The sequence below is a fragment of the Streptomyces sp. NPDC059851 genome, from assembly GCF_042732005.1.
In the GTDB taxonomy this organism is placed as follows: Bacteria; Actinomycetota; Actinomycetes; order Streptomycetales; family Streptomycetaceae; genus Streptomyces.
In genome coordinates this window covers 1-87,789 of the sequence record NZ_JBHWJJ010000021.1, presented here as the reverse complement: position 1 = coordinate 87,789, position 87,789 = coordinate 1, and the positions used below count along the sequence as shown (strand labels likewise).

General features: G+C 71.7%; 82 protein-coding genes and 5 pseudogenes. 51 read left to right on the top strand and 36 right to left on the bottom strand.

Features of this window, described 5'->3' with window-relative positions:
- Positions 1–135 precede the first annotated feature (135 nt).
- On the bottom strand, positions 136–675 hold the full coding sequence (locus ACFV7Q_RS10435) for a carboxymuconolactone decarboxylase family protein (RefSeq protein WP_385426288.1): 540 nt from the start codon (positions 673–675) through the stop codon (positions 136–138).
- A gap of 46 nt (positions 676–721) precedes the next feature.
- On the opposite strand from ACFV7Q_RS10435, the gene ACFV7Q_RS10430 reads away from it, so the two are divergent.
- A complete protein-coding gene (locus ACFV7Q_RS10430; protein ID WP_385426286.1) occupies positions 722–2,122 on the top strand; it encodes a PLP-dependent aminotransferase family protein in 1,401 nt (466 codons plus the stop codon).
- Positions 2,123–2,233: 111 nt separating this feature from the next.
- On the opposite strand, the gene ACFV7Q_RS10425 is transcribed toward ACFV7Q_RS10430, so the two are convergent.
- Complete coding sequence (locus tag ACFV7Q_RS10425) at positions 2,234–3,082, bottom strand: hypothetical protein (protein WP_385426312.1); 849 nt, start codon at positions 3,080–3,082, stop codon at positions 2,234–2,236.
- A gap of 97 nt (positions 3,083–3,179) precedes the next feature.
- On the opposite strand from ACFV7Q_RS10425, the gene ACFV7Q_RS10420 reads away from it, so the two are divergent.
- Genes ACFV7Q_RS10420 through ACFV7Q_RS10410 form a run of 3 tightly spaced genes read left to right on the top strand, consistent with a single transcriptional unit; the run spans position 3,180 to position 5,324 of the window.
- The gene (locus ACFV7Q_RS10420; protein ID WP_385426283.1) at positions 3,180–3,479 is read left to right on the top strand and encodes a hypothetical protein; all 300 of its coding nucleotides are present in this window, start codon (positions 3,180–3,182) and stop codon (positions 3,477–3,479) included.
- Positions 3,480–3,483: 4 nt separating this feature from the next.
- Positions 3,484–4,674 (top strand): glutathionylspermidine synthase family protein, encoded by a 1,191-nt coding sequence (locus ACFV7Q_RS10415; protein ID WP_385426280.1) that lies wholly within the window; start codon positions 3,484–3,486, stop codon positions 4,672–4,674.
- Positions 4,675–4,709: 35 nt separating this feature from the next.
- Complete coding sequence (locus ACFV7Q_RS10410; RefSeq protein ID WP_385426278.1) at positions 4,710–5,324, top strand: hypothetical protein; 615 nt, start codon at positions 4,710–4,712, stop codon at positions 5,322–5,324.
- 91 nt (positions 5,325–5,415) lie between these two features.
- Here the strand turns inward: ACFV7Q_RS10410 and rocD are convergent, their stop codons facing one another.
- Positions 5,416–6,624, bottom strand: coding sequence for an ornithine--oxo-acid transaminase (gene rocD / locus ACFV7Q_RS10405; protein ID WP_385426275.1), 1,209 nt, complete (start codon positions 6,622–6,624; stop codon positions 5,416–5,418).
- Between the two features lie 252 nt (positions 6,625–6,876).
- Here rocD and glyA point away from each other — a divergent pair, with 252 nt between their 5' ends.
- From glyA to ACFV7Q_RS10385, 4 genes are all read left to right on the top strand, one after another.
- Complete coding sequence (glyA, locus tag ACFV7Q_RS10400) at positions 6,877–8,145, top strand: serine hydroxymethyltransferase (RefSeq protein WP_385426273.1); 1,269 nt, start codon at positions 6,877–6,879, stop codon at positions 8,143–8,145.
- A 309-nt stretch (positions 8,146–8,454) separates the two neighbouring features.
- Positions 8,455–9,468, top strand: coding sequence for a tryptophan--tRNA ligase (gene trpS / locus ACFV7Q_RS10395; protein WP_385426270.1), 1,014 nt, complete (start codon positions 8,455–8,457; stop codon positions 9,466–9,468).
- Positions 9,469–9,599: 131 nt separating this feature from the next.
- Positions 9,600–10,199, top strand: a complete 600-nt coding sequence (locus tag ACFV7Q_RS10390) for a 2'-5' RNA ligase family protein (protein WP_385426267.1) — start codon at positions 9,600–9,602, stop codon at positions 10,197–10,199.
- A gap of 169 nt (positions 10,200–10,368) precedes the next feature.
- Entirely contained in the window at positions 10,369–11,283 is a 915-nt protein-coding gene (locus tag ACFV7Q_RS10385) for a YihY/virulence factor BrkB family protein (RefSeq protein WP_385426264.1), read from the top strand.
- Between the two features lie 14 nt (positions 11,284–11,297).
- Here ACFV7Q_RS10385 and ACFV7Q_RS10380 read toward each other — a convergent pair whose 3' ends face one another.
- Entirely contained in the window at positions 11,298–12,548 is a 1,251-nt protein-coding gene (locus ACFV7Q_RS10380) for a D-alanyl-D-alanine carboxypeptidase family protein (RefSeq protein WP_385426261.1), read from the bottom strand.
- Between the two features lie 121 nt (positions 12,549–12,669).
- Here ACFV7Q_RS10380 and ACFV7Q_RS10375 point away from each other — a divergent pair, with 121 nt between their 5' ends.
- Both ACFV7Q_RS10375 and ACFV7Q_RS10370 read left to right on the top strand, forming a co-directional pair.
- A complete protein-coding gene (locus tag ACFV7Q_RS10375) occupies positions 12,670–12,930 on the top strand; it encodes an SCO4848 family membrane protein (protein WP_385426258.1) in 261 nt (86 codons plus the stop codon).
- Complete coding sequence (locus ACFV7Q_RS10370) at positions 12,927–14,318, top strand: metallophosphoesterase (RefSeq protein WP_385426255.1); 1,392 nt, start codon at positions 12,927–12,929, stop codon at positions 14,316–14,318. The genes ACFV7Q_RS10375 and ACFV7Q_RS10370 overlap by 4 nt, the downstream gene beginning before the upstream one ends.
- 52 nt (positions 14,319–14,370) lie before the next feature.
- Here the strand turns inward: ACFV7Q_RS10370 and ACFV7Q_RS10365 are convergent, their stop codons facing one another.
- Positions 14,371–15,015 carry a TetR/AcrR family transcriptional regulator gene (locus ACFV7Q_RS10365; RefSeq protein WP_385426253.1) on the bottom strand — a complete coding sequence of 215 codons (645 nt, stop codon included), beginning with the start codon at positions 15,013–15,015 and terminating at the stop codon, positions 14,371–14,373.
- 101 nt (positions 15,016–15,116) lie between these two features.
- Here ACFV7Q_RS10365 and ACFV7Q_RS10360 point away from each other — a divergent pair, with 101 nt between their 5' ends.
- Positions 15,117–16,106 (top strand): NAD(P)-dependent alcohol dehydrogenase, encoded by a 990-nt coding sequence (locus tag ACFV7Q_RS10360; RefSeq protein WP_385426309.1) that lies wholly within the window; start codon positions 15,117–15,119, stop codon positions 16,104–16,106.
- Here the strand turns inward: ACFV7Q_RS10360 and ACFV7Q_RS10355 are convergent.
- The 5 genes from ACFV7Q_RS10355 to ACFV7Q_RS10335 all read right to left on the bottom strand — a co-directional run bounded on the left by ACFV7Q_RS10355 (position 16,103) and on the right by ACFV7Q_RS10335 (position 19,189).
- Positions 16,103–16,837 carry a TetR family transcriptional regulator gene (locus tag ACFV7Q_RS10355; RefSeq protein ID WP_385426250.1) on the bottom strand — a complete coding sequence of 245 codons (735 nt, stop codon included), beginning with the start codon at positions 16,835–16,837 and terminating at the stop codon, positions 16,103–16,105. The genes ACFV7Q_RS10360 and ACFV7Q_RS10355 overlap by 4 nt on opposite strands.
- An 11-nt stretch (positions 16,838–16,848) precedes the next feature.
- On the bottom strand, positions 16,849–17,292 hold the full coding sequence (locus ACFV7Q_RS10350; protein WP_385426247.1) for a thiol-disulfide oxidoreductase DCC family protein: 444 nt from the start codon (positions 17,290–17,292) through the stop codon (positions 16,849–16,851).
- A gap of 3 nt (positions 17,293–17,295) precedes the next feature.
- Positions 17,296–17,730, bottom strand: coding sequence for a hypothetical protein (locus ACFV7Q_RS10345; RefSeq protein WP_385426244.1), 435 nt, complete (start codon positions 17,728–17,730; stop codon positions 17,296–17,298).
- A 93-nt stretch (positions 17,731–17,823) separates the two neighbouring features.
- Positions 17,824–18,153, bottom strand: a complete 330-nt coding sequence (locus ACFV7Q_RS10340; RefSeq protein WP_385426242.1) for a hypothetical protein — start codon at positions 18,151–18,153, stop codon at positions 17,824–17,826.
- A gap of 199 nt (positions 18,154–18,352) precedes the next feature.
- Positions 18,353–19,189 (bottom strand): alpha/beta fold hydrolase, encoded by an 837-nt coding sequence (locus tag ACFV7Q_RS10335; RefSeq protein WP_385426240.1) that lies wholly within the window; start codon positions 19,187–19,189, stop codon positions 18,353–18,355.
- 160 nt (positions 19,190–19,349) lie between these two features.
- On the opposite strand from ACFV7Q_RS10335, the gene ACFV7Q_RS10330 reads away from it, so the two are divergent.
- Positions 19,350–21,440, top strand: a complete 2,091-nt coding sequence (locus ACFV7Q_RS10330) for a DUF4132 domain-containing protein (RefSeq protein ID WP_385426237.1) — start codon at positions 19,350–19,352, stop codon at positions 21,438–21,440.
- On the opposite strand, the gene ACFV7Q_RS10325 is transcribed toward ACFV7Q_RS10330, so the two are convergent.
- The 9 genes and pseudogenes from ACFV7Q_RS10325 to ACFV7Q_RS10285 all read right to left on the bottom strand — a co-directional run bounded on the left by ACFV7Q_RS10325 (position 21,437) and on the right by ACFV7Q_RS10285 (position 28,431).
- Positions 21,437–22,018 carry a hypothetical protein gene (locus tag ACFV7Q_RS10325; RefSeq protein ID WP_385426234.1) on the bottom strand — a complete coding sequence of 194 codons (582 nt, stop codon included), beginning with the start codon at positions 22,016–22,018 and terminating at the stop codon, positions 21,437–21,439. The genes ACFV7Q_RS10330 and ACFV7Q_RS10325 overlap by 4 nt on opposite strands.
- Positions 22,019–22,064: 46 nt before the next feature.
- Positions 22,065–23,099 (bottom strand): serine hydrolase domain-containing protein, encoded by a 1,035-nt coding sequence (locus ACFV7Q_RS10320; RefSeq protein ID WP_385426231.1) that lies wholly within the window; start codon positions 23,097–23,099, stop codon positions 22,065–22,067.
- A 149-nt stretch (positions 23,100–23,248) separates the two neighbouring features.
- A pseudogene (locus ACFV7Q_RS10315) lies at positions 23,249–23,512 on the bottom strand (Uma2 family endonuclease); the annotation flags it as partial.
- Positions 23,513–23,594: 82 nt separating this feature from the next.
- Positions 23,595–24,200: a Uma2 family endonuclease gene (locus ACFV7Q_RS10310; protein ID WP_385426228.1), complete on the bottom strand. Its 606-nt coding sequence runs from the start codon at positions 24,198–24,200 to the stop codon at positions 23,595–23,597.
- A gap of 209 nt (positions 24,201–24,409) precedes the next feature.
- Complete coding sequence (locus tag ACFV7Q_RS10305) at positions 24,410–25,171, bottom strand: succinate dehydrogenase iron-sulfur subunit (RefSeq protein ID WP_385426226.1); 762 nt, start codon at positions 25,169–25,171, stop codon at positions 24,410–24,412.
- Positions 25,171–26,925, bottom strand: a complete 1,755-nt coding sequence (sdhA, locus tag ACFV7Q_RS10300; RefSeq protein ID WP_385426223.1) for a succinate dehydrogenase flavoprotein subunit — start codon at positions 26,923–26,925, stop codon at positions 25,171–25,173. Before sdhA ends, ACFV7Q_RS10305 begins: the two co-directional genes overlap by 1 nt.
- A 26-nt stretch (positions 26,926–26,951) precedes the next feature.
- Positions 26,952–27,434, bottom strand: coding sequence for a succinate dehydrogenase hydrophobic membrane anchor subunit (locus ACFV7Q_RS10295; protein ID WP_179177605.1), 483 nt, complete (start codon positions 27,432–27,434; stop codon positions 26,952–26,954).
- Between the two features lie 5 nt (positions 27,435–27,439).
- Positions 27,440–27,820 carry a succinate dehydrogenase, cytochrome b556 subunit gene (gene sdhC, locus ACFV7Q_RS10290; RefSeq protein WP_385426220.1) on the bottom strand — a complete coding sequence of 127 codons (381 nt, stop codon included), beginning with the start codon at positions 27,818–27,820 and terminating at the stop codon, positions 27,440–27,442.
- Positions 27,821–27,972: 152 nt separating this feature from the next.
- Positions 27,973–28,431: a 2-oxo-4-hydroxy-4-carboxy-5-ureidoimidazoline decarboxylase gene (locus ACFV7Q_RS10285; protein WP_385426217.1), complete on the bottom strand. Its 459-nt coding sequence runs from the start codon at positions 28,429–28,431 to the stop codon at positions 27,973–27,975.
- A 523-nt stretch (positions 28,432–28,954) separates the two neighbouring features.
- On the opposite strand from ACFV7Q_RS10285, the gene ACFV7Q_RS10280 reads away from it, so the two are divergent.
- Both ACFV7Q_RS10280 and ACFV7Q_RS10275 read left to right on the top strand, forming a co-directional pair.
- A complete protein-coding gene (locus ACFV7Q_RS10280) occupies positions 28,955–29,698 on the top strand; it encodes an RNA polymerase sigma factor (RefSeq protein ID WP_385426306.1) in 744 nt (247 codons plus the stop codon).
- The gene (locus ACFV7Q_RS10275; protein WP_385426214.1) at positions 29,698–30,717 is read left to right on the top strand and encodes a hypothetical protein; all 1,020 of its coding nucleotides are present in this window, start codon (positions 29,698–29,700) and stop codon (positions 30,715–30,717) included. Before ACFV7Q_RS10280 ends, ACFV7Q_RS10275 begins: the two co-directional genes overlap by 1 nt.
- A 374-nt stretch (positions 30,718–31,091) precedes the next feature.
- On the opposite strand, the gene ACFV7Q_RS10270 is transcribed toward ACFV7Q_RS10275, so the two are convergent.
- Complete coding sequence (locus ACFV7Q_RS10270; RefSeq protein ID WP_385426211.1) at positions 31,092–31,955, bottom strand: peptidoglycan-binding protein; 864 nt, start codon at positions 31,953–31,955, stop codon at positions 31,092–31,094.
- A 186-nt stretch (positions 31,956–32,141) separates the two neighbouring features.
- On the opposite strand from ACFV7Q_RS10270, the gene ACFV7Q_RS10265 reads away from it, so the two are divergent.
- From ACFV7Q_RS10265 to ACFV7Q_RS10235, 7 genes are all read left to right on the top strand, one after another.
- Positions 32,142–33,722: a methylmalonyl-CoA mutase gene (locus ACFV7Q_RS10265; protein WP_385426208.1), complete on the top strand. Its 1,581-nt coding sequence runs from the start codon at positions 32,142–32,144 to the stop codon at positions 33,720–33,722.
- Positions 33,723–33,776: 54 nt separating this feature from the next.
- Positions 33,777–34,436: a leucine efflux protein LeuE gene (gene leuE / locus ACFV7Q_RS10260; RefSeq protein ID WP_385426205.1), complete on the top strand. Its 660-nt coding sequence runs from the start codon at positions 33,777–33,779 to the stop codon at positions 34,434–34,436.
- A 417-nt stretch (positions 34,437–34,853) separates the two neighbouring features.
- Complete coding sequence (locus ACFV7Q_RS10255) at positions 34,854–35,081, top strand: hypothetical protein (RefSeq protein WP_385426202.1); 228 nt, start codon at positions 34,854–34,856, stop codon at positions 35,079–35,081.
- On the top strand, positions 35,059–35,586 hold the full coding sequence (locus tag ACFV7Q_RS10250) for a DUF6879 family protein (protein ID WP_385426200.1): 528 nt from the start codon (positions 35,059–35,061) through the stop codon (positions 35,584–35,586). The genes ACFV7Q_RS10255 and ACFV7Q_RS10250 overlap by 23 nt, the downstream gene beginning before the upstream one ends.
- 13 nt (positions 35,587–35,599) lie before the next feature.
- A complete protein-coding gene (locus ACFV7Q_RS10245; RefSeq protein ID WP_385426197.1) occupies positions 35,600–36,448 on the top strand; it encodes a helix-turn-helix domain-containing protein in 849 nt (282 codons plus the stop codon).
- Positions 36,449–37,131: 683 nt separating this feature from the next.
- Entirely contained in the window at positions 37,132–37,572 is a 441-nt protein-coding gene (locus tag ACFV7Q_RS10240; RefSeq protein ID WP_385426195.1) for a hypothetical protein, read from the top strand.
- Positions 37,573–37,643: 71 nt separating this feature from the next.
- Positions 37,644–38,072 (top strand): hypothetical protein, encoded by a 429-nt coding sequence (locus tag ACFV7Q_RS10235; RefSeq protein WP_385426192.1) that lies wholly within the window; start codon positions 37,644–37,646, stop codon positions 38,070–38,072.
- Positions 38,073–38,147: 75 nt separating this feature from the next.
- Here the strand turns inward: ACFV7Q_RS10235 and ACFV7Q_RS10230 are convergent, their stop codons facing one another.
- Positions 38,148–39,308, bottom strand: coding sequence for a phage major capsid protein (locus ACFV7Q_RS10230; protein ID WP_385426190.1), 1,161 nt, complete (start codon positions 39,306–39,308; stop codon positions 38,148–38,150).
- A 2,431-nt stretch (positions 39,309–41,739) separates the two neighbouring features.
- Entirely contained in the window at positions 41,740–43,317 is a 1,578-nt protein-coding gene (locus ACFV7Q_RS10225; RefSeq protein WP_385426187.1) for a recombinase family protein, read from the bottom strand.
- Between the two features lie 33 nt (positions 43,318–43,350).
- Between ACFV7Q_RS10225 and ACFV7Q_RS10220 the strand changes: the two are divergent.
- Positions 43,351–43,578, top strand: a pseudogene (locus ACFV7Q_RS10220) (LysE family transporter); the annotation flags it as partial.
- A 21-nt stretch (positions 43,579–43,599) separates the two neighbouring features.
- On the opposite strand, the gene ACFV7Q_RS10215 reads toward ACFV7Q_RS10220, so the two are convergent.
- Positions 43,600–45,033 (bottom strand): polysialyltransferase family glycosyltransferase, encoded by a 1,434-nt coding sequence (locus ACFV7Q_RS10215; protein WP_385426184.1) that lies wholly within the window; start codon positions 45,031–45,033, stop codon positions 43,600–43,602.
- Positions 45,033–46,007, bottom strand: a complete 975-nt coding sequence (locus tag ACFV7Q_RS10210; protein ID WP_385426181.1) for a glycosyltransferase family 2 protein — start codon at positions 46,005–46,007, stop codon at positions 45,033–45,035. The genes ACFV7Q_RS10215 and ACFV7Q_RS10210 overlap by 1 nt, the downstream gene beginning before the upstream one ends.
- A 272-nt stretch (positions 46,008–46,279) precedes the next feature.
- Between ACFV7Q_RS10210 and ACFV7Q_RS10205 the strand changes: the two genes are divergently transcribed.
- The 13 genes and pseudogenes from ACFV7Q_RS10205 to ACFV7Q_RS10145 all read left to right on the top strand — a co-directional run bounded on the left by ACFV7Q_RS10205 (position 46,280) and on the right by ACFV7Q_RS10145 (position 62,754).
- On the top strand, positions 46,280–47,608 hold the full coding sequence (locus tag ACFV7Q_RS10205; protein WP_385426303.1) for a DUF6716 putative glycosyltransferase: 1,329 nt from the start codon (positions 46,280–46,282) through the stop codon (positions 47,606–47,608).
- Positions 47,609–47,760: 152 nt separating this feature from the next.
- Positions 47,761–48,474, top strand: a pseudogene (locus ACFV7Q_RS10200) (cytidylyltransferase domain-containing protein); the annotation flags it as partial.
- Between the two features lie 83 nt (positions 48,475–48,557).
- The gene (locus ACFV7Q_RS10195; protein WP_385426178.1) at positions 48,558–49,472 is read left to right on the top strand and encodes an N-acetylneuraminate synthase family protein; all 915 of its coding nucleotides are present in this window, start codon (positions 48,558–48,560) and stop codon (positions 49,470–49,472) included.
- Between the two features lie 65 nt (positions 49,473–49,537).
- Positions 49,538–50,731, top strand: a complete 1,194-nt coding sequence (locus ACFV7Q_RS10190) for a hypothetical protein (RefSeq protein WP_385426176.1) — start codon at positions 49,538–49,540, stop codon at positions 50,729–50,731.
- 137 nt (positions 50,732–50,868) lie between these two features.
- On the top strand, positions 50,869–52,113 hold the full coding sequence (locus tag ACFV7Q_RS10185) for an amidohydrolase (protein WP_385426300.1): 1,245 nt from the start codon (positions 50,869–50,871) through the stop codon (positions 52,111–52,113).
- Between the two features lie 223 nt (positions 52,114–52,336).
- Positions 52,337–53,392 carry a BMP family protein gene (locus ACFV7Q_RS10180; RefSeq protein WP_385426173.1) on the top strand — a complete coding sequence of 352 codons (1,056 nt, stop codon included), beginning with the start codon at positions 52,337–52,339 and terminating at the stop codon, positions 53,390–53,392.
- A 227-nt stretch (positions 53,393–53,619) separates the two neighbouring features.
- Entirely contained in the window at positions 53,620–55,293 is a 1,674-nt protein-coding gene (locus ACFV7Q_RS10175) for an ABC transporter ATP-binding protein (RefSeq protein WP_385426297.1), read from the top strand.
- On the top strand, positions 55,290–56,405 hold the full coding sequence (locus tag ACFV7Q_RS10170) for an ABC transporter permease (protein ID WP_385426170.1): 1,116 nt from the start codon (positions 55,290–55,292) through the stop codon (positions 56,403–56,405). The genes ACFV7Q_RS10175 and ACFV7Q_RS10170 overlap by 4 nt, the downstream gene beginning before the upstream one ends.
- On the top strand, positions 56,402–57,664 hold the full coding sequence (locus ACFV7Q_RS10165) for an ABC transporter permease (RefSeq protein WP_385426168.1): 1,263 nt from the start codon (positions 56,402–56,404) through the stop codon (positions 57,662–57,664). The genes ACFV7Q_RS10170 and ACFV7Q_RS10165 overlap by 4 nt, the downstream gene beginning before the upstream one ends.
- Positions 57,661–58,059: a cytidine deaminase gene (locus ACFV7Q_RS10160; RefSeq protein WP_385426166.1), complete on the top strand. Its 399-nt coding sequence runs from the start codon at positions 57,661–57,663 to the stop codon at positions 58,057–58,059. The genes ACFV7Q_RS10165 and ACFV7Q_RS10160 overlap by 4 nt, the downstream gene beginning before the upstream one ends.
- Positions 58,060–58,162: 103 nt before the next feature.
- Positions 58,163–59,440 carry a thymidine phosphorylase gene (locus tag ACFV7Q_RS10155; protein ID WP_385426163.1) on the top strand — a complete coding sequence of 426 codons (1,278 nt, stop codon included), beginning with the start codon at positions 58,163–58,165 and terminating at the stop codon, positions 59,438–59,440.
- A 504-nt stretch (positions 59,441–59,944) separates the two neighbouring features.
- On the top strand, positions 59,945–62,290 hold the full coding sequence (locus ACFV7Q_RS10150; RefSeq protein ID WP_385426161.1) for a WD40/YVTN/BNR-like repeat-containing protein: 2,346 nt from the start codon (positions 59,945–59,947) through the stop codon (positions 62,288–62,290).
- 119 nt (positions 62,291–62,409) lie between these two features.
- Complete coding sequence (locus tag ACFV7Q_RS10145; RefSeq protein WP_385426158.1) at positions 62,410–62,754, top strand: hypothetical protein; 345 nt, start codon at positions 62,410–62,412, stop codon at positions 62,752–62,754.
- Here the strand turns inward: ACFV7Q_RS10145 and ACFV7Q_RS10140 are convergent.
- Both ACFV7Q_RS10140 and ACFV7Q_RS10135 read right to left on the bottom strand, forming a co-directional pair.
- Positions 62,668–63,663, bottom strand: coding sequence for a sigma-70 family RNA polymerase sigma factor (locus ACFV7Q_RS10140; RefSeq protein ID WP_385426155.1), 996 nt, complete (start codon positions 63,661–63,663; stop codon positions 62,668–62,670). The two genes, ACFV7Q_RS10145 and ACFV7Q_RS10140, sit on opposite strands and share 87 nt — an antisense overlap.
- A gap of 102 nt (positions 63,664–63,765) precedes the next feature.
- Positions 63,766–65,052, bottom strand: a complete 1,287-nt coding sequence (locus ACFV7Q_RS10135; RefSeq protein WP_385426152.1) for an MFS transporter — start codon at positions 65,050–65,052, stop codon at positions 63,766–63,768.
- Between the two features lie 99 nt (positions 65,053–65,151).
- On the opposite strand from ACFV7Q_RS10135, the pseudogene ACFV7Q_RS10130 reads away from it, so the two are divergent.
- Positions 65,152–66,072: pseudogene (locus ACFV7Q_RS10130) on the top strand (LysR family transcriptional regulator); the annotation flags it as partial.
- Positions 66,073–66,086: 14 nt separating this feature from the next.
- Here the strand turns inward: ACFV7Q_RS10130 and ACFV7Q_RS10125 are convergent.
- From ACFV7Q_RS10125 to ACFV7Q_RS10115, 3 genes are all read right to left on the bottom strand, one after another.
- Entirely contained in the window at positions 66,087–67,181 is a 1,095-nt protein-coding gene (locus tag ACFV7Q_RS10125; RefSeq protein WP_385426149.1) for a LuxR C-terminal-related transcriptional regulator, read from the bottom strand.
- Positions 67,182–67,545: 364 nt separating this feature from the next.
- Positions 67,546–67,914: a cupin domain-containing protein gene (locus tag ACFV7Q_RS10120; protein ID WP_385426146.1), complete on the bottom strand. Its 369-nt coding sequence runs from the start codon at positions 67,912–67,914 to the stop codon at positions 67,546–67,548.
- Positions 67,915–67,987: 73 nt separating this feature from the next.
- Complete coding sequence (locus tag ACFV7Q_RS10115) at positions 67,988–68,710, bottom strand: alpha/beta hydrolase (RefSeq protein WP_385426144.1); 723 nt, start codon at positions 68,708–68,710, stop codon at positions 67,988–67,990.
- Between the two features lie 112 nt (positions 68,711–68,822).
- Here ACFV7Q_RS10115 and ACFV7Q_RS10110 point away from each other — a divergent pair, with 112 nt between their 5' ends.
- The 3 genes from ACFV7Q_RS10110 (at position 68,823) to ACFV7Q_RS10100 (ending at position 71,362) form a co-directional block, all read left to right on the top strand.
- The gene (locus ACFV7Q_RS10110) at positions 68,823–69,971 is read left to right on the top strand and encodes an adenosine deaminase (protein ID WP_385426141.1); all 1,149 of its coding nucleotides are present in this window, start codon (positions 68,823–68,825) and stop codon (positions 69,969–69,971) included.
- Between the two features lie 140 nt (positions 69,972–70,111).
- Positions 70,112–70,384 (top strand): hypothetical protein, encoded by a 273-nt coding sequence (locus ACFV7Q_RS10105; protein WP_385426140.1) that lies wholly within the window; start codon positions 70,112–70,114, stop codon positions 70,382–70,384.
- Positions 70,385–70,582: 198 nt separating this feature from the next.
- Entirely contained in the window at positions 70,583–71,362 is a 780-nt protein-coding gene (locus ACFV7Q_RS10100; RefSeq protein WP_385426137.1) for a hypothetical protein, read from the top strand.
- 30 nt (positions 71,363–71,392) lie between these two features.
- Here ACFV7Q_RS10100 and ACFV7Q_RS10095 read toward each other — a convergent pair whose 3' ends face one another.
- Both ACFV7Q_RS10095 and ACFV7Q_RS10090 read right to left on the bottom strand, forming a co-directional pair.
- Positions 71,393–71,593, bottom strand: coding sequence for a PspC domain-containing protein (locus ACFV7Q_RS10095; protein WP_385426135.1), 201 nt, complete (start codon positions 71,591–71,593; stop codon positions 71,393–71,395).
- Positions 71,594–71,635: 42 nt separating this feature from the next.
- The gene (locus ACFV7Q_RS10090) at positions 71,636–72,223 is read right to left on the bottom strand and encodes a VanZ family protein (protein WP_385426133.1); all 588 of its coding nucleotides are present in this window, start codon (positions 72,221–72,223) and stop codon (positions 71,636–71,638) included.
- A 178-nt stretch (positions 72,224–72,401) separates the two neighbouring features.
- Between ACFV7Q_RS10090 and ACFV7Q_RS10085 the strand changes: the two genes are divergently transcribed.
- Together ACFV7Q_RS10085 and ACFV7Q_RS10080 are read left to right on the top strand one after the other, a co-directional pair.
- Entirely contained in the window at positions 72,402–73,541 is a 1,140-nt protein-coding gene (locus ACFV7Q_RS10085) for a calcium-binding protein (protein WP_385426130.1), read from the top strand.
- Positions 73,542–73,702: 161 nt separating this feature from the next.
- Positions 73,703–74,131 carry a hypothetical protein gene (locus ACFV7Q_RS10080; protein ID WP_385426127.1) on the top strand — a complete coding sequence of 143 codons (429 nt, stop codon included), beginning with the start codon at positions 73,703–73,705 and terminating at the stop codon, positions 74,129–74,131.
- A 33-nt stretch (positions 74,132–74,164) separates the two neighbouring features.
- Here ACFV7Q_RS10080 and ACFV7Q_RS10075 read toward each other — a convergent pair whose 3' ends face one another.
- The 3 genes from ACFV7Q_RS10075 to ACFV7Q_RS10065 all read right to left on the bottom strand — a co-directional run bounded on the left by ACFV7Q_RS10075 (position 74,165) and on the right by ACFV7Q_RS10065 (position 76,786).
- Complete coding sequence (locus ACFV7Q_RS10075; RefSeq protein WP_385426124.1) at positions 74,165–74,821, bottom strand: PH domain-containing protein; 657 nt, start codon at positions 74,819–74,821, stop codon at positions 74,165–74,167.
- Complete coding sequence (locus tag ACFV7Q_RS10070; RefSeq protein WP_385426121.1) at positions 74,799–75,494, bottom strand: class F sortase; 696 nt, start codon at positions 75,492–75,494, stop codon at positions 74,799–74,801. Before ACFV7Q_RS10070 ends, ACFV7Q_RS10075 begins: the two co-directional genes overlap by 23 nt.
- 200 nt (positions 75,495–75,694) lie before the next feature.
- Positions 75,695–76,786: a hypothetical protein gene (locus tag ACFV7Q_RS10065; RefSeq protein WP_385426118.1), complete on the bottom strand. Its 1,092-nt coding sequence runs from the start codon at positions 76,784–76,786 to the stop codon at positions 75,695–75,697.
- A gap of 296 nt (positions 76,787–77,082) precedes the next feature.
- Here ACFV7Q_RS10065 and deoC point away from each other — a divergent pair, with 296 nt between their 5' ends.
- The 3 genes from deoC to ACFV7Q_RS10050 are packed head-to-tail and all read left to right on the top strand — an operon-like array spanning position 77,083 to position 80,373.
- Entirely contained in the window at positions 77,083–78,042 is a 960-nt protein-coding gene (gene deoC / locus ACFV7Q_RS10060) for a deoxyribose-phosphate aldolase (RefSeq protein WP_385426294.1), read from the top strand.
- A gap of 5 nt (positions 78,043–78,047) precedes the next feature.
- Positions 78,048–79,484 (top strand): aldehyde dehydrogenase family protein, encoded by a 1,437-nt coding sequence (locus ACFV7Q_RS10055; RefSeq protein ID WP_385426116.1) that lies wholly within the window; start codon positions 78,048–78,050, stop codon positions 79,482–79,484.
- Positions 79,477–80,373 carry an aldehyde dehydrogenase family protein gene (locus tag ACFV7Q_RS10050; protein WP_385426113.1) on the top strand — a complete coding sequence of 299 codons (897 nt, stop codon included), beginning with the start codon at positions 79,477–79,479 and terminating at the stop codon, positions 80,371–80,373. Before ACFV7Q_RS10055 ends, ACFV7Q_RS10050 begins: the two co-directional genes overlap by 8 nt.
- A gap of 68 nt (positions 80,374–80,441) precedes the next feature.
- Here ACFV7Q_RS10050 and ACFV7Q_RS10045 read toward each other — a convergent pair whose 3' ends face one another.
- Positions 80,442–80,792, bottom strand: a complete 351-nt coding sequence (locus ACFV7Q_RS10045; protein WP_385426111.1) for a hypothetical protein — start codon at positions 80,790–80,792, stop codon at positions 80,442–80,444.
- Positions 80,793–80,871: 79 nt separating this feature from the next.
- On the opposite strand from ACFV7Q_RS10045, the gene ACFV7Q_RS10040 reads away from it, so the two are divergent.
- Positions 80,872–81,555, top strand: coding sequence for a uridine kinase (locus ACFV7Q_RS10040; RefSeq protein WP_385426291.1), 684 nt, complete (start codon positions 80,872–80,874; stop codon positions 81,553–81,555).
- A gap of 197 nt (positions 81,556–81,752) precedes the next feature.
- Positions 81,753–81,893: a hypothetical protein gene (locus ACFV7Q_RS10035; protein WP_385426109.1), complete on the top strand. Its 141-nt coding sequence runs from the start codon at positions 81,753–81,755 to the stop codon at positions 81,891–81,893.
- A gap of 193 nt (positions 81,894–82,086) precedes the next feature.
- On the opposite strand, the gene ACFV7Q_RS10030 is transcribed toward ACFV7Q_RS10035, so the two are convergent.
- Positions 82,087–82,800 (bottom strand): SigE family RNA polymerase sigma factor, encoded by a 714-nt coding sequence (locus tag ACFV7Q_RS10030; RefSeq protein ID WP_385426106.1) that lies wholly within the window; start codon positions 82,798–82,800, stop codon positions 82,087–82,089.
- 192 nt (positions 82,801–82,992) lie between these two features.
- Between ACFV7Q_RS10030 and afsQ1 the strand changes: the two genes are divergently transcribed.
- From afsQ1 to ACFV7Q_RS10005, 5 genes and pseudogenes are all read left to right on the top strand, one after another.
- Complete coding sequence (gene afsQ1 / locus ACFV7Q_RS10025; RefSeq protein WP_179177120.1) at positions 82,993–83,670, top strand: two-component system response regulator AfsQ1; 678 nt, start codon at positions 82,993–82,995, stop codon at positions 83,668–83,670.
- A gap of 53 nt (positions 83,671–83,723) precedes the next feature.
- On the top strand, positions 83,724–85,160 hold the full coding sequence (locus ACFV7Q_RS10020; protein WP_385426290.1) for a sensor histidine kinase: 1,437 nt from the start codon (positions 83,724–83,726) through the stop codon (positions 85,158–85,160).
- Positions 85,138–85,788 (top strand): hypothetical protein, encoded by a 651-nt coding sequence (locus tag ACFV7Q_RS10015; protein ID WP_385426103.1) that lies wholly within the window; start codon positions 85,138–85,140, stop codon positions 85,786–85,788. The genes ACFV7Q_RS10020 and ACFV7Q_RS10015 overlap by 23 nt, the downstream gene beginning before the upstream one ends.
- A 70-nt stretch (positions 85,789–85,858) precedes the next feature.
- Positions 85,859–85,972: pseudogene (locus ACFV7Q_RS10010) on the top strand (DUF397 domain-containing protein); the annotation flags it as partial.
- A 204-nt stretch (positions 85,973–86,176) separates the two neighbouring features.
- Entirely contained in the window at positions 86,177–87,661 is a 1,485-nt protein-coding gene (locus ACFV7Q_RS10005; RefSeq protein ID WP_385426101.1) for a metallophosphoesterase family protein, read from the top strand.
- The last annotated feature ends 128 nt before the right edge of the window (positions 87,662–87,789 follow it).

Here is an 87,789-nt window from a genome sequence, read left to right as displayed (position 1 = left end):
TTGGTTTTTTTTTTTGTGGGTTTTGTTTTTTTGGGGGTGGGGGGGGTTTTTTTTTTTCCTCCGGCGGGGGGCCCGCGCCCCCGGGGCGCCCCCGCCCCCCCCGCCCGTTCCCCCGTTCCCCCGTTCCGGGCGTCCTCAGCGGTGCTTGCCGGGGGTGTAGTGGCCGGGGACCATGCGGGTGGTGACGGCGAAGCGGTTCCACACGTTGATCGTCGCGATCACGGCGATCAGCTGGGCGAGCTCCTTCTCCTCGAAGTGCTTCGCCGCCTTCTCGTACACCTCGTCCGGCACGAAACCTCCCCCAGACTTCGTCTGGGAGGTGCCCCCAGCCAGGACGGTCACGGCTTCGGTCAGTTCGATCGCGGCGATCTCCTTCTCCGTGTAGAAGTGCCGCGACTCCTCCCAGGCGCTGAGCTGGACGATCCGCTGCACGCTCTCGCCCCCGGCGAGCGCGTCCTTGGTGTGCATGTCGAGGCAGAACGCGCAGTGGTTGAGCTGCGAGGCCCGGATCTTGACCAGCTCCAGCAGGACCGGGTCCATCCCCTTGCGGGTGGCCATCTCCAGGTTGAGGACGGCCTTGTAGATGTCCGGCACCTGCTGCGCCAGGTTCATGCGCGGGGTGTGCTCGTGGGCGTGGGCGGTACCGGCTTCGTCCGTGTGTTCGTGAGTGGTCATGACCTCACCCTACGGAGCAGGCGGCCCGCCGATATGGTCCATCTCCATGACGGAATCCTGGGCCACTTTCGGGGCCGACCTGCATCTGGACCTCTCCGCCGGACGCGGCCTGCGGGCCGGTCTCACCGAGGCCTTACGCGAGGCCGCGCGCAGCGGCCGGCTCGCGCCCGGGACCCGGCTGCCGTCCTCGCGTTCCCTCGCCGCCGACCTCGGCATCGCGCGCAACACGGTCGCGGAGGCGTACGCCGAGCTCGTCGCCGAGGGCTGGCTGACGGCCCGCCAGGGGTCGGGCACCCGGGTCGCGGAACGCGCGCGGCCCCGCCGGTCCGCGGCGGCGGCCGCCCGCGTCCGTCCCCCGGCGCGGCGGGGCCCCGCGTACAGCCTGCTGGCCGGCACCCCGGACCTGGGCGGATTCCCGCGCGCCGCCTGGCTGTCGGCGGCCCGTCGGGCGCTGACGGACGCCCCGAACGAGGCCTTCGGCTACGCGCTGGACCCGCGCGGCCGGGTCGAGCTGCGCGAGGCGTTGGCCGGCTACCTGGCGCGGGCGCGCGGGGTGTACGCGGACCCGGACCGGATCGTGCTGTGCTCCGGCTTCGCGCACGCGCTGTCGCTGCTGGCACGGGTGCTGCGGGCCCGTCGGGTACGGGAGGTGGCGGTGGAGGGGTACGGCCTGGACGCGCACCGCGAGCTGCTGACCGGGGCGGGGCTGCGTACGGTTCCGCTGGCGCTGGACGGGGCGGGCGCGTGCACCCCCGAGCTGTCCTCGGGCGAGGCGGGGGCGGTGCTGCTCACGCCGGCCCACCAGTTCCCGACCGGGGTGGCGCTGACCGCGGCCCGGCGGGCGGCGGCCGTCGACTGGGCCCGGACCACGGGCGGGCTCATCCTGGAGGACGACTACGACGGGGAGTTCCGCTACGACCGCCAGCAGGTCGGCGCCCTGCAGGGGCTGGACCCGGACCGGGTGGTGTACCTCGGCACGGCGAGCAAGTCCCTGGCGCCGGGACTGCGCATGGCCTGGATGGTGGTGCCGGCGGGGCTGCTGGAGGAGGTCCTCGCGGTGCGGGGGCGGTTCGACTGGACGTCGAGCGCCCTGGACCAGCTGACCCTGGCGGAGTTCATCCGCTCGGGGGCGTACGACCGCCACGTGCGCGGCATGCGGCTGCGCTACCGGCGCCGCCGGGACGAACTGCTGGCGGCGGTGCCGGGCCGGGTCGCCGTCTCGGGCATCGCAGCGGGCCTGCACGCGGTGCTGGACCTCCCGGCGGGGACGCAGGACGCGGTGCTGCGGGCGGCGGCCTGGCACGACCTGGCCCTGGAAACCCTGTCCCGCCACGCGCACCCGGACTGGGCGGTGCCGCCGCGGGAGGCCCTGGTCGTCGGCTACGGCACCCCGCCGACGAGCGCATGGTCCGCGTCCCTCGCGGCCCTGGTCGCCACCCTGTCCTGACGGTCAGCCCCGAGCACCTTCCTCACGGCCCTTGCCGCCGGACCGCCCTGACGGACCGTCCGGCGACCCGCGCCGGCCGCTCCGCCCCGACCGGCCGACCTCCGGCCCTCGCTACGGGCCGGCCCCCCGATCCGGATCCGGGCCGGGCGACGGGAGTTCGCCGAAGCGGGCCAGGGCCAGGGAGCCGGCCACCGCGACCACGAAGCCGAGGACCGCCAGCCATGCCGAGCCCTCGCGGGTGCGGTCCCCGAGCCAGACGACCCCGACCACCGCCGGGCCGACCGTCTCGCCGAGCACCATCCCCGCCGTGGCCGCCGTGACCGAGCCGCGTTGCAGGGCCGAGGTCAGCAGCAGGAAGGCGGCACCTCCGCCGAGCAGGAGCGCGTACGGGGCGGGGTTGAGCAGTTCGGCGGGGGAGAAGCCGTCGACGAGGCGGACGGCCACCTCCACCACCCCGAACCCGGTCCCGGAGGCCAGTCCCAGGACCAGCGCCCGCGGCCGGTCCGGCAGGCCGCCGCACAGCGCGCCGACGGCCAGCACCCCACCGGCGGTCAGCAGCAGGCCCAGCTCCAACGCGAACGACCCCTGCCCGGAGCCTTCCGGGCCCGCGGACAGCCCCAGCATCGCGAGCCCCGCGCACACCACCCCCACGGCGGACCACTCCGCCGCGCTCAGCCGCATCCGCAGCAGCCGCGCCGCGACCACCGCCGTCACCGCGAGGCTCCCCGCCAGGGCGGCGCCCACCACGTAGATCGGGATGTGCCGCAGCGCCACGATCTGGAGCACGAACCCCACGGCGTCCAGCCCCAGACCGGCCAGATAGCGCCACTGGCGCAGGGCGCGCAACAGCAGTGCGGTGTCCACGCCGGAACCGGACCCGGGCTCGACCGATCGTGCGCCGACCGCCTGGAAGACCGACGCCGTGCCGAAGCAGACCGCCGCTCCGAGCGCGCAAACCATACCGATCAGCACGAATCGACTCTAGATCATGGAGTCTCGGTGACGGTTTCGACGGCCGGATTCCATCCCTTCGATGCCCCGTTCTAGTCTGTCGGCCATGGACAGCAGCAGTAGCAGCACCACTCGACGCATGCGTTCCGGCGGCGTCGCCCTCGGCGGCATGGGCCTGCTCGCCGCAGCCCTCGTCGCCTGCGGCAGCAGCAGCGAGCCCGACAAGCGCTGTGCCGACCGCGTGACCCTGGAGAAGCTCAACACCAAGGAGTGCAAGAGCGGCGGCCGCGGTTCGTACTACTACGGCGGCAGCGTCACCAACAACAGGGTCCACGGCGGAAGCTTCGACAAGTCGGCCGTCAAGACCGGCGGCATCGGCGGCGGCTCCAGCTCCAGCGGGGGCTGAGCTCGTGCAGCGCCACACCATCGAGCCCCGGCAGGACTGGCAACGGACCGTCGAGGAGCAGGGGCTCATCTACCCCCTCACCCGGTACCCCGACGACTCCCTGCGCCCGTACTGGGACGAGAGCGCGTACTACTCCTTCTCGCTCCCCGAGGTCGAGGCGCTGGAGAACGTCGTCGAGGAACTGCACGCCATGTGCCTGGCCGCGGCCGCGCACATCGTCGAGCACGACCGCTTCGCCGACCTCGGCATCACCGACCCCGGGCTCGCCGCGCTCATCGCCGAGTCCTGGCGGCGCCGCGCCGAACAGCCCTCCCTGTACGGCCGCTTCGACCTGCGGTACGACGGCTCCGGCAGCCCCGCCAAGATGCTGGAGTACAACGCCGACACCCCCACCTCCCTGGTGGAGGCGGCCAGCCCGCAGTGGTTCTGGATGGAGGAGCGCTTCCCCGGCGCCGACCAGTGGAACTCCCTGCACGAGCGGCTCGTCGACGCCTGGCGCCGGCAGGCGGAGCTCCTGCCGCCCGGCCCGGTGCACTTCGCGCACTCCGAGGCCGACGAGCTCGGCGAGGACCTGATGACGGTGGCCTACCTCCAGGAGACCGCCGAACAGGCGGGCCTGGCCACCGAGGCGCTGTCCGTCGAGCAGATCGGCTGGGACACCCTCTCGGGCCGGTTCGTCGACCAGAACCTGCGGTTCATCCGCGGCATCTTCAAGCTCTACCCGTGGGAGTGGCTGGCCACCGACGAGTTCGGCCCGTACGTCCTGGACACCTACGACCAGGGCGGCGGCTCCGGCACCACCTGCTGGATCGAGCCGCTGTGGAAGATGCTGCTGTCCAACAAGGCGCTGCTGGCGATCCTGTGGGAGCTCTTCCCGGAGCACCCCAACCTGCTGCCCGCCTACCTCGACGGCCCCCGCGAGCTGGCGGAGACCACCGGGTTCGCCGCGAAGCCACTGCTGGGCCGCGAGGGCGCCGGCGTCAGCCTGCACGTTCCGGGCGGTGAGCCGTTCACCCCGGCCGAGGGCGAGCGGTACGTCTACCAGGGGCTGGCCCCGCTGCCCGACTTCGACGGCAATCGGGTCGTGCTCGGCGCATGGGTCGTCGAGGAGGAGGCCGCGGGCCTCGGCATCCGCGAGTCGGCGGGCCCGGTCACGGACGAGTACGCCCGCTTCATCCCGCACGTCATCCAGTAGCCAGGGGTTCTTCGGGCCCCGGCTAACCTCGCTGCATGGGCACGGACATCACGGTTCTGGCCGTCGACTGGGCACATCTCATGGGGATTCCGCCGGACGATCGGCTCACGGTGCTGCAGCAGTCGGCGTACCCGGACGACGACGGTGACGACCCGGTCGTCGACGCGGGCTGGGTGTGGCCGGCCGAACGGGACAGGTCCTGGCTGGGCCGGTACGAGTTCGCCGGCACGCTCGGCTCGTACGAGCCGCACTTCTGGGCCGCAGAGGCCTGGGAGGACGTCCGGGCCGTCGCCGACCCCGTGCTGCGGGCGGCCCTGGACGCGTTCCTGAGCACTCTGATCTGGCCGGGGCCCGACCCCGAGACGGATGCCGAGCACGTGGATCCCGGGCTGTTCCCCTCCCCGGCCCCGCTGTGGCGGTCGGGGCCGCTCATAGCCCGCGGTCCGGACGCCGTGGCCCGTCTGAGCCGCTGCTGGCAGGAGACCGCGGCCGCCCTGCCGCGCCTGCGCGAGCCGTACGAACGCCTCGCCGCCGGCCCCGGGCGGTGGATCGAGGATTTCGATGAGTTCACCCGGCTGCTGTCGGGCTGGGCGGAGGTGGTCCTGGAGGCCGAGCGGCGACGGTGGGGGCTGGTCGGACTGCCGCTCTGACGGGTCCCGGGCGGGCGGGGCCGGACGCCTTCCGCCCCTCCCGGCGGACGCGGCGGAACGCCGCGCCGCGCCCGCCGGTGCGGTCCGTCCGTCAGCCGGCGGCGAGGACCGAGCGCAGCTGGTCCAGCCCCCAGTCCAGGTCCTCCTTGCTGATCACCAGTGGCGGGGCGATGCGGATCGTGGCGCCGTGGGTGTCCTTGACCAGGACGCCCCGCTCCATCAGGCGCTGCGAGACCTCCCGGCCCGTTCCGTGGCCGGGCTCGATGTCCACGCCGGCCCACAGGCCGCGGCCGCGCACGGCGGTCACCGCGCCCCCGCCGACCAGCAGGTTCAGCTCCCGGTGCAGGTGGTCGCCGAGTTCGGCGGCACGCTGCTGGTACTCGCCCGTCCGCAGCATCGCGATGACCTCCAGGGCGACCGCGCAGGCCAGCGGGTTCCCGCCGAAGGTGGAGCCGTGCTCGCCGGGCTTGAAGACGCCGAGCACGTCCCGGTCGGCGACGACGGCCGAGACCGGCACCACGCCGCCGCCGAGGGCCTTGCCGAGGACGTAGACGTCCGGCACGACCTCCTCGTGGTCGCAGGCGAAGGTCCGGCCCGTGCGCCCCAGGCCCGACTGGATCTCGTCCGCCATGAACAGGACGTTCCGCTCGCGCGTGAGCTCCCGTACGCCCTGCAGGTAGCCGGGCGGCGGCACCAGCACCCCGGCCTCGCCCTGGATCGGCTCCAGCAGGACGGCCACCGTGTTCGAGGTGACGGCGTGGGCGAGGGCGGTGAGGTCCCCGTACGGGACGATCTCGAACCCCGGGGTGTACGGCCCGAAGTGGTCGCGGGCCTCGTGGTCGGTGGAGAAGCTCACGATGGTCGTCGTACGGCCGTGGAAGTTGTCGGAGGCGACCACGATCTTGGCGTGGCCGTCCGGCACGCCCTTGACCTCGTACCCCCACTTCCGGGCGGTCTTCACCGCCGTCTCCACGGCCTCCGCGCCCGTGTTCATCGGCAGCACCATGTCCTTGCCGCACAGTTCGGTGATGGCGGTGCAGAAGTCGGCGAACCTGTCGTGGTGGAAGGCCCGCGAGGTGAGGGTCACCCGCTCCAGCTGTGCCCGCGCCGCATCGATCAGACGGCGGTTGCCGTGGCCGAAGTTGAGCGCCGAGTAGCCCGCGAGCATGTCGAGGAAGCGGCGGCCCTCGACGTCGGTCATCCACGCGCCCTCCGCGGTCGCCACGACGACGGGCAGCGGGTGGTAGTTGTGGGCGCTGTGCGCCTCGGCGGAGGCGATGGCATCAGCAGTGGTCGACACGGGGTCTCCGATCGTCGGTCAGCGGGCCGGATGGGGTGACAGGGTGGTGCCACCTTGTATACGGCTATACGTCGCTCGTATGCCGGACGCGGAAACCTTTCCGGGGGCGCGCCCGCTAAGGTTGGCGGTACGCACGGCGACTGGCGCACGGAGAACGAACTCCGGGGGAGTCGTGCGCGCACGACCGCACACAGGGCCGCTCGCCTGGGCCTCGCGGGGACGAGACCCGACATCGACCCCGGAGGAGCCGCCGTGACCGCGCCCCGCCATCCCGCCCTGACCGCGACCGACCCCGAACTGGCGTCCTTCGTCGCCGCCGAGGAACAGCTCCAGGCGCAGACGCTCCGTCTGATCCCCAGCGAGAACTACGTGTCGGCCGCGGTGCTCGAAGCATCCGGCACCGTCCTGCAGAACAAGTACAGCGAGGGCTACCCGGGCCGCCGCTACTACGAGGGCCAGCAGAACGTCGACCGGATCGAGGCCCTGGCCGTCGAGCGGGCGAAGGGCCTGTTCGGCGTGGACCACGCCAACGTCCAGCCGTACTCCGGCTCGCCCGCCAACCTGGCCGTGTACCTGGCCTTCGCGCAGCCCGGCGACACCGTGATGGGCATGGCCCTGCCGATGGGCGGTCACCTGACGCACGGCTGGGGCGTCTCGGCGACGGGCACCTGGTTCCGCGGCGTGCAGTACGGGGTCTCGGCCGACACCGGGCTGATCGACTACGACGCCGTACGCGACCTCGCGCTGGCCGAGCGCCCGAAGATCATCTTCTGTGGTGGCACCGCACTGCCCCGCACGATCGACTTCGAGGCCTTCGCCTCCATCGCCAAGGAGGCGGGCTCGGTCCTCGTCGCCGACATCGCCCACATCGCCGGCCTGATCGCGGGTGGGGCCCACCCCTCCCCGGTCGGCCACGTCGACGTCATCTCCACGACCACCCACAAGACCCTGCGCGGCCCGCGCGGCGCGATGCTGATGTGCCGGGAGGAGCACGCCAAGGCCATCGACAAGGCGGTCTTCCCCGGCCTCCAGGGCGGCCCGCACAACCAGACCACGGCGGGCATCGCGGTGGCCCTGCACGAGGCGGCGCAGCCGTCGTTCACGGCGTACGCGCACGCGGTCGTGGCCAATGCCAAGGCGCTGGCCGAGGCCCTGCTGGAGCGGGGCTTCGACCTGGTGTCCGGCGGCACCGACAACCACCTGATCCTGATCGACCTGACCCGCAAGGCCGTCCCGGGCAAGGCCGCGGCGAAGGCGCTGGACCGGGCGGGCATCGTCGTGAACTACAACACGGTGCCGTTCGACCCGCGCAAGCCGTTCGACCCGTCCGGGATCCGCATCGGCACGCCGTCGCTGACCTCTCGGGGTCTGACCGCCTCGCACATGCCGCAGGTCGCCGACTGGATCGCGCGGGCCGTGGATGCCGCCGCGGGCGGCGACGAGCCGGCACTCGCAGCGGTCCGGGCCGAGGTCGCCGACCTCATGGCCGCCCACCCGGCCCCCGGTCTCCCGCTGTCCTGACCCTGCGGTCCGGCTTCCCCGCGGGCCCTGCCCCGCCCGCGCCCCGCCCCAGCCCCCCGCCCGCGCCCCGATCGCCGGCGGGGCCGGTCGGGGCGGGAAGCGGGGGCACGGGCGGGCCCGGCGGGCGGCCGAAAGCGGTCGCTCGGCCGGGGAAGGATCCGGCCGCGCCGCTACCGCCCGGTATCCGGACGGGGTGCGGGCCGGGCGGGGGCCGCGGGGGTGTGACCCGTGTCGCACCCCCTCGGCGACGGGGCGGCTTCCGGCCAGTAAACGGCCCGAGTCGGCCCGCACACCTGAGAGAATGAAGCCATGGCTTCTGATCGTCCTCGCGCGCTCTCCGGCATCCAGCCCACCTCCGGTTCGTTCCACCTCGGGAACTACCTCGGAGCGATCCGCCAGTACGTCGCCCTCCAGGAGACGCACGACGCGTTCTACATGGTCGTCGACCTGCACGCGATCACCATGCCGCAGGACCCGAAGGACCTCCGCGCGAACACCAGGCTCTCCGCCGCGCAGCTGCTCGCCGCCGGCCTCGACCCGGAGCGCTGCACCCTCTTCGTCCAGAGCCACGTCCCCGAGCACGCGCAGCTCGCCTGGGTCATGAACTGCATCACCGGCTTCGGCGAGGCCAGCCGGATGACCCAGTTCAAGGACAAGTCCGCCAAGGGCGGTGTCAACGCGGCCAGCGTCGGCCTGTTCACGTACCCGATCCTCCAGGTCGCCGACATCCTGCTGTACCAGGCGAACGCCGTCCCGGTCGGCGAGGACCAGCGCCAGCACATCGAGCTGACCCGCGACCTGGCCGAGCGCTTCAACCAGCGCTTCGGGCAGACGTTCACCCTCCCCGCCGCGCACATCGTCAAGGAGGTCGCGAAGATCTACGACCTCCAGGACCCGGCGATCAAGATGTCGAAGTCCGCGTCCTCCCCCAAGGGCCTGATCAACCTCCTCGACGAGCCCAAGGCCACCGAGAAGAAGGTCAAGAGCGCGGTCACCGACACCGAGACCGAGATCCGCTTCGACACGGAGAAGAAGCCCGGCGTCAGCAACCTGCTCACGATCTACTCCACCCTCACGGGGGAGACCATCCCGGCCCTGGAGGCCCGGTACGAGGGCAAGGGCTACGGTGCGCTGAAGACCGACCTCGCCGCCGTGATGGTCGACTTCGTCACACCGTTCAAGCAGCGCACCCAGGAATTCCTGGACGACCCCGAGACGTTGGACGCGATCCTGGCCAAGGGCGCGGAGAAGGCCCGCGCGGTCGCCGCCGAGACCCTGGCGCAGGCGTACGACCGCCTCGGCTTCCTGCCCGCGAAGCACTGAACCGACCCCGCCGGAAACCCGGCGGAGAGCAGTGTCGGGAGAAGGCCCCTGGCATTCCGGGGGCCCTCGGCCGCACACTGGGTCGGCACGGTACGCACTCATCCGGCACACAGACGACCAAGGAGAGATACGTGGGGACCGTCACGCTCGGCGTTTCGATCGCGGTCCCGGAGCCGCACGGCAGCCAGCTCCAGCAGCTGCGCGCCGGCTTCGGGGACGCCGCCGCGCACGGCATCCCCACGCACGTCACCCTCGTCCCGCCCACCGAGGTGGAGACGGACCGGCTGCCGGAGATCAGGGCCCACCTCGCCGAGGTCGCGGCCGCCTTCGGGCCCTTCGCGATGCGGCTGGAGGGCACCGGCACGTTCCGCCCGCTCTCCCCGGTCGTCTTCGTGAAGGTCGCCGAGGGCGGCGCGGGCTGCACCCGGCTCCAGGGGCTGGTCCGCGACCCCGCCGGGCCGCTCGTTCGGGAGCTCGCCTTTCCGTACCACCCGCACGTCACGGTCGCCCACGGGATCTCCGAGGAGGCGATGGACCTCGCCTTCGCGGAGCTCGCCGACTACGCGGCCGGGTGGACGTGCACCGGCTTCGCGCTCTACGAGCAGGGCTCGGACGGAGTGTGGCGCAAGCTGCGCGAGTACCCCTTCGGCAGCGGCGTCGAGGGCGCCGTCCCGGCGCAGCCCGGCGCCCCGGCCGACGAGGCCGCGGACACCTCCGTACAACAGCCCTGACGCGGCTCCCGCCGCAGCGGCCGCAGGACCCGGCGGGCCCGGAATCCGATCGAGCGCAGAACCAGCTGGTGGAACGGGCGAAGACCGTGGCGAAAAGTCACAATCGACGACCGTAGTCCCCGAAAGCCGCAATCCCGGCGATTTCCGTCAGCTCCTTTACGGTGAGCCCATGGACTGGCTGAAGAACCTCCCGGTGGTCGGGCCGGCCGCGACACGCCTGATGCGGACCCACGCCTGGCGCTCGTACGAGCGCCTGGACCGCACCCACTGGACCCGGCTCGCCGCCGCGATCACGTTCATCAGCTTCATCGCGCTGTTCCCGCTCCTCACCGTGGCCGCCGCCGCGGGCGCGGCCCTGCTCAGCCAGGAGCAGCTGGACGATCTCCAGCAGACCCTGGCCGAACAGGTCCCCGGCATCTCCGACCAGCTGGACATCGCCGGCCTCGTCGACAACGCGGCCACCATCGGGATCGTCGCCGCCGCCGTGCTGCTCCTCGCCGGCATCGGGTGGATCGGCAGCATGCGGGAGTGCCTGCGCGCCGTGTGGGACAAGGACGACGAGGACGAGGGCAACTTCTTCGTCCGCAAGGGCAAGGACGCCCTCGTCCTGCTCGGCCTCGGCGCCGTGGGCCTGGCGTCGGCAGCCGCCTCGATCATCGGCGGCAGCACGGTCGGCCGGTTCGGCAGCTGGCTGGGCATCCCCCAGCAGGGCGCGGGCGGCGTGGTCCTGCGCACCGCGGCCTTCCTGGTCGGTGTCGCCGCCGCCTTCCTGGTGCTGCTGTACCTGCTGACCCTGCTGCCCGGGGTGGAGCCGCCGCGCCACCGCCTGGTCCAGGCGGCACTCCTCGGCGCGGTCGGCTTCGAACTGCTGAAACTCCTGATCGGCGGCTACATGCGGGAGGTCGCCGCCAAGAGCATGTACGGGGCCTTCGGCGTCCCGATCGCCCTGCTGCTGTGGATCAACTTCTCGGCGAAGCTGCTGCTGTTCTGCGCGGCCTGGACCGCGACCCGTCCCCACCCCGGGGGAGGGGCCGAGGACGGGGACGAGACCCGGGACGCCTCCGGGACCGAGGCCGAAAACTGACGGCCCGGCCCGGCTCAGAGCTCGTCCTGCTCCTCGCGGCGGCTGCGCGCCCCCAGCGGCCACCGGCGGTTCACGGCGTACGTCCCCACCCCGACGAGGGCCACTGCCCCGGCCGCGACCCCGAGGGCGGTGCCGAGCCCGCCGCCGGAGCCGCCGCCGTCCGCCGACGGGCCCCGGTCGTGCGACTGGGCGGGGGAGCCGTGCCGGGAGGTGTCGGCGCCCTTGGGGGGTACCAGCTCCCCGACCGGCTTGACCTTCCCGACCGCCGCGAAGCCCCAGTCGAGGAGGTTGGCGGTCTCCTCGTAGACGGAGTTGGCCCCGCCCTCCGTGTTCATCACCGTGACCAGAAGCTTCTTGTCGCCACGCTGGGCCAGGCCGGTGAAGGTGGAGCCGGCCATCGTGGTGTTGCCGTTCTTCACGCCCGCGATGCCCTTGTACGGGGCGAGGCCGCCGGCGCCGGTCATCAGCCGGTTGGTGTTCTGGATCTCGAAGGACTCGCGCGGCTTGCCCGCCTCCTGCACGCCGGGGAACTTGGCGCTGGCCGTGCCGCAGTACTCGCGGAAGTCCTTCTTCTGCAGGCCGGAGCGGGCGATGAGGGTGAGGTCGTACGCGCTCGACACCTGCCCGGGGGCGTCGTACCCGTCGGGGGAGACGACGTGCGTGTCGAGGGCCTGGAGCTCCTCGGCGTGCGCCTGCATGTCCCGTACGGTCTTCTCGATGCCGCCGTTCATGGCGGAGAGCACGTGCACGGCGTCGTTGCCCGACCTCAGGAACACCCCGAGCCACAGGTCGTGGACGGAGTACTCAAGCTCCTCCTTGACCCCCACCAGACTGGAGCCGGATCCCACACCGGACAGCTCCTGCTCGGTGACCTTGTGGAGCTGTTCCTTGGGGAGCCTGGGCAGCAGCGTGTCGGCGAAGAGCATCTTCATCGTCGAAGCCGGCGGCAGCCGCCAGTGCGCGTTGTTCGCCGCGAGGACCTCCCCGGTCTCGGCGTCGGCCACGATCCACGAACGCCCCGTGAGTTTCGTCGGCAGGGCGGGCGCCCCGGCCAGCGGATTGACCTGCACGCCCGGCTTGCCGAGCAGGGCCCCGCCGACGGTCGACATCGACACGGGCGGCGCGGGCGCGCCGCCGGGGGCCTGTTGCGGTTGCCCCTTCCCGTCGGCCGGGGGAGCGGGCGAGGCGTGTGCGGGCACCGCGAGGAGGGCGGGGACCAGCAGCGCGGCGGAAAGGACCGCCAGCGCGGTCTTCTTGGCAGACACGCAGGTGAACGTACATGCACATCGGCACGCCACCGCCCGGGACCGGCCAAGTCGGCCCAACCACTGCCGGGACAGCCCACCCCGGCGCGTCCGTCCTGGGGACCGAACCGATACTGGGGGCATGAAACTCAGCCGTGCCGCTTCCTGGTTCCTGCTCGCCTTCGGCGTGTGGAGCTGGTTCATCTGGGTGTCTTTCGTCCGGAACCTGTGGAAGGACAGCAGCGGTCTGGCATTCGACACGGCGGGCGAGCCGACCGGGTATTTCTGGGTCCACCTTCTCCTGGCAGTGGCGTCCTTTCTCCTGGGGACGGCCGTTGGTGTGATCGGGCTGCGCGGGGTGCTCGCCCTGCGCCGTGAGTCGCGCCGGGGGCCGGAGCAGTGACCGTCCTCCTCTTCGCCGCCGTCGCCCTGCTGGTCCTGGGCCTGTTGGGGCTGGTCCACCGCTGGCTGTGGGTCCGCCTGGTCCGCGACACCACCCGTCCCGGGAGCCCCGCCCGACGGGTGGGCACCGTGCTCGCCGTCGCGCTGCCACTGCTGTCGCTGGCCGCCCTGACCGCGGGCCGCGCCGGAGCCCCCTTCGCGCTCGAACAGGCGGTGGCCTGGCCGGGCTACATGTGGCTCGCCGTCCTGCTGTACCTGAGCATGGCCATGCTGGTCGCGGAGCCGGTACGGGCGCTACTGCTGCGCCGCGGTCCCGCTCCCGCCCCGCAACAGCAGCCGCAGCCGCAGTCGCAGCCGGAGCCCGAACCGGAGCGCGAGCCGCAGCCGCAGGCCTCCGCCCCGGTGGGGGCCGCGGCGCAGGCCGGCCCCGGGCCGGTGACGGAGCCGCGGGTGGAGCGCGAGCCGGCGCGGGAGCCCGAGGCCGGGCCGGCGAGCCCGGAGGAGCCTGCACGACCGGGGGCGCCGGAGGCACCGAAGTCGCCGGAAGGCCCGGAGGCCGCCGGGATCGGCCGGCGGCTGTTCGTCGCCCGCGCCGTCGCCGGTGTCGCGGCCGCCGCCGCCGTCGGCACCGTCGGGTACGGCACGTACGGGGTCATGCGCGGGCCGCGCGTGAAGCGGGTGCAGGTCCCCCTGGCCAAACTGCCCCGCGCGGCCCACGGCTTCCGCATCGCCGTCGTCAGCGACGTCCACCTCGGCCCCGTCCTGGGCCGGGCGCACGCCGCCCGCATCGTCGAGACCGTCAACCGCACCCAGCCCGACCTCATCGCCATCGTGGGCGACCTGGTCGACGGCGACGTGGCCGACCTCGGCCCCGCCGCCGAACCGTTGGCCGGGTTCCGCGCGCGGCACGGCACGTACTTCGTCACCGGGAACCACGAGTACTTCTCCGGGGCGCAGCAGTGGATCGACCACGTCCGCGAACTCGGCCTGACCCCGCTGGAGAACGCCCGCCGCGCCCTGCCGCACTTCGACCTCGCCGGGGTCAACGACGTCCAGGGCGAGCGGGAGGGCAGCGGCCCGGACTTCCGGGCCGCCCTCGGGGACCGCGACCGGTCCCGTGCCGCGGTGCTCCTCGCCCATCAGCCGGTGGTCATCCACGACGCCGTCCGCCACGGCGTCGACCTCCAGCTGTCGGGCCACACGCACGGCGGCCAGATGTGGCCCGGCGAGTACCTGGCCGACCTGGCCAACCCGACCGTCGCCGGCCTCGAACGCTACGGGGACACCCAGCTCTACGTCTCCCGCGGCGCGGGTGCCTGGGGTCCGCCGGTGCGGGTGGGGGCGCCGTCGGACATCACCGTCGTCGAACTCGCCTCGTACCAGGCCTGAACCGCCCCGGCGGCGACCACCCGGACGGGGGGCGCCGCCGGGGCGGTCCGGTTCAGCCCGCCAGGCGTCGTTCGAGGCCGTCGAGGATGAGGTCCAGCCCGTAGCCGAACTCGGCCCCGTGGTCGTACCCGGGCTGCATGACGTGCTCCTGCGTGAACTCGACGAGGTGCGGGTACTCCTCCGCCGGGAACTGCGCGAGGAAGTCCAGGGCGGCCTCCCCCAGGTCCTGCGGTTCGAACGGCAGGGCGGCCTCCGTCAGGGCGAACCCGTAGACGTAGCTGTCCAGCAGCGAGAACGCGTGCGCGGCGAGGGCGAACGGGAACCCGCCGCTCCGCAGGGTGGCGATCACGGCGTCGTGGTGCCGCAGCGTGGCGGGGCCGGGGTGGGCGCGGGAATCCATCACCGCGGTCGCCCACGGGTGGCGGCGCAGTACGGCGCGGGCGGAGTGGGCGCGGTGGCGGAGCGCGGTCCGCCAGTCGGTGCCGGCCGGGGGCAGGTCGATCTCGGCGAAGACGGCGTCGACGATGCCGTCGACGATCGCTTCCTTGTTGGGCACGTGGTGGTACAACGACATCGGCTTGACGCCGAGCTCCTGCGCCAGGGACCTGATGGTCAGCGCCGTGATGCCGCCCGCGTCCGCGACGCGGACCGCCGCGGCGAGCACCCGTTCGCGGCTGAGCGGAGCCTGCTTCGCCATATCGCTTCCGTCGGTCACCTCGTGGATTTACTGCTGCCCAGAGGGTACCGTACAAAGTAAGTCGTACTTAGTACGGAAGAAGGGCGGGCGGGATGGACCTGATGAAGGCGGTCGTCCAGGAGGGCTACGGCCCCCCCGAGGTCCTGCGGTTGGCGGAGGTCCCCCGGCCCGCCGCCGGGAAGGGGGAGGCGCTGATCCGGGTCGCGGCGGCCGGCGTCGACCGGGGCACCTGGCACCTCATGGCGGGGCAGCCCCGCGTGGTGCGGCTGGTCCTCGGGCTGCGCCGGCCGCGGAACCCGCGGGTCGGACAGGACGTGGCGGGCACGGTCGCGGCGGTGGGGGCCGGCGTGACCGGCTTCGCCGTGGGCGACGAGGTGTACGGCGTCGCGCCCGGCTCCTTCGCCGAGTACGCGGTCGCCCGTGCCGACCGGATCGTGCACAAGCCGGCCCGGCTCCGCTTCGAGGAGGCCGGCGTGGTCGCGGTCTCCGGGCTCACCGCACTCCAGGGCCTGCGGGACGTGGGCCGCGTGCGTCCGGGGCAGCACGTGCTGGTCCTCGGGGCGTCGGGCGGCGTGGGGACCTTCGCCGTGCAGGTGGCCAAGGCCCTGGGGGCCGAGGTGACGGGGGTGTGCAGCACCGCCAAGGCGGAGCTGGTCCGTTCGACCGGCGCGGACCACGTGATCGACTACACCCGTACCGACTTCGCCGCCGGCGGTCGGCGCTACGACGTGATCCTCGACATCGGCGGCAGCAGCAGTCTGTCCCGGCTGCGCCGGGCCCTCGCGCCGCGCGGGACCCTCGTCATCGCGGGCGGCGAGGACGCCGGGGACTGGATCGGGCTGGGGCGGCAGTTCCGCGCGGTCGTCCTGTCGCCCTTCGTGCGGCAGCGGCTGACGATGTTCGTCGCGAAGACGCGCCGGGCCGACCTCGAAGCGTTGAGCGGGCTGGTGGAGGCCGGGCGGCTGACGCCGGTCGTCGGCGCCTCCTACGGGTTGGCCGACGTACCGGAGGCGGTGCGCCGGCTGGCGGCGGGGCAGGCCCGCGGCAAGACCGCCATCGTGGTCCGCCCCACGGAACCGGAGCGCCCCTAGCGCTCCGGTGCGGGCTCCGGGTCCGAGGCGCGCTTCCCCTTCGACACGGCCGTCTGCGCCATGCCCGGCAGGAAGTCCGCGAACAGCTCGTGCAGTTCCCGCACCAGCGGCCGCAGGACCCGGAACCGGGCCAGGACGATGCCGCGCGTCGTGAGCTGAGCGCCGCGCTCGGCGAGCCGCCGGGTCTTGGCGCTGCCGGGGGACCGGTCGAAGACCCAGTACAGGACGAGTCCCATGTGCGAGAGCCACATCAGCTCGGGCAGGACGTCGGCCAGTTCGTCCGGAACCTTGGTCTTCGCGCCGGCGAGGACCTCGCGGTGCATGTCGATCGCGGCCTTGCGGGCGGGCTCGGACTCGGGGGAGAACGGGCTGAGCGGACTCTCGGGGTCCGCGGCGTTCTTGAAGAACTGCGAGGCGAACTCGTGGTAGGGCGCCGCGATGTCGAGCCAGGTCGTCAGCACGCCCGCGAGCCGCTTCTGCAGGTCGGTCTCGTTGTCGAGGATGGGTCGGACCGCCGCCTGGTGGGCGGCGCCGATCCGGTCGTAGAACCCCTGGACGAGGTGTTCCTTCGACTCGAAGTAGTAGTAGGCGTTGCCGACCGAGACTCCCGCCTCCTTGGCGATGGCCCGCATGGTCGTCTTGTCGAAGCCGCGCTCCTGGAAGAGGCGGAGCGCGGTCTCGAGGATGAGCGTGCGGGTCTGCTCGCTCTTGGGAGCCTTCTGATCAGTCACGGTGTCCGAGCCTATCGGGGTGCGGGGCAGTGCTCGCCACAGGCGTCCGCCTCCGCGTCCGGCCCGGCCTCGGCGCCCGGCCCGGTCCGCACGGCCTGCCGCCAGGCGGAGGCGGTGTACATGGCGGCCCGGGCGAAGGGCCGGCCCGCCGAGGTGGCGAGCCAGTTCGCCTTCGGCCGGTGCTCGGCCAGGGCCCACAGGCAGACGATGAAGGCGTCGGTGCCGGTCCACACCTGGCCCGAGTCCCCGATGACGGTGATCTCGCGCAGGGTCGAGGCGTGGTCGAGCCCGGGGAACCGCCGCTGCGCCTCCTGGGACCCGGCCGGCACGAGCCGGAGCGGGACCAACCACTGCTGCCCGAGCAGCCAGTGCCGGATGTGGACGCACAGCGGGCAGTCGGCGTCGTACAGGACGGTCAGGTACCGGGTGGCGGTGGTGTGCGCGGCCGGTGACATCGGTCAGGCCCCGGCGGTCGGAGTGGTCCAGCCTCGCGGGGCCGCCGGAGCGGTCCAGCCCTGCGGGGGGACCGGCGGCGTCTGCTGGCGCTCCATGATCCCGCGGCGGCGCATCTTGTTCAGCACCCACACGTTGCCGAGGTGCATGACGCCGAGGACCAGCAGGACGACGCCGAGCTTGACCGAGAGGGCTTCGAAGAGGGCGCGGGCGGTGTCGATGGTGTCGGCCGACCGCAGGTATAGGGCCACGAAGCCGATGTTCACGAGGTAGAAGCCGACCACCAGGAGGTGGTTCACGGCGTCCGCGAGCTTCTCGTTCCCGTGCAGGACGTCGGCGATGAAGATGCGGCCGTTGCGGCTGAGCGTCCGCGCGACCCAGACGGTCAGGCCGATGCTGATGAGCAGGTAGATGACGTACGCGACGACGGTGAGGTCCAATGCCCTCGCCCCCCTTGAACGTGTTCAACTCGTTGGCAGGACTGACTGTAGACCTCTTTTTGAACAGGTTCAAGCTCGTGGTGCGGGGTACCGCTACTCCGGTGCCTCGATCCACATCAGGCACCTGCCGTGGATGTCCCGCTCGATGCAGAGCCGCATGTGGGCCGCCCTCGGGGTGTGGTCCGACCGGGGACCGGGGGCGTCCTCCGGCGCCTCGCGGTCCACGAACTCCGTGATGATCCGCCGGTCCTCCACGCGGGAGACCCCGACCTGCCGGCTGAAGTCGATGCCCAGCTCGGTCTCCTGCTCCAGGCTCGCGAGGGCGTACCTGCCCCCCACGTCCGGGTACTTCCGGAAGGCGTCCGCGACCGCCTCGAAGAAGGCGAGGTCCTCGTCGCCGCGCGCCCTGTCGTCCGTCGTCATGGCTGGCTCCTGTCCAGGCGGGCGGATCCGGCCGTCCCCGCGGGCCGCAGCCACGTGCACGGCCGGAAGGGCCTGGGTCGTGGTCGCGCGGGAGCCGGGAGGGAGGTCGGCGCGGGCGTGTTCACCGCCGCCGGCCGCTCCCCTCCTCCAAGCCTGGCACGCCCCCCGGTCCGCTGCCATCCGGCCGCGACCGGCCGCCTCAGGGGCGGCCCAGGAACTCCAGCAGCAGGGCGGTCATTTCCCGCGGGCGTTCCAGCGACGGCAGGTGGCCGGCCCAGGGCAGCTCCACGTGGTCGGCGCCCGGCACCACCTGCGGGACGGAGGCGGCGATCCCCCGGAAGTCCGGGTGGTCGTACGCGCCGCCGAACGCCAGCGTCGGGGCGGTGACGGCCGCGAGGTCGACGGGGTGCGGCGGGAGCTCGTGGTGCTCGGTGACGGTCTGCGCGACCTCGAAGCTGCGGCGCTGCATGGTCCGTACGAACTCCGCGGTCCCTTCCGGGGCGGAAGGCCCGAGCCAGGTGTCGACCATCAGCTCGACCGCCGCCCCGATGTCGCCCGCCTCCAGCAGCGCGTCCTCCCGCTCACCGATCGCACGCAGGTCCGGGCTCGGCTGGTGCCCGGGCAGGGCGGTGCAGAGGAGGGCCAGCCGGGTCACCCGTCCGGGGTGCCGGGCCGCGATCTGCAGGGCGACGCGGCCGCCGTAAGAAGACCCGACCAGGGCCGCCCGCTCGATGCCGAGGTGGTCCAGCAGGTCCAGTACGTCGTCCTCGTCGCGGTAGGGCGCGGTCGCGGGCGGGGTCCCGCCGCAGGTGCGGAAGTCCATCCGGACCACCCGGAAGCCGGCCCCGGCCAGGGACTCCCACTGGCCCCGCCACATCCGCCGATCGCAGACGGAGGAGTGCAGCAGCACCACGGCCGGGCCGTCGGCCGGACCGTCCACGTCATGGGCGGGGAGGGGGTTGGACGGGCGGCTGTCGGCAGAGGCAGAGGCATCGGCATCCGCAGCGGCGCGGGGCGAAGGGACCATGTTCGTCATGGGCGCATCCTGCCGCAGCCGGGCAGCCCGCCGCCTGCGGAAATCCCCGCACGGCAGATGTCGGTCCCCACGCCTACCCTTCCGTCCAGGCGGGTGCGGCGGCCGGCGGCGGGGCCGCCCTCCCCGAACCCGCAACCGGCAATCGGCACTGGAGGCTGACATGGCGACGGACCGCTCGTACACGGACGCGGTGCACCGCGCCGTCGCCGCGCAGGACCCGGACGAGCTCGCCGTCGCGCTCCTGAAGGCCGCCCTCGTCCACCCCTTCGGGCACCGCGGCGACCTGCTCGCCGTCAAGGCGCTCGACGCGGTCCGCGCCCTGCCCGCCGACGTGCGCGCCCGGCTCGCCGACGCGCTGGCCGGCCGTTTCCGCGCGGCCGCCGAGGACTCCCCGGTCCGGCAGAACGCGCTGGTGCTGATCAGCGCCGTCGGGCGGGACCTACCGGGGAACGTCCTCGCCGCCGAGCGGCGGGAGCTGCTGCTGCGGACCGGCCGCCTGCGGCACACCTACCTGACCGGGGCCGAACAGGAGCTGGTGGGCGCCGAGCTGGCCGCCGGACGGACCCTGCCGCCGCCCGTCGTCGCCACCGTGCGCCGCAGCGCCCTCGGGTCGTACGCGGGCCCTGCGCTCGCCGAGATCGCCCCGCGGCTGACCGGGCCGGTCCTCAACGTCGGCGAAGCCTGGGCGGAGCGGGCCATGGCCGACGGGGACCACTGGCACGCCCTGCTCGCCCACGCGGTGACCGCCACCGCCGCCAAGCCCTCCGCGAAGTGGGAGAGGACCGCGCGCGCACGGTGCGGGGCCGCCGGCGACGCCGACACCGTCCGAGGGCGACTGTTGGGCTGGCTCGGGCTCGTGGGCGCACCCCGCACCCTGGTCCTGGACGAGGAGCGGTACGGCCCCGACGCCAACGCGCTCTGGGACCCGTACAACGCCAACGCGCTGCGCGGGCTGGCCTGGCTGCTCGCCGTCCTGCCGCCGCACCCCGATTCCGTACGCGCGCTCGGCCGCCTCGCCGGGGCCGCACTGCGGGGGCTCCCCGGGCACGGACCGCTGGCCCCCAAGGTGGCCACCGCCTGCGTCACCGCGCTCTCCCGCATGGACGGCGAGGAGGGCCTCGCCGAGCTGGCCCGGCTCGCCACCCGGGTCACCTTCAAGGGCACCCGCAAGGTCCTCGACGCGGCCCTGGAGGCCCGCGCTGCCGCCCTCGGCCTCGGCCGGGAGGAGGTCGAGGAGCTCGCCGTCCCCGCGTACGGGCTGACCGGCATCGGGCAGGGCGCGCATCCGGTCGGCGGGTACACCGCCCTGCTGGAGGTGCGCGGGGCGCGGGTGCAGCTGACCTGGCGGGCGCCGGGCGGCAGGACGGTGAAGAGCGTGCCCGCCGTGGTGCGCCGCGACCACCCCGAGGAGGTGAAGGAGCTCAGGGCCGCCGCCAAGGACATCGACCGGATGCTCGGCGCCCAGGTGGAGCGGCTGGACCGGCAGTTCCTCGCCCGGCGCAGCTGGAGGTACGCGCAGTGGCGGGAGCGCCTCGCCGACCACCCCCTCGTCGGCACCGTGGCGCGCGGGCTGTTGTGGGTGGTCGACGGCACGGCGGTCGGCTTCGCCGGCGGCGAGGCCCGCACCCTGGACGGCACTCCCGTCACCGGAGGCGGCGAGGTCGTCCTGTGGCATCCGGTGGACCGTGCGCCGGAGGAAGCCGCGGCCTGGGCGGAACGGCTCGAACGGCACGGGGTCGTACAGCCGTTCAAGCAGGCCCACCGCGAGGTGTACGCGCTCACCGGGGTCGAGCGCACGGTGGGCGCGTACTGCGACCGGTTCGCCGGGCGCGTCCTGCACCAGCACCGTTTCCACTCCCTGGCCGCGGCCCGCGGCTGGCGCAACACCCTGCGCCTGGCCGTGGACGACGTCGCCCCGCCCGCCGTGCGGGAGCTGCCGGCGTGGGGGATGCGCGCCGAGTTCCGGATCGATCCCGACCCGTCGGAGACCGGCCCGGACGACATCACCGACTCCGGTGCCTTCCGGCGGCTGACCACCGGCCAGCTGCGCTTCTACCCGCTCGACGCCCCGCAGCACGCGGCCCACTGCTGCGGCGGCGCCTACACCGTGCACCCGCGGGACGGCCGCCCGCCGGCCGATCCGCTGCCGCTGACAGCGGTACCGGCGCTGGTGCTCAGTGAGATCCTGCGCGACGTGGACCTGTTCGTAAACGCGGCGGATGGGGGCCGGGAGCGGCCGACGGGGCGCTAGATGCTCAGGGAGCGGGCGAAGTTGACCTGTCCCATCACCCACTGGAAGGTGTTCGCGTCGGTCGCCGGGATCATCGCGGAGTGGTGGCGGCCGCCGCTGGTGACCGTGACCTGGATGTAGCCGGTGGTGGTCTTCTCCTTCATGAGGAGGAACAGCAGGCCGAGCAGGCAGAAGAGGAAGAAGACGATCGCGAGCACGATGGCGTGCGGCGGGATCTTCGTCTCGGTCCGGGAGAAGTCCGTGGCGTTCCACATGGCGCCCTTGAGCGGCATCGTCCCGGACGGGGTGATGATCTGGTCGCCGACGACGGTGATGTCACCGAGCGTCAGGCCTCCGCCGCCGCTCATGGGCGGGACCGGGGCCGGGGCGTACGCCGGCTGCGCGGCGGGCGGCTGGGCCGGCGGACCCGGAGGCGCGGCGGGGGGCTGGGCCGGCGGCTGGGCGGGGGAGGGTATGCCCGCGCCGCCGACGGTCGGCTGGTAGCCCGGTGCCGCCGGGTAGGGCTGCGGGTAGCCGTAACTCGGGCTGCCCGGCGCCCCGTTGTCACCAGCGTACGGATTCGGCTGCTGCTCGCTCATACGGCCGATCCTCGCACAGGAACCGGTGCCCGCGGCCCTCACCTGCTCAGAAGGCCGCCGCGACGAGGTCGAGGGCGCGGCTGCGCTGCAGTTCGGGATCCCGGGTGACACCGGTGTACGAGTACACGAGCACGCGGCGGCCGTCGGAGGTGCCGAACACCCCGTTGGTGTAGGGCTGCATGGACCCGGTCTTGCCCCAGACCACCGTGCCGTCCGACAGCTCCGCGCGGAGGAGACCGGCCCGGCTCATGGGGTCCCGGGCCCCCTGCGACAGCGCCGGCATCGCGAACAGCTCCCGCTGCTGGGCGGGCGGCAGCAGCCGGCCCCGCAGCAGGGCTCCCAGGAACCGCTCCAAGTCGGGGGCGTTGGAGACCATTCCCCCCTCGGCCCACGCCCACGGCTCGACCTCGGAGGGCGCGGCGAGCGACGGGGCGGGCACCGAGGTGTCGCCGGGGGCGGGCAGGTAGGTGTGGCGCAGCCCGAGCGGGCGGGCGATGCGCCGCTGCACCTCGTCCGCGTACGAGCGGCCGGTCACCTTCTCGATCACCATGCCGGCGAGGAAGTAGTTGATGCCGTTGTACTGCTGCCGGGTGACCGGGTACTCGGGTGTCGGGCAGGCGGGGTCGGTGACCGTGGCGACGACCGCGGCCGGGGTCGGGGCGTGCGGGTTCTCGGGCGCGACGCACGGCCGGCCGATGCCGCTGGTGTGGCTGAGCAGTTGGCCGACGGTGATCGGGGCCCAGTGGGCGGGCAGGATGCCGGGGAGGAGCCGCTGGACCGGGGTGTCCAGCGCGAACCGTCCCTCGGCGACGAGTTGCAGCACGACGGTGGAGGTGAACAGCTTGGTGACGCTGCCGATCCGGAAGGACGCCGCCGGATCCTGCGACAGCCCGCCCGTGGCTTCGGTCCACCGGATCCCGGGCGCCGAGACCCGGACCATGGTCCCGGAGGCCACCTCGTCCGGCACCATCAGCGCCCGCAGGGCCTCCTGATCGACCGGAGCCCGCACTCCGGCAGCGACAGCAGTGGGGCCCGGCCCGTCGGCAGCGGCGGCGGGCACCGCGCCCACGGCGACGGACACGAGAGCCGCGCACCCGGCGGCAAAGGTGGCCCAACGAGCGGAGGGGCGGCGGGAATTCGAGGATTTCGTCACGGGGACGAGTCTGTCGCCGGCAGATCGCCCGGACATCAGGGCCGCCCCTCATGCCACCCTGACCACCCCCCGAGGCGTTACCCGGCCCCGGTCTCCGGGTCGCGCCCGGCCGCCGTGAAGATCTCGGCCACGTCCAGGGTGACCTCGGCGCCGATCGACTCGGGCAGGGGCACGAGCGCGCCCGGCGCGTGGATGCGGTGGGTGGCGTACTCGTCCTGCCCCGGGTCGGTGAGGACGTGCAGGCGGCTGTGCCCGCGGTCGACGATCACGTACACCGGGACCTTGGCGTTGGCGTAGGCGATGACCTTGGTGCGCAGGTCGGTCTGGTGGCTGGAGGAGGAGCATCATCGTAGGCCGCGTACCGGCCGGGCGGCCGGAGGCCGGGCGGTCACCCGAACGGGTCCGTGTCCCGGTGCCGGTGCCTCAGGGGCGGGTGAGGTCCGCGGTCAGTTCGAGGCCCTTGGCGGGCCCGTCGGGGATGGCCGTGGGAGTGCCGTAGGCCACGGTGGTCTTCGTGGCGTACGTGCCCTTCTCCGGATCCGGGGAGCTGAACACCGTTACCGTGCCCTCGTCCTCGAAGTCGTCGATGACGACGTAGACCTCGATCCCGGCGAGTGCGTAGCGTCGGCGCTTGCGGACGTGGTCCCGCCGGTGGGCCTCCTTGCCGGGCGAGACGACCTCCGCCACCAGCGGCACGCGGGCGGCGTCCACTCCGAGGCCCTCCTCGTCGGGGATCTCGTCCAGGTCCTCGGGCCCCACGAAGAGGTCGGGGATGCAGACCTTCCGGCCGTGGATCACGTTTCCGTCCTGGTAGACCTCCAGGCCGCTGCCCGTGAGACGGGCTTCGAGCAGCCTGCGCAGACGATGGACGAGCACGGTGTGGCGGCGACGGCAGGTGGGGGACACCTCGATGGCCCCTTCGATGATCTCGGCCCGGTAGCCCTCCGGAAGGTCCATCGCCTTCCAGGCCTGCCAGAGGACTTCGTCGAGACCCGGGTCGCACGGCGCCTCGTGGGCGAGAGCAGACATGGAAAGCACCTCCTTCGCTCAGTGTGGGTGCGGACGGCGCTCCGGTACAAGCAGCACCGGCGACGCTACTCCGTCCGGGCGGGGCCCCGGCCTGATGAAAAATTCATCCCGTCGGACGTCCACCCCCACGGTGGACGAACGCGAAGGCCCGCACCCGGTGCGGAACCGGGTGCGGGCCTTCGTGCGTCGTGCGCGGGCGACCGGGAGGGTCAGAAGCGGCGGGTGATCAGGGCGCGCTTGACTTCCTGGATCGCCTTCGTGACCTCGATGCCGCGCGGGCAGGCGTCCGTGCAGTTGAACGTGGTGCGGCAGCGCCACACGCCGTCCTTGTCGTTCAGGATCTCCAGGCGCTGCTCGCCGGCCTCGTCACGCGAGTCGAAGATGAAGCGGTGCGCGTTGACGATCGCCGCCGGGCCGAAGTACTGGCCGTCGTTCCAGAACACCGGGCACGAGGACGTGCACGCGGCGCACAGGATGCACTTCGTGGTGTCGTCGAAGCGCTCGCGGTCCTCGGCGGACTGCCGGCGCTCGCGGGTCGGCTCGTTGCCCGTGGTGACCAGGAACGGCATGACGTCCCGGTACGCCTGGAAGAAGGGCTCCATGTCGACCACGAGGTCCTTCATCACGGTCAGGCCCTTGATGGCCTCGACGGTGATGGGCTTCTCCGGGTTGATGTCCTTGATCAGCGTCTTGCAGGCGAGCCTGTTCTTGCCGTTGATCCGCATCGCGTCGGAGCCGCAGATGCCGTGCGCGCAGGAGCGGCGGAAGGTGAGCGTGCCGTCCAGGTTCCACTTGATCTTGTGGAGACCGTCGAGCACGCGCTCCTTCGGGTCGATCTCGATCTGGAAGTCCTGCCACTCGGCCTGGTCGGAGACCTCGGGGTTGAAGCGGCGGATCCGGAAGGTGACCGTGATGTACGGGGAGGCGGCGGACTCCGCCTCCCCCTTCTTCACGAGGGTCGGGGTGGCCATCAGTACTTACGCTCCATCGGCTGGTAGCGGGTGGTGACGACGGGCTTGTAGTCGAGCCGGACGGAGTCCTTGCCGTCGGCCGCCACCTCGCGGTACGCCATGGTGTGGCGCATGAAGTTGACGTCGTCGCGGTTCGGGTAGTCCTCGCGGTAGTGACCGCCGCGGGACTCCTTGCGGGCCAGGGCCGAGACGGCCATGACCTCGGCCAGGTCGAGCAGGTTGCCCAGCTCGATGGCCTCCAGCAGGTCCGTGTTGAACCGCTTGCCCTTGTCCTGGATCGAGACGTTCTTGTAGCGCTCGCGCAGCTCCGCGATCTTCTCGACCGCGGTCTTGATGGTCTGCTCCGTGCGGAACACCGACACGTTCGCGTCCATCGTCTCCTGGAGCTCGTTGCGCAGGTCCGCGACCCGCTCGGAGCCGGTGGAGTTGCGCAGCGTCTCGACCAGGTCGACGACGAGCTGGCCCGGGTTCTCCGGCAGCTCGACGTAGTCGGCCTTGGCGGAGTACTCGGCGGCGGCGATGCCCGCGCGGCGGCCGAAGACGTTGATGTCCAGCAGCGAGTTGGTGCCGAGGCGGTTGGCGCCGTGCACCGACACGCACGCGACCTCGCCGGCCGCGTACAGGCCGGGGACGACGGTGGTGTTGTCCGCCAGGACCTCGCCCTCGACGTTGGTCGGGATGCCGCCCATGGCGTAGTGCGCGGTCGGCTGGATCGGGATCGGGTCCGTGTAGGGCTCGATGCCGAGGTAGGTGCGCGCGAACTCCGTGATGTCCGGGAGCTTGGCGTCCAGCTGCTCCGGCGGCAGGTGCGTCAGGTCCAGGTACACGTGGTCGCCCTCGGGACCGCAGCCGCGGCCCTCGCGGATCTCCGTGTAGATGGAGCGGGAGACGACGTCACGGGACGCGAGGTCCTTCATGACCGGCGCGTACTTCTCCATGAAGCGCTCGCCGTCCTTGTTGCGGAGGATGCCGCCCTCACCGCGGGCGCCCTCCGTCAGCAGGATGCCCATGCGCCAGATGCCGGTCGGGTGGAACTGGAAGAACTCCATGTCCTCCAGCGGCAGGCCGCGCCGGTAGCAGGCCGCCTGGCCGTCACCGGTGAGGGTGTGCGCGTTGGAGGTCACCTTGAAGAACTTGCCGTTGCCGCCCGAGGCGTAGACGACGGCCTTCGCCTGGAAGATGTGGATCTCGCCGGTGGCCAGCTCGTACGCGACCACACCGGCGGACTTCTTGACGCCGTCCACCTCGGTGATCAGCTGGTCCAGGACGTAGAACTCGTTGAAGAACTCCACGCCCTCCTTGACGCAGTTCTGGTACAGCGTCTGGAGGATCATGTGGCCGGTGCGGTCCGCGGCGTAGCAGGACCGGCGGACCGGGGCCTCGCCGTGGTTGCGGGAGTGGCCGCCGAAGCGGCGCTGGTCGATGGTGCCGTCCGGGGTGCGGTTGAACGGCAGGCCCATCTTCTCCAGGTCGAGGACGGCGTCGATGGCCTCCTTCGCCAGGATCTCGGCGGCGTCCTGGTCGACCAGGTAGTCACCGCCCTTGACCGTGTCGAAGGTGTGCCACTCCCAGTTGTCCTCCTCCACGTTGGCCAGCGCGGCGGCCATGCCGCCCTGCGCGGCGCCCGTGTGGGAGCGGGTGGGGTACAGCTTGGTCAGCACGGCGGTGCGGCTGCGCTTCGTCGCCTCGATGGCGGCGCGCATGCCCGCGCCACCGGCGCCGACGATGACGGTGTCGTACTTGTGGATCTTCATGAGATGTGTCGCCTCAGCCCCGTTGCCTAGCGGATGTTCGGGTCGAAGGTGAAGATCACCAGCGTGCCCAGAAGGATGGTGAACACCGTGGCGGTGTAGAGCAGGCCCTTCAGCCACAGGCGCGTGTTCGCGCGCTCCGCGTAGTCGTTGATGACGGTACGCAGGCCGTTGGCGCCGTGCAGCATGGCCAGCCACAGCATCAGCAGGTCCCAGACCTGCCAGAACGGGGACGCCCAGCGGCCGGCCACGAAGGCGAAACCGATCTTGGAGACGCCGCCGTCCAGCACCAGCTGGATGAGGAGGTGGCCGATGACCAGGACGACGAGGACGATGCCCGACAGGCGCATGAAGAGCCATGCGGCCATCTCGAAGTTGCCGCGGGTCGAGCGCGGGGTCTTGCCGGTGCGCTTGCGCGGGGCCTCGATGTACGGCGCCGGGTTGTCCACGTCGTAGAGGCTCACGCCCTCCACGTCGCCGATGGCCTGAGCGGAAGAAGTGTCAGAGGACATGCGCGTCACTTCCCGAACAGTTCGAGGTAGGCGTGACCGAGGACGGGGATCAGGGCCCCGATCATCAGCACCAGCCAGAGCACCATGACCGACCAGAGCATCTGCTTCTGGTAGCGCGGGCCCTTGGACCAGAAGTCCACAGCGATGACACGGAGACCGTTCAGCGCGTGGAAGAGGATGGCGGCCACGAGGCCGTACTCCAGCAGCGCGACGATCGGCGTCTTGTAGGTAGCCACGACATCGTCGTACGCCTCGGGGGAGACGCGGACGAGAGCGGTGTCGAGGACGTGTACGAACAGGAAGAAGAAAATGAGGACGCCGGTGACTCGATGAGCCACCCAGGACCACATTCCTTCCCGGCCGCGGTACAACGTTCCAGCCGGCACGGAAAACCCTCCGGAAGCGGGGCGGGGGCCTGCCGGCTTCGTTGTCGGTCGGGCCCGGCCGGGTACGGTCCACCGGCCCCGGACATCGTAGCGACGCTTTGTCGGTTCCTTCGCCCGGGGTCCTCCGGTGTGATCAAACAGGCACGGACGGCCTATCCCACGGGGGCGAATAGCCCCGTTTCGGCCGCACCCACACCGTCCGGTGAGGTGAGCCAGTCCGTCAGGTCGGCGAGCCGTGCCAGGGCCAGCCGGCGCAGTTCGTCCGCCGAGATCGCCCGCTCCTCCTCCGGGTCCAGACCCATCCGGCGGCGGATCGCGCCCAGCAACTGCCCGGCCCGCTCCTCCGGCGGGTGCCCGTCCAGGCAGACCACGAAGGCGTGCCCGAAGGTGCGTTCGTACTCGGCGTGGGCCGCGTCCAGGGCCAGCAGGGCCGCGTACGGGGCCCCGTGGCCGAGCTCCGGCGGGAACTCCGCGGCGAGCGCTTCGGCGAGGTCCGCCCCGCCCAGGTCGTACGAGGCTTCGTCAGCTGCGGCCCGAAGAGCCCCCGAATCCGGGTACGGTCTGTGGGCGGCCACCCGGTGCGCCCAGCGCCGGCTGCCGCAGCACTGCATCAGGACGGCCTCGGCCGCGTCGGCGGACAGGGCGTTGAAACGCGCCAGTCCGCGGTCGGGGACGAGGGAGGACGTTCCCGCAGACGTCTCCCCCAGACTTCGTCCGGGAGGGGCCCCCGGGGAGTAACCCCCAGGGGCCTGTGCCGGAAGATGGCTGGACAGGGGGGACTCCTCGGGACGCGGTACGGGTGTACCGCCACGCTAGCGACGCCGGACGGGGTGCGCCGAGCCCCTAAGGGGTTTTCACCCGGAAGTGAGCCGAAAGGATGACGTGGTGAGGTCCACGAGCGGGAGGTGGAAGACGACCGGGGCCGCCACCCCCCACAGGAGAGGCCCCGGTCGTCGTCCGTACGGACTCGTGCGACAAGCCCGTATCCATGACAGCGCCGCGCGTGCGTTTTGTGTCACACCCCGGTTCGCGCACGATCGGTTGCTCCCCGTACAACTCGTGGACGAAGGTACTTGAAAGCCGTAACGTGCTGATTTGCGCCACACGTACAGGACAGTGAACGGGTTGGGGACTTTGCTGGGGGACGACGCGGAGCTGACCGCCGCGGTGCTCGCGGCACAGGACGGCGACGAGAACGCGTTCCGTGCTGTGTACCGCTCCGTGCACCCACGCCTGCTCGGTTACGTACGCACGCTCGTCGGCGACGGCGATGCGGAGGACGTGACCTCCGAGGCGTGGCTGCAGATCGCCCGCGACCTGGACTCCTTCACCGGTGACGCCGACCGCTTCCGCGGCTGGGCCGCCCGGGTGGCCCGCAACCGGGCCCTGGACCACATCCGCATGCGCGGCCGCCGCCCCGCCATCGGCGGGGACGAGACCGAGCTCACGGGCCGGGCCGCCGACAGCGACACCGCGGGCGAGGCGATGGAGGCCCTCTCCACCGGCCGGACCATGGCCCTGATCGCCCGGCTCCCGCAGGACCAGGCGGAAGCGGTGGTCCTGCGCGTCGTGGTGGGACTCGACGCCAAGAGCGCGGCGGAGACCCTGGGCAAGCGGCCGGGAGCGGTACGCACCGCGGCGCACCGGGGTCTGAAGAAATTGGCGGAGCTGCTGTGCGCCGAGGGCGTCCACGGGCCGGAAGCGGAGCCTGCGTCGGACCGGCCGTCGGGCGTCGGCCATAATGCCGGTGACCCGGTCCGGGAGGGCGGGGGCCAGCGCGACCTCGACGCCGTTCCCGCCCAGCGGGGCCGGGGCGGCGGCCTCGTAGAGCAAACCGGTGTGACGCATTCACGTTGGCGGACGCAGAAGGACATGTGATGGCCGACGAGCGCAACAGGTGGTTGGACCGGGCGGCGGCGGAGCGCGTGCTGCTCGGCGCGCCGGCCGCCCCGGACGCCGGTCGCCGCGCCCGGGACGCCGAGGAACGGCTGCGCGCCGCCCTCGACATGCTGGTGCCGCCGCAGGCCCCCGCCGGGACCGAGTTGCCGGGCGAGGAGGCCGCGCTGGCCGCGTTCCGCGCCGCGCGCGCAGGCGCCGACGACGCCGGGGCCGCCGCCACCGCGGCCGGGCCCCTGGTGGACCTCGGCCACGTGACCCCCTTGTCCGCACCCGCCCCGGGCCGATCCGCGGCCGGGTCCCGGCGCAGCCGCCCCGCGCGGTTCGCGCTGGCCGCGGCGCTGGCCGGCGTCGCCGTCGGCGGGCTCGCCGCGGCCGCGGGCGCCGGCCTGCTGGACCGCGCCACCCACACCTCCGCCGGACCCGCACCGGCCGCGACGCTCAGCGCGGAGGAGAGCCCCGCCCCGTCGGGCGGCGTCGGCCCGACCTCCGCACCCCAGCTGCGCCCCGACCCGTTCCGCAGCACCGACGGCGGTGCCACCGCCCCCGGCACCCCGGACGGCTCCGCGGCCGGCGCGGAGACGGGCGGAGACGGTGGGGCCGGGCCCGACTCCCGCTTCCGCGCGGACACGGACACCTCGTCCGGCACGGTTTCGGCGGGCGGTACCGGTGGCGCCGGCAAGGAGACCCTCGGCGGCGCGACCGAGCTGCACGACCAGGACCGGGAGACCCGCCTCAGGGCGGTCAACCTGTGCGAGGCGTACCGCTCCGGCAGCATGGACGCCGACCGCCGCGACAAGCTCTCCAAGCTGGCCAAGGGGCTCTCGCGGATCCCGCACTACTGCGAGGCGCTGCTCGACGGGCCCCGCGGGTCCAAGACCGGCACCGCCCCCCGCAGCAGCGAGGTCCTCCAGGCCCCGACGCCCGCCCCGGCGGCGCCGATGACCCAGCCGACCCCACCGGTGGGGACCGCTTCCCCGGGCGTGCGCCTGCCGCGCTGACCGCGGCCCCGGCGACTTGGAAGGCCCCGCGGGGATGTCTCCCCGCGGGGCTTCTCGCTGTTCGCGGGGGGTGTCACGAACACCGTGTAACACTTTTCGAACCTGCGGCGCAGTACATAACGAGCCGACTGGTCATCGGCGGCGCACGAGCCGGGGTTCCCCCCGTACCCCTGGGCTCTGCGCACCCGGCGCGGGCGGGGTTCGTTCCCCCGGCCCTGCCCGCGCCCCCTCCCTCTTCCCCCCGTTCCCCCCTTCCGGCCCCGGCGCTCCCGCCCCGGGGCCGTTCGAGCATCCGGGGGCAGGGACGCAGGCAAAGAAAAACGGCCCGAGTCCGGCCCCCCCGGGTCCGGACTCGGGCCGTCAGGCCCGGCGGCTCACCAGTAGACGACGACCTTGTCGCCGACCTTCACCTGGTCGAACAGCGCAGCTATCTTGCCCTTGTCGCGGACGTTCACGCATCCGTGCGAGGCGCCGTTGTAGCCGCGCGCCGCGAAGTCCGCCGAGTAGTGCACCGCCTGGCCGCCGCTGAAGAACATCGCGTACGGCATCGGCGTGTGGTAGAGCGTCGACGTCCAGTCCTTGGCCTTCCAGCCGACGCTGAACTCGCCCTCGCGGGTCGGGGTGTTCTCGGAGCCGAAGCGCACGTCCATGGTGGAGACGACCTTGCCGTCGATCATCCAGGCGAGCGTGCGGCTCTCCTTGCTGATGCACATGACGCGGCCCTGCATGCAGCGCGGGTCGGGCGCGTCGGCCTCGTTGACCTCCGGCGGGCGCAGCTCGTCGGCCGACGGCTTCTTGCTGGCGCCCTGGAGCTTCTTCCAGGTGGCCGCGTCGACCGAGCCGGTGGCGGGCAGGCCGTGCTTCGACTGGAAGGCCTTGACCGCGGAGGTCGTCTTCGTCCCGTAGAAGCCGGTGGGCTTCACCGACATGAACTTCAGCTGCTTCAGGCGGGCCTGGAGCTCGCGCACCTGGTCGCTGTCGTCGCCGTTCGCCATGATCGGCTTGACCGACGGGGAGGCCGAGGCCGACGGGGAGGCGGACTGCGACGGCGAGGCGGAGGGCGAGGCCTGCTTGTCGTCGGACGAGGGCGAGGCCGACGGGGAGGCGGCGGCCGGGGAGGCCGTGGCGACCGGTGAAGCGGAGCCGGCCGGCTCCGACTTCGGCCCGCACGCGGTCGCGGCGAGCGCGACGGCGGCGACTGCCCCGAGTGTGCGGACTATGACTCTCTGGCGGTGCATGTGCTGTCCCCCCGATTTCTGCGTCGTGTATCTAGCTAGGTGATGCCTGGCGGGCGTGGAGAGTTGCACTGGGTGCGGGGATGTTGCGCCATTGTGACCAGCAGCCGTCAGGGAGACGGCCGACAGCCGTCGCGGGGAAGGTTGTATCAGCCCCGGGTCCCTTTGCTCTACGGAGGGCTTGGTCACATGTCGAACACCGAGAGCGGCATCCCCATCGAACCGGTCTACGGCCCGGACGTTCTGACGGAGTGGGACCCGCGCACCAAACTGGGCGAACCAGGGGCGTATCCGTACACACGGGGGATCTACCCCTCGATGTACACCGGCAAGCCGTGGACGATGCGGCAGTACGCGGGCTTCGGGACGGCGGTCGAATCCAACGCCCGCTACCGGCAGCTCATCGCCGGCGGCGGCACCGGCCTGTCCGTGGCGTTCGACCTGCCGACGCAGATGGGGCACGACTCCGACGCGCCCCTCGCGCACGGGGAGGTCGGCAAGGTCGGCGTCGCCGTCGACTCGATCGACGACATGCGCGTGCTGTTCGCCGGGATCCCGCTCGACCGGGTGTCCACCTCGATGACCATCAACGCCCCGGCGGCCCTGTTGCTGCTGCTGTATCAGCTCGTCGCGGAGGAGCAGGGGATCGCGGGCGGGCAGCTGACCGGGACCGTGCAGAACGACGTGCTGAAGGAGTACATCGCCCGCGGGACGTACATCTTCCCGCCCGGGCCCTCGCTGCGGCTGACGGCCGACACCTTCCGGTACTGCCGGGCCGAGATCCCCCGCTGGAACACCATTTCCATCTCCGGCTACCACATGGCCGAGGCCGGGGCCTCACCCGCGCAGGAGATCGCCTTCACCCTGGCCGACGGGATCGCGTACGTGCGCACCGCGCTGGACGCCGGGATGGCCGTCGACGAGTTCGCCCCCCGCCTGTCGTTCTTCTTCGTCGCCCGCACCACCCTGCTGGAGGAGGTCGCCAAGTTCCGGGCCGCCCGGCGGATCTGGGCCCGCGTCATGCGGGAGGAATTCGGGGCAAAGGACCCCAAGTCGTTGATGCTCCGCTTCCACACCCAAACCGCCGGCGTCCAGTTGACGGCGCAGCAACCCGAGCTGAACCTCGTACGGGTGGCGGTGCAGGCCCTGGCTGCCGTGCTCGGCGGCACCCAGTCGCTGCACACGAACTCCTTCGACGAGGCCATCGCCCTGCCGACCGAGAAGGCCGCCCGGCTCGCCCTGCGCACCCAGCAGGTGCTGGCCCACGAGACGGACGTCCCGCACACCGTCGACCCGTTCGCCGGCAGTTACGCGGTGGAGCGGATGACCGACGAGGTGGAGGCGGCGGCGCTCGACCTGATGCGCCGCGTCGAGGACCTCGGCGGGGCGGTGGCCGCGATCGAGGCCGGCTTCCAGAAGGCGGAGATCGAGCGCAACGCGTACCGCATCGCCCGGGAGACGGACAGCGGCGAGCGGGTGGTGGTCGGGGTGAACCGCTTCGCACTGGCCGAGGAGGAGCCGTACGAACCGCTGCGCGTCGATCCGGCCATCGAGACCCGCCAGCGCGCGGCCCTCGCCGCACTGCGCGCCGAGCGGGACGGTGCGGCGGTGGCGGCGGCCCTGGCAGCCCTGCGCGAGGCCGCGGAGGGCACGGCGAACGTGCTCTACCCGATGAAGGAGGCCCTGCGCGCCCGGGCCACGGTCGGCGAGGTGTGCAACACCCTCAGGGAGGTCTGGGGAGCCTACGAGCCGGCCGAATCCCGCTGGTGACCGCATGGTGGAACACTCGTGCGACAGGAGCAACCCCATGGGACACTCCTGCCCATGCTGGGTGTCACCGATCTGCCGACCTACCTCGTCGGGCTCGTCCTGATCATCCTCCTGCCGGGGCCGAACTCCCTGTACGTGCTGTCCGTCGCCGCACGGCGCGGGGTGCGTACGGGATACAAGGCCGCCGCCGGGGTGTTCACGGGCGACGCCGTGCTCATGGCGCTCGCCGCCACCGGGGCCGGAGCCCTGCTCCAGGCCAGCCCGGTGCTGTTCGGGATCGTCAAGCTGCTCGGCGCCGGCTACCTGACCTGGCTCGCCGTCGGCATGCTGCGCGGTGCCTGGTCGCTGTGGCGTTCGCGGACCGGGCCGCAGGAGCAGCAGGGGTCCGCGCCCGCCGTGGAAGCGGATGCGGGCGAGGGCGAGCGGCCCTACCGCCGGGCCCTGCTGATCAGCGTGTTCAACCCGAAGGCCATCCTGTTCCTGGTCTCCTTCTTCGTGCAGTTCGTGTCAGAGTCCAACCCGATCGTGGGGTTCGTGACGCTGGGCGTCCTCCTCCAGATGGCGAGCGCGTTGTACCTGTCTGCGCTCATCTTCGGTGGGTCCCGTCTGGCTGCGGCGTTCCGTCGCCGGAGGAGGCTCAGCGCAGGGGCCACCTCGGCCGCCGGGGTGCTCTTCCTGGGGTTCGCCGCGAAGCTGTCTCTGGCAAGCGCGTAGGGGGCTGGCATGTCTCACCTTGACGACACTGCGGCCCTGTTCGCCCGCATGAGCCTCCAGGAGCAGCAAGAGGCACTGCGAGCCCTCGGCCTGCCCGAGAGGCCCCCCAAAGAGTCCCAGGAGCCCTCGAAGGTCACCCCGTTCTCTGCCCTTGTCAGCGCACCCAGCAGGCGGAAGCGGCAGCCACTCACCGTGAAGGCCGTGACCAGCCCTGAGACGCCCTGAGGCCCCAACCCTCTAGGTGTGTTGTCCGGACAGGTTGGTGACGCGGCTGGCGGGGGGTTCTGCTGTCCCCGGGCCGCTTCTGGCCAGACAGGGGCATCTGTCGCGCAAGTTCGTGCAAGTTTGGTGCGCCCGAGAGTGCCTGCGACGCAAGCTTGCACACAGAGATCGTCAGCCCCGAGCGAGGAGGACACCATGGCTCTGCACAAGCTTGGCAAGGACCCTGAGAGCAAGGACGGCGGCTCGCCCACGATCTACCTGGACGACGCCACTGACACGTACCTGGTCCAGGGGTTCAAGGTGACGGACGCGGAACGCAGGCAACTGATGGACATCCCCGACCATGAGGATGTCATCGAGCTGCCGCGACGCATGGTGCAGTTCTTCTTGGAGGTTAAGGGTGCCGACGGTCCCGTCGTTTGAGGAGCTTCTCGCTTCCACCGAGCACAGCGCGATCCATCTGGAGATGCGGGACGGCTACATGGAGTCCGACCCCAGCTTCATGGCCTGGAAGCAGGGCCTCCGCGACCTCCCCGAGGACAACGACCCTGAGATCCGCCACTGGCTGAAGTGGGTCCGCAAGGCCACGGACAGGGGCGTGTCCATCCGCCGAGCCCGGGTGTTCTCCGTCCCGGAATCGGACTACCTCCGGTTCGAGCACCACGTCTCGGACGCCAACGTGAAAGCTGGGGAGGAGATCCGGTGGCTTCCGCGCCGCAACGCTACTGACATCGCCTTCCCGGGGAACGACTTCTGGGTTTTCGACAACAAGACCGTTCTCGTCCTGCACTTCGACGGGAACGGCGAGAGCGCCCCGGGCGACTGGTTGGAGATCACCCAGGACCCGACGATCCTGAAGCTGTGCGTGGGCGCGTTCGAAGCCGTCTGGGAACGCGCCACGCCGCACTCGGAGTACCAGCCCACCTGACGCCTGCCCGCCCGTGAACACGTCACCTTCATCAGCAGTCCAAGACGCCCGTGCTGCCCTCGGCAGGCGGCTGCGAGACATTCGCAAGCCGACCGGCCTGACAGCGCGGGCGCTGGCTGCGCGTGCGGGTTGGAGCGAGTCCAAGGCCTCTCGCATTGAGAACGGCAAGACTCCGCCCTCAGACCAAGATCTCCTTGCCTACGTCACCATCTGCGGCGTCCCGGAAGACTACGAAGACCTACGCGCCACGGCCCAGGGCATCGACGAGATGTACGTGGAGTGGAAGCGATTGCAGCGCGCCGGCCTCAAGCACGCCCAAGAGGCCCACGTTCCCCTGTACGCCCGGACAAGCCGTTTCCGCATCTACGAGCCCGGGGTGATCCCGGGCCTGCTTCAGACGGCCGACTATGCGACCGCCGTCATGAAGCGGATCGTGGCGTTCAGGCAGATCCCGGACGATGTTGAAGCAGCGGTCAAGGTGCGCATGCTGCGCCAGCGCTACCTACATGACGCCCATCGGCACTTCGGGATCGTGCTGGAGGAGTCGGCGTTGCGCTCCCGTTTCGGTGGCCCGGACGTCATGGCTGCCCAGCTCGGACACCTCCTCCAAATCGCCGTGCTGCCTAACGTCAGCCTCGGCGTGGTCCCCATGAGCGCCGAACGGGTCATGTGGCCCGTTGAAGGCTTCTGGATCTACGACGACAACCAAGTGATCATCGAGCTAGCCACGGCGCAGGTGACCGTGAAGCAGCCCAGCGAGATCGAGACGTACGCCCACATGTTCGCTGAGCTAGCCAAACTTGCCTGCCATGGGCGGCCCGCACGCGCATTGATCGCGGAAGCCATCGCCGCACTCGGGTGATTCCCTGCAAGGTCGTGCAAGTTCGTTGAGGCCGTCTTAGCCCGCTTCCTAGGGTCATGACATCGACCGGGAAGTCATCGGGAGGGGTGCGTGATGGCAGCCAGTACGGACAGCTTCGAGTACGTGACGTACACCGCAAAGCGCGAGACGTGTCCGTCTTGCAGCATGCCCATCCCCTTTCAGCAGCTTGCCCGACGGGGAATGCTCGGGCAGAAGGACGGCCCGCCGAAAGTCGCCTACTGGCACACCCGGTGCGTCAACGAGGACGGGTCGCGCCGATGACGCGCTCAGTCCTCCGGTACACCGAGCACCGAATCATCAGAGACCCCGAATCCACGCCCACCGTGGTTGCGAGCTGCCTCTACGAGGGCTGCGGCTGGGCTGCCGTTCCCGGCCCCGACGTGGCCGACGTGGATCGGCAGTGCATGACCCACACGGGCCTCAATGCCGGTCACGGCCGCTTCCTTCGAGGGTTCGAGGACATCGCCCTTGTTCACCGGGTCGCCACGACCTGACACAGACCCCCGCCCGTCAGGGCGGGTTGCAGGGCACGCCACGGCAGAAGGGGGTGATCTGAGATGCGCGTTATCGACCCGGGCGACAAGTCCGGCGGCACGGGTGGGGACCAGTTCCCGCCACCGCCCGCGGCCTGACCCTCACCCATCGACAGAAGGAGTCACACGATGACGACCATGGTCGAAAGCCCCGCCGCCGTACGGCGCGGGCGGGACCTCGTCAGTCCCGAACTGTTCGAGAAGGTGTCCGAGTTCTGCGCGGAGGAGTACGGGCACGAACTGTCCACGGCCCGCAACATCGTGGACCAGGCCCTGGCCTTCCTCAAGGTCATGGGTGACACCCACGCGTTCGACATGACCCCGTCCCAGGTCGTTGACCCGGGCTGGCACTCGTTCGCGCTCCACACCCGCGCCTACGCCGCGTGGTGCCAGGAACAGTTCGGCTACTTCCTGGACCACGAACCGAAGGCCACGGTCCGCACACGCCCGCTCATCGGCTCCGTGGTGGAGCGGGTCAAGGCGGCCGGCTTCTACGTCGACGAGCGGATGTGGGGCGCCGCGAAGGACTGCAACCCCCCGGCCTGCTGCGGCGACGGCGACGGCTGCTGATCCCCTCGAACGAAGTAGGACCCGGGCACGTCACAGGTGCCCGGGTCCTACCCTGAGCAAAGGTACCGCCCATGGCATCCGACGAGGGTTTGACCGGGAGCAGCAGGGTCACCGTATTCGCCATGTTCGGCGTGGTCTTCGGCTACGCCGTGCACCACCTGGACGACCGGCGGATCGGAGACGTGGCCATCGTCGGCCCGCTGACACCCGGTGTCGAGTGGGGGCGCCTGTGGCAGATGGCCCGCAACTGCGGCCGACCCACGGCCGGCGAGACCGAGCTCGCCCAATGGGTGCTCACCCAGGCCACCCGGGCGTTCGTGTGTGGCAGCGACCGCATCACGCAGTTCGACCACCAGGGGTGGAAGCTGGAGCCCGGCGGCAAGCGCGTCCGATTCGACGCGACGTACGCCAACCGCGACCACCTCTGGACCGGGAACCTGACCGTGGAAGGGCTCACCCCGGACCAGGTGGCGGAGCGCCCGACGCTCTACACCGCCTGACCACGGTTCTGTGCGCTGAAATGCGAAGAATCCCCCGCACCCTTCTCGGGTACGGGGGATTTACTTGCAATTGGCCTAGGAAGCGGCAGCCTTCACGATCTGGACGGAGGCAGGCTCGGCGAGGGAAACGCCTGCCATGCGCATGGTGAGCTTGAAGCCGACCTGATCCGAGGCGAAGCGAGCGTCCTCACTGACTCTCACCTGAGCCGTCCGGCGTACGCCGACCACGATGCGGGATGCGTCAGCAACCGCAACGGTCTTGGGCGCAAGAAAGCCGCTGACCAGAACGGGGAGTCCCCATGCGGTCGTAGCCGGGGAATCGGTCGGCTGGCCACCCTGGTAGGTGCCAGAGCCGTTCGCCTTTTCCTTGCGGAGAGCCGCAGCCATATCGGTAGAAGCCCATACGACCGAGGGGCGCCCATTCGTGGCCTCGATTCTGGCCACGGCGTCCGCCAGGTCGTCATACGTGACAGTGACCTTTCCGGCTCCCAGGGTCGTAGTCACACCCTGGGAAACAATTCCCTTGATCGGGTTGGCGCCCGATCCGGTGAACGCGTCCGCATCGAACTTCAGGGAAGCGTCACGCAGGAGGTTGTCGGCGATGATCCGCCGGAGGTCAAGCGCCGAGTCTTCCAGCACCTCGGTACCGGCCCACTGAATTTCACCGATCTTCTTTGCAGTGAACTTGACCTCACCCCACACCATCTGACCTTCCGAGATGGGCTGCCCTTCGGCTGCATAGTCAGCACCCGTGGAAGAGACCAGCTGCGGGACGGAGAGGGTGTCCGAAGTGAATGGAATGATGCTGCCGGCGGGGAGGCCGCGCAGGAAAGTTGAATTCACCTTCAAGGCGTCGATGTACTTGGAGGAAACCTGATCGGGCACCGTGTAACCGCCGTCACCGGGAATACCCTCAGAGATCAGCGTCCGATACTCATTGAGCGAGGGCAGCAGCCCGCGCCACTCGTCCGACTCGCAGTGTGCGATCTGGCCAGGGGACAGCATGCCAGCGTTCCGGCCAGCCATAGACCGAACCTCGGCCTCGCGCTCGCTACGCTCGACGGCCTCTCGGGCCTCGGCCTCAAGCCGCATGATTTCACGGTCCATGCGCTCTACACGCTCGCGCTTCTCCACCCCGGAAAGAGCAGTGTCAGCCTCTACTGAACGCATCTCCGTAATCAGCTTCGAGCGGTCTTCAAGAAAGGCCTTAGCCTGCCGGTTGTAAACATCAGTCATCGACATTAGTATTCCTCATCAAGTACAGGGACAGAGTAAAAACGCCGCTTCATACCGCGGAAGCGTCGGCCAGCCTGCGCCGCTCTGCGCGACGCTCATACTGGATCCGCTGCCGAGAGCGTCTGGCAGCGCCGCGGCATGCGTTTCCGCAATACCTCGGCGGAGCACCTGGGCCGAGTTCGCGCACAAAGACTTCGGAGCAGTGCCAGCAATTCAAATGAACAGTCATGTTTCCCCTTCGCGGGCATGGCCTCGTACCGGCACTGGAGTACGAGAAAGGCGCGGCCTCCGGTGGAGCAATCCGGAGGCCGCGCCAGACTCTGACCCTGCACCTAGTATTGAAGGGGTTCCCTAGTGGGTTCCTTCGGCATTTATAGACCTGTTAAGCGACGGAATCCCTTACAGCCGCCAGCATTCGCTGTCGCTCGTACTGGACTTCAGCCGAAACTTCGCCCAGGCCGTCGAGGCCGCCCGTCAGAAGACAGTCGGCCCAAGCCTCCATCTCGGAGGCGTACACCTGCCCCCAAGGCGCCATGAACGCCCCCTCGGCCCCCGAGGCCGGCCCGGGCTCCATAAGCGGCGTAGGCGCCTCTCCGCGGGCCTTCGCGCGGACGGTGCGCTTACGTTCCCGCTCCCGAGCCTTCAGGCACTCAGGCGCCCCGCACGTCGCCTTCACGTTCCCGTTTCGGGCCCTGGCCAATAGTCGGGTACGGCAATACGGGCATCGCTTCACTGTTGATCTCCTATCCATGGTTGAGGACAGTCGCCCTCCGAATGTCCCTCGGCATGTCCCTAGGCATGCCGTACGAATCCGTGCCCTGACGTGCAGATACGCAATAATCCACTGCCCACGCTGTCCGATGTCCTCAGGCATGCGAAAAGAGGGAAAGACGCGGGTGCAGAAAGGCGCGTTCAGACTTTCGGATCCCCCCTCCCCGGTGTTTCGCGGCTACTGCGGCTTCCTGCGGGGCCGCGAGGGCCCGCGCGCAGCGCGAGCGAGGATCAGGACTTAAGTTCCCACCCTTCGGCCCGTACGGGGCCGCGTGCGCCTTCTTCGACTGAGAGGCTGCGAAAAGACAGGGGGCACCCTTTCGGGGGCCCGGCGCAGAACACAGTTTTTCGCCTTCGCCACTGAAAGACTCCGAAGGCCTACAGGCCGAAGGAGTCTTTCGCTCCGCTTGCTCCGCAGCTGCGCTTTCTGCCTTGGCTGAGTCAGGCCCCGTTAGGGAGCCTGGCTGTCCGGGTCTGTCGACCGGCCAGGGGATTAGCTGCGAGCTTGCGAGTAGCTAACAGACCCCGAAGGGGTCTGTAGTTCTTAGTTCCTAGTTACGTCTCAAAGATCCTGGGAGTCTGAGACAGGAAAGCTGAATACATGAGACAGCAAGGCCGCTGCTATGACACAGCGGCTCTACTGCTCTATCTCATCTGGGCACCCCTGTGAGACAGGGGGCTACACAGGGAGATACGGGTTATGGGCCACAGCCGCCTTAACGGCTGCATCGTAGGAGCCATACTCCGGCTTCCATTGCTGCTGCCGTTCGGCCGGGGCCGACAGGAACACCGCCTGAGCCTCCCAGCTCATTTCATCCCAATTGAGCGAGCGGGGATCATTCGGTGCGGGCCCACTGAGCGGCCCTGGAATACCCGCAGGGTGCCTTTCGGCTGCCTCAGCCGGCCGAGATGCCCGAGAGGTGCCAGAAAGGCCCTGAGGGGCCTTCTCTGCTTTCTCGCCAGGGATGGCGATTCGGTACGTCGTGGCGATTCCTCGCGACCCTTGACGGGCCACGGAGAGATACCCGAGGTTCACCGCTGTGTGCAGCCATCGACTGGCCTTCGACCTGTCGACGCCGGTTGCCTCTTGGATACGGTCCAGCGTGGGCCGTATCTCCTCCCCCCACGTCCCCCAGCGGGTACCGACCGCTATGAGGAAGCGCGTGAAGTTGGGCCACGCGTCTTTGCGCGTGAGTCTGTGCGCCTTGAGAGCGTCGGCCCCGGGAGCCTCGGCCGTGGCAAGGGCGAAGACCCATGCGCCGTGTCGTGCCTTGGCGGCATCGGAGCGATTAGCCATGCGGGTACCGACGTGTCCTCTCTGACAGGTGCTGGCTGAGTTCTACCGCCGATGGGGTGGCGAAATCCATGTTGATCAAGCCCGACGGGGCGTGGTGTTGCCCACGCGTTTAAACGGTGGTGGCGTTTGAACGTAGTGCTTGACTTCGCCAGAGGGTGGCGATGCAAGGTTCCGTCATTACTGGTGCCCGGCGCAGGGTCTCGGCGCCGAAAGGGGGCGTATGCGTGTTGTAACCGTTATCCAGGATCAGGACGGTAACCGAAGAGTGGTCGCCGATGTCGTTTATCCCCCCGAGAGTTGAAAACAGAAATGCCCCCTCCTTCCGGAGGGGGCATTTCTGTTTGACGGAGTGCGCCGGTGTCGCTAACTCCAGTTGTTGTCCATTCTGATCAATCGCTTCTTGACGTCGTGCGGAATGATCAACTTGCCCACTAGTTCCCCATCGTCCTGTTTTCCAAGTTCGAAGGTTATTCCAGCACTCAGTAGATCTTTCTCCATGGCCTCTACGCCACCGGTCTTCCAATGTTGGCTGTAGGTCATGCCGGTGCTTTCGTAGACCCACCGATCTTTTGTGGACTCCGGGTCGATCTTCGTCAATTCCTTCATGAGGGCGTCTAGCGTGGTCTCTGCCTTCTCGCGAATGAATCCGGCCTTATCGAACCTTCCGCCAGGCTCCAGCCCAGACATGTAGTAGGCGATGGAATCTTCCAGTCGCTTGCGCTCACGCCTGTTCTCGTCGCCTCGGGCGTACTCGCGCCGGATCACCTCGAAATCACCCAGGGCCTCAAAGACGGCCTGTGCCAGAGCCGAGTACACATGCTCAGGATCCGGTGTGACGAATCCGGGCTTCCGGCACTCGGGGCATCGCAGGTATCGATACTCTTTTACTTCGCCGGTAGTAATTGTTTTGTAGCTGTTCGATTCGTTGACGTTCCTGCCGCACTGGTGCTTAATAACGCCGAGGAACCTAGTGGGACGGCGATTCTTCTCATGGTGGCGCTTGTTCTTCGAGCGGGTAGCAAGTGCTGCTTGTACGCCCTCGAATTCTTCATCAGTCAGGATCGGTTCATCCGTGACCCTGATTTCCTGCCCTTGCTTGTCTAGCACCGGCGTAGATTTGTAGGCGCCCGCCTTCGTTCCCCCCTCAGTGCGAAGCCCCTTGACGGCGGGATTCCTAAGGGTCCTGAGAACCTGCTGATTGTTCCACTTCCCGTTGCTGTAGGTTGCGACCTTGGCCCTGTCTAGAACCTTAGCAATTCGGTTTGCCGGAACCCCCCGCATTGCAGCGTGGTACATGTAGCGCACTGCCCGGGCCTGCCTGGGATCTTGCACTAGGCGGAGTTTCCCGCCCACCCTGGCAGTCTTGTAGCCATAGGATGGCTTACCAATACGCCATTGGTCCTGCTGCTTAGTGTATTCCCAGTGGGATGAAACGCGGGTCTTGGTGTTGGCGGCTTCAATCTCTGCGACTGCCGCGACGAATGTCACCATTGCCTGAGCGATGGGAGATGACAAGTCGAGCGTGTCATTCAGAGAAATCAGGTTCTTCCCGAACTTCTCGCACCACTTGATGACCTCATGTAGGTCAGAAATGCGCCTGATGAACCGGTCCAACTTCCAAAACAGAATGAGGTCGAACTCTGGGATGCGGTTGTTGAGCCAGTCCCCGAGTTCCTTCCGCTCCCAAGGCGCCTTCTTGGTTGCGGACACTCCGAGGTCCCTGGCCACGCCGACGACCCTGACACCCTCTCGGATGGCATGGCGACGAAGGTCAAGCTCCTGCCGCGCCGGGCTGGTGGTGTCCTCCGTGAGGATCGACAGTCGCACCGACAGAAGTCCACGGGGCGCGCCCTCCGGCAGCGCCTCGTTCCTGGCCTGAAGTTCGGCCAGCTCTGCCAGTTCCTCGGCGGTCCACTCGGGAGCGGTCTTCGTAGCGGTCATGGGCGCGAAGCGTACAGGCGGTTGGATTCTGGCGCCTTCTTCGTGCAGTTCGTCGACCCGGCCTACGCCTACCCGGCGCTCTCCTTCCTCCTGCTGGGCACCCTGCTCCAGCTCGGCAGCTTCCTGTACCTGACGCTGCTGATATTCGGCGGCACCCGGCTGGCCGCGGCCTTCCGCCGGCGCAGGCGCCTGTCGGCCGGGGCCACCTCGGCCGCCGGGGTGCTCTTCCTCGGCTTCGCCGCGAAGCTCGCCACCGGTTAGCGGCAGCAGGCCGGCCCCGGGTCAAGAACGCGCCGCGCGCAGGCGGCGCAGCCGGCGGACCACGCGGCGCACCGCCGGGTTCTGCGGCAGGAACGCCAGGCCGGCAGGGATGCCGCCGGGCAGTCCGAGGGAGGTCAGCCGGCGGCGCGTGACGTAGCCGCGGGTGCGCCGGTCCGGGTCCGCGGCCAGGTGGCGCTCGGCCTCGGCACGGCGCTCGGCCAGGATCTGCGGCTGCATGGCGTAGCCGACCGCGGTGACCAGCCCGGCCAGCCGGCTGCGGACCTGCTCCGGGCCGGGGGCCGCCCAACCGGCGACGGCGGCGGCGTCCGCGAGGTCGGGCAGCAGGGCGTCCACCACCGTCAGCGGGATCCGGTTGCTGTTCTGGTACGGGGTCAGGCGGGCCAGCACGGCCCCGGTGCCGGTGCGCGCGACGGGCAGCCCGTACAGCGTGGCGGCCGTGAGCAGTCCGGTGGAGAAGCAGCCGACGACCAGGGCCGGGCGCAACCGCTGGTACAGGCATTCGGCCAGGACCGGGGCGGAGACGACGGTGAACCGGGCCCCGAGCCGCTCGGCCTCGGCGGCGGCCCTCCCGGAGTACTCGGCGGGGGCGCTGGGGTGGGGTTTGAACACCAGCTCGCGGTGGCCGAGGGCGTGCGCCCCGCGGACCATGCCCACGTGCAGGTCCTCCTCTTCCTGTAGGGAGAGCAGGTCGAGCGCGGACAGGTACTGGCCCAGCAGCAGCGCCGGCCCCTCCCCGACCCCGGCCAGCTCGGGCGCCCCGGCCGGGAGCCCGTCGAGGACCTTCAGCAGGGCGTCGGTCGGCAGCAGCTCCGCGGGCACGCCGAACTCGGTGAGCAGCAGCGGCTCCAGCCCGGGCACGAGGTCCGGGTGGAGCACGCGGCGCACGCGGGTGCCGATCTGGGCGTCGAGGCGGAAGCGGGTGGGGCCGTAGCTCATCAGCCCGTCGGCGTACACGTCGACGGCGGCGCCGGGGAAGAGCAGGCACAGGGCGCGGGCGGGCGGCACCTGGAGTGACTCCACGATGAGCTCGACGCGGTCCTCGCCCAGACCCCACAACGCGCGCAGCTGCCGCTCCCACAGGGGGACGTCCTCGGGGCGCGGGGTCCAGGAGCTGGGGTGCAGCGGGGCGATGACCGCGTTCCAGTCGATGACCTCGTCGAAGCGGGTGCGCAGCACGTCGAAGCCGGGCATGCCGGTCAGGCCGGGGGACACCTCGGCGGCGAGGGCGTGGTTGCTGGTCAGCAGGATGCGGCGGTGGGCGGGAGGGAAGCAGCCCGCGTCGATCCCGGCGGCGAGGGTGGCCGTGCCGTAGAGGGTGGAGGCGAGGAAGACCTGCGTGCAGGGAACGGTGCCGGTGCCGGCAAGGGGGCCGGGTCCTGGGCCGGGTCCTGGGCCGGGTCCGGGGACGGGTCCGACGGGTCGGGGAGCGGGCATCAGACGGCCCCCCTGCCGCTGCGCAGGCGGCGCAGGCGGCGCAGCAGGGTGCTGCGCGCCGGGTCCATCGCGTCCAGGGCCTGGTCCAGCAGCTCGGGGGGCATGCGCTGCAGGGCGCCCGCGCTCATGAGTCGGAGTTTCTCGGCCACGGGTGGTTCGAACCTTTCGATGGACCCGACGTGGTGCGCGATAATTGCACAATATGTTCGGACGGCTTTCGGGAGCAGCAGTTCGAAATCGGGATCGGCTGCGGTGTCGTCCAGCACTTGATCGAATGCCCGGATGAAATCGAGCTGCCGCTCGTCCTTGATCTGCGTCAACGAGGTCGAAATGCCGCGCCGGTAGAAGACCCCGGGCAGTCCGACCGCGGCGAAGGACCGCGCCCGGCGGTGCAGCCGCCAGATCCACGGCCGGTCCTCCGCCGTGCGCAGCCCGTCCGTGAAGTGCAGCAGCCCCTGGTCCAGCAGCCGCCGGTGGTACATGCCGGCCCAGGCGTACGGGTAGTCCACGCAGGTCGACCGGGTGGCGGGCAGGATCCCGGCGCGCGGATCGGCGGGCACGCGTTGGGGCCCGTACGGGACGTGCCGGACCGCGCGCGTCCGGCCGGTCACCGTGACGTGGTCGGTGCGGACGAAATCGCAGTTCAAAGCCTCCATCACGGCCAGGGTGCGGGCCAGGTGGCCGGGGGCCAGCCAGTCGTCGCCGTCCAGGAAGGCGACGTACTCGCCGCGGGCCGCGTCCAGGCCGGTGTTGCGGGCGGTGGCCAGACCGCCGTTCCGCTCGCGCACGAGGTGCACCGCCCCCGGCAGCTCGCGCGCCGCCCGCTCCAGGAGCGCGGGCGTCCCGTCCGTCGAGCAGTCGTCGACCAGGAGGAACTCGAAATTTTCGCACGCATTGAGTTCGAGGCTCTTCAGGGCATCCGGCGCGTATGTCTGCACGTTGTAGAACGGCACGACAACAGAGAGCTTGGGCACCTGTGAGACATTAAGACGCCGTGCGGCATTCACCGTGACCCGTGTGCGTATTTCGCGTGAACGGCGCGGGGCGGGCGCGTTAACCGGGGCGGATTCGTATTTCGTCGACGGCCTGTTAACCCGATGTTGTGCGGTCGTTGGGCCTATCTGCGAAATCCCCGAATAACTTCTGCCGGGTGCCAGTCAGCAATCGCGCAGACACCATCGCATCCCTTGCGCCCCGTGCGTCCCATGCGTCATGCACGCCTCGCACCGGCCCCTCCGTCGCCGTCCTGGCGGATTCCGACACGCGCTGGAAATGGGGTGCCTCCACCGCCCGCCGCCTCGTACCCCACCACGCCGGACTCACCGGGTACCTGTTGCGCGGCCGGGCCACCCCGACCGCCCGCCAGCTCGGCGAGGTCGGGGTCCGGGCCGACCGGCTCGCCGAGGTGACCTGCCCCGAGTTCCTGGCCGCCCTGGAGCGCGAACGCCCCGACGTGGTGGTCCTCGCCCTCGTCGGCGGCGCCGTCCAGGCCGTCCTGCACGGGGCCCGCGCCCTGTGGCCCGAGCCGGCCGCCCGCCCCGTCCTCGTCACCGGCTACGTGGGCGTCGTCTACGAGAAGCTCGCCGACGGGCTCCTGCTGAGGCACGGCGCCGACCTCGTACTCGCCAACTCCCGGCACGACGCGGAACGCTTCCGCGCCGTGTACGAGGGCGTCGGAGCGGACGCGGACTCCGTCACGCAGACGGCCCTCCCCTTCCTCGCCGACGCGGGCCCCGGCGGCACCCACCGGCCGGCGGGTGCGGCGCCGAGCCGGGCCCTGCGGGTCGTCTTCGCGGTCCAGCCGTCGGTCCCCCAGAGCCGCGAGGACCGGGCCTACCTGCTCGGGCGGGCAGCCGGCCACGCCCGACTGCACCCGGACCGCGAGGTGCTCGTCAAGCTGCGCAGCCGTCCCGGGGAGCACACCACGCACCTGGAGGAGCAGCCGTACCAGCGGCTCGCCGAGCGGATCCCCGGCGGGCTGCCCCCGAACTGCCGGCTGGCCTACGGGAACATGGGCGAGATCCTGGACGGCACGGACCTGCTGGTCACGGTCTCCTCCACGGCCGCGCTGGAGTCCCTGCACCGGGGCGTCCCGACCGCGGTCCTCACCGACCTCGGCATCCGCGAGGCCCTGGGCAACCACCACTTCCTCGGCTCGGGCTGCCTCGCCTCCTGGGACCAGCTGGACTCCGGGCTGCTACCGCAGCCCGACCCGTCCTGGCTCGCCGAGCACGGAGTGCCGGCCGGCCCCGCCGCCGTCGCCGACTCGACCGCGCCCCCGGACCCGTACGCCGCCGCCCGGGCCCGGGTCGCCGAGCTCGCCGCCCGACCGTGGCTCCCGCCGGTCGACCCGTACTACACCCGGACCACCGCCCCGGGTTACCTCCCCGGGATCCTCGCCCGCCAGCACCTCGCCCCCGACGGGACCCCGCTGCCCGGCACCCTCCGCGACGCGGCCGGTGAGTCCCGGCTGCGGCGGTTGCTGCGGCGGCACCTGCGGGAGGCCGCCCGCGGGGCCTACCGGCACGGGGTGCAGCGCGTGGCCCCGGTGATCCGCCGGCTGGGGGAGCTGTGAGCACCCGAGCCGCCGCCCCGACCGCCCCGCCCGCGGCCGCGACCGCGTCCACCCCGACCGCGTCCGCCCCCGCCGGCCCGCCCGCGCCCCGCACCGAGCGGGACCACGAGCGGGACCACGGGCGGGCCGTCCCCAGCAAGCGGGTCCTCGCGGTGATCCCGGCCCGCGGCGGCTCCAAGGGGGTTCCGGGGAAGAACCTCGCCGAAGTGGGCGGCGTACCGCTCGTCGCCCGGGCCGTGGCCGCCTGCCGGGGCGCGGCCACCGTCACCGACGTGGTGGTCTCCACCGATTCCGAGGCCGTCGCCGAAGCCGCCCGCACCGCCGGGGCCCACGCGCTGCGCCGGCCCGCGGCCCTCTCCGGGGACACCGCGACCAGCGAGGCCGCCGTGCTGCACGCCCTCGACTCCTTCGAGGAGCTGCACTCCCTGGCCGTGGACGTGGTCCTGCTCGTCCAGTGCACCAGCCCGTTCATCGCCTCCTCGGACGTCGAGTCGGTCGCCGCCGCCGTCGCCTCCGGCGCGGCCGACACCGCCCTCACCGTCGCCCCCTTCCACGGCTTCCTGTGGCGGGAGACGCCCCCGCCGGCCCCCGGCTCCGGCAGCGACGACCCCGGCGCGACGGGCGTCAACCACGACCGGTCCGTGCGCCCGCGCCGCCAGGACCGGCCGCAGGACCTGCTGGAGACCGGCGCCGCCTACGCCATGGACGCCGCCGGCTTCCGCCGGGTCCGGCACCGCTTCTTCGGCCGCACCCTCCCCGTCACCACGGACCCCGCCCGCGTCCTGGAGATCGACGACCCGCACGACCTGGCGCGGGCGCGCCTCCTCGCCCCGCTCCTCGACGACACCCCTTCCCCTTCCCCCTCCCCCTCCTCGTTCCCGGTCCCCCCGCCGGCCCCCTGACGCTCCGCACCCCGCACCCCCGCACCGAACGAAGGGCCCCTGCTGCCATGACGCTCGCCACCACGCTGCACCCCCGCCTGCGGACCCTCGGCCCGCGCATCGTCGGCCCCGACCGCCCCGTCTACGTCGTCGGCGAGATCGGCATCAACCACAACGGCGACCTCGACACCGCCCTCGCCCTGGTCGACGCCGCCGCCGAGGCCGGCTGCGACGCCGTCAAGTTCCAAAAGCGCACCCCGGAGATCTGCACCCCGCGCGACCAGTGGGCCGTCGAGCGCGACACCCCGTGGGGCCGGATGACGTACATCGACTACCGCCACCGCGTCGAGTTCGGCGAGGCCGAGTACCGGGCCATCGACGAGCACTGCAAGGAGCGCGGCATCGACTGGTTCGCCTCCCCGTGGGACACCGAGGCGGTCGCCTTCCTGGAGAAGTTCGACCTCCCCGCCCACAAGGTGGCCTCCGCCTGCCTCACCGACGACGAGCTGCTGCGCGCCCTGCGCGCGACCGGCCGCACGATCGTCCTGTCCACGGGCATGTCCACCCCGAAGCAGATCCGGCACGCCGTCGAGGTGCTCGGCAGCGACAACATCCTCCTCTGCCACGCCACGTCGACGTACCCGGCCAAGGCGGAGGAACTCAACCTCCGGGTGATCAACACCCTCCAGGAGGAGTACCCGAACGTTCCCATCGGCTACTCCGGCCACGAGACCGGCCTGCAGACCACCCTGGCCGCGGTCGCGCTCGGCGCCACCTTCGTCGAGCGGCACATCACCCTCGACCGCGCGATGTGGGGCTCCGACCAGGCCGCCTCCGTCGAGCCGGGCGGCCTGACCCGCCTGGTCCGCGACATCCGCACCATCGAGACCGCGCTCGGCGACGGCGTCAAGCGGGTCTACGACTCGGAGCTCGCCCCCATGCGCAAGCTCCGCCGCGTCCTGGGCGAACCGGTCGCGGTCTGACCCGGGTGCCCGGTGCGTACGAACCCCCGCCCCCGCCCCCACCCGTTCGTGACGAGGAGTGACCGGTGACCCCCTGCGCCACCACCCTGGCTTTCGTCGAGAGCCCCGTCCAGCTCCTGAACGTGCTGGAGTGGGCGTACGCGTACGGCACCCACCCGCCCGGCGGTACCCCGCTGTTGGACGGCGTCCCGAGCCAGGCCGCCCGGACCGCGGGCCGGACCGGGCTCCGGTCCGGTGGCCGGCGCGGTGCGTCCGTCGCGGGCACGCCCCGCGCGGCGGGCGGGCTGCGGATCGTCGTCCTGCCGCCGACCGACCCGATGTCCCGCGGCCAGCTCCGACGCATGGCGGCGCTCGCCCGGGACGAGGGGTACGAGGTCCGGTGGCAGGAGGCCCGCGGCAGCCGGCTCGCCCCGGTCAGGGCACTCGCGGCGCTCACCCGCGACGTCCGCGCCGCCGCGCGGATCGTCGTCGGCGACCCGTTCTCCCGGTACGTGCAGCTGCTGCTGACGCTCATCCGCGCCGAGGAGCTCGTGGTCGTCGACGACGGCACCGCCACGATGGAGTTCGCCGCCCAGACCGCCCGCGGCGAACGCCTCGTCCGCTGGCACCGCATCGGCCGCGGTGGCGCGGCCGGCCGGCTGGGCGAGCTCGCGTACGCGCCGGTCTCGTCGGCCGCCCGGCGCCGCTTCACCCCGGCGCCCGGTACGGGCCGCCGCGTCGAGGTGTTCACCTCGATGCCCGTCACCGTGCACGGCTCGATGACCCTGCGGGTCAACGACTTCGCCTGGACCCGCGCCCGGTTCGGCCCGCCGCGGCTGACCCGCGGCACCGACCTGGTGGGCACCTCGCTCGTGGAGACCGGGGTGGTGGACGCGGCCGGCTACCTGGACGCCGTGCGCGCCCTGACGGTGCGCCACGGAGCCACGCGCTACTTCGCGCACCGCCGCGAGTCGGCGGAGAAGCTGCGCGTGCTGAGCGGGGCGACCGGGCTGGAGATCGTCCGCCCGGACCTGCCGCTGGAGCTGACGGCGCGCCGCGGTCCGATCGGCCGAACGGTCGTCAGCTTCCCGTCCACCGTCGTCCACACGCTGCCGTACGCGCTGACCGGCACGGGGGTGACCGTTGCCGTATGCGACGTCGACCCGGCCTGGCTGGCCGGCACCGCGTCGCCGCGGGCGCAGGGCTTCCTCGCCGGCGTCACCGAAACCGCCCGTGATGTGCGCAGAATCCGTGCGCGTACCCTCCATACGGCCGGATGAGCGCGCGAGTTTACCCCCGGCTGCATACGGTCATGCGTCCAGAGGTCTGGTTTTTTTCCCCTGACGGCATGAACTTTTGCTGATCGCCATCCAGTTGGGCCATTCGTGCGCCTACCCTTCAACGGGTGAACCAGTTGATGTCCCGCGAGTCCCAGCCCGTCCTGCCCGGCACGCCCGCCCAGCCCGAGCTGCCCGGCACTCTTCCGGACCACCTGCGTGCCGAACTGATCGCCTTCCGCCGGGACTTGCACATGCACCCGGAGCTAGGACACCAGGAGTTCCGCACCACGGCGGCCATCAAGGCCCGACTGGAGAAAGCCGGCCTGCGCCCACGCGTACTGAAGTCGGGGACCGGGCTGGTCTGCGACGTGGGCACCTGGGACGGCGGTCGGCCGATGCTGGCGCTGCGCGCGGACATCGACGCCCTGCCCATTCCCGACGCCAAGACGCACGTCGCGTACCGCTCGACCTTCCCCGACCGGGCGCACGCGTGCGGCCACGACGTGCACACGGTGGTCGTCCTCGGTGCCGGGCTGGTCCTCGCCGAGCTCGACCGGCAGGGCTTGCTGCCCCGACCCGTGCGGCTGCTCTTCCAGCCCGCGGAGGAGGTGCTGCCGGGCGGGGCCACCGACGCCATCGCGTCCGGGGTCCTCGACGGCGTCGGCAAGATCATTGCGGTGCACTGCGACCCCCGGGTCGACGCGGGGAAGATCGGCCTGCGGGCCGGGCCGATCACCTCCGCCTGCGACCGCCTGGAGATCACCCTGGAGGGCCCCGGCGGGCACACCGCCCGGCCGCACCTCACCACCGACCTGGTGACGGCCGCCGCCCGGGTCGCCACCGACCTGCCGGCGGTGGTCTCCCGGAGGATGGACGCCCGCTCGGGCATGTCGATCACCTGGGGCCGGATCGAGTCCGGGCACGCCTGCAACGTGATCCCGATGCACGCGGAGCTGTCCGGGACGATCCGCTGCCTGGACATCAAGGCCTGGCACGAGGCACCCGACCAGATCCACGCGGCGATCGACGAGATCGCCGGGGTGCACCGGGCCAAGTCGGAGATCACCTACGTGCGCGGGGTGCCGCCGGTCGTCAACGATCCGGTGATCACGGAGCTGCTGCGGGAGTCGATGACTGCCCGGCGGGGTGCCGAGTCGGTCGAGGACACCGAGCAGAGCCTGGGCGGGGAGGACTTCTCCTGGTACCTGGAACACGTGCCGGGGGCCATGGCCCGCCTGGGCGTCCACCCGCCGGGCGGCAGTGTGAAGAAGGACCTCCACCGGGGCGACTTCGACGTGGACGAGGCCGCGATCGGGGTCGGCGTGGAGTTCTTCACGGCCGCCGCACTGATCGACGGGCACCGCGCGGGGCCGATCTCGTAGCGAATTTTTACCTCATCTGAGCGGCGCCCGGCACACCTGTCCAGCCCTTGTGCGCCAAGGGTTGGACGCCGGGCGCGTCACTGATCGGTCACTGTCCGGTTCACGACGATCCGATAACGACTCATGAACGGGCCTTTAACTGACATCTACGCGCGTTACGATCGCCGCGAAAACCAGCGCCGGTCAGTAGGCGCTTTCGGTCAGGTTTTGAAGGAGCCTCCCCTTGCGCCGGATCACCAGGATCGCCACCGTGGGCCTCGCGTCCGCGGCGCTGGCCCTCTCGGCCACCGCCTGTGGCGGAAAGAAGTCCTCCGACACCGCGTCGTCCACCGACTCGGCGGAGAAGTCCGCAGCCATCGCCTACGACATCGGCGGCCGTGGCGACCAGTCCTTCAACGACGCCGCGTACGCGGGTCTGGAGAAGGCCGAGAAGGACCTGAAGGTCAAGGGCGCCGAGGCGGAGCCCACCGAGGGCGAGAGCGAGGCCGACAAGGTCCAGCGCCTCACCGAGCTGGCTCGCAAGGGCAACAACCCGGTCATCGGTGTCGGCTTCGCCTACGCGCCGGCGATCAAGAAGGTCGCGCCGAAGTTCCCGAACACGACCTTCGGCCTCATCGACGACACGTCGGTGACCGACAAGAACATCGCGAACCTGGTCTTCAACGAGGAGCAGGGCTCGTACCTGGCCGGCGTCGCCGCCGCCAAGGCCTCCAAGTCCGGCACGGTCGGCTTCATCGGCGGTGTCGAGGTTCCGCTGATCAAGAAGTTCGAGGCGGGCTTCACCCAGGGCGTCAAGGACACCAACCCGAACGCCAAGGTGCTGTCGACCTACCTGAGCCAGCCGCCGGACTTCTCCGGTTTCGCCAAGCCCGACCTGGGCAAGGCCGCCGCCAAGGGCCAGCTCGACAACGGCGCCGACGTGGTCTACGCCGCCGCGGGCCTCGCCGGCTCCGGTGCGATCGAGGCCACCGCCACCGCCGGCAAGTGGGCCATCGGTGTCGACTCGGACCAGTACAACCAGGCCGGTCTGGCGAAGTACAAGGACAAGATCCTGACCTCGGTCACCAAGGACGTGTCCGGTGCCGTCTACAACCTGATCAAGTCGGTCCAGGACGGCAAGCCGCAGTCCGGTGAGGTCCGCTACGGTCTGGACGCCAACGGCGTGGGCCTGGCTCCCTCCAACCCGGAGTACAAGAACATGGCCGATGTCATCGCCGCCGTCGAGAAGGCCAAGGCCGACATCATCGCCAAGAAGATCACCGTCAAGACCGCGCCGTAAGGCCGTCACCTGACGTGAAGTAAGGTCTCGGGGGTCCGGGAAGCGGTCTCTGCCGCTCCCGGGCCCCGAACCGCATTTCGTGATTGCTCGTGGCCACTTGGCCGCAAGTTTTCACTTCCGACAGTGCTACGCGCGTAGAGGCATCGTGGACGCGATACCTTCTCTCCCCGCCCTGTCCCCCCGCCCAGCGGTCTTTCCAGCTCCTTTCGCGCCAAGGAGAGTGCGTCATCAACGCGTCCAGCCCCCCTGCCGTAGAACTGCACGGCATCACCAAGCGTTTCCCCGGCGTCGTCGCCAACAAGGACATCGCCATCACCGTCCGCAAGGGCACGGTCCACGCCCTGATCGGTGAGAACGGTGCCGGCAAGTCGACCCTGATGAAGATCCTCTACGGCATGCAGAAGCCGGACGAGGGCACCATCGCCATCGACGGGGAGCAGGTCTCCTTCAACAACCCGGGCGACGCCATCGCCCGCGGCATCGGCATGGTCCACCAGCACTTCATGCTGGCCGACAACCTCACCGTCCTGGAGAACGTCGTTCTCGGCGGCGAGAAGCTGTACGGCATCGGGGCCAAGGCCCGCAAGAAGATCCTGGAGATCTCGGACGCGTACGGCCTCGGTGTCCGTCCCGACGCCCTGGTCGAGGACCTCGGTGTCGCCGACCGCCAGCGCGTGGAGATCCTCAAGGTGCTCTACCGCGGTGCCCGCACCCTCATCCTCGACGAGCCGACCGCCGTGCTCGTGCCGCAGGAGGTGGACGCGCTCTTCGACAACCTGCGCGAGCTCAAGGCCGAGGGCCTGACCGTCATCTTCATCTCGCACAAGCTGGGCGAGGTGCTGAAGGTCGCCGACGACATCACCGTCATCCGTCGCGGCACCACGGTCGGCACGGCCGACCCGAAGACCGCGACGACCAAGCAGCTCGCCGAGCTGATGGTGGGCAGCGAGCTGCCCACCCCGGAGACCCGCGAGTCGACGGTCACCGACGTCCCGATGCTCCAGGTCAAGGGCCTGACCCTGGCCGAGACGGGCGGTGCGCCGACCGTCCCGCTGGCGGTCGCCGCAGGGGACCGCAACGAGGACGTGGACTACGTCCACGAGCACGTGGCCGTCGGCCGCCTGCTGCTGGACGGCGTCGACTTCACGATCCACAAGGGCGAGGTCCTCGGCATCGCCGGTGTCGAGGGCAACGGCCAGACCGAGCTGATCGAGGCCCTCATGGGCATGGTCGCCCCGGACTCGGGCGTGATCACCCTCGACGGCGTGGACATCACCAAGCACCCGGTGCGCAAGCGCCGCGAAGACGGCATCGGCTACATCCCCGAGGACCGCCACCGCCACGGCCTGCTGCTGGAATCCCCGCTGTGGGAGAACCGCATCCTCGGCCACGTCACCGAGGCGCCCAACTCCAAGCGCGGCATCCTCGACCCGAAGGCCGCCCGCAAGGACACCGAGCGGATCGTGCGCGAGTACGACGTCCGCACCCCGGGCATCGACGTCACCGCGGCCTCGCTCTCCGGCGGCAACCAGCAGAAGCTGATCGTCGGCCGCGAGATGAGCCACAACCCCAAGTTCCTCATCGCCGCCCACCCCACCCGCGGTGTGGACGTCGGTGCGCAGGCGCAGATCTGGGACGCCATCCGCGAGGCCCGCCGCGAGGGCCTGGCCGTGCTCCTGATCTCCGCCGACCTCGACGAGCTGATCGGCCTGTCCGACACCCTGCGCGTCATCTACCGCGGCCGCCTGGTCGCGGACGCCGACCCGGCGACCATCACGCCGGAAGAGCTCGGCACCGCCATGACGGGTGCCGCGCGCGGCCACCTGGAAGCCACCGAACCCCACCCCGATCAAGGCTCTGTCGCTGCCGACGGTGACACGACGGAGGACGAGGCCCGATGAAGAAATTCGACAAGGACCGGCTGCTGCTCGCGGCCGCCGGACCCGTGCTCGCGCTGGTCAGCGCCTTCGTACTGACCATGATCGTGCTGGCTGCCTCGGGCGTGGACCCGATCGACCCGCTGCGCATCATGTTCGAGCAGGCCGGCTACGAGGACATCCAGGTCCTGATCCTCAACCAGGCGGGCATCTACTACCTGGCGGCCCTGGCCGTGGCCATCGGCTTCCGGATGAACCTCTTCAACATCGGTGTGGACGGCCAGTACCGCCTCGCCGCGATGATCTCGGCCGTCATCGGCGCCGCGGTCACGCTGCCCGGCCCGCTGCAGATCCTGATGATCGTGGCCGTGGCCATGCTCACCGGTGCCTTCTGGGCCGGTATCGCGGGCATCCTCAAGGCCAAGCGCGGTGTGAGCGAGGTCGTCTCGACGATCATGCTGAACGCCATCGCGACCTCCCTGATCGCCTGGCTGCTGCTGCCCAAGAACCTGGGCGTCCAGCTGCCCGGCTCCAACGACCTGACCACCGGTGACATCCCGGAGTCGGGCTGGTTCCCGGCCGTCGAGATCGGCCCGGGCCTGGAGATCTACGGCTTCACCTTCGTCGCCTTCGCCCTCGGCGTCGTCTACTGGTTCGTCCTCAACCGCACCCGGTTCGGCTTCGACCTGCGCGCCACCGGCGCCAGCGAGTCCGCCGCCCAGGCCTCCGGTGTGGACGCCAAGAAGATGATCATGACCTCGATGCTCATCTCGGGCGCCGTCGCCGGCCTCACCGGCATGCCGCTGCTGCTCGGCGAGTCCCACACGTACAACCTGTCGTTCCCGGCGGGCATCGGCTTCACCGGCATCACCATCGCCCTGCTGGGCCGCAACAACCCGCTCGGCATCTTCTTCTCCGCCCTCCTGATCGCCTTCATCGACAAGGCCTCCGCCGGCCTCGACACCGCCGGCTACGCCAAGGAGATCGGCACGATCATGCAGGGCCTGATCGTGATCGCGGTCGTCGTCAGCTACGAGTTCGTCCGCCGCTACGGCATCCGCCGCCAGCAGCAGAAGGTCGGCGCGGAGCTGGCCGCCGGCCACGCCATCAAGACCGACAAGGAGGTCGCGGCGTGAGCACCAGCACCGTTTCCGCGACGAGCGCCGCGCCCAAGGGCGGCGGCCGCCGCAAGCTCACCCTGCCCTGGATCCTGCTGATCATCGCGGGCGGCCTCGTCCTGATCTCGCTGGTCCGGACCGTCTCGGGCGCCGAGGACCTGACGTCCATCGGCCAGGTCTCCGGCGCGCTCCAGCTCGCCGTGCCGATCGCCATGGCAGGCCTCGGCGGCCTGTGGGCCGAGCGCTCCGGCGTGGTCAACATCGGCCTCGAAGGCATGATGATCCTCGGTACCTGGTTCGGCGCCTGGGCCGGCTACCAGTGGGGTCCGTGGACCGGTGTCCTCATGGGCATCGTCGGCGGCGCCCTGGGCGGCCTGCTGCACGCGATCATCACCGTCACGTTCAACGTCAACCACATCGTCTCCGGTGTGGCCGTGAACATCCTGGCCATCGGCTTCACCCAGTACCTGTCGAACTTCACCTTCGACACGGTCCCTGGCGGCTCCTCCAAGCAGTCCCCGCGCATCGAGCCGATCACCGAGATCACCATCCCCGGCTTGTCGGACGCGCTGGCCGACCTCCAGGCCAAGCACTGGTTCCTGGTCTCGGACCTCGCCGGCATCCTCGGCGGCCTGGTGACCAACCTGTCGCTGCTGACGGTCGTCGCGATCCTGCTGATCCCCGCCACCTGGTGGGTGCTGTGGCGCACGGCCTTCGGCCTGCGGCTGCGCTCCTGCGGTGAGAACCCGGTCGCCGCGGAGTCCCTCGGCGTCAACGTGTACAAGTACAAGTACATCGCCGTGGTCGTCTCCGGTGCCCTGTCCGGCCTGGGCGGCGCGTTCCTCGCGATCGTCTCCACCGGCATCTACCAGGAGGGCCAGACCGGCGGCCGCGGCTACATCGGCCTCGCCGCCATGATCTTCGGCAACTGGATGCCGGGCGGCATGGCCCTCGGCTCGGGCCTGTTCGGCTTCACCTACAGCCTGAAGCTGCGCGGTGGCGCCGAGAACGTCCACGCGATGCTCCTGCTCCTCGCGATCCTGCTCGTGGCCGTCGTCGTCTGGCAGCTGTACAAGCGCAAGCACGTCCAGGCCGCGATCGCCGCCGCCTGCGCGGCCGGCCTGTTCGTCTGGTACGCGCTGGTCGACGCCGTCCCGAGCCAGTTCGTCGACGCGGCCCCGTACGTCACGACGCTGCTCGTGCTCGCCCTGTCGGCGCAGCGCCTGCGGATGCCGAAGGCGGACGGCATGCCGTACCGCAAGGGGCAAGGCAAGTGACCACGGCGCCCACCCCCGACTGGGAGGCCCTGCGGGAGGCCGCCCGGGACGCCATGTCCCGGGCCTACGCCCCCTACTCCGGCTTCCCGGTCGGGGCCGCGGCCCTCGTCGACGACGGGCGGATCGTGACCGGCTGCAACGTCGAGAACGCCAGCTACGGGCTCGGCCTGTGCGCCGAGTGCGGCCTGGTGTCCTCCCTCCAGGCCACCGGCGGCGGCTCCCTGACGCACTTCACCTGCGTCGACGGCAAGGGCGACGTCCTCGTCCCGTGCGGGCGCTGCCGCCAGCTGTTGTACGAATTCGGCGGACCGGAACTGCTGGTGGAGACCCCGAAGGGGATCCTTGCGCTGGCGGAGATGCTGCCGCAGGCCTTCGGGCCGGACCACCTGAGATAACCGTGACGACGGCCCTTCGCCCCGCGAGGCGAGGGGCCGTCGTACTTCCGTACTTCCGCGGAACTCCGCACCACCCCTCTATGCGCGTAGAAGGAAGCACCACATGGACGTCATCTCCGTCATCCGTACGAAGCGCGACCGCGGCGAGCTGAGCCCGGAGCAGATCGACTGGGTCATCGACGCGTACACCCGCGGCGTCGTCGCCGACGAGCAGATGTCGGCGCTGGCCATGGCCATCCTGCTCAACGGCATGAACCGGTCCGAGATCGCCCGCTGGACCGCCGCCATGATCGCCTCCGGCGAGCGGATGAACTTCGACTCCCTCTCCCGTCCGACCGCCGACAAGCACTCCACCGGCGGCGTCGGCGACAAGATCACCCTGCCGCTGGCCCCGCTCGTCGCCGCCTGCGGTGCGGCCGTGCCGCAGCTGTCCGGTCGCGGCCTCGGCCACACCGGCGGCACCCTGGACAAGCTGGAGTCCATCCCCGGCTGGCGGGCGCTGCTCTCCAACGAGGAGATGCTCCACGTCCTGGACACCACCGGCGCGGTCATCTGCGCGGCGGGCGACGGCCTCGCCCCCGCCGACAAGAAGCTGTACGCGCTGCGCGACGTGACCGGCACCGTCGAGGCCATCCCGCTGATCGCCTCCTCCATCATGTCCAAGAAGATCGCGGAGGGCACCGGCTCGCTCGTCCTCGACGTGAAGGTCGGCTCCGGCGCCTTCATGAAGAACATCGAGGACGCCCGCGAGCTCGCCTCCACCATGGTGGCCCTGGGCACCGACAGCGGCGTGAAGACGATCGCCCTGCTCACCGACATGTCCACCCCGCTCGGCCTGACCGCCGGCAATGCGCTGGAGGTCCGCGAGTCCGTGGAGGTCCTGGCCGGCGGCGGCCCGGCCGACGTGGTCGAGCTGACCATCGCCCTGGCGAAGGAGATGCTGGACGCCGCGGGCATCAAGGACGCCGACCCGGCCAAGGCCCTGGCCGACGGCTCCGCGATGGACGTCTGGCGCCGCATGATCCAGGCGCAGGGCGGCGACCCGGACGCGGCCCTGCCGGTCGCGCGCGAGCAGCACGTGGTCACCGCCCCCGAGTCGGGCGTACTGACCCGTCTGGACGCGTACGCGGTGGGCGTCGGCGCCTGGCGCCTGGGCGCCGGCCGCGCCCGCAAGGAGGACCCGGTGCAGGCCGGTGCCGGCATCGAGCTGCACGCGAAGCCGGGCGACCAGGTCGTGGCCGGGCAGCCGCTGATGACGCTGCACACGGACACCCCGGAGAAGTTCGACTACGCCCTGGCCTCGCTGGAGGGCTCGTACGACATCGCCCCCACGGGCACGGCGTTCACCGCGAACCCGATCGTCCTGGACCGCATCGCCTGATCCGGACCGCGCACCCTGCCGGAACGCCGGCCCCGCACGCCGGGGCCGGCGTTCCCGCATGCGGGGGTCATACCCCGGACGTAACCTGGCGGTGTGAGCGAGGGACGGTCCCACGGGCCGACCGACGGTCCCGCACCGCACAGGAGAGGCGGCCGGGCCGCACGGCGGCTGGAGGAGTTCCTCGCCGCCCGGGAGCCGGCGGCGGAGCCCCCAGGGCCCCCCGGAGCGCCCGCGGACGGCGAGGACCGGGACCGGGGCAAGGACCGGGACCAGGGCCGGGTCCGGGACGGGAAACCGACCCCGGACCCGGACCTGGCCCGGCCGGATCCCCCCGCACCCCCCGCCCGAGCCCCCGCACCCCCGCGCCCCCCACAGCCCGGGCACGGCTGAGCCCCCTCCCGCACCACTGCGGGCACGGCTGATCGCCGCGCCGGCCGGCGCACATACCGGGCCGCAGGGCGGCCCGGTCCGCCCGGCGCCGCCCGCGCCGAAAGAGGTGCAGCGATGCAGGATCCGACCGCTCCCGACGATCGTGGTTCCGGTGCCGGGCGCGGCGCCGGTGGGCGCCGGCACCGCTCGCCGGGCGGCAAGGCACTGACCCGGCTGCTCCAGGAACTCGAACGCACGGGCCGCGGCCGGGAGGCGGCCGCCGCCGTCGCCAGGGCCGTACCCGGACTGGAGGCGAGCCGGCAGCAGGAGCTGATCACCGAAGCCGTGGGGCCGCCCGAGGTCCGGCCTCCCGCCCGGGACCGGGTGCCGGTCCCGCCGGACCGCGAGGACGGGACGGCGGGGGCCCCGCCGCCCCGGGAGGCCGCCGAGCGGGTCCGGTCGGGCGCCGCGGACGCGCGGTCCCTCGCCGTCGTGTACCGGGAGACGGCCGAACGGCTCGCCGCGACGCCCCGCGTCCGCGGCCCGGCCTGGCGCTCCCTCGGCCCCTGGACGGTGCCGAACGGGCAGACGTACGGCCTGAGCCGGGTCAACGTCTCCGGCCGGATCTCCGCGATCGCCGTCGACCCCGGGAACGCGGCGCACCTGCTGGTCGGGGCTGCGGGCGGCGGGATCTGGGAGAGCGCCGACCGCGGCGCCTCCTGGGCGCCCCGCACGGACGACGCGGCCACCCTCACGACCGGCGCCCTCGCCTTCGACCCCGCCTCCTCCGGCACCGTGCTCGCGGGCACCGGGGAGGGCAACTTCTGGGCCCGGCTGGGCACCGGAGTCCTCCGCTCCACCGACGGCGGCACGACCTGGGCGCCGCTGTGCACCGACCCGTTCGTCGGCCGGGGCTTCTACGACCTGGCGTTCGACCCCACCCGCCGGGGCACCGTCCTCGCGGGGACCACCGACGGCCTGTACGCCTCCGTCGACGGAGGCGCGAGCTGGACCCCGCGCCGCTCCTCCGCCACCTGGTCGGTCGCCGTGTCGGCGAACGGCGAGGCCCTCGCCGCCTGTGCGGACGGCCTGTTCCGCTCGGACGACGGCGGATCCGTCTGGCGCGCCGTCACCCTGCCGGGGCCCGGCACCTTCCCGTACGCGCGGTTCGCCGTGGCGATCGCCCCGTCCGATCCCGGCGTCGCGTACGCCTGGGCGGCCGACGCCGACGAGGTGGCGCGGCTGTGGCGCAGGACCGGCGGGACGGACTGGGCGCGCGTGCCCGCACCGGTCGGCCTACAGACCGTCCAGGCCTGGTACGACTGGTTCCTCGGCGTCGCCCCCGACCGCGCCGACCAGGTCTACCTCGGCGCCATCGACGTCTACCGCGGGGACCGCTCGGGGACGACGTGGAGCTGGCAGGACGTCTCCACCAGGAAGACCGGCGGCGACTCCATCCACCCCGACCAGCACGCGATCGCCTTCGAACCCGGCGCCCCCGCCGTGGTGTACGTCGGCAACGACGGCGGCCTGTTCCGCAGCCCCGACCGGGGCGTGCACTGGGAGGACCTCAACCACGGCCTGGCCATCACGGAGTTCGAGTACCTGGCGCAGGACCACACCTCCGAGACCTGGCTGCTCGGCGGCACCCAGGACAACGGCACCAACCGCTGGACCGGCTCCCCGAACTGGACCCACGTCCAGGACGGCGACGGCGGGGACTGCGCGGTCAACCGCGACGACCCGCGGACGGTCTTCCACACCTTCTTCGACATGAACCTGGAACGCTCCGGCAGCCGCGGCGACCCCGGCACCTGGACCGGGGTGTCGCCCCCGGTGCCCTCCGGCGAGCGCTCGCTGTTCTACCCGCCCCTGGAGACCAGCGCCACCGCCGGTCGGACCGTCGCCTTCGGTGGCGGGGCCCTGTACGTCTCCCGGGACGACGCGGGCAGCTGGAAGCGGCTGCCGTTCCCCGCCCCGGGCTCGGGCAGCGCCATGTACGTTCCGCACGGCGACGAGGTACTGGTCGGCACCACGCGGGGCCGGCTCTACCGCACCCGGTGGCAGGGCGGCGCCTGGAGCCCGCTGGCCGCGCTGACGCCGCCCCGGCCGGACGCCTGGATCAGCGACATCCACGCCGATCCCGCCGACACCGACCGCATCTGGGTCACCCACAGCACCATCGGCGGCGGCCGCATCTGGCATTCCGCCGACGGCGGCGCCACCTGGGACGACCGCTCCGCCGGGCTGCCACCGCTGCCGCTCAACGCGGTGGAGGTCGACCCGCGCGACCGGGACCGGATCTGGGTCGCCGCGGACCTGGGCGTGTACGGGTCCACCGACGCCGGGGTGACCTGGCAGGCCTTCGCCGGTGGGCTGCCCAACGCGCTCGTCGGCGACATCGTCCTGCACCCGGGCGCCCGCCTGCTGCGCGCCGGCACCCGCAACCGGGGCGTGTGGGAGGTTTCCGTCGACGGCTGAGCGCACCGCAGCCCCACCGCAGCCCCACCGCAACCGACCGCGGCCCGACCGCGGCCCCCCCGCAGCCCACGCACGCACGGCCACCGATGAGTCCCGGCGTCCCGCCCGGTCAGACAGTCATGAGGAACCGGACCCTGATCCTGACCGGCCCCGACACGGCGCCGGGTGGTGCCGGCGCGGCGTGCCGGCGACTGGCGGAGCTGTACGCGGCCGGAGCCGCCGCCGTGGAGTGCGACGTCGGTGCCCTCGCGGGCCCGCCCGCCCTCGCGGCCGTCGAAACCCTGGCCCGGCTCCGCCTGACGGCCCGCCGTTGGAACCGTCCCCTCGCCGTGACCGGCGCCCGCCCCGAACTCCGCGCCCTCCTCGCCCTGGTGGGGCTAGGCGAGCTCCTCGGGGAGGCCGAAGAGGGGGAACCAGCGGGCGGTGTCCAGGAAGGCGTTGAGCCCGGTGATCCGGCCGTCTGACACCTCCAGGACCTGGAGCGCCCACGGGACGTGGCCCGGGCGGCCGTCCTGCCGCGGACGGTACTGGCCGAAGGCGGGCAGGCCGTTGGCCGTGGTGGGGACCAGACGTGAGCCCTTGCAGCCGATGCCCTGGTTCAGGTGCCATGCGGCGATGTCCGCACGGCCCCGGAGCCACAGGTCGAACGGCGGCATGGACAGCACCGCGTCCTCGTGCAGCAGCGTGGTCAGCCGGGAGATGTCGTACGCCTCGAACGCGGACACGTACTGCTCCAGCAGCTTCGCCTGCTCGGCGTCCAGCGGGTCGACGGGCTCACTGGCGCGGGCCGGGCGGGCGGCCAGGGTGGCCCGGGCCCGCTGCAGGGCGCTGTTCACCGAGGCGGTGGTGGTTTCCAGCAGGGCCGCCACCTCGTCGGCCTTCCAGGCCAGCACCTCGCGCAGGATCAGCACGGCCCGCTGCTTCGGCGGCAGGTGCTGCAGGGCCGCGACGAACGCCAGCCGCACCGATTCCTTCGCCAGCGCCGCCTCTGCCGGGTCGGCGGTCTGCGGCAGCACGCGCGCGTCCGGGACCGGCTCCAGCCAGGTCACCTCGGGCCGCTCGTTCAGCACGGCGGAGGCCTGGTGCTGCGGCGCGCTGAGGTCCATCGGGCGGGCCCGCTTGTTGCCGGCGCTCAGCAGGTCCAGGCAGACGTTGGTGGCGATGCGGTACAGCCACGAGCGCAGCGAGGACCGCCCCTCGAACTTCCCGTAGGCGCGCCAGGCGCGGACGTACGTGTCCTGTACGGCGTCCTCGGCGTCGAAGGAGGAGCCGAGCATGCGGTAGCAGTAGCCGGTGAGCTCGACGCGGTAGCGGTCCAGCGCCGCGTCCAGTCCCGCGTCGGCGTCGGCGGCGAGGTCGGCGGTGTCCGTCATGTGCGTCATCCCCCTGGTCGGTCCCGGTACGACGGAACCTACCGGAGGGCACTGACAGCCGCAGCCCGGCGCGGAAACCGCCCGGCGCCGGGCACGCCGGGGTCAGCGCGCCGCGAGCAGCCGCCGCTCCGCCCGCGCCGCGTGCGAGCCGTACAGGGTGATCGACACGACGCCCAGCACCGCCATGAGCGCGATCCCGGCCGTGGCAGCCCAGCCGCCGGCGTGGTAGGCGAGGGCGCCCAGCGTGCCGCCCGCACTGGAGCCGAGGTAGTACGCGGACTGGTACAGCGCGGAGGCCTGCGCGCGGCCCGACCGCGCGGTCCGGCTGACCGCGGCGGACGCCACCGCGTGGCCGGCGAAGAAGCCCGCGGTGATCAGGACGAGCCCGACGACGATCGGGGCCACCGAGTCGGCCAGCGACAGCAGCAGCCCCAGGGCGGTGGTGGCCACCGCGAGGTACAGGGCCCCGCGCCGCCCCGTCCGGGCCACCAACTGCCCCGCCGCGGCAGAGGAGGCCGTACCGACCAGGTAGATCAGGAAGATCGAGCCGATCACGCCCTGGCCGAGGGAGAACTCGTCGACCAGCCGGTAGCCGATGACGGTGTACACGGCGCCGAACACGGTCATGAACAGGGCGCCGATCCCGTACAGCCGCAGCAGCAGCGGATCGCGCAGGTGTCCGGCGACCGCGGCGCAGACCGCGCGCGGCTCCAGCGATGCCGGGCGGAAGAACCGTGCCCGGGGCAGCAGCACCCAGAAGGCGACCGCGAAGGCCAGCGCCATCGCGCCGACGGCCAGCAGGCCGGCCCGCCAGCCCCAGGCCTGGGCCGCCCAGCCGGTGACGAGGCGGCCGCTCATGCCACCGATGGAATTGCCCGCCACGAACAGGCCGATCGCGCCCACCAGCGCCTTGGGCTGCACCTCCTCCGCCAGGTACGCCATCGCGGAGGCGGGGACGCCTGCGATCGCCGCGCCCTGGACGGCGCGCAGCGCCACCAGCCACTCCAGGTTCGGCGCGAACGGCACGAGGAGTCCGACGCCGACGGCGACGGCCAGGGACACCGTCATCATCCGGGTCCGGCCGAAGCGCTCGGAGAGCGCGCTGAGCGGCAGCACGAACAGGGCGAGCGCGCCGGTGGCCGCGGAGACGGTCCAGCTGGCCTGACCGGCCGTCACCCCGAAGCCCTCGGAGACGGCGGGCAGCAGGGCCTGCGTGGAGTAGAGGAGGGCGAACGTCGCGAGTCCGGCGGCGAAGAGCGCGAGGCTCATCCGGCGGTAGCCGGGGAGGCCGGGTGCGTGGGCCCGGGGGGCCCGGGGCTCGGGGTCCTGCGGGGACGACGGGGTGGAGGCACCCGTGCTGGCGGGTGCCCCGGTATGAACGGAAGGCATGTCACGACCGTAGACCCGGCCCGTTTCATGCGTCCAATGCACGAAATCGCGATAATCGATCCCCTGGTGCATCAGCAGAGCTCAGAGGGGTGCGTGTCAATGAACCGTTACGAAGAAGACACTGCCGTGACAGCTTTGCTGGCCCCGCGGCTGGCGTACTTCGCCGCGGTCGCCCGGCACGAACACGTCACCCGCGCCGCCCACGAGCTCGGCGTCCCGCAGTCCACCCTGTCCCGGGCCATGGTCCGCCTCGAACAGGACCTGGGCGTCGCGCTGTTCGCCCGCAAGGGCCGTACCGTCGCGCTGACCACGGCCGGCCGGACCTTCCTCGCCCCGGCCGAGAAGGCGCTCGCCGAGATCGCCCGCGCCGCCGGATCGGTACAGCACGACGCCGACTCCGCCTACGGCAAAGTGGCGTTCGGCTTCCTGCACACCCTCGGCCCCGAGACCGTACCCGGCCTGATCCGCGCCTTCCGCGCCGACCACCCCGGCGTCCGCTTCTCCCTGGTCCAGAACTACGGCGAGGCGATGCTGGAGCGCCTGCGCGCCGGCGAACTCGACCTCTGTCTGACCTCGCCCCTCCCGGACGCCCCCGACCTGGTGGCCCGCAGGCTGGACGAACAGCGGCTGCGCCTGGTGGTTCCCGACGACCACCGCCTCGCCACCCGCAAGCGCATCCGCCTGGCCGAGGCCGCCGAGGAGGCCTTCGTCACCCTGGAACCCGGCTACGGGCTGCGCCGCATCACCGACGACCTGTGCGCCGAGGCCGGGTTCACCCCCCGGGTCGCCTTCGAGGGCGAGGAGGCCGAGACCCTGCGCGGCCTGGTCGCGGCCGGCCTCGGCGTGGCCCTGTTGCCGCCGCCGGCGGTGCCCCGCCCGGGCGTGGTCGAGCTGACGGTGACGGCCCCGCGGGCGGTCCGCGAGATCGGTGTCGCCTGGCTCGACGGCCACCCCGACACCCCGCCGGTCGCCGAGTTCAAGCGGTTCCTGCTGTCCAGGCGCGGTCGGCTGATCCCGGAGTGGCACGTGCCCGCTCAGGACCCGGCGGCCCCGGATCCCCGCTCCGACACCGCGCCGGGTTCCGGAACCGCGTCGCCGGGCCCGTCCGCCGCACCCGGCGGGGGCGGGGCGGCGGAGAGCAAGTAGCCCGCCTGGAAGCGGGACTTGGCGCCGACGGCCCGCATGATCTCCGCGATGTGCCGCTGGCAGGTCCGCTCGGACATGCCCAGGCGGCGCGCGATCGCCTTGTCCTCCAGGCCCTCCGACAGCAGCCGTACGATCGTCTGCCGCAGCTCGTCCGAGAGCGAGCGGGCCGCCTCCCGGCTCACCGTCGCGGGGAACGGGTCCGCCTTCAGCCAGCAGCGCTCGAAGGCGGAGACCATGAAGTGGACGACGCTGGGCTCCCGCACCACCAGCGCCGCCCCGGCGCGGTCCGGCACCGTGATCAGGCCCGTGTGCCCGTCGAAGACCAGCATCCGCATCAGCCCGTCGTCCAGCGTCCGCACCTGCGCGCCGAGCGCCGCCACCCGCTCCACGTACGCCACCGTGGGCTGCGAGTAGCGCGCGGTGTGCTGGTAGATCGTCCGCATCCGGACCCCGCGCGCCAGCAGCGCCTCGTCCCGCCCGATCGCGTCCTCCAGGGCTCCCACCGGGCGTCCGCCGCCCGGCTGCGAGGTCAGCACCTCCCGCTCGCAGGCCGCCGCCAGCTCCGCGATCAGCGCGCGCACCGTTCCCAGGTCGGTGACGGTCTCCAGCTCCTGCCGTCCCGGCCCGCTGCGGTCGCGCTGCGCGGTCCCCGCCTCGTACTCCGGCACCAGCGCCTCCAGGCGGCCGCGCAGCCGGTCCATCTCGTCGTGGGTCTCCCGGACGAGCAGGGTCAGCGGGGCCAGGGCCCGGGCCGCCGCCGCCCGCGGGGCCACGGCGCTCCACCGGTCCGGGCCGCCGCCCGGGGCACGTTGGAGCAGGTGGGCCGTGGCCAGCTCGGTGAGCGCCCCGGCCGCCCGCGGGCCGAGGGCCGCGGCGGCCTCGGCCGGCTCGAAGGAGTGCCGCTCGGCGGCGTACGCGTACAGCTGCCGGGCGGCAGGGCTCAGTTCGGCCATGGTCGGGGGGTCGGCTTTCTCGGCTGGCATGTACGTGATCGTCCAGTATGGACGCGTCTGCACACCCCTCGGGTTCCCGCAAGGCGGCAAGACGACGCCTGCGCCGGCCCCTTTCCCGCCCCCGAACGGGCACAGTGGGACCACCGGGCGGCGGAACGCGGCACGGGGGAGCTGCTGCGCGCTGACGGACACCGGTCCGCGGCCGTGCGGCTCGGCCCGCGTTCCGCCGCTGTAGCGGCCGCCCGGTGCGGTCGCGGGCGGGGGTCGGCCCCGTGGTGGCCGCGCCGGATCCGGCGGTGCGATCCGGCCGCACGGGGGCGGACCGGAGGGTACCGACGGACCGGCGCGGCCACCGCCGCCTCCCCGCTGCCCGCAGCCCGCCGGCCCCGCGGGTTCAGCTGCCGGCGGCCTTCGCGTAGTCGCCGAAACCGGTCCAGTCGACGGTCACGCACGGTTCGTCGCCCACGACCCAGGCGTCGTGGCCCGGTGACACCTGCATGAAGTCGCCGGGGCCGTAGTCGTCGGTCTCCCCGTCGTCCATGACGACGTGGATGCGGCCGCTGACCACGTACCCCGTGTGCGCGGACCGGCAGCTGTCGGTGCCGGCGAGCGGTTTGATGTGCTCGGACCAGCGCCAGCCCGGCTCGAACACGGCGCGGCCCACGGGCCCGCCCTCGGCCTGGATCACGTCCAGTCGGCCCTTGCCGTCGGCGAACGGACGCGTCTCGTCGGCGTCGTCGAAGTTCCTGCGCACGATGGTCATGCCCCATCGCCTCCCGAACGGGTGCGGAGGTGGGCCCCGAGTCCAATTCTCACTTTAACGCCGGGGGCCGTTCTCAACCCCGCAGCGAGCGCCCGAACCCGGAGGCGAGCGGCATCCGCAGGCCCAGCGGCGGCGGGGCCGCCAGGGCGTCAGTCACCGGCCGCGAGTACCGGCCCGTGAACAGGGCCCCGAGGACGAAGTCCACGGACAGCGCCACGACTTCCGCCTGGTGGTCCCGTAACCGGTGGCCGTCGGAGTGGACCTCGAAGCGGCAGGTCGCCCGGTTGGCCTTCTTCGCCCGCGCCGCGAGGCGGAACGATGCTTCAGGGGCGCTGTGCGCGTCGTTCGTCCCGTGCACGATCAGCACCTGTCGGCCGGACAGCTGCTTCACCGGTTCAGGTGTGTCGGGTCCGACCGTCTCGTCCAGCGAAGGCGCGAGCGCCAGTACGGAGTTGACGGCTCCGTGGCCCGCGGCGAGCAGCGCCGCGCGACCGCCCGCCGCGTGGCCGCCGAGGCAGACCGGCACGTCCCCGTACCGGCGCACCACCTCGTCCGCCGCCCATCGGGCGTCCTGCTCCCGGGTGCCCTGCCCGCCGTACGCCACCGTGTGCGTGACCAGCCCTTCCGCCCGGCCCGCCCGGGTCAGCGCCCGGGCCAGCGCCCGCACCGGGCCGGGGGGCCACCGGGTCGCCCCGGGGAGCAGGAGCACCACACCGCTGACCGTCGAGTCCGGGCCGTTCGCGCCGGCCGCCCGCCCCAGGCGGGCCCCGCGCGCCGGAGGCGCATGATGAGACATGGCGGAACAGTCTCAGACTGACAGGTGTACGCGACCCGTCCGTACGGTCTCTGTTGGATATCGGACCGGCGCCGCGGCAGTGCTCTACGCGCGTAGGCGTTAGAGTGCGCAGATGACGAGCCAGACCACCGCACTGCCCACCCCGGAACAGATCCGCCGCGCCCCGAAGGTGCTGCTGCACGACCACCTCGACGGCGGCCTGCGCCCCGGGACCATCATCGAGCTGGCCCGCGCGGTCGGCTACGACAAGCTCCCGGAGACCGACGCCGACAAGCTGGGCGTGTGGTTCCGTGACGCCGCCGACTCCGGTTCCCTGCCGCGCTACCTGGAGACCTTCGCGCACACCTGCGCCGTCATGCAGACCAAGGAGGCGCTCTTCCGCGTCGCCGCCGAGTGCGCCGAGGACCTCGCCGAGGACGGCGTCGTCTACGCGGAGGTCCGCTACGCGCCGGAACAGCACCTGGAGGCCGGCCTCACCCTCGAAGAGGTCGTCGAGGCGGTGAACGACGGCTTCCGCGAGGGAGAGCGCCGCGCCCGGGAGAGCGGCCACCGCATCCGCGTGGGCGCCCTGCTCACCGCGATGCGTCACGCCGCCCGCGCCCTGGAGATCGCGGAGCTGGCCAACCGCTACCGGGACAACGGCGTCGTCGGCTTCGACATCGCCGGCGCCGAGGCCGGGTTCCCTCCCACCCGCCACCTCGACGCGTTCGAGTACCTCAAGCGCGAGAACAACCACTTCACGATCCACGCGGGCGAGGCCTTCGGCCTGCCGTCGATCTGGCAGGCGCTGCAGTGGTGCGGTGCGGACCGCCTGGGCCACGGCGTGAAGATCATCGACGACATCGAGGTCGCCGAGGACGGCTCCGTGAAGCTGGGCCGGCTCGCCTCGTACGTCCGCGACAAGCGCATCCCCCTGGAGATGTGCCCGACGTCGAACCTGCAGACCGCCGCGGCCGCCTCGTACGCCGAGCACCCGATCGGCCTGCTGCGCAAGCTGCACTTCCGCCTGACGGTCAACACCGACAACCGGCTGATGAGCGGCACCAGCATGAGCCGCGAGTTCGAGCACCTGGTCGAGACCTTCGGCTACACGCTCGACGACATGCAGTGGTTCACCGTCAATGCCATGAAGTCTGCGTTCATTCCTTTCGATGAACGACTGGCCATGATCAACGACGTGATCAAGCCCGGGTATGCCGAGCTGAAGTCGGAATGGCTGTTCCGGCAGACCGCTTCGACCAGCGGTTCTGTTTCGGCCTAGGCCACGGCCTGACCGAGAGGAAGCGTCCGGGAGGCACAATCCCCGGGCGCTTCTTCGTATTTGAGGATGTTTGCGGGCGGCGGTTTCAAGTGACTAGTTTGCGGAGCCGCCCGATTCCCCAGTCCCAAGGACCACACTTCATGAAGAAGTCAGCTGCCAAGACCCTCGGTGTCGCCGCCCTCGGAGCCGCCTTCGCCGCCGCCGCGGCCGGCACCGCGTCGGCCGCCGTCCCCGCCATCGGTGTCACCGACGCGCTGGGCACCGCGACCGGTGCGCTCCAGGGCCTCACCAGCCAGCAGCAGGTGAGCGCCGACCAGCAGGCCAGCGACCCCGGCGCCGCGGTCACCCAGCTGACCGACGCGGTCGGCCCCCTGGTCGGCGGTCTGCCGGTCGGTGCCCTCGGCGGCTCCTGATCCCCGTCTGATCCCCGTCTGATTCCCGCCCGATCCACCCCACGGGATCCGTACGGAGTCGCACGCGCGCACGCGGGGCGCACGCCGGTTCGATCGGGCGTGCGCCCCGCGGCGGCGTGTGCCAGGATCCCGCCAACTGCCCGCCGACGTACGGGTGGGGGTACCGCCCGGCGGCAGCCGGGGGAGAGGTCACCGGTCATGCGCTTGATGCCCCGGAGCACCGTCGGAGCGGCCACCGCCGCCCTGCTGCCCGCCCTCCTGCTGGGGGCCGTCGGTTGCGGTGCGGGCGCCCCCGCGGGCGGCAAGGCACCGGACCAGAAGGGCTCGGCCCCCGCCGGGACACCGGCGGGCACCCCGGCCACCGGTGTCCCGTCCGGTGCCGCCGCCCCGCCGCAGACCGGCGGGACCGGGACCGAGCTGGAGCGCTCCGCCCTCGCCCAGGGCGACCTGCCCGGCTACCAGGTCTCGGCGCAGGCCAAGAACCCGAACGCCCCCGACGGCCAGCCCCGGGCCGATCGCAAGGCCTGCCAGCCGCTGGCCGACATCATGGGCGACGAGCCGGATCCGGCCGCGCGCGAGACCGTCAACCGTGGGATCGGCTCGCAGAAGGAGGTGGGGCTCGCCGTCTCCGCCTCCGTCAGTTCCTACGCCGAACGCGACGCCAAGGCGCTGCTCACCCGCCTCAAGGACGCGGTCGCCGCCTGCGGTACGGGCTTCACGGCCACCGTCGAGAGCCAGAGCGGCAGCTACCGCGACGTGCGGGCGAGCGACTACCGGACCAGCGGCGACGACACCGTCAGCTGGACCACGACCGCGGCCGCCCAGGGCGTCTCGGCCCAGGTCCACGTGGTCGTCGTACGGCAGGGCGACACCGTCGTGCGGCTGATGGCGCTCAACGTCTCGGGCGCCGGACAGAAGGCCCGGGTACCGCACGAGGTGGCGGACAAGCAGCTGGAGAAGGTCCGCCGCACCGCCTGAACCGGCGGCCGGCGGGCGTCACCGGGGTCGTCACCAGGCGGTGGCCGAGGGCTTCTCGTTCGGCAGCAGCAGCCACAGCGCCAGGTAGATCAGGAACTGCGGACCGGGCAGCAGGCACGAGACGACGAATATCAGCCGCATCGTGTTCGCGGAAATTCCGAAGCGGCGCGCCAGGCCGGCGCAGACGCCGCCGATCCAACGGCCGTCACGGGGGCGCGTAAGGGCGCTCATGGGGTCTCCTCTGTCGCATGCGCGGGGTTTTCCCGCGATGCCTCAATACTCCCGCGGCACCGCTGACAGAACGTCGGTCCAGGGTCCCAGCCCGACCCTGGTAATTCTCGGGGTGGGCCCCTGAGGGAGCCGGGAATTCCGGGCCTGCTGCGAGCGCCGCAGCCGCGCCCGCAGCGCCGGTACGACCGCCGCGTGGGCCAGCACCACGCCGAGGGTGTTCAGCAGCACCGAGTCCACGTCGGGAACCCGGCCCGGGACGGCGCTCTGCAGCATCTCGATGCCGATCGACACGAGCGCGCCCGCGGCGGCCGTCCGCGCCAGCGAGGACCACGCGGCCAGCGGCGAGGGCGCCAGGCTGCCGCCGGCCAGGGGCAGCAGGACGCCGAGGGGGGCGAGCAGCGCCAGGCCCTCGCCGATGCGGCGGGCGGCCTCCAGCGGCCCGCGCGCGAGATCGGCCCTGATCCCGTCGAAGGGGGTCAGGTTCGCGGCGGCCGCCCAGGGGATGTCCAGGGGGCGCAGGGTGAGCCAGCCGACGAGGAGCAGATGGGCGACCAGCAGGCCCCCGCCGAGGAGCCGGAGCCGCAGGTGTATGGCGGTGGCGGCGCGGGGGCCGACCTCATGACGCTGCACACCGGCGAGGACGCACTGCACGGTGGCTCCGGTTCCGAAATGCCCGGGGCGGTGGGGTCTGATGAGAATCCGATCGGATGAAAACACCGAGGTTGTGGACGAGCCTTCCCGGAGTCCGGCCGCCATCACGCACAGTGAGCGTGACGACGCACACCGGAAGCAGTGGAAGGAAGCAGCCATGTTCGGACACCGAAGGGCCGGAGGGGGCCGCGCCCGGCCCGTCCGGCGGACCGCCGCCCTGGTCGGCGCCCAGGTCGTGGCCGCCGCCCTGGCCGGGTTCGGCGCGGTCCCGGCCCACGCCGCCGAGCCGACTTGCTTCAACGCGACCGTCACCGGCACCGTCGGCACACCCGGGGACGACGTCCTCATCGGTACGGAGGGCCGCGACGTCATCGACGGCCGGGGCGGCCACGACAAGATCTGCGGTCTCGGCGGCGGCGACGTCCTGATCGGCGGGAGCGGCGACGACCAGATCGCGGGCGGCGCGGGCGACGACCAGGTGGACGGCGGGGCCGGCGGCGACCTACTCGTCGGCGACGACGTCGCCTGGACCGGCGACGCCACCGGGCCCACCGGCCGCGACAGCCTCGTCGGCGGGGCCGCGGGCGACTCGCTGATCGGTGACCACTACGCAGTCCAGGGCACCGCGAACGGCGCCTCGGCGGACCTGCTGTTCGGCGGGGACGGGGAGGATGCCCTGACCGGCGACAGCGTCGGCGACCGTGCCACCGGCGGCGCGAACGACCGCCTCGAAGGCGGCCGGGACAGCGACAACCTCACCGGCGACTCGGCCGGCTTCTACGAGGCCGCCGGCGCCGGAGACGACGTGCTGCTGGAGGGCCCCGGAAACAACGGCCTCGCCGCCGGCGACAGCACCTCGGTCCTGGGCAACGTCAGCGGCAGCGGCGGCGACGACATCATCGACCTCGGTGAGGACGGCGGCTTCGGCGCCTGGGGCGACCACCGGACGTACTCCGGCAGAGCCGTCGGCTCCGGCAACGACCGCATCCTCGGGGGCCGCGCGGGCGAGACCGTCCTCGCCGGGGACAGCGGCCTGGCCGACCCCGCCGGGGCGACCGCGGGCCACGACGTGATCGACGGACGCGGCGGGAACGACCGCATCATCGGCGACAACGCCGACGCCCGGTTCACCAACGACTCGATCGGCGCCGTGGGCGGCATGGACTTCGTCACCGGTGGCCCGGGCGACGACTTCCTGCGCGGCGGTCCTGCCAACGACACCCTCAACGGCAGCGCGGACGCCGACGACTGCGACGGGGAGAGCGGCACGAACGTCCAGCTGGCCTGCGAGATCTGAACCGGCCGGGACGAGCCCGCACAAGCCGTCCAGGGGTGCGCAGGCCGCTGGCGCGGCGGGGCAGCCGTCACCCATTCGGCTCAGTGCGGGTCGCCGGGCGGGCGGCAGGCCCGCAGGCTCGAATGGCCCCCACCCATTCGAGCGAGAGGCGAGGTGGCGCGATGACGACCACTCCCACGCCCGCACCCGCCGGCAAATCCGGCGCCTCCCATCCCTGGGCGACCGGCGGCACGGTGCTCGCCGGCGTCCTGATGGTGGTCAATGGTGTCTTCGCGATCATCGAAGGCATCGCCGCCATCGCCCAGGACGACATCTTCTACACCCGCATCGGCGACTACATCTACAAGTTCAGCCTGACCGGCTGGGGCTGGATCCACCTGATCCTCGGAATCATCGTCCTGATCGTCGGCATCTTCCTGCTCAAGGGAGCACCCTGGGCCCGGATCGCCGGTATCGTCCTGGCCTCGCTGTCGGTGATCGTCCACTTCCTCTGGCTGCCGTACCAGCCACTGTGGTCGCTCGTCGTCATCGCGGTGGCCGTGTTCATCATCTGGGCCCTGTGCACCGACAAGGAGCCGGTGCGCTGGTGAGCCGCAGGTGACCGGAGTGCCGGAGGGGACGGTCTAGCGCAGGGCGAGGAGCACGATCAGGAGCACGGCTCCCACGACGGCCGGCGCGATGATCTCGTACGACCAGCGCACGCGCACAGCGCCCTGCGCTCCGGCCCGCGAGGCACCGCGCTCGGCCAACTCGCGCAGTTCGTCCACCACCTGGTCCGCGTGCGCCCGCTGCGGTTCGGCGGGCGCCGCGGCGCCCTTCGCCCCGTCGGCAGCCTTGTGCTGCCCGGTCAGGCCCCTGCCGGTGAGCCCACCGCGGCGGCTGAGCTGCTGCCGGTTCGCCTTCTTCCGCTCGCGCAGCGAGACGGGCACCGACCACAGCTGGTACTTCGCCCCTTCGGCCAGCACCTCGGCGGAGTACCCGGCCCGGACGGCGTCCACGGCGGCCCAGGGCAGCTCGATGATCCGGAAGGGATTGCGCACCCGCATCCGGTTCTCGTTGGCGAAGACCGCCGGGCGGATGGTGAACGCCACCGTCAGCGGTACGGCGCACAGGGCGATGGCCGCGGCGTACCAGCGGGCGCTGCCCGACCCCCGCACCAGGGCGTCCCCGCACAGCCACACGATCAGGGCCAGCAGCAGGACCCCGGTGACCACGGCCATGGGGGAGCGGTAGACCCGGTCGTCGTAGACCGGCTCGTCATCGGGCTGCTGGCTGCTCATGCGCCCGATTCTGCCTCACGGGCCCTGGACCCACGAGATCGGCGTACAGGATGATGTTGTCGGGGCGGTGGCCGTCGGTGAGCTTCCCGCCGCACGTGATCAGCCTCAGTTCCGGGCCGGCGGTGTTCCCGTAGACCTTGGCGGTGGGGAAGCGCTTCTTGGACACCTGCTCCAGCTCGCGCACCCGGAAGACCGCGGTGCCGCCGTCCGCCCGGGTGACGGCGATCTCATCGCCGGTCCGGATCTTCGAAACGTCCCGCAGCACGGCCGGGCCGCGGGCAGTGTCGAAGTGCCCGATCAGCACGGCCGGGCCGGTCTCGCCCGGGGTGACGGCCCCGGTGTACCAGCCGATCCGGTCGGCGTCGGCCACGGAAGGCACCTCGACCGTGCCGTCGGCCGCCAGGCCCAGCCGGAGCAGCGGCCCGGTGTCCACACCGGCCGCCGGGATCCGGACCCGGACCGGCTCGGAGGCGGGCAGGGCGGCCGCGGGCCCCGCCGGGGCGCCGCCGTCGGCGGAGGCCGCGGGCGGGGGCGCCGACGCCGCCGCGATGTGCGGCGGGGACGTGGCCGGGGCTGCCGGGGCGCCGGCGCAGCCGGTCAGCGCGGCCAGGCAGAGCAGGGCGGCCGGTGCGAGGAGGGCGGCGGCGAGCGGCGGGCGTGGGCGGTGGGCCATGGGGGTGCTCCGGGAAACCGGCCCGGCGGGCCGCCACTGGGGCGGCCCGCCGGATGGGGTGTGGGTGGTGCGGTGTGGCCTGAGGAGGGCCGGGACGTGCTGAAGTGGTGCTGGTAGTGCCGGTAGTGCCGGTAGTGCAGTTGTTGCGGGAGGGAGCGGGGAGGCGCACTGGGGGTGTGCCTCCCGTCCGGCGTTGTGGGTCAGGCGCGGTTGCGGGCGGCGCGGTTGCGGGCGATCCAGGCCGCGCCGAGCCCGGCGAGGATCGCGATCAGGCCGCCGCCGGCAGCGAGGGTGGTGCTGTTGTCGGTGTCTTCGGCCGCGATCTCGGCGCCCGCGGCGACCGCGCCCTGCGGCACGACCACCGTCTGCGCGCCGGTCTGCGGCTTCACGTCGGCGGCCGGCTTCACGGCGACAGTGGTCTTGTCAGTGGTCTTGGCAGTGTTCTTGGTGGAGGGCGTGGCCTCCGGCAGCAGGTAGAAGTCCGAGGCGCCCTCGCCCTGCACGTGGACGGTGAGGCCGTAGCGGCCGTCGTCGGTCTTGGCGAGCTCGTACGCGGTGCCGTCGACCACCGCGCGGGGGCGGGAGAGGTCCAGCGTCGCCAGGACACGGCCCGCCCGTCCGTCGGCCGGCTTCCAGTTCTCGGCGACGGCGCGGACCCAGACCTCGGGGCCCTCGGAGTCGTGGCGCAGCACCGCGATCCGGCCCTTGCCGACGAGCACGACCTCGCCGTCGTAGCGGTCCTTGACCGTCGTGGCCGGGGTCTTCGGGGCCTCGGGGGACCTCGGGGACTTCGGGGCCTCCGGGGCCGGCTTGACCGGGGTCTTCGGGGCCTTCGGGACCTCCGGGGCCTTCGGGGTCTTCGCGGCCTCGGCCTTGGGCAGCGGGTAGGACTTGGAGACCCCGTCCTTGGCGACCGTCAGCACCGGGGCGGAGGTGTCGGCCCCGGTGAGGGAGAGGAGGAGCCCGTTCGCGGTGTCGCTGAGGCGGCTCCGGTCCAGGACCGTCAGCACGTGGACCATGTAGACGTCGCCGGGCTTCCACTGCGAGCCCACGAACCGGATCCAGGCCTCCGGGCCCTCCGCCCCGTTCCGCAGCACAGCGACCAGGCCCTCGCCGATGTAGACGGGCTCGCCCGCGTACCGGTCGTTGTTCGAGACGGTTCCGTACACCGAGACCGCGCCGTGTGCGGCGGCCGGGGCGGCGAACGCGCCGGCCACGCCGGTTGCGGCGGGGGCCAACAGCGCCCCGGCGAGGGCGGCGGTGACGATCGAGGTACGGACGGCGGTACGCATAACGACTCCTGGAAGCTGTGTCGCGGGTAGGTGGGAGAGTCGCATGCCGCGTTTTCTCTGTCGGGCTTTCATCCGGTGAGTTCTGGCGGGCTGCTGAAAAGAAATCTACGGATCTTGTTCGGCCGGAGCGTGGGATTCCTGTCATGGCCGTGTAACGGCTGTGACCAGGGCATTCCGCTTCCGCGCCGCGGCTCGCCCGGCACCCGGCCCCGCCCGAATGGGCTCAGCTCCGCACAGATGTGCACCGTCAGGGGGTGACAGGTCGCTACGCGCGTAGATATGCTCGTGTGGTGACCATGCCCACCACCCCCGCATTCGCCGACGTGACGACGTCCGACAGTGCGCTGCGCCGGTTCCTGCACGGGCTGCCCGGCGTGGACGCCGTCGGCCTGGAGGCCCGCGCGGCCGCGCTCGGTACCCGTTCGATTAAGACCTCGGCCAAGGCGTACGCCATCGACCTGGCCATCTCGATGATCGACCTGACCACGCTTGAGGGTGCCGACACCCCGGGCAAGGTCCGGTCGCTCGCCGCCAAGGCCGTCCACCCCGACCCCACCGACCGTACGACCCCCATGACCGCAGCGGTCTGCGTCTACCCGGACATGGTGGCCGCCGCCAAGGCCGCCCTGAACGGCGCCGACGTGAAGGTGGCGTCCGTGGCCACCGCCTTCCCGGCCGGCCGCGCCGCCCTGCCGGTCAAGCTCGCGGACACCCGTGACGCCGTCGCCGCCGGCGCCGACGAGATCGACATGGTCATCGACCGTGGCGCCTTCCTCGCCGGCCGCTACCTGGAGACGTACGAGCTGATCAAGGCCGTCAAGGAGGCCTGCGTCCGCCCGGACGGCACCGCTGCCCGTCTCAAGGTCATCTTTGAGACCGGTGAGCTGTCGACGTACGACAACATCCGCCGGGCCTCCTGGATCGGCATGCTCGCGGGTGCCGACTTCATCAAGACCTCCACCGGCAAGGTCGGCGTCAACGCCACGCCCGCCAACACGCTGCTCATGCTCGAAGCCGTCCGCGACTTCAAGGCGCAGACCGGCATCCAGATCGGCGTGAAGCCGGCCGGCGGCATCCGCACCACGAAGGACGCCATCAAGTTCCTGGTCCTGGTCAACGAGACCGCGGGCGAGGACTGGCTGACCAACGAGTGGTTCCGCTTCGGTGCCTCCAGCCTGCTCAACGACCTGCTGATGCAGCGCCAGAAGCTGAACACCGGCCGTTACTCCGGTCCCGACTACGTGACGGTGGACTGATCACCATGGCATCTGCATTCGAGTACGCACCGGCTCCCGAGTCCCGCTCGGTCGTCGACATCGCCCCCTCCTACGGCCTCTTCATCGACGGCGAGTTCACCGACGCGGCCGACGGCAAGGTCTTCAAGACCGTCTCGCCGTCCACCGAGGAGGTCCTCGCCGAGGTCGCCCAGGCAGGTGCCGCGGATGTCGACCGCGCGGTCCGGGCCGCCCGCAAGGCCTTCGAGAAGTGGTCGGCGCTGCCCGGCTCCGAGCGTGCCAAGTACCTCTTCCGCATCGCCCGGATCATCCAGGAGCGCAGCCGCGAGCTGGCCGTCCTGGAGACCCTCGACAACGGCAAGCCGATCAAGGAGACCCGCGACGCGGATCTCCCGCTGGTCGCCGCGCACTTCTTCTACTACGCGGGCTGGGCCGACAAGCTCGACCACGCCGGCTACGGCGCCAACCCGCGCCCGCTGGGCGTCGCCGGCCAGGTCATCCCGTGGAACTTCCCGCTGCTGATGCTCGCGTGGAAGATCGCCCCGGCGCTGGCCGCCGGCAACACCGTCGTCCTCAAGCCCGCCGAGACGACCCCGCTGTCCGCCCTGTTCTTCGCGGACATCTGCCGCCAGGCCGGACTGCCCAAGGGCGTCGTCAACATCATCCCCGGCTACGGGGACGCGGGCGCCGAGCTCGTCGCGCACCCGGACGTCAACAAGGTCGCCTTCACCGGCTCCACCGCGGTCGGCAAGGCCATCGCCCGTCAGGTCGCCGGCACGGACAAGAAGCTCACCCTGGAGCTGGGCGGCAAGGGCGCCAACATCGTCTTCGACGACGCCCCCATCGACCAGGCCGTCGAGGGCATCGTCGGCGGCATCTTCTTCAACCAGGGCCAGGTCTGCTGCGCCGGCTCCCGCCTGCTGGTCCAGGAGTCGATCCACGACGAGCTGCTGGACTCCCTCAAGCGCCGCCTGAGCACCCTCCGCCTCGGCGACCCGCTCGACAAGAACACCGACATCGGCGCGATCAACTCCGCCGAGCAGCTCGCCCGGATCACCGCCCTCGCGGACACCGGCGAGGCCGAGGGCGCCGAGCGCTGGTCCCCGGCCTGCGAGCTGCCGTCCGCCGGCTACTGGTTCGCCCCGACGGTCTTCACGAACGTCAGCCAGGCGCACACCATCGCCCGCGACGAGATCTTCGGCCCGGTGCTGTCCGTGCTGACCTTCCGTACGCCGGACGAGGCCGTCGCCAAGGCCAACAACAGCCAGTACGGCCTGTCCGCCGGCATCTGGACGGAGAAGGGCTCGCGCATCCTCGCGGTCGCGAACAAGCTCCGCGCCGGTGTCGTCTGGGCCAACACGTTCAACAAGTTCGACCCGACCTCGCCCTTCGGCGGCTACAAGGAGTCGGGCTTCGGCCGCGAGGGCGGCCGCCACGGCCTGGAGGCTTACCTCGATGTCTGAGTCGACCGCGCGTCTGAACGTCTTCAAGACCTACAAGCTGTACGTCGGGGGCAAGTTCCCCCGCTCCGAGAGCGGCCGGGTGTACGAGGTGAGCGACTCCAAGGGCAACTGGCTGGCCAACGCCCCGCTGTCCTCCCGCAAGGACGCCCGTGACGCGGTCGTCGCCGCCCGCAAGGCCTTCGGCGGCTGGTCCGGCGCGACCGCCTACAACCGCGGTCAGATCCTCTACCGCATCGCCGAGATGCTGGAGGGCCGCCGCGACCAGTTCGTCCGCGAGGTCGGCGAGGCCGAGGGCCTGTCGAAGTCCAAGGCGGCTGCGGTCGTGGACGCGGCCATCGACCGCTGGGTCTGGTACGCGGGCTGGACCGACAAGATCGCTCAGGTCGTGGGCGGGGCCAACCCGGTCGCGGGCCCGTACTTCAACCTCTCCACCCCCGAGCCGACCGGTGTCGTCACGGTCATCGCCCCGCAGGCCTCGTCCTTCCTGGGCCTGGTCTCCGTGATCGCCCCGGTGATCGCGACCGGCAACACCGCGGTCGTCATCGCCAGCGAGAAGGCCCCGCTGCCCGCGCTCTCCCTGGGCGAGGTGCTCGCCACCTCCGACCTGCCGGGCGGCGTCGTCAACATCCTGTCCGGCAAGGCCTCCAAGATGGGTCCGCACCTCGCGGCCCACCAGGACGTCAACGCGATCGACCTGACGGGTGCCGACGCGGCGCTCGCCAAGGAGCTGGAGATCGCCGCCGCCGACAACCTGAAGCGCGTCCTGCGTCCACAGCCTGTGGACGACTGGACGGGCGACCAGGGTACGGCGCGCATGACGGCGTTCCTGGAGACCAAGACGGTCTGGCACCCGACGGGTTCCCTCGGCGCCTCGGGCTCGTCCTACTGACGCAGCCCCCCCGTACCAACCCCGGCAGCAACCCCCGTGCTGCCGGGGTTGTCCTTTTCCGGGCCGGTCTACTGGCCGCCGGTCAGGGGCCCGAGCAGGGAGCTGACGGCCGCGTCGGGGAGTTCCGCGACCGACGGGCCCCGGGTGAGGGCGCCGGTGACCATGCCGGTGCCGACCGACGGGAAGTCCGCCACCTTCGTGGCGATGCCGTTGTCCAGCGGGTCCACGCCCGTGCGGGCCAGCGGGTTCACCTTGAGGTTCGCGATCGGGTCGACGACCCCGGCGACCGCCGCCGGAACCGACAGCTCGCCCGCCCGGGCGCCGCCCGCGGCCATCGCGAGCGCCGCACCGGCCATGGTGACCGTGAGGCCCGCGGAGCGCAGGGCGGAGGAGCTACCGGGGGCTGCGTGACGTGCCATGGGAAATCCCGCCTGTGGTCGTGTTCGCGTGCGCACGCAGCGTAGTGGAGGTGTGATCCTCGATACCAACGGGCGGCAGATGGCGTCCCACGCGCGGGGGAATGCGTCAGACTGGTGTTCCGTGAGCGCCTCCTCTCCTTTGCCTACGCGTGTCGTCCTGTTGACCGGGCCTTCGGGTTCCGGAAAGTCCTCGCTCGCCGCCCGTTCCGGGCTGCCGGTACTGCGTCTGGACGACTTCTACAAGGAGGGCGACGACCCCTCCCTCCCCCTGGTCGAGGGAAGCTCCGACATCGACTGGGACTCCCCGCTGTCGTGGGACGCCGACGTCGCCGTCGACGCCATCGCGCAGCTGTGCCGCACGGGCCGTACGGAGGTGCCCGTCTACGACATCGCCACCTCGTCCCGGACCGGCACGGAGACCCTCGACATTTCCCGGACGCCGCTCTTCATCGCCGAGGGGATCTTCGCGGCCGACATCGTGGCCCGCTGTCAGGAGCTCGGGCTGCTCGCCGACGCCCTCTGCCTGCGCGGCCGCCCGTCCACCACGTTCCGCCGCCGCCTGCTCCGCGATCTGCACGAGGGCCGCAAGTCGGTGCTGTTCCTGCTGCGGCGCGGGCTGCGCCTGATGCGGGCCGAGCGGGGCATCGTCGCCCGGCACGTCGCCCTCGGCGCCCACCCCTGCGGCCGCGACGAGGCCCTGGGCCGTCTTGCTGCCGCCGCTGCCGGCCGCCACCGCTCGCCGAGCGCTCCGGCCGCCGTCTAGCGCGGCGCTGCCGTCCCGTGCTGGGACCGCGAACCTCCGCCGGGGCGGGGGCGTGCCGGTTGGAGGTGGCGGCATTTCCAACCGGCACGGGGCTGAGGGTGGTCAGCCGTGTGGCAGATGGGCGGCGTGTCCGATATCGGTTACATGTCGTCACGCGTCATGCTCGGGCCCGTGAACGGGGCGTCGCCAACCGGACGGTGCGGCTCAGCTCCCGGCATTGCGACGGGCTCGGAACCGTCCCGGAGGACAACTGCGTCCCGGGCGGCGAGTCCCTCCACACCGGTGACGTCCCGTTCGAGGTCGTCCGCAAGAAGGCCTCGGGGCAGCCCGACAGCTGACATCACCGGCAACGGGCAACCCGGCCAACGTTGCCGGGCACGCCACCGGCGCGGCGCCGCCACCCCGTACAAAAAAGGTGCGCGGGATCAGTCGGACCCCCGACCGACTGATCCCGCGCATTCCCCCCCATGGCCACCGCCCCACCCCCGTAGGACGGCCCCCCGGCCATTGGCTTCGTGTGGCCCCTCGGCGTTACGCGACGAGCTCCTCGAAGGACTCCGCCTCGTCACGGCCGAAGCTCAGGGCCTCGTCGTCCCGCAGCCGGCGCAGCGAGCGCCAGATGCTCGACTTCACCGTGCCGACGCTGATCCCGAGGATCTCCGCGATCTCCGGGTCCGTCCGGCCCTCGTAGTAGCGCAGCACCAGCATCGTGCGCTGCGGCTCCGGGATCCGGGCCAGCGCCTGCCACAGCACCGCGCGCAGCTCCGTACCGCGCATGGCGTCCGCGTCGGAGGCCGTCTCCGGCAGCTCCTCCGTCGGGTACTCGTTCAGCTTGCGCCGGCGCCAGGCACTGATGTGCAGGTTCGTCATCGTGCGCCGCAGGTAGCCGCCGACGGCCGCCTTGTCGCTGATCCGGTCCCAGGCCCGGTACGTGGAGAACAGCGCGCTCTGCAGCAGGTCCTCGGCCTCGTACCGGTCGCCGGTCAGGTGGAAGGCCGTCGCGTACAGCGCGGCACGCCGCTCCTGGACGTACGCCGTGAACTCCGCCTCCGAGGTGGAGGACAGCCGGGGCTCGGGGAGCGGGGCCGGAACCGGGGCGGCCGGCCGGTACGTCTTCGCGTCGATGGCCACCGTGTGCGCCTGCCGGGGACGGGCGACCGTCACCGAACGGGCACCTGCCCGGCGGTTCACATCGTGCAGCCGCGTGACAACCGCGCTGGTGGTGGTGCTGTGCAGCGTGTTCATCCCGCGCCCCCCGTCGTGGAGTCTGCTTTCGGTTCCTGGTTTCCGCGTCCTGCTCGGTGCGTTGGTTAAAGACTGCCCGGCGGACTTAACCGCGGTGTCCGTCGACTGTCACAGGCCTGTCACAGCCGGCCCCGGCGAGAACCCGCGTGCCCGACGGTCGAACTCCCAACCGCCATGGGACAGAATGTGGCCGTGCCTTTCCTGTTGCTGATCGAGGACGACGACGCCATCCGCACGGCCCTCGAACTCTCCCTGACCCGCCAGGGCCACCGTGTGGCCACCGCGGCGACGGGCGAGGACGGCCTGAAACTGCTCCGCGAGCAGCGGCCGGACCTGATCGTGCTGGACGTGATGCTGCCCGGGATCGACGGCTTCGAGGTGTGCCGGCGGATCCGCCGCACCGACCAGTTGCCGATCATCCTGCTGACCGCGCGCAGCGACGACATCGACGTGGTGGTCGGCCTGGAGTCCGGGGCCGACGACTACGTCGTCAAGCCGGTCCAGGGCCGGGTGCTCGACGCCCGGATCCGGGCCGTGCTGCGCCGCGGCGAGCGGGAGGCCAACGACTCCGCCGTCTTCGGGTCCCTGGTCATCGACCGGGCCGCGATGACGGTGACGAAGAACGGCGAGGACCTCCAGCTGACGCCGACCGAGCTGCGGCTGCTGCTGGAGCTCAGCCGGCGGCCCGGGCAGGCCCTGTCCCGGCAGCAACTGCTGCGGCTGGTGTGGGAGCACGACTACCTCGGCGACTCCCGGCTCGTGGACGCCTGCGTCCAGCGGCTGCGCGCCAAGGTGGAGGAAGTGCCCTCCTCACCCACCCTCATCCGCACCGTACGGGGTGTCGGCTACCGCCTGGACTCGCCGCAGTGATCAAGGCTCTGTTCGCGGGCCGGCGCTGGACCAGCCTGCGGCTGCGGCTCCTCATGGTGTTCTCCCTCGTCGCCCTGGCGGCCGCGGTGTCCGCGTCCGGCATCGCGTACTGGCTCAACCGCGAGGCCGTGCTCACCCGTACCCAGGACGCGGCCCTCGGCGACTTCCGGCAGGAGATGCAGCTGCGGGCCGCCGCCCTGCCCGCCGACCCCACCCCCGAGGAACTCCAGCGAACCGCCGACCTGATGGCGGGCAGCAGCCCCGGGTACAGCGTGCTGCTCGTGGACGAACGCGCCGACCGGCGCATGGTGTTCGGCGCGGCCGGCCCCGACTCCTTCCGGCTGGAGGACGTCCCCGAGAGCCTGCAGCGGGCCGTCAACGACCGGCAGAAGCCGACCGCGGCGAGCGACTCCGAGTACCACATGTACTGGCAGCGCACGAAGCCGAACGGCAACCCGTACCTCGTCGGCGGCACCCGGATCGTCGGCGGCGGGCCCACCGGCTACATGTACAAGTCCCTCGCGCAGGAGCGCGACGACCTCAACGCGCTCGGCTGGTCCCTGACCATCGCGACCGGCCTCGCCCTGCTCGGCTCCGCGCTGCTCGCGCAGGCCGCCGCCCGTACGGTCCTCAGGCCCGTCCAGCGGCTCGGCGACGCCGCCCGCCGCCTCGGCGAGGGCGAGCTCGACCACCGGCTCGACGTCTCCGGCAACGACGAACTCGCCGACCTGTCGCGCACCTTCAACCGGACCGCGGAGGCCCTGGAGAAGAAGGTCGCCGACATGAGCGCGCGCGAGGAGGCCAGCCGCCGCTTCGTCGCCGACATGTCGCACGAGCTGCGCACGCCGCTCACCGCGCTGACGGCGGTCGCCGAGGTGCTGGAGGAGGAGGTCGACGACCTCGACCCGATGATCGCACCGGCCGTGACGCTGGTCGTCAGCGAGACCCGGCGCCTGCACGACCTCGTCGAGAACCTGATGGAGGTCACCCGCTTCGACGCCGGGACCGCCCGCCTCGTGATCGACGACGTGGACGTCGCCGACCAGGTCACGGCCTGCATCGACGCGCGGGCCTGGCTCGACGCGGTCGAACTCGACGCCGAGCGCGGCATCATGGCCCGCCTCGACCCGCGCCGCCTCGACGTCATCCTCGCCAACCTCATCGGCAACGCCCTCAAGCACGGCGGCTCCCCGGTGCGGGTCTCGGTGCGCGTCGAGGACGAGTGGCTCGTCATCGCCGTACGGGACAACGGGCCGGGCATCCCCGAAGAGGTGCTGCCGCACGTCTTCGACCGCTTCTACAAGGCCAGCGCCTCCCGCCCCAAGTCGGACGGAAGCGGCCTGGGCCTGTCCATCGCCGTGGAGAACGCGCACATCCACGGCGGCGAGATCACCGCGGCGAACGCCGAGGGCGGCGGCGCGCTGTTCACGCTGCGGCTGCCGGTGGACGTGGGGAAGGTGATCGCCGGTGGCGACGACGCGAACGCGTAGGACGGCCGCCGCGGCCGCGGTGCTGTGGGGCCTCGCGTCCCTGACGGCCGGATGCGGGATCCGGGCCACGACCGTGCCGGTCGACGTCGGCCCGGCGCCCTCCCGGGTCTCCTGCGACATACCGGCCCAACAGGGCAGCGCACAGGGATTCCGGGCCACCGTGGAGCTGGTGTGCGGCTCGCAGCTGGTCGGCGTCGAGCGGGTCGTCCCGATAGCGGAGAAGAAGCCCACGAAGGACCCCGCGCTGCTGGCGGCCGAAGCCCTGCTGGAGGCCCTGGAGCGGGAGCTCTCGCAGGAGGAGCGCGACGCGGGCTTCACCAGCGTCGTCCCGGGCGGGCTGACCGTCGCCGAGAACCGGCCGGGCGACCCGGCGGGCACGGTCCGGCTCAGCAAGAAGCCGGAAGACCTGATGCCGGTCGCCCTGGCACAGGTGGTGTGCACCTTCGCGGGCAACGAAACCGTGTCCCCGGGATCCGGTCCGGTGGTCCTCGGCGGGCCGGACGCGGACCCGCCGCGCGCCTGGGAGTGCACGGACGCCGTCCGCTCCCGCCCGGAGTCGGTGCCGACACTGGGCGAACTCGTGCGCTCCGTCCCGTCTCCGGGACCGTCACCGACCCCGACCGGCTGACGTCACGACTCGGGCCACGACTCGGGCGCGGGTGGCGCACGCGTAGGCACTTAGGCACTCGTGCGTCGAGGCGGCCGCCTGCCCCGACGTCGTGCACGTCCGTGACTCGAAGGACGAGGGCGGCCCGGTCCTCGACCTGGCCCCGGCCAGCTCGGGCGCGCTCACCGGCTGGGTGCGGGCGTAGGCTCCACGAACGCCGACGGACACCGGACCGGTGGTCCGGTGTCCGAACGGGGGCGTCGGACCACCCGGACTGCGGCCCGGCCGTATAGGCCGTTCGCCTGCGTCGTGGGTACACGGACCTGCCGCCGAGGTAACGGTCTCGGGTGTGCTCCCAGGCGGCGAGATGCGCCGACTGCCCGGGGCACGCGGACGGAGGAACGTGCGCATGATGCTTCGGATCGTCGCCCTCGCGGTGGCGGGCCTGCTGGCCACGGCGGTCCCGGCAGGCGCGACCCCTGCTCAGACCGGCCCCATCGGCGCGGGGCCGCATCCCCCCGGGCCGACAGATCCACCGGGCGGACCGACCGGCACCGACGCCTGGGCGTGGACCCAGCTGACCAGCCGTGGCACCCAGATCCGCTACGTGACCAACGACTCCAGCCAGTCGTGCCCCTCGGTGCGCTACACCTACATGGGTAGCAGGGGGTCGTTCCCCCTGCACCTGGTGAGCACGCCCTCAACGTCCCAGTTCCCGACCACCGTCTGCGAGGTCGGGGTGCCCCTGACGGCCTCCAACGCGGTGCTAGAACTCACGACGGTCCACGCGGACACGCTGCATCCGGCGAGCGGTCAGCTCCCCCTGCCGCGGTGGACCGCGACCACACGTCCGTCCAGGATCGCCGTGATCGGCGACACCGGCTGCTCGGTCCCGGTGACGGGCCCCGTGCAGGACTGCGCGAACGGCTGGCCCTTCGAGCAGATCGCGAACAGGGTGACGGACCGGACGCGTCCGGATCTCGTGATCCACACCGGTGACTACCTCTACCGGGAGGACCCCAGCCGGGAGAACGACCAGGTGCAGAATCCGGGCTGTACGAATCGCGCCGAGGCCGCCAGCTGGGACTGCGTCGTCGCCGACTTCTTCCGGCCGGCCGAACGGCTGCTGGCCGCGGCTCCGGTCGCCCTGGCCCGGGGCAACCACGAGGACTGCAACCCCGGGCTGCAGGGCGGTGCGGGCGGTGCGTGGTTCCGCTACCTCGCAGACGACCTCCGCAACGACGGACGCTGCACCCTTTTCAGCCCGGTCGCGCTGCTCCGCGCCGGCACCCTGACCCTCGCCAACGTGGACTCCTCGTTCGCCGACCCGGCGGACAACGGAGGGACGGCGAACCAGTCCGTCTTCACCAGGCAGTTCGACGCCGTGAACCAGGCCGCGGCGCAGCATCCCCACGACGACTACTTCGTGTTGACGCACAAGCCGCTGTGGATGGTGAAGGCGGCCGGGTTTACGCCCGGCGCGGTGACATGGGTGACTCCCGTCCTCGACAGGGCGGTCGCCGGCACCCATCTGCAGCGTCTGGCGGACAACGTGCGCCTGGCGCTGTCGGGCCACATCCACCTGTACCAGATGCTCGACTTCAACACCGCCCGCCCACCGCAGCTGACCGTGGGCTCCGCGGGCGGACCGCTGGACGACGGGCCGGACGACAGCAACGTCGAACGACAGTCGATCGGCACACCACCGCAACAGGTCCACCAGTCGATCACCCAGCTGCAGAACCCGGGAGGTGCGGGGGTCTTCGGGTTCGCCGACCTCCGCTACGACGGCACCACCTGGGGGCTCGCCTTCCGCGACCGGACCGGTGCGGTACGGGGCCGGACCTGCACGCTGAGTACGAGCACCGCCAACAAGACCTTCACCTGCCACTGAGGCCCGGCGGGGAGGCGGAGGAGAGGGCGACGCCCTCCTGCGGCATGACGCCTGGCCCGCCGGCAGAGCGCCGGCCCGCGCCCGCGCCCGTACCTCCCGCCGCGCAGCACTCCGCCCCGCTGGATGTC

Coding starts and splice junctions, on each gene's coding strand:
- ACFV7Q_RS10435 (WP_385426288.1), bottom strand. CDS start 675: ATGACCACTCACGAACACACGGACGAAGCCGGTACCGCCCACGCCCAC.
- ACFV7Q_RS10430 (WP_385426286.1), top strand. CDS start 722: ATGACGGAATCCTGGGCCACTTTCGGGGCCGACCTGCATCTGGACCTC.
- ACFV7Q_RS10425 (WP_385426312.1), bottom strand. CDS start 3,082: ATGGTTTGCGCGCTCGGAGCGGCGGTCTGCTTCGGCACGGCGTCGGTC.
- ACFV7Q_RS10420 (WP_385426283.1), top strand. CDS start 3,180: ATGGACAGCAGCAGTAGCAGCACCACTCGACGCATGCGTTCCGGCGGC.
- ACFV7Q_RS10410 (WP_385426278.1), top strand. CDS start 4,710: ATGGGCACGGACATCACGGTTCTGGCCGTCGACTGGGCACATCTCATG.
- trpS (WP_385426270.1), top strand. CDS start 8,455: ATGGCTTCTGATCGTCCTCGCGCGCTCTCCGGCATCCAGCCCACCTCC.
- ACFV7Q_RS10385 (WP_385426264.1), top strand. CDS start 10,369: ATGGACTGGCTGAAGAACCTCCCGGTGGTCGGGCCGGCCGCGACACGC.
- ACFV7Q_RS10375 (WP_385426258.1), top strand. CDS start 12,670: ATGAAACTCAGCCGTGCCGCTTCCTGGTTCCTGCTCGCCTTCGGCGTG.
- ACFV7Q_RS10365 (WP_385426253.1), bottom strand. CDS start 15,015: ATGGCGAAGCAGGCTCCGCTCAGCCGCGAACGGGTGCTCGCCGCGGCG.
- ACFV7Q_RS10360 (WP_385426309.1), top strand. CDS start 15,117: ATGAAGGCGGTCGTCCAGGAGGGCTACGGCCCCCCCGAGGTCCTGCGG.
- ACFV7Q_RS10350 (WP_385426247.1), bottom strand. CDS start 17,292: ATGTCACCGGCCGCGCACACCACCGCCACCCGGTACCTGACCGTCCTG.
- ACFV7Q_RS10340 (WP_385426242.1), bottom strand. CDS start 18,153: ATGACGACGGACGACAGGGCGCGCGGCGACGAGGACCTCGCCTTCTTC.
- ACFV7Q_RS10335 (WP_385426240.1), bottom strand. CDS start 19,189: ATGACGAACATGGTCCCTTCGCCCCGCGCCGCTGCGGATGCCGATGCC.
- ACFV7Q_RS10330 (WP_385426237.1), top strand. CDS start 19,350: ATGGCGACGGACCGCTCGTACACGGACGCGGTGCACCGCGCCGTCGCC.
- ACFV7Q_RS10325 (WP_385426234.1), bottom strand. CDS start 22,018: ATGAGCGAGCAGCAGCCGAATCCGTACGCTGGTGACAACGGGGCGCCG.
- ACFV7Q_RS10310 (WP_385426228.1), bottom strand. CDS start 24,200: ATGTCTGCTCTCGCCCACGAGGCGCCGTGCGACCCGGGTCTCGACGAA.
- ACFV7Q_RS10305 (WP_385426226.1), bottom strand. CDS start 25,171: ATGGCCACCCCGACCCTCGTGAAGAAGGGGGAGGCGGAGTCCGCCGCC.
- sdhA (WP_385426223.1), bottom strand. CDS start 26,925: ATGAAGATCCACAAGTACGACACCGTCATCGTCGGCGCCGGTGGCGCG.
- ACFV7Q_RS10295 (WP_179177605.1), bottom strand. CDS start 27,434: ATGTCCTCTGACACTTCTTCCGCTCAGGCCATCGGCGACGTGGAGGGC.
- ACFV7Q_RS10285 (WP_385426217.1), bottom strand. CDS start 28,431: ATGCAGTGCTGCGGCAGCCGGCGCTGGGCGCACCGGGTGGCCGCCCAC.
- ACFV7Q_RS10275 (WP_385426214.1), top strand. CDS start 29,698: ATGGCCGACGAGCGCAACAGGTGGTTGGACCGGGCGGCGGCGGAGCGC.
- ACFV7Q_RS10270 (WP_385426211.1), bottom strand. CDS start 31,955: ATGCACCGCCAGAGAGTCATAGTCCGCACACTCGGGGCAGTCGCCGCC.
- ACFV7Q_RS10265 (WP_385426208.1), top strand. CDS start 32,142: ATGTCGAACACCGAGAGCGGCATCCCCATCGAACCGGTCTACGGCCCG.
- leuE (WP_385426205.1), top strand. CDS start 33,777: ATGCTGGGTGTCACCGATCTGCCGACCTACCTCGTCGGGCTCGTCCTG.
- ACFV7Q_RS10255 (WP_385426202.1), top strand. CDS start 34,854: ATGGCTCTGCACAAGCTTGGCAAGGACCCTGAGAGCAAGGACGGCGGC.
- ACFV7Q_RS10240 (WP_385426195.1), top strand. CDS start 37,132: ATGACGACCATGGTCGAAAGCCCCGCCGCCGTACGGCGCGGGCGGGAC.
- ACFV7Q_RS10235 (WP_385426192.1), top strand. CDS start 37,644: ATGGCATCCGACGAGGGTTTGACCGGGAGCAGCAGGGTCACCGTATTC.
- ACFV7Q_RS10230 (WP_385426190.1), bottom strand. CDS start 39,308: ATGACTGATGTTTACAACCGGCAGGCTAAGGCCTTTCTTGAAGACCGC.
- ACFV7Q_RS10225 (WP_385426187.1), bottom strand. CDS start 43,317: ATGACCGCTACGAAGACCGCTCCCGAGTGGACCGCCGAGGAACTGGCA.
- ACFV7Q_RS10215 (WP_385426184.1), bottom strand. CDS start 45,033: ATGCCCGCTCCCCGACCCGTCGGACCCGTCCCCGGACCCGGCCCAGGA.
- ACFV7Q_RS10195 (WP_385426178.1), top strand. CDS start 48,558: ATGACGCTCGCCACCACGCTGCACCCCCGCCTGCGGACCCTCGGCCCG.
- ACFV7Q_RS10185 (WP_385426300.1), top strand. CDS start 50,869: ATGTCCCGCGAGTCCCAGCCCGTCCTGCCCGGCACGCCCGCCCAGCCC.
- ACFV7Q_RS10170 (WP_385426170.1), top strand. CDS start 55,290: ATGAAGAAATTCGACAAGGACCGGCTGCTGCTCGCGGCCGCCGGACCC.
- ACFV7Q_RS10155 (WP_385426163.1), top strand. CDS start 58,163: ATGGACGTCATCTCCGTCATCCGTACGAAGCGCGACCGCGGCGAGCTG.
- ACFV7Q_RS10150 (WP_385426161.1), top strand. CDS start 59,945: ATGCAGGATCCGACCGCTCCCGACGATCGTGGTTCCGGTGCCGGGCGC.
- ACFV7Q_RS10145 (WP_385426158.1), top strand. CDS start 62,410: ATGAGGAACCGGACCCTGATCCTGACCGGCCCCGACACGGCGCCGGGT.
- ACFV7Q_RS10140 (WP_385426155.1), bottom strand. CDS start 63,663: ATGACGGACACCGCCGACCTCGCCGCCGACGCCGACGCGGGACTGGAC.
- ACFV7Q_RS10135 (WP_385426152.1), bottom strand. CDS start 65,052: ATGCCTTCCGTTCATACCGGGGCACCCGCCAGCACGGGTGCCTCCACC.
- ACFV7Q_RS10125 (WP_385426149.1), bottom strand. CDS start 67,181: ATGCCAGCCGAGAAAGCCGACCCCCCGACCATGGCCGAACTGAGCCCT.
- ACFV7Q_RS10120 (WP_385426146.1), bottom strand. CDS start 67,914: ATGACCATCGTGCGCAGGAACTTCGACGACGCCGACGAGACGCGTCCG.
- ACFV7Q_RS10115 (WP_385426144.1), bottom strand. CDS start 68,710: ATGTCTCATCATGCGCCTCCGGCGCGCGGGGCCCGCCTGGGGCGGGCG.
- ACFV7Q_RS10110 (WP_385426141.1), top strand. CDS start 68,823: ATGACGAGCCAGACCACCGCACTGCCCACCCCGGAACAGATCCGCCGC.
- ACFV7Q_RS10105 (WP_385426140.1), top strand. CDS start 70,112: ATGAAGAAGTCAGCTGCCAAGACCCTCGGTGTCGCCGCCCTCGGAGCC.
- ACFV7Q_RS10100 (WP_385426137.1), top strand. CDS start 70,583: ATGCGCTTGATGCCCCGGAGCACCGTCGGAGCGGCCACCGCCGCCCTG.
- ACFV7Q_RS10095 (WP_385426135.1), bottom strand. CDS start 71,593: ATGAGCGCCCTTACGCGCCCCCGTGACGGCCGTTGGATCGGCGGCGTC.
- ACFV7Q_RS10085 (WP_385426130.1), top strand. CDS start 72,402: ATGTTCGGACACCGAAGGGCCGGAGGGGGCCGCGCCCGGCCCGTCCGG.
- ACFV7Q_RS10080 (WP_385426127.1), top strand. CDS start 73,703: ATGACGACCACTCCCACGCCCGCACCCGCCGGCAAATCCGGCGCCTCC.
- ACFV7Q_RS10075 (WP_385426124.1), bottom strand. CDS start 74,821: ATGAGCAGCCAGCAGCCCGATGACGAGCCGGTCTACGACGACCGGGTC.
- ACFV7Q_RS10070 (WP_385426121.1), bottom strand. CDS start 75,494: ATGGCCCACCGCCCACGCCCGCCGCTCGCCGCCGCCCTCCTCGCACCG.
- ACFV7Q_RS10065 (WP_385426118.1), bottom strand. CDS start 76,786: ATGCGTACCGCCGTCCGTACCTCGATCGTCACCGCCGCCCTCGCCGGG.
- deoC (WP_385426294.1), top strand. CDS start 77,083: ATGCCCACCACCCCCGCATTCGCCGACGTGACGACGTCCGACAGTGCG.
- ACFV7Q_RS10055 (WP_385426116.1), top strand. CDS start 78,048: ATGGCATCTGCATTCGAGTACGCACCGGCTCCCGAGTCCCGCTCGGTC.
- ACFV7Q_RS10050 (WP_385426113.1), top strand. CDS start 79,477: ATGTCTGAGTCGACCGCGCGTCTGAACGTCTTCAAGACCTACAAGCTG.
- ACFV7Q_RS10045 (WP_385426111.1), bottom strand. CDS start 80,792: ATGGCACGTCACGCAGCCCCCGGTAGCTCCTCCGCCCTGCGCTCCGCG.
- ACFV7Q_RS10040 (WP_385426291.1), top strand. CDS start 80,872: ATGGCGTCCCACGCGCGGGGGAATGCGTCAGACTGGTGTTCCGTGAGC.
- ACFV7Q_RS10030 (WP_385426106.1), bottom strand. CDS start 82,800: ATGAACACGCTGCACAGCACCACCACCAGCGCGGTTGTCACGCGGCTG.
- ACFV7Q_RS10020 (WP_385426290.1), top strand. CDS start 83,724: ATGGTGTTCTCCCTCGTCGCCCTGGCGGCCGCGGTGTCCGCGTCCGGC.
- ACFV7Q_RS10005 (WP_385426101.1), top strand. CDS start 86,177: ATGATGCTTCGGATCGTCGCCCTCGCGGTGGCGGGCCTGCTGGCCACG.